General features: G+C 67.7%; 104 protein-coding genes, 1 tRNA gene and 1 pseudogene (1 of these 106 only partly in view). 57 read left to right on the forward strand and 49 right to left on the reverse strand.

Annotation, left to right across the window (positions count from 1 at the left end):
* A partial coding sequence (locus VXD91_RS11285; protein WP_346415430.1) for an HNH endonuclease signature motif containing protein occupies window positions 1-1,252 on the reverse strand: 1,252 nt, incomplete at its 3' end.
* A gap of 569 nt (window positions 1,253-1,821) precedes the next feature.
* Between VXD91_RS11285 and VXD91_RS11290 the strand changes: the two genes are divergently transcribed.
* From VXD91_RS11290 to VXD91_RS11310, 5 genes are read left to right on the forward strand one after another with little or no spacing between them, the layout of a single operon-like run.
* A complete protein-coding gene (locus VXD91_RS11290) occupies window positions 1,822-3,297 on the forward strand; it encodes an NAD(P)/FAD-dependent oxidoreductase (protein ID WP_212808129.1) in 1,476 nt (491 codons plus the stop codon).
* Between the two features lie 14 nt (window positions 3,298-3,311).
* Window positions 3,312-4,289 (forward strand): alpha/beta fold hydrolase, encoded by a 978-nt coding sequence (locus VXD91_RS11295; protein WP_212808128.1) that lies wholly within the window; start codon window positions 3,312-3,314, stop codon window positions 4,287-4,289.
* A 53-nt stretch (window positions 4,290-4,342) separates the two neighbouring features.
* Complete coding sequence (locus VXD91_RS11300) at window positions 4,343-7,189, forward strand: AMP-binding protein (protein WP_346415432.1); 2,847 nt, start codon at window positions 4,343-4,345, stop codon at window positions 7,187-7,189.
* Window positions 7,190-7,222: 33 nt separating this feature from the next.
* Window positions 7,223-7,489, forward strand: coding sequence for a hypothetical protein (locus VXD91_RS11305; protein ID WP_346415433.1), 267 nt, complete (start codon window positions 7,223-7,225; stop codon window positions 7,487-7,489).
* Window positions 7,490-7,508: 19 nt separating this feature from the next.
* Window positions 7,509-7,805 (forward strand): hypothetical protein, encoded by a 297-nt coding sequence (locus tag VXD91_RS11310; RefSeq protein ID WP_212808126.1) that lies wholly within the window; start codon window positions 7,509-7,511, stop codon window positions 7,803-7,805.
* 9 nt (window positions 7,806-7,814) lie between these two features.
* Here VXD91_RS11310 and VXD91_RS11315 read toward each other — a convergent pair whose 3' ends face one another.
* Entirely contained in the window at window positions 7,815-9,572 is a 1,758-nt protein-coding gene (locus VXD91_RS11315; protein WP_346415434.1) for a SulP family inorganic anion transporter, read from the reverse strand.
* Window positions 9,569-10,619, reverse strand: a pseudogene (locus tag VXD91_RS11320) (sulfate ABC transporter substrate-binding protein). Before VXD91_RS11320 ends, VXD91_RS11315 begins: the two are co-directional and overlap by 4 nt.
* A gap of 101 nt (window positions 10,620-10,720) precedes the next feature.
* Here VXD91_RS11320 and VXD91_RS11325 point away from each other — a divergent pair.
* Genes VXD91_RS11325 through VXD91_RS11335 form a run of 3 tightly spaced genes read left to right on the forward strand, consistent with a single transcriptional unit; the run spans window position 10,721 to window position 12,613 of the window.
* Window positions 10,721-11,266, forward strand: coding sequence for a hypothetical protein (locus tag VXD91_RS11325; protein WP_212808124.1), 546 nt, complete (start codon window positions 10,721-10,723; stop codon window positions 11,264-11,266).
* Window positions 11,267-11,284: 18 nt separating this feature from the next.
* Entirely contained in the window at window positions 11,285-12,214 is a 930-nt protein-coding gene (locus VXD91_RS11330; protein ID WP_346415435.1) for an LLM class F420-dependent oxidoreductase, read from the forward strand.
* Between the two features lie 6 nt (window positions 12,215-12,220).
* Window positions 12,221-12,613, forward strand: a complete 393-nt coding sequence (locus VXD91_RS11335) for a hypothetical protein (RefSeq protein ID WP_346415437.1) — start codon at window positions 12,221-12,223, stop codon at window positions 12,611-12,613.
* On the opposite strand, the gene VXD91_RS11340 is transcribed toward VXD91_RS11335, so the two are convergent.
* The 6 genes from VXD91_RS11340 to VXD91_RS11365 all read right to left on the reverse strand — a co-directional run bounded on the left by VXD91_RS11340 (window position 12,610) and on the right by VXD91_RS11365 (window position 19,950).
* Window positions 12,610-13,851: a DUF445 domain-containing protein gene (locus VXD91_RS11340; RefSeq protein WP_346415438.1), complete on the reverse strand. Its 1,242-nt coding sequence runs from the start codon at window positions 13,849-13,851 to the stop codon at window positions 12,610-12,612. The genes VXD91_RS11335 and VXD91_RS11340 overlap by 4 nt on opposite strands.
* Window positions 13,851-14,534: an Abi-alpha family protein gene (locus VXD91_RS11345; protein WP_212808120.1), complete on the reverse strand. Its 684-nt coding sequence runs from the start codon at window positions 14,532-14,534 to the stop codon at window positions 13,851-13,853. The genes VXD91_RS11340 and VXD91_RS11345 overlap by 1 nt, the downstream gene beginning before the upstream one ends.
* Window positions 14,535-14,585: 51 nt before the next feature.
* A complete protein-coding gene (locus tag VXD91_RS11350; RefSeq protein WP_346415439.1) occupies window positions 14,586-16,100 on the reverse strand; it encodes a dynamin-like GTPase family protein in 1,515 nt (504 codons plus the stop codon).
* Window positions 16,097-17,938, reverse strand: a complete 1,842-nt coding sequence (locus VXD91_RS11355) for a dynamin-like GTPase family protein (protein WP_212808118.1) — start codon at window positions 17,936-17,938, stop codon at window positions 16,097-16,099. Before VXD91_RS11355 ends, VXD91_RS11350 begins: the two co-directional genes overlap by 4 nt.
* A 97-nt stretch (window positions 17,939-18,035) precedes the next feature.
* Window positions 18,036-19,148, reverse strand: a complete 1,113-nt coding sequence (locus VXD91_RS11360) for an IniB N-terminal domain-containing protein (protein WP_346415441.1) — start codon at window positions 19,146-19,148, stop codon at window positions 18,036-18,038.
* 265 nt (window positions 19,149-19,413) lie between these two features.
* Window positions 19,414-19,950, reverse strand: a complete 537-nt coding sequence (locus VXD91_RS11365) for an Rv0340 family IniB-related protein (RefSeq protein ID WP_346415442.1) — start codon at window positions 19,948-19,950, stop codon at window positions 19,414-19,416.
* Window positions 19,951-20,193: 243 nt separating this feature from the next.
* Between VXD91_RS11365 and VXD91_RS11370 the strand changes: the two genes are divergently transcribed.
* From VXD91_RS11370 to VXD91_RS11385, 4 genes are all read left to right on the forward strand, one after another.
* Complete coding sequence (locus VXD91_RS11370) at window positions 20,194-22,179, forward strand: Hsp70 family protein (RefSeq protein ID WP_346415443.1); 1,986 nt, start codon at window positions 20,194-20,196, stop codon at window positions 22,177-22,179.
* On the forward strand, window positions 22,176-24,668 hold the full coding sequence (gene iniR, locus VXD91_RS11375; protein ID WP_346415444.1) for an isoniazid response ATPase/transcriptional regulator IniR: 2,493 nt from the start codon (window positions 22,176-22,178) through the stop codon (window positions 24,666-24,668). The genes VXD91_RS11370 and iniR overlap by 4 nt, the downstream gene beginning before the upstream one ends.
* Window positions 24,669-24,880: 212 nt before the next feature.
* Window positions 24,881-27,766 carry a heterodisulfide reductase-related iron-sulfur binding cluster gene (locus tag VXD91_RS11380; RefSeq protein WP_346415445.1) on the forward strand — a complete coding sequence of 962 codons (2,886 nt, stop codon included), beginning with the start codon at window positions 24,881-24,883 and terminating at the stop codon, window positions 27,764-27,766.
* 115 nt (window positions 27,767-27,881) lie between these two features.
* Window positions 27,882-29,165 carry a pyridoxal phosphate-dependent aminotransferase gene (locus VXD91_RS11385; RefSeq protein ID WP_133428259.1) on the forward strand — a complete coding sequence of 428 codons (1,284 nt, stop codon included), beginning with the start codon at window positions 27,882-27,884 and terminating at the stop codon, window positions 29,163-29,165.
* A 55-nt stretch (window positions 29,166-29,220) separates the two neighbouring features.
* Here the strand turns inward: VXD91_RS11385 and VXD91_RS11390 are convergent, their stop codons facing one another.
* Window positions 29,221-29,850: a TetR/AcrR family transcriptional regulator gene (locus VXD91_RS11390; RefSeq protein WP_346415446.1), complete on the reverse strand. Its 630-nt coding sequence runs from the start codon at window positions 29,848-29,850 to the stop codon at window positions 29,221-29,223.
* Window positions 29,851-29,886: 36 nt separating this feature from the next.
* Here VXD91_RS11390 and VXD91_RS11395 point away from each other — a divergent pair, with 36 nt between their 5' ends.
* Window positions 29,887-30,351, forward strand: a complete 465-nt coding sequence (locus VXD91_RS11395) for an SRPBCC family protein (protein ID WP_212808111.1) — start codon at window positions 29,887-29,889, stop codon at window positions 30,349-30,351.
* Window positions 30,352-30,361: 10 nt separating this feature from the next.
* The gene (locus VXD91_RS11400; protein ID WP_318984695.1) at window positions 30,362-31,585 is read left to right on the forward strand and encodes a YibE/F family protein; all 1,224 of its coding nucleotides are present in this window, start codon (window positions 30,362-30,364) and stop codon (window positions 31,583-31,585) included.
* Here the strand turns inward: VXD91_RS11400 and VXD91_RS11405 are convergent.
* The 6 genes from VXD91_RS11405 to VXD91_RS11430 all read right to left on the reverse strand — a co-directional run bounded on the left by VXD91_RS11405 (window position 31,563) and on the right by VXD91_RS11430 (window position 38,586).
* Complete coding sequence (locus VXD91_RS11405) at window positions 31,563-31,925, reverse strand: nuclear transport factor 2 family protein (protein ID WP_064859798.1); 363 nt, start codon at window positions 31,923-31,925, stop codon at window positions 31,563-31,565. The genes VXD91_RS11400 and VXD91_RS11405 overlap by 23 nt on opposite strands.
* A 20-nt stretch (window positions 31,926-31,945) precedes the next feature.
* Window positions 31,946-32,695 carry a maleylpyruvate isomerase family mycothiol-dependent enzyme gene (locus VXD91_RS11410; protein WP_212808109.1) on the reverse strand — a complete coding sequence of 250 codons (750 nt, stop codon included), beginning with the start codon at window positions 32,693-32,695 and terminating at the stop codon, window positions 31,946-31,948.
* A 1-nt stretch (window position 32,696) separates the two neighbouring features.
* Window positions 32,697-34,004 (reverse strand): cytochrome P450, encoded by a 1,308-nt coding sequence (locus tag VXD91_RS11415; RefSeq protein ID WP_212814994.1) that lies wholly within the window; start codon window positions 34,002-34,004, stop codon window positions 32,697-32,699.
* 60 nt (window positions 34,005-34,064) lie between these two features.
* A complete protein-coding gene (locus VXD91_RS11420; protein WP_212808108.1) occupies window positions 34,065-35,393 on the reverse strand; it encodes a UDP-glucose/GDP-mannose dehydrogenase family protein in 1,329 nt (442 codons plus the stop codon).
* A gap of 95 nt (window positions 35,394-35,488) precedes the next feature.
* Entirely contained in the window at window positions 35,489-37,027 is a 1,539-nt protein-coding gene (locus VXD91_RS11425) for a hypothetical protein (protein WP_244872697.1), read from the reverse strand.
* A gap of 248 nt (window positions 37,028-37,275) precedes the next feature.
* Window positions 37,276-38,586 carry an ammonium transporter gene (locus VXD91_RS11430; protein WP_212808106.1) on the reverse strand — a complete coding sequence of 437 codons (1,311 nt, stop codon included), beginning with the start codon at window positions 38,584-38,586 and terminating at the stop codon, window positions 37,276-37,278.
* Between the two features lie 166 nt (window positions 38,587-38,752).
* Between VXD91_RS11430 and VXD91_RS11435 the strand changes: the two genes are divergently transcribed.
* Window positions 38,753-39,598 (forward strand): superoxide dismutase family protein, encoded by an 846-nt coding sequence (locus VXD91_RS11435; protein WP_212808105.1) that lies wholly within the window; start codon window positions 38,753-38,755, stop codon window positions 39,596-39,598.
* Window positions 39,599-39,831: 233 nt separating this feature from the next.
* Here the strand turns inward: VXD91_RS11435 and dcd are convergent, their stop codons facing one another.
* Window positions 39,832-40,401, reverse strand: a complete 570-nt coding sequence (gene dcd, locus VXD91_RS11440; RefSeq protein WP_053854696.1) for a dCTP deaminase — start codon at window positions 40,399-40,401, stop codon at window positions 39,832-39,834.
* Window positions 40,402-40,446: 45 nt separating this feature from the next.
* Here dcd and VXD91_RS11445 point away from each other — a divergent pair.
* Window positions 40,447-40,520: transfer RNA gene (locus VXD91_RS11445), tRNA-Gly, on the forward strand.
* 83 nt (window positions 40,521-40,603) lie between these two features.
* Here the strand turns inward: VXD91_RS11445 and VXD91_RS11450 are convergent.
* Together VXD91_RS11450 and VXD91_RS11455 are read right to left on the reverse strand one after the other, a co-directional pair.
* The gene (locus VXD91_RS11450) at window positions 40,604-41,788 is read right to left on the reverse strand and encodes a site-specific integrase (protein WP_346415448.1); all 1,185 of its coding nucleotides are present in this window, start codon (window positions 41,786-41,788) and stop codon (window positions 40,604-40,606) included.
* A complete protein-coding gene (locus VXD91_RS11455; RefSeq protein ID WP_346415449.1) occupies window positions 41,788-42,288 on the reverse strand; it encodes a hypothetical protein in 501 nt (166 codons plus the stop codon). The genes VXD91_RS11450 and VXD91_RS11455 overlap by 1 nt, the downstream gene beginning before the upstream one ends.
* Window positions 42,289-42,435: 147 nt before the next feature.
* Between VXD91_RS11455 and VXD91_RS11460 the strand changes: the two genes are divergently transcribed.
* The 10 genes from VXD91_RS11460 to VXD91_RS11505 all read left to right on the forward strand — a co-directional run bounded on the left by VXD91_RS11460 (window position 42,436) and on the right by VXD91_RS11505 (window position 54,509).
* Window positions 42,436-42,618, forward strand: coding sequence for a helix-turn-helix domain-containing protein (locus VXD91_RS11460; protein WP_346415518.1), 183 nt, complete (start codon window positions 42,436-42,438; stop codon window positions 42,616-42,618).
* 509 nt (window positions 42,619-43,127) lie between these two features.
* The gene (locus VXD91_RS11465; protein WP_346415451.1) at window positions 43,128-44,027 is read left to right on the forward strand and encodes a hypothetical protein; all 900 of its coding nucleotides are present in this window, start codon (window positions 43,128-43,130) and stop codon (window positions 44,025-44,027) included.
* Window positions 44,028-44,091: 64 nt separating this feature from the next.
* Complete coding sequence (locus VXD91_RS11470) at window positions 44,092-44,376, forward strand: hypothetical protein (protein WP_346415452.1); 285 nt, start codon at window positions 44,092-44,094, stop codon at window positions 44,374-44,376.
* Complete coding sequence (locus VXD91_RS11475; RefSeq protein WP_346415453.1) at window positions 44,373-44,780, forward strand: hypothetical protein; 408 nt, start codon at window positions 44,373-44,375, stop codon at window positions 44,778-44,780. The genes VXD91_RS11470 and VXD91_RS11475 overlap by 4 nt, the downstream gene beginning before the upstream one ends.
* A gap of 605 nt (window positions 44,781-45,385) precedes the next feature.
* Entirely contained in the window at window positions 45,386-46,486 is a 1,101-nt protein-coding gene (locus VXD91_RS11480; RefSeq protein WP_346415454.1) for a phage major capsid protein, read from the forward strand.
* Between the two features lie 208 nt (window positions 46,487-46,694).
* Window positions 46,695-51,557 (forward strand): phage tail tape measure protein, encoded by a 4,863-nt coding sequence (locus tag VXD91_RS11485; RefSeq protein WP_346415456.1) that lies wholly within the window; start codon window positions 46,695-46,697, stop codon window positions 51,555-51,557.
* Window positions 51,554-52,210: a class I SAM-dependent methyltransferase gene (locus tag VXD91_RS11490; protein ID WP_346415457.1), complete on the forward strand. Its 657-nt coding sequence runs from the start codon at window positions 51,554-51,556 to the stop codon at window positions 52,208-52,210. The genes VXD91_RS11485 and VXD91_RS11490 overlap by 4 nt, the downstream gene beginning before the upstream one ends.
* A 2-nt stretch (window positions 52,211-52,212) precedes the next feature.
* Entirely contained in the window at window positions 52,213-53,394 is a 1,182-nt protein-coding gene (locus VXD91_RS11495; protein WP_346415458.1) for a site-specific integrase, read from the forward strand.
* Between the two features lie 51 nt (window positions 53,395-53,445).
* On the forward strand, window positions 53,446-53,712 hold the full coding sequence (locus tag VXD91_RS11500) for a hypothetical protein (protein ID WP_346415459.1): 267 nt from the start codon (window positions 53,446-53,448) through the stop codon (window positions 53,710-53,712).
* A 473-nt stretch (window positions 53,713-54,185) separates the two neighbouring features.
* A complete protein-coding gene (locus VXD91_RS11505; RefSeq protein WP_346415460.1) occupies window positions 54,186-54,509 on the forward strand; it encodes a hypothetical protein in 324 nt (107 codons plus the stop codon).
* A 15-nt stretch (window positions 54,510-54,524) separates the two neighbouring features.
* Here VXD91_RS11505 and VXD91_RS11510 read toward each other — a convergent pair whose 3' ends face one another.
* Window positions 54,525-55,154 (reverse strand): hypothetical protein, encoded by a 630-nt coding sequence (locus VXD91_RS11510; protein WP_346415461.1) that lies wholly within the window; start codon window positions 55,152-55,154, stop codon window positions 54,525-54,527.
* A gap of 302 nt (window positions 55,155-55,456) precedes the next feature.
* Between VXD91_RS11510 and VXD91_RS11515 the strand changes: the two genes are divergently transcribed.
* From VXD91_RS11515 to VXD91_RS11525, 3 genes are all read left to right on the forward strand, one after another.
* Window positions 55,457-56,920 carry a bifunctional phosphatase PAP2/diacylglycerol kinase family protein gene (locus VXD91_RS11515; protein ID WP_212808072.1) on the forward strand — a complete coding sequence of 488 codons (1,464 nt, stop codon included), beginning with the start codon at window positions 55,457-55,459 and terminating at the stop codon, window positions 56,918-56,920.
* A 178-nt stretch (window positions 56,921-57,098) separates the two neighbouring features.
* Entirely contained in the window at window positions 57,099-57,812 is a 714-nt protein-coding gene (locus VXD91_RS11520) for a hypothetical protein (protein ID WP_212808070.1), read from the forward strand.
* 25 nt (window positions 57,813-57,837) lie between these two features.
* Window positions 57,838-58,350, forward strand: coding sequence for a hypothetical protein (locus tag VXD91_RS11525; protein ID WP_212808069.1), 513 nt, complete (start codon window positions 57,838-57,840; stop codon window positions 58,348-58,350).
* A 172-nt stretch (window positions 58,351-58,522) separates the two neighbouring features.
* Here the strand turns inward: VXD91_RS11525 and VXD91_RS11530 are convergent, their stop codons facing one another.
* Both VXD91_RS11530 and VXD91_RS11535 read right to left on the reverse strand, forming a co-directional pair.
* A complete protein-coding gene (locus tag VXD91_RS11530; RefSeq protein ID WP_346415462.1) occupies window positions 58,523-60,256 on the reverse strand; it encodes an acyl-CoA dehydrogenase family protein in 1,734 nt (577 codons plus the stop codon).
* A gap of 73 nt (window positions 60,257-60,329) precedes the next feature.
* Window positions 60,330-61,502, reverse strand: coding sequence for an SRPBCC family protein (locus VXD91_RS11535; protein ID WP_346415463.1), 1,173 nt, complete (start codon window positions 61,500-61,502; stop codon window positions 60,330-60,332).
* Between the two features lie 111 nt (window positions 61,503-61,613).
* On the opposite strand from VXD91_RS11535, the gene VXD91_RS11540 reads away from it, so the two are divergent.
* Both VXD91_RS11540 and VXD91_RS11545 read left to right on the forward strand, forming a co-directional pair.
* The gene (locus VXD91_RS11540; RefSeq protein WP_346415464.1) at window positions 61,614-62,234 is read left to right on the forward strand and encodes a TetR/AcrR family transcriptional regulator; all 621 of its coding nucleotides are present in this window, start codon (window positions 61,614-61,616) and stop codon (window positions 62,232-62,234) included.
* Window positions 62,235-62,310: 76 nt separating this feature from the next.
* The gene (locus VXD91_RS11545; RefSeq protein ID WP_318984701.1) at window positions 62,311-62,856 is read left to right on the forward strand and encodes a pyridoxamine 5'-phosphate oxidase family protein; all 546 of its coding nucleotides are present in this window, start codon (window positions 62,311-62,313) and stop codon (window positions 62,854-62,856) included.
* A 2-nt stretch (window positions 62,857-62,858) separates the two neighbouring features.
* Here the strand turns inward: VXD91_RS11545 and VXD91_RS11550 are convergent, their stop codons facing one another.
* A complete protein-coding gene (locus VXD91_RS11550) occupies window positions 62,859-63,308 on the reverse strand; it encodes a cupin domain-containing protein (protein WP_346415465.1) in 450 nt (149 codons plus the stop codon).
* 44 nt (window positions 63,309-63,352) lie between these two features.
* Window positions 63,353-63,601, reverse strand: a complete 249-nt coding sequence (locus VXD91_RS11555; RefSeq protein ID WP_073696691.1) for a hypothetical protein — start codon at window positions 63,599-63,601, stop codon at window positions 63,353-63,355.
* A 62-nt stretch (window positions 63,602-63,663) separates the two neighbouring features.
* On the opposite strand from VXD91_RS11555, the gene VXD91_RS11560 reads away from it, so the two are divergent.
* From VXD91_RS11560 to VXD91_RS11575, 4 genes are all read left to right on the forward strand, one after another.
* The gene (locus VXD91_RS11560; protein WP_346415467.1) at window positions 63,664-64,221 is read left to right on the forward strand and encodes a sugar O-acetyltransferase; all 558 of its coding nucleotides are present in this window, start codon (window positions 63,664-63,666) and stop codon (window positions 64,219-64,221) included.
* Window positions 64,222-64,289: 68 nt separating this feature from the next.
* On the forward strand, window positions 64,290-64,553 hold the full coding sequence (locus VXD91_RS11565; RefSeq protein WP_318984704.1) for a hypothetical protein: 264 nt from the start codon (window positions 64,290-64,292) through the stop codon (window positions 64,551-64,553).
* A gap of 67 nt (window positions 64,554-64,620) precedes the next feature.
* Window positions 64,621-65,712, forward strand: coding sequence for a TIGR03857 family LLM class F420-dependent oxidoreductase (locus VXD91_RS11570; protein ID WP_318984705.1), 1,092 nt, complete (start codon window positions 64,621-64,623; stop codon window positions 65,710-65,712).
* Window positions 65,705-66,394 carry a TetR/AcrR family transcriptional regulator gene (locus VXD91_RS11575; protein ID WP_346415468.1) on the forward strand — a complete coding sequence of 230 codons (690 nt, stop codon included), beginning with the start codon at window positions 65,705-65,707 and terminating at the stop codon, window positions 66,392-66,394. The genes VXD91_RS11570 and VXD91_RS11575 overlap by 8 nt, the downstream gene beginning before the upstream one ends.
* Here the strand turns inward: VXD91_RS11575 and VXD91_RS11580 are convergent, their stop codons facing one another.
* The gene (locus VXD91_RS11580; protein ID WP_346415469.1) at window positions 66,395-67,051 is read right to left on the reverse strand and encodes a maleylpyruvate isomerase N-terminal domain-containing protein; all 657 of its coding nucleotides are present in this window, start codon (window positions 67,049-67,051) and stop codon (window positions 66,395-66,397) included.
* On the reverse strand, window positions 67,041-67,799 hold the full coding sequence (locus VXD91_RS11585; protein ID WP_318984708.1) for a DUF899 domain-containing protein: 759 nt from the start codon (window positions 67,797-67,799) through the stop codon (window positions 67,041-67,043). The genes VXD91_RS11580 and VXD91_RS11585 overlap by 11 nt, the downstream gene beginning before the upstream one ends.
* Before the next feature lie 86 nt (window positions 67,800-67,885).
* Between VXD91_RS11585 and VXD91_RS11590 the strand changes: the two genes are divergently transcribed.
* Together VXD91_RS11590 and VXD91_RS11595 are read left to right on the forward strand one after the other, a co-directional pair.
* Entirely contained in the window at window positions 67,886-68,218 is a 333-nt protein-coding gene (locus VXD91_RS11590; RefSeq protein WP_212808055.1) for a metalloregulator ArsR/SmtB family transcription factor, read from the forward strand.
* Window positions 68,215-68,658 carry an SRPBCC domain-containing protein gene (locus VXD91_RS11595; RefSeq protein ID WP_318984709.1) on the forward strand — a complete coding sequence of 148 codons (444 nt, stop codon included), beginning with the start codon at window positions 68,215-68,217 and terminating at the stop codon, window positions 68,656-68,658. The genes VXD91_RS11590 and VXD91_RS11595 overlap by 4 nt, the downstream gene beginning before the upstream one ends.
* Window positions 68,659-68,667: 9 nt before the next feature.
* Here the strand turns inward: VXD91_RS11595 and VXD91_RS11600 are convergent, their stop codons facing one another.
* The 3 genes from VXD91_RS11600 to VXD91_RS11610 all read right to left on the reverse strand — a co-directional run bounded on the left by VXD91_RS11600 (window position 68,668) and on the right by VXD91_RS11610 (window position 70,912).
* The gene (locus tag VXD91_RS11600) at window positions 68,668-69,279 is read right to left on the reverse strand and encodes a TetR/AcrR family transcriptional regulator (RefSeq protein ID WP_346415470.1); all 612 of its coding nucleotides are present in this window, start codon (window positions 69,277-69,279) and stop codon (window positions 68,668-68,670) included.
* A complete protein-coding gene (locus VXD91_RS11605) occupies window positions 69,269-70,111 on the reverse strand; it encodes an oxidoreductase (protein ID WP_346415471.1) in 843 nt (280 codons plus the stop codon). Before VXD91_RS11605 ends, VXD91_RS11600 begins: the two co-directional genes overlap by 11 nt.
* A gap of 228 nt (window positions 70,112-70,339) precedes the next feature.
* On the reverse strand, window positions 70,340-70,912 hold the full coding sequence (locus VXD91_RS11610; RefSeq protein ID WP_346415472.1) for a hypothetical protein: 573 nt from the start codon (window positions 70,910-70,912) through the stop codon (window positions 70,340-70,342).
* A gap of 53 nt (window positions 70,913-70,965) precedes the next feature.
* Between VXD91_RS11610 and VXD91_RS11615 the strand changes: the two genes are divergently transcribed.
* From VXD91_RS11615 to VXD91_RS11630, 4 genes are all read left to right on the forward strand, one after another.
* Entirely contained in the window at window positions 70,966-71,718 is a 753-nt protein-coding gene (locus VXD91_RS11615; RefSeq protein WP_346415473.1) for a BglII/BstYI family type II restriction endonuclease, read from the forward strand.
* 65 nt (window positions 71,719-71,783) lie between these two features.
* Window positions 71,784-72,776: a hypothetical protein gene (locus tag VXD91_RS11620; RefSeq protein WP_346415474.1), complete on the forward strand. Its 993-nt coding sequence runs from the start codon at window positions 71,784-71,786 to the stop codon at window positions 72,774-72,776.
* A complete protein-coding gene (locus VXD91_RS11625; protein WP_346415476.1) occupies window positions 72,769-74,226 on the forward strand; it encodes a hypothetical protein in 1,458 nt (485 codons plus the stop codon). Before VXD91_RS11620 ends, VXD91_RS11625 begins: the two co-directional genes overlap by 8 nt.
* 147 nt (window positions 74,227-74,373) lie before the next feature.
* Window positions 74,374-75,237 carry an MT-A70 family methyltransferase gene (locus VXD91_RS11630; RefSeq protein ID WP_212808051.1) on the forward strand — a complete coding sequence of 288 codons (864 nt, stop codon included), beginning with the start codon at window positions 74,374-74,376 and terminating at the stop codon, window positions 75,235-75,237.
* Between the two features lie 45 nt (window positions 75,238-75,282).
* Here VXD91_RS11630 and VXD91_RS11635 read toward each other — a convergent pair whose 3' ends face one another.
* The 5 genes from VXD91_RS11635 to VXD91_RS11655 all read right to left on the reverse strand — a co-directional run bounded on the left by VXD91_RS11635 (window position 75,283) and on the right by VXD91_RS11655 (window position 80,787).
* Window positions 75,283-76,131, reverse strand: a complete 849-nt coding sequence (locus tag VXD91_RS11635) for a glycoside hydrolase family 16 protein (RefSeq protein ID WP_212808050.1) — start codon at window positions 76,129-76,131, stop codon at window positions 75,283-75,285.
* A 270-nt stretch (window positions 76,132-76,401) separates the two neighbouring features.
* Entirely contained in the window at window positions 76,402-76,878 is a 477-nt protein-coding gene (locus VXD91_RS11640; protein ID WP_244872704.1) for a PASTA domain-containing protein, read from the reverse strand.
* 380 nt (window positions 76,879-77,258) lie between these two features.
* On the reverse strand, window positions 77,259-79,190 hold the full coding sequence (locus tag VXD91_RS11645) for an Hsp70 family protein (protein WP_346415477.1): 1,932 nt from the start codon (window positions 79,188-79,190) through the stop codon (window positions 77,259-77,261).
* Between the two features lie 239 nt (window positions 79,191-79,429).
* Entirely contained in the window at window positions 79,430-80,080 is a 651-nt protein-coding gene (locus tag VXD91_RS11650; RefSeq protein WP_212808048.1) for a L,D-transpeptidase family protein, read from the reverse strand.
* Between the two features lie 47 nt (window positions 80,081-80,127).
* The gene (locus VXD91_RS11655; protein WP_346415478.1) at window positions 80,128-80,787 is read right to left on the reverse strand and encodes a phosphatase PAP2 family protein; all 660 of its coding nucleotides are present in this window, start codon (window positions 80,785-80,787) and stop codon (window positions 80,128-80,130) included.
* Window positions 80,788-80,885: 98 nt separating this feature from the next.
* Here VXD91_RS11655 and VXD91_RS11660 point away from each other — a divergent pair, with 98 nt between their 5' ends.
* From VXD91_RS11660 to VXD91_RS11695, 8 genes are all read left to right on the forward strand, one after another.
* Window positions 80,886-82,550, forward strand: a complete 1,665-nt coding sequence (locus VXD91_RS11660) for a hypothetical protein (protein WP_346415479.1) — start codon at window positions 80,886-80,888, stop codon at window positions 82,548-82,550.
* Window positions 82,551-82,635: 85 nt separating this feature from the next.
* Window positions 82,636-83,121, forward strand: a complete 486-nt coding sequence (locus VXD91_RS11665) for a hypothetical protein (RefSeq protein WP_293012150.1) — start codon at window positions 82,636-82,638, stop codon at window positions 83,119-83,121.
* Between the two features lie 26 nt (window positions 83,122-83,147).
* The gene (locus tag VXD91_RS11670; protein WP_061001057.1) at window positions 83,148-83,867 is read left to right on the forward strand and encodes a CoA pyrophosphatase; all 720 of its coding nucleotides are present in this window, start codon (window positions 83,148-83,150) and stop codon (window positions 83,865-83,867) included.
* A gap of 100 nt (window positions 83,868-83,967) precedes the next feature.
* A complete protein-coding gene (locus VXD91_RS11675; RefSeq protein WP_346415480.1) occupies window positions 83,968-85,341 on the forward strand; it encodes a sulfatase in 1,374 nt (457 codons plus the stop codon).
* A 62-nt stretch (window positions 85,342-85,403) separates the two neighbouring features.
* A complete protein-coding gene (locus tag VXD91_RS11680; RefSeq protein WP_061001055.1) occupies window positions 85,404-86,204 on the forward strand; it encodes a Stf0 family sulfotransferase in 801 nt (266 codons plus the stop codon).
* Complete coding sequence (cysD, locus tag VXD91_RS11685; protein ID WP_061010337.1) at window positions 86,201-87,103, forward strand: sulfate adenylyltransferase subunit CysD; 903 nt, start codon at window positions 86,201-86,203, stop codon at window positions 87,101-87,103. Before VXD91_RS11680 ends, cysD begins: the two co-directional genes overlap by 4 nt.
* A 31-nt stretch (window positions 87,104-87,134) precedes the next feature.
* Complete coding sequence (gene cysC / locus VXD91_RS11690; protein WP_346415481.1) at window positions 87,135-88,994, forward strand: adenylyl-sulfate kinase; 1,860 nt, start codon at window positions 87,135-87,137, stop codon at window positions 88,992-88,994.
* Window positions 88,995-89,198: 204 nt separating this feature from the next.
* The gene (locus VXD91_RS11695) at window positions 89,199-89,405 is read left to right on the forward strand and encodes a hypothetical protein (protein WP_064860584.1); all 207 of its coding nucleotides are present in this window, start codon (window positions 89,199-89,201) and stop codon (window positions 89,403-89,405) included.
* Window position 89,406: 1 nt separating this feature from the next.
* Here the strand turns inward: VXD91_RS11695 and VXD91_RS11700 are convergent, their stop codons facing one another.
* Window positions 89,407-90,168, reverse strand: coding sequence for a trans-aconitate 2-methyltransferase (locus tag VXD91_RS11700; RefSeq protein ID WP_346415482.1), 762 nt, complete (start codon window positions 90,166-90,168; stop codon window positions 89,407-89,409).
* Window positions 90,169-90,219: 51 nt separating this feature from the next.
* Here VXD91_RS11700 and VXD91_RS11705 point away from each other — a divergent pair, with 51 nt between their 5' ends.
* Together VXD91_RS11705 and VXD91_RS11710 are read left to right on the forward strand one after the other, a co-directional pair.
* Window positions 90,220-91,119, forward strand: coding sequence for an amidohydrolase family protein (locus VXD91_RS11705; RefSeq protein ID WP_346415483.1), 900 nt, complete (start codon window positions 90,220-90,222; stop codon window positions 91,117-91,119).
* 9 nt (window positions 91,120-91,128) lie between these two features.
* The gene (locus VXD91_RS11710; protein WP_346415484.1) at window positions 91,129-92,364 is read left to right on the forward strand and encodes an alpha/beta fold hydrolase; all 1,236 of its coding nucleotides are present in this window, start codon (window positions 91,129-91,131) and stop codon (window positions 92,362-92,364) included.
* A gap of 32 nt (window positions 92,365-92,396) precedes the next feature.
* Here the strand turns inward: VXD91_RS11710 and eccE are convergent, their stop codons facing one another.
* The 13 genes from eccE to VXD91_RS11775 form a co-directional block, all read right to left on the reverse strand.
* A complete protein-coding gene (gene eccE, locus VXD91_RS11715) occupies window positions 92,397-93,302 on the reverse strand; it encodes a type VII secretion protein EccE (protein ID WP_061010339.1) in 906 nt (301 codons plus the stop codon).
* Window positions 93,299-94,678 (reverse strand): type VII secretion-associated serine protease mycosin, encoded by a 1,380-nt coding sequence (gene mycP, locus VXD91_RS11720; RefSeq protein ID WP_346415485.1) that lies wholly within the window; start codon window positions 94,676-94,678, stop codon window positions 93,299-93,301. Before mycP ends, eccE begins: the two co-directional genes overlap by 4 nt.
* Entirely contained in the window at window positions 94,678-96,057 is a 1,380-nt protein-coding gene (gene eccD / locus VXD91_RS11725) for a type VII secretion integral membrane protein EccD (RefSeq protein ID WP_061010342.1), read from the reverse strand. The genes mycP and eccD overlap by 1 nt, the downstream gene beginning before the upstream one ends.
* Window positions 96,058-96,064: 7 nt before the next feature.
* Window positions 96,065-96,964, reverse strand: a complete 900-nt coding sequence (locus tag VXD91_RS11730; RefSeq protein WP_061000611.1) for an ESX secretion-associated protein EspG — start codon at window positions 96,962-96,964, stop codon at window positions 96,065-96,067.
* A 23-nt stretch (window positions 96,965-96,987) separates the two neighbouring features.
* Entirely contained in the window at window positions 96,988-97,275 is a 288-nt protein-coding gene (locus VXD91_RS11735; RefSeq protein ID WP_061000613.1) for a WXG100 family type VII secretion target, read from the reverse strand.
* A gap of 42 nt (window positions 97,276-97,317) precedes the next feature.
* Complete coding sequence (locus tag VXD91_RS11740; protein ID WP_061010344.1) at window positions 97,318-97,611, reverse strand: WXG100 family type VII secretion target; 294 nt, start codon at window positions 97,609-97,611, stop codon at window positions 97,318-97,320.
* Window positions 97,612-97,672: 61 nt separating this feature from the next.
* Entirely contained in the window at window positions 97,673-99,253 is a 1,581-nt protein-coding gene (locus tag VXD91_RS11745) for a PPE family protein (RefSeq protein WP_346415487.1), read from the reverse strand.
* A 1-nt stretch (window position 99,254) separates the two neighbouring features.
* Window positions 99,255-99,563, reverse strand: coding sequence for a PE family protein (locus tag VXD91_RS11750; RefSeq protein ID WP_061006729.1), 309 nt, complete (start codon window positions 99,561-99,563; stop codon window positions 99,255-99,257).
* A complete protein-coding gene (gene eccCa, locus VXD91_RS11755) occupies window positions 99,563-103,552 on the reverse strand; it encodes a type VII secretion protein EccCa (protein WP_061010349.1) in 3,990 nt (1,329 codons plus the stop codon). Before eccCa ends, VXD91_RS11750 begins: the two co-directional genes overlap by 1 nt.
* On the reverse strand, window positions 103,549-105,132 hold the full coding sequence (gene eccB, locus VXD91_RS11760; RefSeq protein ID WP_061010351.1) for a type VII secretion protein EccB: 1,584 nt from the start codon (window positions 105,130-105,132) through the stop codon (window positions 103,549-103,551). Before eccB ends, eccCa begins: the two co-directional genes overlap by 4 nt.
* Window positions 105,129-106,949: a type VII secretion AAA-ATPase EccA gene (gene eccA / locus VXD91_RS11765; protein ID WP_204158355.1), complete on the reverse strand. Its 1,821-nt coding sequence runs from the start codon at window positions 106,947-106,949 to the stop codon at window positions 105,129-105,131. Before eccA ends, eccB begins: the two co-directional genes overlap by 4 nt.
* Before the next feature lie 347 nt (window positions 106,950-107,296).
* A complete protein-coding gene (locus VXD91_RS11770) occupies window positions 107,297-108,184 on the reverse strand; it encodes a class I SAM-dependent methyltransferase (RefSeq protein WP_346415488.1) in 888 nt (295 codons plus the stop codon).
* Between the two features lie 46 nt (window positions 108,185-108,230).
* On the reverse strand, window positions 108,231-109,088 hold the full coding sequence (locus VXD91_RS11775; RefSeq protein WP_234785498.1) for an oxygenase MpaB family protein: 858 nt from the start codon (window positions 109,086-109,088) through the stop codon (window positions 108,231-108,233).
* A gap of 98 nt (window positions 109,089-109,186) precedes the next feature.
* On the opposite strand from VXD91_RS11775, the gene VXD91_RS11780 reads away from it, so the two are divergent.
* The 3 genes from VXD91_RS11780 to VXD91_RS11790 are packed head-to-tail and all read left to right on the forward strand — an operon-like array spanning window position 109,187 to window position 111,490.
* Entirely contained in the window at window positions 109,187-109,804 is a 618-nt protein-coding gene (locus tag VXD91_RS11780; protein WP_061003146.1) for a TetR/AcrR family transcriptional regulator, read from the forward strand.
* The gene (locus VXD91_RS11785; protein ID WP_061003148.1) at window positions 109,801-110,610 is read left to right on the forward strand and encodes a helix-turn-helix domain-containing protein; all 810 of its coding nucleotides are present in this window, start codon (window positions 109,801-109,803) and stop codon (window positions 110,608-110,610) included. Before VXD91_RS11780 ends, VXD91_RS11785 begins: the two co-directional genes overlap by 4 nt.
* 58 nt (window positions 110,611-110,668) lie before the next feature.
* Window positions 110,669-111,490, forward strand: a complete 822-nt coding sequence (locus VXD91_RS11790) for an SAM-dependent methyltransferase (protein ID WP_061003152.1) — start codon at window positions 110,669-110,671, stop codon at window positions 111,488-111,490.
* A 284-nt stretch (window positions 111,491-111,774) separates the two neighbouring features.
* On the opposite strand, the gene VXD91_RS11795 is transcribed toward VXD91_RS11790, so the two are convergent.
* The gene (locus VXD91_RS11795; RefSeq protein WP_346415489.1) at window positions 111,775-112,353 is read right to left on the reverse strand and encodes a VOC family protein; all 579 of its coding nucleotides are present in this window, start codon (window positions 112,351-112,353) and stop codon (window positions 111,775-111,777) included.
* Between the two features lie 95 nt (window positions 112,354-112,448).
* Here VXD91_RS11795 and VXD91_RS11800 point away from each other — a divergent pair, with 95 nt between their 5' ends.
* The 3 genes in view from VXD91_RS11800 to VXD91_RS11810 are tightly spaced (each overlapping or abutting the next) and all read left to right on the forward strand, a layout consistent with a single transcriptional unit that may run on beyond the window.
* Window positions 112,449-113,078: a TetR/AcrR family transcriptional regulator gene (locus VXD91_RS11800; protein WP_226520444.1), complete on the forward strand. Its 630-nt coding sequence runs from the start codon at window positions 112,449-112,451 to the stop codon at window positions 113,076-113,078.
* The gene (locus tag VXD91_RS11805; RefSeq protein ID WP_318984734.1) at window positions 113,075-114,214 is read left to right on the forward strand and encodes an alpha/beta hydrolase; all 1,140 of its coding nucleotides are present in this window, start codon (window positions 113,075-113,077) and stop codon (window positions 114,212-114,214) included. The genes VXD91_RS11800 and VXD91_RS11805 overlap by 4 nt, the downstream gene beginning before the upstream one ends.
* Window positions 114,190-114,870, forward strand: partial view of a 2-hydroxyacid dehydrogenase gene (locus VXD91_RS11810; protein WP_346415490.1) — the 5' portion only. It continues 303 nt past the right edge of the window; 681 of the gene's 984 nt are visible here — the first part of the coding sequence; it begins with the start codon at window positions 114,190-114,192; the stop codon falls past the right edge of the window. The genes VXD91_RS11805 and VXD91_RS11810 overlap by 25 nt, the downstream gene beginning before the upstream one ends.

Raw genomic sequence — 114,870 nt, forward strand, 5'->3', positions numbered from 1 at the left:
CGGGTGTTCCGGTGGGTTGGGCCAGTTGTGGGTACCAGTGGGCGCCTTCGGGTTTGGTGATGTAGGTGTGCCCGGTGGGGGCGGTCCACACGACGGTGCCGTCGGGGAACTGTTGGTCCTGCCAAGGGTGGAAGGTTTTGAGCAGGTGGTGGAATCGGCACAGGCATTTGAGGTTTGACGGGTGCGTGGGCCCTGCGGGATAGGCGGTGGTGTGGTCGATGTCGCAGGCTTGGGCGGGCCGGTCGCAGCCGGGGAATCGGCAGGTCAGGTCGCGGCAGCGGACGAATTCGGCGAGTTTGGCCGAGGGCCGGTAGCGGGGTTCGGCCGCATCCGGTGGCAGGTCCACCTGGCGGATGGTCGCGTCGTCGGCCAGTCGGGCGACTTGGTCGGCGGGGATCTGCCCGTACCCGGGCAGGAACCCGGGAGCGCCGCCGTCCACTGCCTGCGGTGTGGCGATGACATGGATGACCGTCCGGGTGCCGACCGTCGGCGCCGGCAACTCGCCCGCGACCGCGGCGGCGGGGCAATCATCTTGCCCGCATTCGCAGCGCAGCCGGCCGCCGCGGGCCAGGGCGTCGATGGCGGCGGCCCGCCGCTGATCGTGGCTGCGCGGATCGTGCTTGCACACCCCGCGGGCCAGGTCATCGAGGGCGGCGTCGAGCACCGCGGCGGTCGCCGCATCCACGACACCGGTGACGCTGGCGGCGCCGGGGCCGCAGGCGCGGATGTCGAGGTAGCGGGCTTGTGACGGGGGTTTGGGTGGGTGCACACCGGCCTGGTCGGCGTTGGCGATGATCGCGTCGATGCGTTGTTCCATTTTCGGTTTCGACAATCGTCCCCAGGCCACGATCTTGGCGGCGAGGTCGGCGTCGACGCGTTGGGCGACGTCGTCGTCGATGATGAGGTCGGTGCGGGCGACGATCATCGCGACCATCACCGCATCGATCAGCCCTTTCGCATACACGGCGGCGACTTTGGGTAGGCGGGTGCGCAGCATCACCGCCCGGTCCACCTGGGCCTGTGCCCGTTTGCGGGACATCCCCAGCGCGGCGGCGACCTCCACGACCAGTCCGGCGTAGCCGTCGATCGCCCAGTACCGTTTTTCGATGTCGTCGTCGGGGGCTCGTAGCTCCCACAGGTCGCCGATCGCGGCCAGGCGGCGGGCGCCGGCGGCGTTCTCCTCGCGAGAGGCGAGGGTGATCGCGTCGACCGCCGCGGCCGCGGCGTGGGGATCACTATTTGTTTCGCTCATACGTTCGAATGTAGACCTGCCCACCGACAAGCCCAGGCGGTTGCCACAGTCTGGCATCGACGACGATGAGGACACCTAAACAGAAGAGCCCCAGCAAGATTGACGCCCGGGCGGGGATCGTCGACGGTTAGGGCAACTAGCCAACTCGGCCCGGCGAGAGGCGCCGATCCCCGACGGTTAGGACGACTGGTCAACGACGCGGCGCAGTAGCAGCGATTAGTCAACCTAACCGTCGAGGGTCCGACACCCGCCCCCGAGAACTACGGGTGCCGAAGCGACCCGGGTCGTGTGAGCCATCCAAGGACAACTAGTTGATCTAACCGTCGACGATCAGAGGCTCCCGTCAGAGAACCAGGGCGCGTGCCCCTCGATAGACAGCTAGCCCACCTAACCGTCGACGATCCCCGGCACCGCCGCCATGGGAGGAGGTAGGACCGACAATCCCGTCCGCGGTTTACCCAGCTCACCTAACCGTCGAGGGTGCATTGCCGGGCCTGCGAAACCCGGCATGGACGACGCGCCGCGGAATTAGAGTCAGGTACACCCGCCGGACCGGCAAAGGAGTGCCCATGACAACCACCGCTCCCATCGACGTCCTGGTCATCGGCGCCGGTATTTCCGGCATCGGAATGGCGTATCACCTCAAGCATTTTCGCCCGGGTACGTCGTTCGTGGTCCTGGAGGGACGAGACGCGATCGGCGGCACCTGGAGCCTGCACCAGTACCCGGGTATCCGGTCCGACTCGGATATGCCGACCTTCGGCTTCGGCTTCAAGCCGTGGACGCACCGCAAGTCCATCGCTGACGGGCACATCATCCTCGATTACCTGCAGCAGACCGTCGAGGAGAACGACCTGGCCGGCCACATCCGGTTCGGTTACCACGTGGATTCGGCGAATTTCGACTCCCGGCAAGGGCTTTGGACCGTCTCGACCACCCACGACGGGCACACCGAGACGTTCACCTCACGCTTCCTGTTCCTGGGCACCGGGTACTACGACTACGAGAACCCGTACATCCCCGACTTCCCCGGCCGCGAGGATTTCGAGGGCCCGGTGATCCACCCCCAACTGTGGCCGAAAGACCTGGACTACACCGGCAAGAACGTCGTCGTCATCGGCAGCGGCGCGACGGCCGTCACGCTGATCCCGAACATGGCCGACAAGGCCGCGCACGTCACCATGCTGCAGCGGTCCCCGAGCTACGTGTTCTCGATACCGGCGTCCGACCCGATCGCCAACGTGCTCAACAAGGTGCTCGGCCACGAGCGGGCGTACAAGATCGTGCGGCGCAAGAACATCTCGCTGAACCGCGGAATGTTCAAGATGTGTATGCGCCACCCGAAGCTGATGCGAAAGCTGTTGATCGCCAACGTGGCTCGACAGCTGCCCAAGAATTTCGACGTCGACACGCACTTCACGCCCAGGTACAACCCGTGGCAGCAGCGCCTGGCCATGGTGCCCGACGGCGACCTGTTCAAGATGGTCTCGTCGGGCAAGGCGTCGATCGTCACCGACCACATCGAGCGGTTCACCAAGCACGGCATCCTCTTGAAGTCCGGCCAGGAACTGGCTGCCGACATCATCATCTCGGCGACCGGACTGAACATGGTCCCCTTCGGGAAGATCGCGCTGAGCGTCGACGGACACCTGCTGCATCTCCCGGACCTCACGGTCTACAAGGCCATGATGCTGTCCGGCGTGCCGAATTTCGCGTTCGCCGTCGGCTACACCAACATCGCCTGGACCTTGAAGGTCGATCTGGTGTGCGAGCACTTCTGCCGAATGCTCGACTACATGGACGAGCACGGCTACGCCAAGGTGGTCCCGATCCTCGAGGACGGGACCATGGAACGAGTTCCCTTGCTGGACATGACGTCCGGCTATGTCCAGCGGGCCGTCGCGAAGTTCCCGCGCGGCGGCACCTACGGCCCGTGGGCGTTCAAGCATGCCTACGAAATGGATCAGGAGCGGCTGCGCAACGGGCCCATCGAGGATCCCGCCCTCGTCTTCACACCCGCCGCCGCACCGCTGTCCGTGGTCTGACCGAAGGAGCGATCATGACAACCGACTTCGTATTCATCAGTCACGGCGAGCGTTGTGCCGCTTCGCATCTGACCGCCCGGAGCGACGCACTGACCGGAAAGAGCGGGCGACCGTGCGTCGTCATGGCCCACGGCTTCGGCGGCACGCGCGACTCCGGCCTCATGCCGTTCGCCGAGCCTTTCGCCGCCGCCGGAATGGACGTGGTGCTGTTCGACTACCGCGGCTTCGGCGATTCGGAAGGCGAACCCCGCCAGGATATTTCGGTGAACAAGCAGCGGCAGGACTATCACGCCGCCGTCGACGCCGCCCGAAACCTCCCGGGCGTCGACCGCGACCGCATCGCGCTGTGGGGCACGTCGTATTCGGGCGGGCACGTCATCGCCGTCGCCGCCGAGGACCAGCGCGTGGCCGCGGTGGTTTCGATGTGTCCCGCGACCGACGGCATGGCCGCCTTGCTGCAGGCATTCCGGGCGGCCGGGGCCGGGCCGATAGCCCGCGTGCTCGCGCACGGGCTGTTCGATGCCGCCGGAGCCCGGTTGGGCCGCCGGCCGCACTATCTGCCGGTCGTCGGACAACCCGGCGCCACCGCGGCTCTCACCACGCCCGGGTCCGAGGAGGCCTACACCGCCCTCGCCGGCCCCACCTGGCGCAACGAGTTCGCCGCCCGCACCGTGCTCGAGATGGCGTTCAACCGCCCGACCGTCCACGCCAGTGAACTGGAGTGCCCGCTGCTGGTGCAGGTGGGCACCAACGACCTCATCGCGCCGCCCGATGCCGCCCGCCGCGCCGCGAAGAAGGCCGGGTACCTGGCCCATCTGGTCGAGTACCCCGCCGAGCATTTCGATTTCTACGACGGCCCCTGCCATGAGGCGGCGCTCGCTGATCAGCTAACTTTCCTGACCCGTGTCCTCGATCCGATCCGTTCGACCGACGTGCATTTGCGGTCGACGAACCCGCCGGCACCGCGGCTGGCGGTCAAACTGCCGTGGTGAACGCGTCCGCTTGGCATGATCTGCACCGAGTGTTGAGCGAAAGGGCGGACTGAATGTTCGACAGGGTTGTGGCGACGACTCGCAACTGGCTGGAAGTTGCTCGCTACGGCGGGTTGGAGACGGGCGAAGAACCGGCGCCGTACGACGTCGTCGCCCAGGGCCGCATCCACAAGCTGCGGCGCTACCGCACCACTGGTGAGGCAGGCCGTCCCCAGGTGCTGCTGGTGCCGCCGCTGATGCTCACCGCCGACGTGTTCGACGTATCGCCGCAGGCCAGCGGCGTCCGCACCCTGATCGACAACGGCATCGACCCGTGGGTCATCGACTTCGGCTCGCCGGAGAAGGAAGCGGGCGGTCTCGAGCGCAACCTGGCCGATCATGTGCTGGCGGTCGACGCGGCCATCGATGAGATGGTCAACTTGACCGGCGGCGACGTCCACCTCGCCGGCTACTCGCAGGGCGGCATGTTCTGCTATCAGACCTCCGCGTACCGGCGCAGTGCCGGCATCGCCAGCGTCATCACCTTCGGCAGCCCGGTCGATCTCAGCAAAACGGCCCCGATGGGTGTCCCGGCAGAAATCGCGATCCCCGGCATGGGGTTCGTGATGGAGAACGTACTGCGCGGCCGGTCCGTACCGGGCTGGGCGACGCGGCTCGGGTTCCAGCTGCTCGACCCCGTGAAAGCGGTGACGGGCCAGCTGCAGTTCCTGGCCGCACTGCACGACCGCGACGCCCTGCTGCCGCGCGAAGGGCAGCGCCGCTACCTGATGAACGACGGCTGGGTGGCGTGGCCCGGCCCGGCACTCGCCGAGTTCCTGCAGCAGTTCCTGATGCACAACCGGATGCTGACGGGCGGGTTCAGCATCGCCGGACGGCCGGTGACGCTCGCCGACATCACCTCGCCGATCCTGGCGTTCGTCGGCGATGTCGACGAGATCGCCCCGCCGGCCTCGGTGCGCGGCATCCTGGGTGCGGCGCCACGCGCGGACATCTACGAAAGCACCTTGCACGCCGGGCATTTCGGGTTGGTGGTCGGCAGCACGGCGACGTCGCACACGTGGCCGCTGGTCGCCGACTGGATGCGGTATGCCGAGGGCAAGGGCCCGCAGCCGGAGCACGTCACCAAGGTCGACACCGCGACCACCGCCGCCGAACCGGCGCCGACCGGACCGGCCGAGGGTGTCCAGGCGTTGATCGACGCCGGGCGCATGGTTGCCGGCTCCGTCGCCCGTTCGGTCGGGGACGTGCGCGGCATGTTCGGCACGGTGTCGCGGCAGATGCCCCGGTTGGCGCGCATCCGGAGACTGGACGCGAACACCCGAATCTCGTTGGCGCTCTTGTTCGATGAGCAGGCGCAGCACGCACCCAACGACGTCAGCTTCATGTACGAGGACCGCAGCTACACCTACGGCGAGAACAAGGTCCGTATCGACGCGGTGGTACGCGGCCTGCTCGCCGCGGGCGTGCGCGCCGGTGAGCACGTCGGCGTGTTGATGGGCACGCGCCCGTCGGCGCTGGCGGTGGTGACGGCGCTCAACCGCATCGGCGCGGTGGCGGTGATGCTCCGCCCCGGCGCCGATACCGCGCGTGAGGTCGAACTCGGCAGGGTCAACCGCGTCATCGCCGACCCCGAACACTCCGAGGCCGACTTCGCCGGCCGTCCGCTGCACACGTTCCTGTTGGACACCCCGTACCTCAACCGGGACCGCACCTTGACCGCCCTGGAGATCGGCGAGACCAACGCCGTGCGCATCCCGGACTGGTACCGCCCCAACCCGGGCCGCGCCGGCGAGCTCGCGTTCATCTTCTTCGGCGGCCCGGACGACGATCCCCGCCCCATCCGAGTCACCAACGGCCGCTTCGGTTTGTCGGCGTACGGCACTGCGACGTCGGCGACGCTCAACAACTCCGACACCGTCTACTGCATCAACCCGATCTACCACACCTCCGGTCTGCTGACCGGCATCGGCGGTGCGGTCGCCGGTGGTAGCCGACTGGCGATGGCCAAGGACCTGGACCCGACCACGTTCTGGACTGAAGTGCGCCGCTACGGCGTGACCATCGTCTGCTACACGTGGGCGCAGTTGCGGCCACTGGTCAACGCCGCGCCGCAGCCCGCCGAGCGCAACCACTCGGTGCGCCTGTTCGTCGGCTCCGGCATGCCGCGCGGCCTGTGGCGCCGCGTGCTGGACCGGTTCGCCCCGGCCGGAGTTCTCGACTTCTGGTCCACCAGTGAGGGCGAGGCCATCCTGGCCAACGTCAACCCGGCCAAGCCCGGATCGCTGGGCCGGCCGCTCCCGGGTAGTGCGACGGTCGAGGTCGTGCGGTGGGATCCCGAAGCGCAGCAAGTCGTTTCGGGCGCAGATGGGTACGCCATCCGGTGCGCCGACGACGAGACCGGTCTGCTGCTGGTGAAGATCAGCTCGGCCACCACCGCGTCGGCGCCGCCGCTGCGCAATCTGTTCGAGGCCGGCGACGCCTGGTTCTCCAGCGGCAGCCTGGTCAGCCGGGACGCCGACGGCGACTACTGGCTGATCGACTCCGTCGACACCCAGATCCGCACCGCCGACGAAGTGGTGGCGTCCCTGCCGATCACCGCGGCCCTCGGCAAGCTGCCCGCCGTCGACCTGGTGCACACCTATGGCGTCGCCTCGGACGACGCCGAAGTGGCGGTCGCGGCAGTGTCCCTGCTGGAAGGGCAGGACATCTCCGCGGCCGACCTGGACGAGGCGCTCGCGACCCTGCCGCTCCAGCAGCGGCCCGCGTTCGTCCGCGTCGTCGACGAGGTGCCGATGACGCCGTGGCACCGCCCGGTCGCCGGGCCGCTGCGCCGCGACCCGCTGCCCCCGCCCGGCCGCTACTTCACCCGGACCGACGACGGCAGTTACAAGGAAAGCTGACACCGGCCTGACGAAGTCGTCAATAATCGTCACATGAAGAAAAGCATTGCTGCAGTGCTGTTCCTGCTGGCGTCTGCGGCCGTGCCGGCCGTCGGCGCACCGGCCGCACACGCCGATGTGTGCGGCAGCGTCGGCGGTCGCCACGTCAGTGCCGGTGGCTGCACGAACATCGCCGGCGACGCGGCGGTGGCCGCGGCGGCTCCGGAGGACGCCGCCGCCCAGGCCGCCGCCGGCCGGCCACCGTGCTACACCCCGGCCGGGGTGCCCTACTACACACGGGGTGACTTGCCTTGTAACTGAGGCCATTTAGGCTGACGGCATGCACAAGACTCTGCAGCGAGCCGCCGTCATCGCCGCGGCCGCCTTGGCACCCATGGCCATCACCGCTGCGATCGCACCGGCCGTCAGCAACGCGGACTGCGACAACGGCACCTGGTGGGACCCGGTGCAGAACCGGTGCCAGGCCCCGCTGGTGCAGAACTGTCCCGGCGGCTGGTGGGACCCGAACATCAACAGCTGCCGGCCGCCGGTCTCGACGACACCGCTCGACTGCCGCGACGGCGCGTGGTGGGACCCGATCAACAACATCTGCCGCCCGCCGCTGCTGCCGCAGTAGCGGACCCGGTCAGACCAGGTAGTACAGCTCCTCGTCGCTGCCGACGCGCGCGGGGACCAGCCGCGACTCCGCGTAGCGGACCGCCTTGAGCGTCGCCGAGAACTCCTTCTCCTCTTCCGGGAAGATGCGCTCGTCCGGGAACCAGTCGCGCAGCCCGACGTTGCTCAGGACGTCCAGGGTGTCGGGCCGGACCCCGGCCAGCAGGACCGTGACACCCAACTCGGTCAGGTCATGCAGGAACCGCTCGACACGCTCGATGCCGACCGCGTCGGGGTTGCGGGCCCGCTTGAGGCGGAGCACCACGAATTGGGTGCCTTCGTTCTTGACCCGCTCGGTGAGCGCGTCCAGTGCGTGTTCGATTTCCGGTGCGGCACCGAAGAACAACTCTCCCTCGATGTCGTAGATCAGCACCGCCGGATTGTCGGGCTCGTCGCCGACCCGTTCCCGGACCACACGCTCCGGCGTGACCACCAGCTCGGCGATCTTGAGCTTGGAGGCGCGCGGCACGAACAGCAAGATCGACAGCGCCACGCCCAGCAGCACCGCCTTGTCCAGATCGACGACCACGCCGGTGATTGCCGTGACGATCACCAGACCGGCGTCATAACGCGATGCCCTGACGGTGTGCACCAGTCGCTGGAAATCGACCAGGCGAACCGCGGTCACCAGCAGCAGGCCGGCCAGCGCCGCTTTCGGGATGTAGCTCAGCAGCGGCGCGAACAGCAGCAGGGCGCCGGCCACCGCTGCCGACGCGATGACGCCGGAGAATCTGGTGGCCGCACCGGCCTGGAAGTTGATGGCCGACCGCGACAGCGAACCCGAACCGGGCAGGCTCTGGAAGAAGCCACCGGTCAGGTTGGCCAGCCCTTCCGCCACGATCTGCCGGTTGTAGTCGATCTTCTGCTGGGTCTGGTGCGCAATGGCTTTCGCGATCGACAGCGCCTCGATCAAGCCGATGAAAGCGACCGCCAGCGCGCCCTCCGACAGATGCGGCAGCCACTCCCAATGCACCACAGGAATGTGGAAGTCGGGCAGGCTGGCGGGAATCTTCCCGGTGATCGACACGGCGGTCTTACCGCCGTGGCCGGGTGTGGACCAGCCCGAGAAGTAGGCGATCAGCGCGGCGATGACCAACACGGCGAGCATGTCGATCTGTGGCCAGCCGTAGCGCTGCACCAACTTTCGGAGCACGACGGCCGCGACGACAGCTGTGACGCTCAGGACCACGGCTCGGTAATTGATCGCGTCGCCGTGGAACAGCGTGAGATAGGTGCGGTACAGCACCTGCATGTTGCCGTTGCCCCGGTCCTTGACTCCGAGCGCATTCCCCAACTGGCCCAAGGCAAGTAGGAACGCGGCTGCCGCCATGAACCCGACGATCACGGACTCGGAGATGTAGCGGGTCAGGTCACCCAGCTTGAACACCGAGATCAGGATCTGAATGGTGCCCACCAGCACCCCGAGCACGAACAGCGCCTCGAACAGCTCGGTGCGGTTCTCCGGATCGATGAACGCCAACGAGCTGAACACCAACAGCGAGATGGCGCTGGTGGGTCCGTTGATCAGGTGCGACGACGAGCCGAATATCGACGCGATGAGCGTCACCACGATCGCTGAGAAGACACCGTATTTGGGGTCGACGCCGGCAATGAGGGCGTAGGCCATGCCCTGCGGCAGCGCGATGGCGGCCACCGTCAGACCGGCGATCAGATCGCGCCGGGCGAGGGTGCGGTCGTAGCCGGGTTTCAGGTTGGAAAGCAGGCTCACGATCCCACCACCGTTCGCTGCGCAGGGATATGAATGGTGTCGACGATTCCGTTGTCGCCGAAGAACTTTTCGGCGGCGTCGTCCCAGTCCTTGGCGATCGCGGTCACCGGGAACAGCGCGATGTCCGGCAACTGGGCGCGATACTTGGCCTGGATCTGCGGGTTGATGGAGCGGTACCCGTACTTCGCGATGACGTCCTGCGCCGGGTCGGTGAACAGGTAGTTCAGGTAGGCCTTGGCGTAGGCCTCGGTCTTCTTGCCTGCCACGTTCGCATCGACCCAGGCCACCGCGGGCTCGGCCTTGATACTCACCGGTGGATACACGATCTGCAGCTCGCCCGGTGCCGCAGCCACCTCGCGGATCGCCTCGTTCTCCCATGTCAGGTGCACATCGCCGATCTTCTGCACGGCGAAGCTGGTGGCCGCGCCGCGCGCACCCTCATCGGCGACGGCGACGTGCTTGAACAACGCCGCCAGGTAATCGTGGGCCGCCGCCTCGGAGCCGCCGCGGGTCGTCACCGAACCCCACCCGGCGAGCACGCTCAGCTTGCCGTTGCCCGAGGTGCGCGGGTCCGGCGTCACCACCGAGACATCGTCCTTGACCAGGTCGGGCCAGTCATGGATGTTCTTCGGGTTTGTCCTTGCGGACCACGAACACGATGGTCGACGTATAGGGCACCGAGTTGTTGGGCAGCCGGTGCTGCCAGTCCTTGGCGATCAGCCCGCGCTTGGCCAGCTTGTCGACGTCACTGACCAACGCCAGGGACACCACACCGGCTTTCGACGTACCGTCGATGACGTTGCGCGCCTGCCGGCCGGATCCGCCGTGCGACTGTGCGATGTCGACGGTGACGCCGGACTGCTTGCGGTACTGCGCGACGAACTGCGGGTCCAGCGCCGCGTACAGCTCACGCGTCGGGTCGTACGACACGTTCAGCAGCGCGTCCGGTGACGAACCGTGAATGTTCTTGAACCCGATCAGAACTCCGGCCACCGCGATGGCGACGACGCCGACCACGCCGAGCGGGGATATGTGTTTTCTGCTCATCGCCACCTCTGTTCACTACGGAAGATCGACGTTAGGCAGCAGGACGCGCCGGGGCAGCGGTCTGGATCAGCGCGATCAGATCTCCCGTAGCCTGATGGCCGATGAACCACACACGGCTCACCATGTCTGCCACTGCTGCGCTGGTGGCCGCGCTGCTTGCCGGCTGCGACAGCACCACCCCCGGAAGCCCGAAGTCGGGGCTGCCCAGCGGAGAAACGTCTGCCACCAGCACGCCGACCCCGAGTGAGAAGGCGATCCGCCCGGTTCCGGTGAGCCCCCTCCCCGCACCGAGCGCCGCGCCACCGACGGCCCAGGCGCTCGCTCCGCAGAACGGCTATGTCTTCATCGCGACCAAATCCGGCCAGACCCGGTGCCAACTCAGCAAGACCGAAGTCGACTGTGAGTCGGCCTTCACCAACCCACCCAAGGTCAGCGGAGAGAGCGCCAATGGCGTCCGGGTCACCGCCGACGGCAGATTGTCTTGGGTGGTGGGCAATCTCGGCGCCATTCCAACCGTGACGCTGGATTACCAGACGTACTCGGCGGTGGGCTGGACCATCCTCGCCGGGGCCGAAGGCACCCGCTTCACCAATGCGGCGACGGGCCATGGGATGTTCGTCTCGACGGCGGGTGTGAAGTCGTTCTGATTCATTAGGCTGGGCGGCATGGACTTCCGGGTATTCGTCGAACCACAGCAGGGTGCCACCTACGCCGACCAGCTCGCCGTCGCTCAGGCCGCCGAAAGGCTCGGTTACTCAGCGTTTTTCCGCTCCGACCACTACCTGGCCATGGCCGGCGACGGGCTGCCCGGCCCCACCGACTCCTGGGTGACGCTCGGCGGCATCGCCCGTGAGACGAGCACCATCCGGCTCGGCACCATGGTCACCTCCGCGACGTTCCGCTACCCGGGCCCGCTCGCCATCGCCGTCGCGCAGGTCGACGAAATGAGCGGGGGCCGTGTCGAATTGGGCCTCGGTGCCGGGTGGTTCGCCGAAGAGCACGAGGCCTACGCCATCCCGTTCCCGGGGCTGGGCGAACGCTTCGACCGGCTGGAAGAACAGCTGCAGATCATCACCGGCTTCTGGGACACCCCGGTCGGCGAGCACTTCGACTTCACCGGCAAGCACTACACCGTCAAGAACTCCCCGGCGCTGCCCAAGCCGGCACAGGCCCATCCGCCGGTCATCATCGGTGGTGGCGGCGCCAAGCGGACCCCGGCGCTGGCCGCCCGGTTCGCCTCCGAATTCAACATTCCGTTCGTCGACATCGACACCCTGACCACCCAGTTCGGCCGGGTCCGGGCGGCCGTCGAAGCAGCCGGCCGGGCGCCCGAAAGCATCACGTACTCGGCGGCTTTCGTGCTGTGTGCGGGCAAGGACGAGGCGGAGATCGCCCGCCGGGCCGCCGCCATCGGCCGCGAGGTCGACGAGATGCGCGGCAACTCCCCCACCGTCGGCACGCCGGCGGAGATCGTCGACAAGCTGGCGCCGTTCGTCGCGGCCGGGGTCGAGCGCATCTACCTGCAGGTGCTGGACATGGCCGATCTCGACCACATCGAGTTCTTCAGCACGGAGGTCATTCCCCAGCTACGCTGACCGGCCATGACCGAGCGGCCGTGGCACGAGCGCACCCCGCATGTCGTCGGCGCCAGCCTCGCCGCGCTCGCCGCGATCGCGCTGCTGTATTTCGCGGGGTCCTGGCTGGTGCGGCACTACAACGAGCCGCAGCCGCCGCCGGTGCCCGTCATCGTGGATGACACCGGCCACTCGTCGACCACGACGCTCACCACGACCGCGCCGACATCAACCAGCTACTCGTCGGTGACGCCGTCGACCACGGACATCGACGTGCCGCTCACCCCGGAGACGACAGACACGACGGACACGACGTCCGCGCCCAGGGGCGACAGCACGACCACCAGCCGGACCCCGACGACGTCGTCGTCGATCACCCAGTCCCGGCGCACCCACCCGCCGGGGCCGCGCCCGCACTAGTGCGTGAAGAACTCGATCATCAGCACCTGGAGCTCACCGACGCAGCCGCCGAGGATGGCACCGATGGCGACCATCAGCGGCTCGTCGTCCTTGAACACCGGCCGCAGAATCGACTCGTACTCCTCGTTGGTGAGCTGATTCATCTTCTCGATGATCGTCTTTTCCAGGTCGATCTTGCTCATGGCGTAGTCCTGCGCGTCCAGCAGTGTGGCCGGCAGCCTCTCGACGACGAGATCGACGACGCGGTCTTTCAGCGCGTTGTACTTCGACGTGCCGACCGCGAACTTCACGACGGTGCCGGTCCACCCGCCGATCTCGTTGTCGATGGCGGCCTCGACCTCCCGCGCGATCATGGCGAACAGCTTGTCGGCGCCGGGGCCTTTGAGGATGCCGTCGAAGAGGATGTCGGGCGCGAACAGGTCCTCGGAGAGGATGCGGGCGTAGTCCGCGGTGATCTTCTCGCGCTGGGCGTGCAGCAGTCCCTGGAACTTGATGAAGCCCAGGTACTTGGTCGGCTTGATGGGCCGGAACAGCATGTTGAGCGCGATGTAGTCGCTGATCAGACCGATACCGAAGCCGAAGGCCGGCATGATCCACGGCAGCTTGAAGATGGCCCAGACGAACATCTGCGCGGTACCGATGATCAGGCCGAAGTAGATGCCGCTGCGCCGGACGAACGCCATGGCGTCGTCGGACAGGCCGCGCATCAGCTTGTTGAGCTTCTCCTTATTGCGCACCAGCGTGGTGACCGCGAGGAACTGCAGGTCGACGAACCGGCTGAGGTCCGACTGCATCTCGTTCAGCATCTTCTCGGTGATGCGCGGCGCCTGGGCGTGGATGCGGTTGAGGATCGCCTGGCGGCCAGCCTCGGGCAGGGAATCCCACAGCCCCGGACGGATCTCCTCGGCGACGTCGCGGGCGATGTCGTTGATCGACGCCGACAGCGGCTCGCGCAGCACCTCGACGGCCTCTTTGGCGTCGATCCGCGACAGCAGTTCCTCGGGTTTGAGCAGATTCGCGGTGAGCAGCTCGATCGTGGTGGAGCCGACCTTGCCGGCCCGCCGCGGGATGATGCCCTGCCAGCCGATGGGACCGATGCCCTTGAACTCCAGCGGCCGGTAGATCATCTCCATCGCGACGATCTTGGTGCTCCACCCGACGAAGGCGGCCACCAGAGGCATCGAGAAGTAGATGATCCAGTGCTCGCGGAAGTCGAGGAGGATCTCGGTCAGGGACATCAGCGCCACCCGTTCTGGTCGTCCTCCGCGGTGGCGGCGGCCCACAGCGATCGGCCCAGCGGCGACAGCGTCAGCGTCAGCTTCTCCACCTTGGCGGGCAGCGGACCCTTCGACGCGGCCTTGATCGCGTTGAGGACGATGGTCTCAGCCATCAACACCTCGTACTCGGTTTTCAGTGCAGAATCCTCCGGACCGATCTCCACGAGGCGCAGCGCCAGCAAATGCCCGACGTACTGCGGCGTCATCTGTGGGAGGGCGACGTTCGCGGTCCGGCCGACGAGTGCCGCGTTCTCCAGCACGGGCTTGCGGGTGCGGTCGTAGACGTTGACCAATGGCGAGACGGAGCCGTCGGACAGGGCGCCGACGATGCGGGCCTCGTCGGCCACCAGCTGATCGAGGAGATGGTGGTAGAGCTCGGTCTGGCTGCCGGCGGTGTTCTGGTCGAGCGCCCGGTTGAGCAGCTGGCTCATCTTGGAGTTGAGCGACTCTTCGGCGGGCGCCGATTTGGCCGTATCGGCCGCCGCGACGACGTCGTCGGCATCGTCTTCCGGTTCCAGTTCGTTGAGGCCTTTGCGCAGCGCGCCGACGATCTGCTGCTCGGTCCAGCTGTAGACGTCCAGACCGAGTCGAGCGGCGTCCACCGCGCGTCCTACCAGGCCGAAGGGATCAAACGATTGAGCCACCCGCAAACGGTAGCCGCGCGGGGTACCAAATTGCCAACGATCTCGAATATCTCACCTTCCCTGTGCCGCATAGTCGGCGACCAGGGCCTCGGCGCTGCGCACGGCGGCCCGGCAGGCGCGTGCGGTGAAGGGGTCGTTGAGCGGGTGATCGGCCCGGCGGCGCCACCGCTGAACCGCCGCGAACGCCGCCCGCGGGCCGTCGTACGGCGCGTCGTTGCTCAGCCCGAGCCGGCTCGCGGCATCGGTGCCCGAGCCGCCGATGATGCGGCGCAGTGAGGCCATCTCGTCGTCGTTCAAAGTGGTTGGCCGGGAACGTAACTGACCGAGCAGTCGCAATTCTTCGAAGGCGTGCGTATCGGCCAGCAGCGGATCGATGTCCGCCAGGATGAACGGCGTCGCGTAGATGGGATTGGCTTCCACGAAGCGCCGCAGCGAACGCAACGCGGTGTGCGCCTTGAGCATGTCGGCACGTTGCGCGAACTGCTGATCGATGACGTCCCGCAGGGCCACCAGCCCGCTGCGCTCGAGCAGTTCGTCGGCCAGCCCCTGGGAGTCGGTGACGCCGGCGCGCAGCACCGCGATCGCGATCCGGATGCCGAACATGCCGAACCGGTCCAGCAGCGCGGCCCGGGTGATGGCGTCCACGGGCAGTGAATCATCCTGCCGGGCAAAGCGATCCGCCGACAGCATGGCCTTGGTCAGCGCCGTCGCGCCGTCGCCGTCCAGGGCGGCGAGCTTCTGCAGCGCCGTGAATTCACTCTGCTGCAATGTGCGCGCGGTCAGCGCCAGCAGTCCCGACACCGGGACGACGGCCTGGCACACGCCGGTGCGGTCCAGTTCCGCGGTGAATCGGGTGGCCACCTCGCGGGCCGACATCATGGCGTCGATGCGCCCCGCCCCGATCTCGTCGGCGCGCGACGCGACCCCGATGACACCGAGAGCGCCCGAGCCGCTGCCGACGAGTTCCCCGATCTGCTTGAGCAGTGCGATGTCTGGCGCGTTGAGGGTGCGCAGCAGAAAGACGACGGCGTCCACCCGCGGTACGCCGTCGCGCGGCACCAGCAGTTGCAGCGTGCGGTCGGAGACGTCACGTGACAGCGACGACGTGCCCGGGGTGTCGATGATGGTCGTCTGTTCCAATTCCGCTGCGGGCCACTGCACGTCGAGGTCGACGATGTCTCCGATGTTGGCGGCGCCCTGCGCCCCGGAATACCGTGCGAGGTCGAAGGTGAGGCCGTCACCGCGCGTGATCGGTACGTCGGTACGGCGGCCGTCCCGATGGTTGGCGGTGACCCGGGGCGTGGCGCCGTGCCGGAACCAGGTGACCAGGCGGGTGGCCTCGGTGGCGTCGGTGGGCGCGATCTCTTCGCCGACAAGCGCATTCACCAATGTCGACTTGCCGGACTTGAGCGTGCCGGCCAGGGCGATGCGGATCGGCTGATCGAGCCGGCGGCCGATCCAGTCGAGCTCGGCCAGGGCCTGCGGCCGGTGCTGGTAGACGGGGTCGGACCGGTAGGCCGAAATGACGCCGCCCAGGATGGCGCGGACGCGTGCACTGGTGCTCACTGGGCGAGTGCGGGAGTCAGTTTCACCGTGTTCTCGAGGACCTGGCGCAGAATGTTCAACTGCCGCTCCAGTTCCCGCACGCGGTTGTCACGCTCACCCGCTTCGATCTGCGCCGCCGCAAGGGTCGCCTGCAGCGATTCGTTGAGCGAGCGGGTGGTCTGGTTGGCGATGTTGCGGTAGTGATCCCGCAAGTGCCGCTGGATGTTTCGCAGCCGGTCACGCGACTCCTTGCCGACGGCGAACGACACGTCGTCGACGAACCGGCGGACGTTCATCTTCGCCTCGCCGCGCACCCGCAGCATGCGGTTCTCCATGTCCTCCTTGTAGGCCTTGCGGCCCAGCACGAGTCCGGCGCCCAGCGACAGCGGGTTGAACATGCCGAGGCCCGCGAAGGACGTCAGCATGCCGAACATCAGCACACCACCGTAAGAGCCGCGCATCCCGGTGATCACCTTGTGGCCGGCCCGGATCGGCTCGGATTCCAGCCGCGCGACGGGGTTGAACTCACCCAGGCCCGCGCCCATGTCCCGCGCCCGGACCTCGGCCAGTTCGACCGAATCCAGCCCGGCCTCGACGAACGTGCGGGCGACTTCAGCGGCGAGTGCCTCGGCGCGCTGATGCGCCCAGACGAAGTTGTCGCCGACAGCGGTGGCGACCACGTTCTCCAACTCGGCGCCGATCTCGGCCCAGTGCTGCGTGGGATCGCAGCCGTCGATGATGCGCTCGGTGTGCGCGGTGATGTTGCGGAAGCGGTTGCGCAGGTCGTGGTCGACGTCGGCGGTCAGGTCGGCGATGCCGTCGTTGAGCACCTGCTGCCACAATGCGGTCTGCTGCAGCGCATTCTGGGCTTCTTCCTTCTTCTGCTCGAGCTCGGCCTTGATGCGCTCGATCTTCTCTGGGTCGTTGATCGCCGCCAGCTCGGTGGACACCGCCAGCCTGAGATGTTCGGCCGCCGAATGAATCTCGGTGACCACCTGGTCCTTGATGCGGTCGTTCTCGCGGCTGAGCACCTTGTCGGTGAGGAACTTGATGATCGCCGGGAAGTTGGACTCGTCGTTGAGGTCCTTGTCGTTGAGCGCCAGCGCGTGGGTGCGCAGCGCAGACGAGACCGGAACCACGGGAACGTTCAGCCGGGCTCGCTGCAGGTGCGCGGCGTTGGCCGCGATGATCTCGCGCCAGTGCGGGTACAGATCGGTCTTGGTGGCGACAATCGTTGCCACCGGGCAGATTTCGACGGCCTGCCGGATGAACGTGAGTTCGGGCTCGGTGAACTCCTGGCTGGTGTCACTGACCATCAGGAGAGCATCGGCGTCGGGCAACAGACCGAGCGTGGCCGACAGGTGCGGCTGCCCCAGCCCGCCCACGCCGGGAGTGTCGATGAACGTGAGGCCGCCCTTGAGCATCGGGCTCGGCGCCGCCACCTCCACGCGCAGCACCTGACGGCCCTGAGCCTGCGGGGCCTGGCGCAGATCGGTCGACAGCTGGTTGGGCGGAATAGCGACGACGGACGGGTCGGCACCTTCCTGCGCGGGGGCCAGCACGAGCTCGGCGGCCGCCGCATCGCCGTAGTGGACGACGGTGGTGAGCACGGTGCTCTCGTCATCGCCGACACGCGCGACCGGCATGTTCAGCAACGAGTTCAGCAACTGACTCTTGCCCTGCTTGAGCTGCCCGGCGATGACCACCCGGATCTGCGGATCACTGATCCGGGTCTTGGCCGCCAGCAACCGCTGCGCCAGGTCGTCGCGGTCGTTGAGCCCTGCGATCCGGCTGGTGTGGTCGATCAACTCGACGATCACCGCGACCGGGCGCGGGTTCGCCTCGTTCGGCTGCGTCACTGGGCTCTCCTCGACTGCATTCTCACTGTCTAACGGTATGCGCAAACATCCGGCGGGGCCTGTAGGTGGCCCCGCCGGAGGAGTTTGTCGCGATCGATCAGTGCATGTGCGGATCGACGTGGGCGGTGTGGCTGAAATCGGTGGTGGTGTGGGTTTCGGTCGGTGCGTAGGTGTTCATGCTGGCCTCGTGCACCGAGTTGTCGGCAACCGTGCTGTGCACCGAGTTGTCGGCGCTCAGGTCGGTGTGGGTGGTGTTCCCGCTGCCGATGTTGGTGTGGGTGCTGTTGCCGCTACCGATGCTGGTGTTGGCCGTGTTCCCGCTGTTCAGGCTGGTGTTGACGGTGGAGGAGTGCGACGAGTCGTCGATGACGCTCTTGTTGCCGCTGCCCAGGTCGCCACCGACCGTCGTCTGGTTGCCACCGACGTGCGTCGACGAGGTGTTGCCGTCGTTGATGACGATGTTGCCGCCGCTGCCGCCGCTGCCGCCGCTGGCGTGGCCGCCACCGATCAGGCCGCCGCCGGCACTCGCGCCGCCGCCGTTGCCGCCACCGGTGTTGACGTCGTTGACCACCGGGCCGGAGTTGCCCTGGACGATGTGGCCGCCCGCCGTCTGCGAGTTGTCGGTGGCGTGGTTGCCCGTGCCGACGATCACCGGCGAGTGGCTGCCGGTCAGGATGTCGCCGTTGGTGACGGTGTTGCCGTCGCCCTGCACGGCGCCCTTGCCGCTGGCGATGTCACCGTGGTTGTTGCCCGCGATGTTGACGCCGCCGTCGCCCTGCTGGACGTGGCTGCCGCCGAGGGTGATGTCACCGAAGCCCAGGTTGAAGGCACCCTGCTGCGCGTTGGCGCCGGCGTGCTGCTCGGGGCTCAGCACCGGGATGTCGTTGCCACTCGCGATCGGCACGTTGTTGTGGCTGGCGAAGTCGGTCTGGTTGCGGCTGGCGAACTCGGGGGCGAAGGAGGTCTGCGGGGAGAACGGCGAGGACATGCTGTAGTAGTCCGAAACCGCGTTCTGCAGGCCGACCACCGGGTCGCCGCCACCGAGGACCACGCCGGCCGGGACGGCGCTGGCGGCCACCGAGGCGAGCTGCGCGGAGGTGACACCGGCGAGGCCGGCATCGCGCATGGTCTGCTCGGGGTTCGCGACGAACGAGCTCGCGATGGTGGGGAAGCGGAAGAGGTCGATGATGAACTCGATCAGGCTGGTCATTGGAGTCCCTTTCGTTGGGGTGTTGCTCTTTGGAAGTTCTTCTCGCCGCTGTCCGGCGAACTGAGAACAACGTTAGGGGCCGTCAAGGGCCGTGCAAACGGGGCAACCACCCCTACCCCCAACAAAACTTAGTGGGGTAGCCGAGCTCCCCCTATTAGGGGATTAGGGGATAGTTAGGGTATTTGCTGAATATGCGGTGAGTGACGCAAAACGCCGGTGGCCATGACGGCCACCGGCGTGTGTCGGCGTGATGTGGTGGTCAGCTTCAGCTGAAGAAGTCGAAGCCCTGGTGGTGTTCGACACCGGCCGACGGGTCGGCGGCATCGACGGGGTGCCAGTCGAGCGCACCCGGATCCGACAGCTGGCCGGCATCGACGACCGGGACGTCGCCCTGCAGGCCCAGGTCGTCGGACACCGCGAGGTCCGGGACTGCGACGTGGTCCGGCAGGGCCGGTCCACTGTCAAATCCGCCCAGGTCAGGATCGGAAATGACCTGCGGCGACACGACCGTCGGCACATGCGTGTCGAAGGCATCGAACGCGTCGAACGCCGCGGTGGCGGCACCGCTGGTCCAGACGTTGACGCCGGGATCGTCGAATCCGGCGGTTGGCACGCCGCCCGCCGCGGAGGACACTGTGCCCAGGGACTCGGACACCACCGGGATCAGGTGCGCGACGTCCGCCGTGGTCACGCCGGTGAGATTGGCGTCGGCGATGGCGCCGGCGGGGTCGGCGGCGTAGTGCGCAGCCACGTCGGGGTCACGGACCACCGACATGACGAAATCCAGTAGCGGATTTGCCACGGCACCTACTCCTTCCGTCGAATCAATGTTTCGGCCCTTACACCAGGTAAGCCGCTTGATAACTATTTCGATGCTATCGCCGATATAGCTCCCAGAGATCGGTGCTGACCCCAGCACCCGACACCTTCCGTTAGGGGCACTCCCATTAGGGATTCACCAATCGTTAGGGGATTGTGTCCCAACCCCGGGCTGCCAGCGCATAGGGTGGCCTGAGTCGATAGCGCGTCAAAGGAGTGGACGTTTATGAGCCTCGGTTTGTCGATCGGCCAGACCAACCTGGTGGCCGTGCCGGCCGGGCGACCGCCGGTGAGCCGTCGCGCCATCCTGGCCCTGTACCCGGACCGGCCCGCCGAAGTCGGCATCCCCACGCAGTCGGGTGGCCTGGTGCTGACCGGCTTCGTGGAGCGGGTCGGTGACCCGATCCCCCTGATCGCTCCCGACGGCTCGGCGCACCGCGGCGAAGCCGTCCTGGCCGAGGCCCTCGACTCGATGGCCCGCACCGCGGGCGGCGGCGCCCCGATCGTCATCGCCGCTCCGGCGCACTGGGGCATGTCCACCATCGGCGCGCTCTCGGCGGCCCTGCGTGGCAAGCCGGGCCTGGCGGCCGCACCGGTGGTCTCCGACGCGGCCGCGGCGCTGGCCGGGCTCAAGGCCGGCGCGGGGCTGCCTGATCACGGCGTCGTGGCGCTGTGCGATTTCGGTGGCAGCGGCACCAGCGTCACCATCGCCGACGCCGCGACGCTCAGCCAGATCGGCGAGACCGTGCGCTACCCGGAGTTCTCCGGCGACCTGGTGGACCAGGCGCTGCTGAACCACGTCATCGCGGGCATCAGCGAGTCGTCCGATGCGGACCCGGCCGGCACCGCAGCCGTCGGCTCGCTGTCCCAGCTGCGCGACCAGTGCCGGCAGGCCAAGGAGCGCCTCTCGTCGGAGACGGCGACGTCGGTGAACGCCAACCTGCCCGGCTTCGCGTCGGCACTGCGCATCACCCGCCCCGAGCTGGAACGGCTGCTCGAACCGGCCCTCGCCGGTCTTCTCGCCGTCCTGCAGGAAACCCTGCAGCGCAACCAGATTCCGGCCGGCGTCCTGACCGCCGTGGCCACTGCCGGTGGCGGTGCGTCGATTCCGATTGTCACCCAACGTCTTTCGGAGCACTTCCGGGTGCCGGTGGTGACCTCACCGCAGCCGGCGCTGACCGCGGCGGGCGGCGCCCCGATGGTCGATCAGCGCACCATGAGCGCCGACGCCCCGACGGGGATGGCCCCGACGATGGGCTGGGCAGCCGGCGGCGCGGCATGGGCAGGCGGGCCCGCGACCATGGCCGCTCCGGTGCCGCCGGCCGACGCGAACCCGTCCTCGACCGTCGGGCCGTCGCTCGCCTGGTCCGACGACGAGGACCCCGGCGCCGCGGTCGGCGGCGAGTACCCCACCGACTTCTCGACCGGCTACGCCGAGGCCGCCCCCTACGGCGAGACCACGGCGCGGCCGGTGATGGACTTCGCCCACGAAGAAGAGGACAACCTGCCCGACGTGGCACCGGTCCCCTGGTACCGGCGCCCACCGCTGATCTTCGGCGCCGCCGCGGCAGCGTTCCTGGTCGCCGGCGGCAGCTGGGCCGCCGTCGGGCTCACGAGCAACGACACCCCGTCCGGTCCGGTGACGGTCGACGTCACGACCACCATCACCGGTCCTGACGGCTCCATCACCACGAGCACCTACAAGGCCACGAAGTCCGTTGTGACACAGACGAATCCCAATGGCCAGGTGGAGACGTCGACGGTGACCAACCCCGTCACCACCACCGACGCGCCGGTCACCACGACCACCACCGATCCGTCGACCACGAGCTCGACGACCACGACAACGACCACCACCTCCACGACCACCACGACGACGACCCCGTCGACGACGACCACCACGACCACGACGCCGCCGCCCACCACGACGACCACGCAGCCGCCCACGACGACCCAGCCGCCGACGACCACGCAGCCACCCACCACCACGCAGCCGCCGCCGACCACGACGAAGCCGCCGACGACGCAGCCGCCCAGCACGCAGACTCCGACGGCCGCGCCGACGACCCAGGCACCCAGCAGCCAGCCCACGGCGGAGCAACCGCCCAAGACGGCCTCCGTGGCGGCCGAGACCGGGTCGGCTCCGTCGGCCTCGGTGGCCACCGCGTCGGCGCCCATCACCGCGCAACCTTCGGCATCGACCAGCCAATGACCGCAGCGGCCGGCACGTCGCTGGTGCTCGGCGGAATCGGCAGCGGCAAGACCACCGCGCTGGAAGCGGTGCGAAAGACGTTGCGGGCCAACGGCACGACGATGCTCGCGCGGGTACCCAAGCCCGGTGAGGCACCGGACGCGGCCATCGTCATCGACGATGCCCAGCTGCTGTCACCGGAAGAACTGACCGCGCTGACGGAGCTGGCCGGCGACCCGGCCCGCACCGTGGTGGTCAGCGCCGAGCCGTTGGCGCACGACCGCGCCCTCAACGCTCTCACCACCACGCTGAGTCGGCAGCAGCCGCCGGTTCAGCTGGCGCCGATGACGCCCCGGGAGATCAACGAGGCGCTGGCCCGCGCCGGCGTCCCCGGCACTCAGGTGCCCGCACTGATCGCCGGCACCGGCGGTATCCCGCTGCTGGTGTACTCGGCGCTGTCGGCGCTGGCCTCAGGCGCCGATCCGATCCGGGCCGCGTCCGTCGCGTTGAGCGAGCGGCTGCGCCGGCTCGACGAGCACCTGCTCGACACGTTGTTGTTGTGTTCGCTCAGCCCCGAACTGGGACCCGACGACATCGCCGCCGCGCTGCAACTGCCCGGCGACGACGCGGCCGTGCTGATGGACCGGGCCCGCGCCAGCGGCCTGCTGTCCGCGTCGCTGCACCCGCGGTTCATCGACACGCTGCACCGGTGCCTCACGCGGCTGGTCGGGGCCGCGCGGCACCGCGAGACCGAATGCCGGCTGCTGCGCTCGCAGATCGAATCTGCCACCCTGTCAACCGAATTGGCGCTGAAGCTGGCCGAGCACGGCACCGTCGACGACCTGCTGGCGGCTGATCTGATCCGCCGCGCCGGTTCCGCCGCGCCCCGCCAGGCCGCGCGCCTGTACCGCGCCGCGGCCCGTGCGGGCACCGCCCCGGCCGACGCCCACCTCGCCGACGCCCTCGCCGTCACCGGCGACTGCACCACCGCCGGCACCCTGGCGGACGAGCTGCTCGCCGCCGACGACGCCACCGTCCGCGCGCAGGCGGTGCGCATCGCGGCCAGCGTCGCGATGCACGACGGCGCCGCCGCACACGCCGCGGATCTGTTCCGCTGGCTCGGCCCCGATCCCGACCCGTTCGTCGCGGCCGCGGGCGCCGTGGTCGGTGTCGCCACCGCCGACGCCGAACTGGCCCGGGCCTGCCTGCAGGCCGAGAACTCAATGCCGCCAACGTCTTCCGCCCGCGCGGCGCGCGGTATGGCCGAGGGCATGCTGCTGACGCTCGATCAGCCGTTCGCCGTCGCGATGGCACGGCTCACGCAGGCCCTCGGGTCCACCAACGGTGTCCACGCTGTCGCACCGGACAGCCCCGCCGCGCTGCTGAGCCTCGTCGCCCTGCACGGCGGTGACGCGGTCCGCGCGCGCAGCGTCATCGGCCGGGCCATCCGCACCGGCGGTGGCGACGCGGGGTTCACCGGCCTGCGCCACCGGCTGCTGCTCGGCTGGATCCGGATGCTCGACGGCCAACTCGATTCCGCCGTCCCGGCATTGGACGCGACCGCGGTCGCCGACCTGCACCGCCGCGATGCGCTGTGGTTCACCGCGCTGCAGACCGCCGTCGCCCGGCGCAGCGGCGACACCGGCGCGCTGCAGAAGCACTGGTACGCGGCCATGGAAGTGCTGGCCGAATACTCCCTGGACCTGTACGCCCTGCTCCCGCTCGGCGAGTTGTGGGTCGCGGCGGCCCGGTTGCAGCAGCTCGACCAGCTGCGCCAGCCGCTGGCCGAGGCGTTCGGGCTGCTGCGGGCCGCCGGAAATCCGGCGCTGTGGGCGGTCCCGCTGCACTGGGCGGGCGTGCACGCCGGCATCCTGGCCAACGCGCCCGAGGCCGTCGCGCCGCACGGGCAGGCCCTGGCCGCGGCCAGCCGGGCCGAGGGCGCGCATGGCGCCTACGCCACCGCGCTCGCCACCGCCGGCCGGACCTGGCTGCGCGTCCTGGCCGACGGCGTCGACGCCGCGGAGGTGACGGCGGCCGCCCGCGGGCTGGCGCGCTTCGGGCTGACGTGGGACGCCACGCGCCTGGCCAGTCAGGCCGCGTTGCATTCGGCCGACGGCCGCATCTCCGGTGCCATGCTGCAGCTGGCGCGCGACCTCAAGCAGGATGCCGCCCTCGAGGCAGCGGCCGATCCCATCGAGCCCGCGGCCCCCGCTATTCCGCGTGAGCCCGCTTCGGGTGCGGATGTGCGCAACACCACACCACCTCCCGCCTCGGGTGACGCTCGGGCCACATCCGCCGCAACGCCCGCCTGGACGCGGCTGTCCGACCGCGAACGTGAGGTCGCCGAACTGGTGCTGCAGGGCATGCCGTACCGCGATATCGGGGCCCGGCTGCTGATCTCGGCGAAGACCGTCGAACACCACGTCGCCCGCATTCGCCGCAGGTTGGGGGCCGAATCGCGGTCGGAGATGTTGTCGATGCTGCGGGCGCTGCTCGTCGAGAAGGTCTGACGCCGCCCTTATATAAGGAAGCCCTCGGCCGACGCTTCGCCGAGGCTGATTCCAGGTAAAGAAGTGACCGCAAAGCGGCAGCTCAAGTTAGGACAGCCTTGCTAGCGTGCGTTCTACCCAGGATGCGACTATGAGCAGGCATCTAGCTTAAGTTACCCGTTGGTAACCTCAATAAGTTACCGGCTAGTAGCTACATAACTGGGAGAGGCGCGGTGGAGAATCTCGAACACACGCTCGACGTGGCCAGACTGGTCATCGGGCTGTTGGCAACGGTCATCGTCCTGGGATTCGCCGCAAAGCGCGTCCTGTGGCTGACCAAGCTGATCAGCTCGGGGCAGAAGCTCGGCGACGAACGTGGCCGTAAAGACGATCTCGTCACCCGCTTCCTGAACCAGAACAAGGAAGTCTTCGCCCAGTCGAAGCTCCTCAAGTGGTCGATCCCCGGTCTCGCGCACTTCTTCACCATGTGGGGCTTCTTCGTCCTCGCATCGGTGTACCTGGAAGCCTATGGCGTCCTGTTCGACCCGAAGTTCGCCATCCCATTCGTCGGACACTGGGCCGTTCTGGGCTTCCTGCAGGACTTCTTCGCCCTGGCCGTGCTGGCCGGCATCGTCGTCTTCGCGATCATCCGCCTGACCAAGAACCCCAACAACATCGGCCGCGAGTCCCGGTTCTACGGATCGCACAACGGTGGCGCGTGGGAGATCCTCATCATGATCTTCCTGGTCATCCTGACCTACGCGATCTTCCGCGGTGCCGCCGTCAACGTGCTCGGCGAGCACTTCCCGTACCAGAACGGCGCCTTCTTCTCCGACGGCATGGCCGCGCTGCTGGCTCCGCTGGGCCACACCGCCAACGTGTGGATCGAGACCATCGCGCTGCTGTCGCACATCGGCGTCATGCTGGTCTTCCTGCTGATCGTGCTGCACTCCAAGCACCTGCACATCGGTCTGGCCCCGATCAACGTCACCTTCAAGCGCCTGCCCGACGGCCTCGGCCCGCTGCTGCCGATGGAGTACAAGGGCGAGAAGATCGACTTCGACGATCCCGCCGAGGACGCGGTGTTCGGCCGCGGCAAGATCGAGGACTTCACCTGGAAGGGCAACCTCGACTTCTCCACCTGTACCGAGTGCGGTCGTTGCCAGTCGCAGTGCCCGGCATGGAACACCGGAAAGCCGTTGTCTCCCAAGCTCGTCATCATGAACCTGCGCGACCACCTGTTCGCCAAGGCGCCGTACATCATCGAGGGCAAGCCGATGCCCGAGGAGGGCTCGGTCGACTTCGCCAAGCTGGGCGACAGCCTGCACGGCCACGGCGTCCCCGAGGACGGCTTCGCGCGCATCGAGGGGTCCGGCCCCGAGCAGGCGCTGCGCCCGCTGGTCGGCACCGCTGAGCAGGGCGGCGTCATCGACCCCGACGTGCTGTGGTCCTGCACCAACTGCGGTGCCTGCGTCGAGCAGTGCCCGGTGGACATCGAGCACATCGACCACATCGTCGACATGCGCCGCTACCAGGTCATGGTCGAGTCCGAGTTCCCCGGCGAGCTCGGTGTGCTGTTCAAGAACCTGGCAACCAAGGGCAACCCCTGGGGCCAGAACGCCAAGGACCGCACCAACTGGATCGACGAGCTGGACTTCGACATCCCGGTCTACGGCCAGGACGTGGAGAGCTTCGACGGCTTCGAGTACCTCTTCTGGGTCGGCTGCGCCGGCGCCTACGAGGACCGCGCCAAGAAGACCACCAAGGCCGTCGCCGAGCTGCTCGCCACCGCGGGCGTGAAGTTCCTGGTGCTGGGCACCGGCGAGACCTGTACCGGTGACTCGGCCCGCCGCGCCGGTAACGAGTTCCTGTTCCAGCAGCTCGCCGCGCAGAACGTCGAGACCATCAACGAGCTGTTCGAGGGTGTCGACCCCGGCAAGCGCAAGATCGTCGTCACGTGCCCGCACTGCTTCAACACCATCGGTCGCGAGTACCCGCAGTTGGGCGCCAACTACACCGTCGTGCACCACACGCAGCTGCTCAACCGCCTGGTGCGGGACAAGAAGCTGGTCCCGGTGAACTCGGTGAGCCAAGAGGTCACCTACCACGATCCCTGCTTCCTCGGCCGCCACAACAAGGAGTACGAGGCCCCGCGTGAGCTGGTCGGCGCTGCCGGCGCAAAGCTCACCGAGATGCCCCGCCACGCCGACCGCGGCCTGTGCTGTGGTGCCGGTGGTGCCCGCATGTGGATGGAAGAGCACATCGGCAAGCGCGTGAACGTGGAGCGTTCGGAAGAGGCCGTCGACACCGGCGCCTCGGCGATCGCGACCGGCTGCCCGTTCTGCCGCGTGATGATGAGCGACGGCGTCGACGACGTCGCCGCGACCCGCAGCATCGAGAAGACCGAGGTGCTCGACGTCGCTCAGCTGCTGCTGAACTCGCTCGACACCAGCAAGGTGACGCTGCCCGAAAAGGGCACGGCGGCAAAGGCTTCCGCGGCCCTCGCGGAGAAGAAGGCCAAGGAGGCCCCGAAGCCGGCTCCGGCCGCTCCGGCTCCCGCTGCCGAGGCCGCTCCGGCCGCCGAGGCACCTGCTGCCGCTGCCGCTCCGGCCGCCGCCAAGCCGGTCACCGGCCTGGGCATGGCCGCCAAGCGTCCGGGTGCCAAGAAGGCCGCCGCTCCGGCGGCTGCGGCTCCTGCCGCTGAGGCTCCCGCCGCCGAGGCTCCGGCTGCCGCCGCTCCCGCCAAGGGTCTGGGTCTGGCTGCGGGCGCCAAGCGTCCGGGTGCCAAAAAGGCTGCCGCTCCGGCTGCTGCTGCTCCGGCCCCGGCTGCCGAGGCTGCTCCCGCCGCTGAGGCTCCCGCCGCGCCGGCCGCTCCGGCCGCCCCGGTGAAGGGTCTGGGTCTGGCCGCGGGCGCACGTCGCCCCGGCGCCAAGAAGGCTGCTGCTCCGGCAGCACCGGCGGCGCCCGCCGCACCGGCCGCTGATGCTCCGGCTGCCGAGCCGGCCGCCGAGGCTCCCGCCGCCCCGGCACCTGCCGCCCCGGCGGAAGAGGCCAAGCCGGAACCGCCGGTCGTCGGACTGGGTCTGCGCCCGGGCGCAAAGCGCCCCGGTAAGCGGTAACGCGAAGTACACCGCAATGGCCAGCTACGACCCGCCGCCAGGAGCGTCGTAGCTGGCCATTGGCATATGTGGCCCTGATCGCACATGGGCAAAAGAATTCGACACCGATGAGAGCATGGAACCCGTGACCACCCACCAGGTACCCGCTGACCGCACATGGCACAGCGGTCATCCGCGTAATCAGCGGACGTTCGCGCAGTCGACCAAGCTGCAGGACGTCCTCTACGAGATCCGCGGCCCGGTACACGAGCAGGCCTCCCGGCTCGAGGCCGAGGGCCACCGGATCCTCAAGCTCAACATCGGTAACCCGGCGCCGTTCGGCTTCGAGGCGCCAGACGTGATCATGCGCGACATGATCGCCGCCCTCCCCCACGCCCAGGGCTACTCCGACTCGAAGGGCATCGTGTCCGCACGCCGCGCGGTGGTCACCCGTTACGAGCTGGTCGAGGGCTTCCCCCGGTTCGACGTCGACGACGTCTTCCTGGGCAACGGCGTCTCCGAGCTCATCACCATGACGCTGCAGGCGCTGCTCGACAACGGCGACCAGGTGCTGATCCCGGCGCCCGACTACCCGCTGTGGACGGCGTCGACGGCGCTGGCCGGCGGCACCCCGGTGCACTACCTGTGCGACGAGACGCAGGGCTGGAACCCCGACATCGCCGACCTGGAGTCGAAGATCACCGACCGCACCAAGGCGATCGTCGTGATCAACCCGAATAACCCCACCGGCGCGGTGTACAGCCGCGAGACGCTGGAGTCGATCGCCAATCTGGCCCGCAAGCACCAGCTGCTGCTGCTGGCCGACGAGATCTACGACAAGATCCTCTACGACGAGGCCAAGCACATCCCCATGGCGTCGGTGGCGCCCGACATGCTGTGCCTGACGTTCAACGGCCTGTCCAAGGCCTACCGCGTGGCCGGCTACCGCTCCGGCTGGCTCGCCATCACCGGCCCCAAGGAGCACGCGTCCAGCTTCCTCGAGGGCATCAGCCTGCTGTCCAACATGCGGCTGTGCCCGAATGTGCCTGCGCAGCACGCCATTCAGGTGGCCCTCGGCGGACACCAGAGCATCGAGGACCTGATCCTGCCCGGCGGCCGGCTGCTGGAACAGCGTGACGTCGCGTGGAACAAGCTCAACGAGATTCCGGGCGTCTCCTGCGTCAAGCCCGAGGGCGCGCTCTATGCGTTCCCGCGGCTGGACCCCGAGGTGCACGAGATCCGGGACGACGAGCAGCTGGTGCTCGACCTGCTGCTGCAGGAGAAGATCCTGCTCACGCAGGGCACCGGATTCAATTGGCCCACACCGGATCACCTGCGCATCGTGACGCTGCCGTGGGCCCGCGACCTGGCCGCCGCCATCGAGCGCCTCGGCAACTTCCTGGCGAGCTACCGCCAGTAATCCACTGGGATTTGTGCACGATTTTCCGCGCCCGCCGCGGAAAATCGTGCACAAATCACTGGTGTTTCAGGCCCGCGATGAAGGTCCGCAGCAGTGCGGCGAGGGTGTCTTCGAACGCGGTGCCGGGTTCGGGCTGGTTGACGGAATCGATTGCCGCCCAACCCCATACCGCGCCGACGAACGCGTGGATCGCAGCGGTCAGCAGCACCAGGTGCTGCCGATCCAGCGGCAGCCGGGGCCTGAGGGTCTCGCGGAGCCGGTCCTCGACGTCGCGCGCCTGTGTGCGCACCGTCTCGGCCGCTTCGGGTGTCAGCCGGTTCATCAACACCGGCGCCGCGCTGATCAGGTCGCACAGGACAGGGCGTCGCGCGAGGGTGTGCGCCAAAGCCTTTGCCGGGCTGCGCCGTTCATCGCGCAGCTGGGCGCGCAGGTCGTCGAGCCAGCCCAGGTGCTCGTGGTACATCACCAGAAGCAGTAGCGCCTCCCGGGAGCCGGCGTAACGCAGCACCCCCGATTTGGCCAGGCCCGCCGCGGCGGCGACGTCGCCGAGCGTCAGCTCGCCGGCCCGGGTGCTGTCCAGGAGCGCGCGGGTGGCCTCGGTCAGCCGGCGCAGGCGGTCCTCCCGCTGCTCCGGGCTGCGCGCCCGCGCAAACGTCAGCGCCCGCGGTGAATCCGGCAAATCCATTGCCTAATAGAACACCGTTCCGTTAACTTGGTCAACATGACACACCACTACGAAGTCCGGGTCACCCGCCATGCGCAGGCCATGCCGAGCACGCTTTTCGAGGTGGTGGCGGACGGCTCCCGCTGGTCTGAGTGGGCGCGTCCCCTGATCAACTACTCAGCCTGGGAGACCCGCGGACCTGCCGATGACGGCGGCGTCGGGGCCGTCCGCGCCGTCGGCACGCCCCGTTTTCCCGCGCGGGAGCAGACGACGATCCACGAGCCCGGTCAGCGGCACGGGTACACCATCATCTCGAAAACCCCGGTACGGAACTACCAGGCGCAGGTGACCTTCACGCCCGAGCCGGACGGCACCCGCATCGATTGGCAGGGGACCTTCGAAAGTCCTTGGCGCATCGTCGGTCTGGGTTACCGGGCCGTGGTCAAGTACGTGCTGACGACGCTGTCCGCCAAGCTGGTGATCGAGGCGGAGCGTCGGGAAGCTCTCAGGCCGACCCCCTAGGCTGACTCGGGTGGCGCACTCGCATACCCACTCGCACAGTTCCGGCCCGGCGCCGCTCAGCCCGCTGGCCGCGAAGATCGTCGTCGGCCTTCTGGCGGTGATCGGGCTGGCGACCGTGATCGGCGCCGTCGTGCTGTGGCCGCACGGCAAGGCCGTCGACATCCCGCTGCCGTTCCAGAACGCCCACGGCGGCGCCGTGAGCACCGAGGCCGGGCACGTCGTGTCGACGGGCATGAACAACTGCGGCAGCCCGTCGGTCGGCGCGGTGCTGACCTCCGCCCCGGTCACCGCCCCGCCGGGCGCCGGGAGTTGCGTGCAGTCATTGATCGGCATCGACTCCGGGCCGAACTCCGGCGCCAACACCCTGCTCGAGTTCAGCACCGGCCCCGGCCAGCCGCACCTCGCCGCCGGCGACCACATCCGGGTGACCCGCCAGGTCGACGACTCCGGCACCACCACCTACGCCTTCTTCGACTTCGAGCGCACCTGGCCGCTCGTCGCGCTGGCTGCCGTCTTCGCCGTGGTGGTGGTCGCGGTGGCCCGCTGGCGCGGATTGCGGGCGCTGGTCGGTATCGCCGTCGCGTTCGTGGTGCTGACGGTCTTCCTGCTCCCGGCGCTGCGGGACGGCGGCTCGGCCATCCCGGTCGCGCTCGTCGCGTCGTCGGTGATCCTGTACGCCGTGATCTACCTGGCGCACGGCGTCAGCCTGCGCACCAGCGCCGCCCTGCTCGGCACTCTGAGCTCGCTGCTGTTGTCGGCGGTGTTGTCCTGGGGTGCAATCGAATTGGCGCACCTGACCGGGTTGTCGGAAGACCAGAACAACGAGATCGCGGCCTACATGGGGTCCGTGTCGATCACCGGGCTGTTGCTCGCCGGCTTCATCATCGGCTCGCTGGGTGTGCTCAACGACGTCACCGTCACGCAGGCGTCGACAGCCTTCGAACTGGCCGAACACGGCGCGTCCCGGCGGGCCATCTTCACCGGCGCCATGCGGGTGGGTCGCGACCACATCGCCAGCACCGTCTACACGCTGGTGCTCGCGTACGCCGGCAGCGCACTGCCGCTGCTGCTGCTGTTCAGCGTCGCCAACCGGTCGTTGGGCGACGTGCTGACCAGCGAGAGCGTGGCGATCGAGATCGCCCGGTCGGCAGTCGGCGGCATCGCGCTGGCGTTGTCGGTACCGCTGACCACCGCCATCGCGGCGGTGCTCGCTACACCGCGTCCGACTCGATGAGCTCGGTCGCCGCGAGCGCCGAGGCCAGGTCGTCGTGCCGGAACGCCGAGGTGACGTGGTCGTGCACGACACGGAACGCGGTCGCGGCCTCTCGGTCGGCACCGCCGCCGGTGATGGTCTGCTCGACGACCACGACGCCGTCGTGCACGAACATCCGGCCGACCGTCGACTTCTCGTCGAGGTCGGTTGCCCAGGCCCGCAACGCATTCCGCCCCTGGGTGGCGCCGTTCGCGTCACCGATCTCGATGTCACCGCTCGACAGCTTGTCCAGGGTGTCCAGGTCGCGGTCGTTGAGGGCGTCGATCCAGGCGAGAACCGTCGCGATCTCGGAAGTCGTCATGTCTGCGAACCTACCTGACCTCAGAACGCCGAGTGGTCGACCCAGCGCTGCCACACGGCGGCGTCGCCGATCACCTCCAGGCCGGCCTCCTCGACCGTCTGCCGGCGGTTGACGGCCAGCAGCAGCCCGGTCACCGGACCCCGCACTGCCGCATCACCTTTGGCGTGCTGATGCGACCAGCCGAACCCGTCCTCGTCGTTGACCACCAGCCACTCGCCGGTGGGGCCGAGTTCGGATTCCGCGGCATGCAGGTGCAGCGACCGCCCACGCTCCAGCGGCGGATCCCCGGCGGGCGCCATCAGCGCCACGCGCTCCAGCGTCTCGGTCACCCCGTCGGCGGCCAGCTCGGGATCGAGCACGAACGGGAGGCCCAGCGCCAGAGCGGCATCGGCGCGGTGCACGGTCTGCTCGTGCACGCGACGCCGGATCCACCATCCGGCGGGCTTCGGCCCGAGGAACGTCCACACCTTCGCATCCGACCCGACGTGTTCGACGGCGTCGACCAGGGCCTGCGCACTGGCATTCAGCCAGTCGATGGCAGCGTCGAGGTCCTCCGGCGGTTTCCCGTCCCGAACCTCGCGGGGATCGAGTGCCTCCTTGCGGTGCTCGGCGACGATCTGCGCGCACCAGCGGTTGCCACGGCCGACGTGTTTGAACAGCTGCTTGAGGGACCAGCCCGGGCAGTTGGGTACCGGCGTATCCAGGTCGGCTTTGCGGATGATGTCGCCGAATGCGGCGGTTTCCTCGATCAGGGCTGTGCGGAAGGCCATTTCACGACGGTACCGCTGCACGCGCCTGCCCGAGTGCGATCGGCAATGCCGCCCAGCCACGGAGCACGCGGGTGTCGCGCCGGGTACCGGGGCCCGCGAGTTGCGCGTCGGGGAACCGCTCGAAGAACGTCCGCAGTCCCACTTCTCCTTCGGAACGGGCCAGCGCCGCACCGAGGCAGAAGTGCCGTCCGCCCGAGAACGAATGGTGCTTGCCCGCGTTGGCGCGGGTGACGTCGAAGCGGTGCGGGTCAGGGAAAACGGCCGGGTCCCGGTTGGCGCCGGCCAGGTAGACGACGACGGGCTCACCGGCGCCCACGTGGTACCCGGCGATGTCGACGTCCACCCTGGCGATGCGGGCCGACAGCTGGACCGGCGAGTCGAGCCGCAGGATCTCTTCGACGGCGGTGGGCCAGAGGTCGGGCTGCGCCTGCAGCAGGGCCAGTTGATCGGGATGCTGCAACAACATTCGGATGCCGTTGCCCAGCAGATTCACCGTGGTCTCGAACCCGGCGGCCAGCACGAGGCCCGCGGTGGCCCGGAGTTCTTCGTCGTTGAGCCGGGCGCCCCCGTCGCTGGCGGCGATGAGCTGGCTCATGAGGTTGTCGCCGGGATTGGCCCGGAGCTCGCGGAGGTGCGTGGCCAGCCAGGTGTTGAAGCCGTCCAACCCGTCCTCGACGCTGAGGTACTGCTGCCAGGTCAGCCCGATGTCCAGGCTGGGCGCGGCCAGTTCACCGAATTCGAGGATGCGCGACCGGTCATGCTCGGGCACCCCGAGGATGTCCGCGATCACCGTGACGGGCAGCTGCGAGCAGTAGCTGTCCACGATGTCCACGGTGGCCCCCGCCGCGAGCTCGTCGATCAGTCCGGTCGCGGCCTCCTGCACCCGTTCCCGCAATGCCGCGACGGCCCGCGTGGTGAACACCGCCGAGACGGTCTTGCGGTAGCGCGTGTGCTGCTCGCCGTCGACCGACAGCAGCGACGGCGGCAGCAGCGGATGCAGCCGGCCCTTGACGGTGGTCTTGTTCTCCAGCCAGCCGAGGACGCCGGGCAGCGTCCCGCCGATCTGCGTGACGGTGAAGTCATCCGAACGCAGAATCTGGTGCACGAGAGCATGATCCGCGGTGATCCAGGCCGCCCGGCCGCGGTACATCCGGCCGCGGCTGCGCAGTTCGTCGGCGAACGCGCCGGGGTCGGTCCGCACCGCCGGGTCGGCGATGAGCCGGCCCTGGAGGTCGCCGTGCCGCGCGCCGTATGCGGCGAGCTTGCGGATGACGGCGTGCAGCGCGAACCAGTTGAGCCGTTGCCTCAGCGTCATGGAGCCGAGCTTAGGCACGCCCGTCGCCGTCGGGCTACATACTGCAGTCGGAAATCAGGGCGTCAGATTGCGGCCCAGGGCGTGCACCCGCCAGCCCGCAGCCTGCCATTTTCCGACGTCGAGGCAATTGCGGCCGTCGACAACCACTTTCACCCGGACGGTGGCCGCCAGCTGTTCGGGGTCCAGGTCCAGGAACTCCTGCCATTCGGTCAGGACCAGCACGGCGTCGGCGCGGTCGCAGGCCTCGAGGACGGAAGTGGAGTAGTTCAGCGTCGGGAAGACCCGGCGGGAGTTGTCCATGGCCTTGGGGTCGTAGACGTTGACGGCCGCGCCGTTGAGCTGCAGCATGCCGGCCACGTTGAGGGCGGGCGAGTCACGCACGTCGTCGGACTCGGGCTTGAACGCCGCACCCAGCACCGCGATGTTGGCGCCCAGCAGCGTGCCACCGCACGCCTTGGTGGTCAGCTCCACCATGCGGGTACGCCGGCGCATGTTGATGCTGTCCACTTCGCGCAGGAACGTCAGCGCGGGGTCGGCGCCGAGTTCACCGGCGCGGGCCATGAAGGCGCGGATGTCCTTGGGCAGGCAACCACCACCGAAACCCAAGCCCGCGTTGAGGAATCGCCGCCCGATCCGGGGGTCGTAGCCCAGTGCGTCGGCCAGCACGGTGACGTCGGCGTTGGTCGCTTCACACACCTCGGCGATGGCGTTGATGAAGGAAATCTTGGTGGCCAGAAAGGCGTTCGCGGAGACCTTGACCAGTTCGGCGGTCTGCAGGTCGGTCAGCAGGAACGGCACGCCGCGCTCCAGGATCCGGGCGTACAGCTCCCGGATCGCCGCTTCGGCGCGCTGCGAATCCGCTTGCACGCCAAGCACGATGCGGTCCGGGTGCAGGGTGTCCTTGACGGCGAATCCTTCGCGCAGGAACTCCGGGTTCCACGCCACCTCGACGTCGATGCCCGCCGGCGCCAGCTCGCGGGCCCGGGCCCCGAGTTCGGCGGCGGTACCCACCGGCACGGTGGACTTGCCGACGATCACCGCGGACCGGCGCAGCCGCGGCACCAGCGTGTCGATGACGGACTGCACGTACCGCAGGTCGGCGGCGTACTCCCCCTTCTTCTGTGGGGTGCCCACGCCGAGGAAGTGCACGTCACCGAACTCGGCAGCCTCGTCATAGTCGGTGGTGAAGTGCAGCCGCCCGGCTTCGATGTTGTCGCGCAGCATCTTCCGCAGCCCGGGCTCGTAGAACGGGATGTCACCGGCCGCCAGCTTCGCGATCTTGCCGGGGTCTACATCGACGCCGAGGACCTCATGGCCGAGCTCCGCCATGCCGGCGGCGTGCGTCGCCCCGAGGTAGCCGGTACCGAACACGGTGCATCTCATAGTGCCTTGATAGGCAGCCGTGATGAGCGCGGCGCGAAGTGACACTGAGCGTCAGGCCAACGGCAGATGACAAACAGCCGCCGGCCTGACGGACGTCAGTTGTTCTTCTGGCAGAAGATCAGGAAGCAGGTCTGCTTGGGCTGCTTCGGCTTCTTGCCGGAGTCACCGGGGTAGTCGCCCGGGTACCCGTTCGAGCCGCCCGGGTACTGGTTGCCCGGGTACCCGTTGCCGGGGTACTGGTTTCCCGGGTAGCCATTGCCCGGGTAGTTGCCGGGGTAGTCCTCGTCGTGACCGCGGCCGCCGCGACTCGGGTAGTCCGGGTAATTGTTGCCCGGGATCCACTGCGGCTGCTGCGGACGCGGCACCCACGGATTCCAGGCCGGCGGCTGCTGACCGGGCATCACGTAGACCGGCGGCGGCAGCACTGCCGGAGCCGGGGCCGGAACCGCCGCGGGCGGGGGCTCGACGGGAGCGGCCGGCACGTCGGGCATCGACACCGGGACGGGTGCCGGAGCCGGAGCGGGGGCTTCCGGTGCGGGCGCGGAGACGTGCACCTGCGGCGCGGATTCCTTGACGACCTGCGGCGCGTCGACGTGGCGCGGAGCCTGAACCTGCGCCTCGGGCGCCGGCTCGGGGGCAGCTGCCGGTGCCGGGGCGGGCGGCGGGACGGCGGCCGGCGGCGGCGCGGGAGCGACGACCGGAGCGCTGGGCACGATGGCGGCCTGTGCGGGCGCGGGCCGTTGATCGACCGTCGGCCGGATGCTCACCGCAAGCGAAATGGCAAGGGCCACAACGCCGACAACGAAGATCGAGGTGAGCGCGCTACCGACCAGCAGGAAGGGCTTGCGGCCCTGATCGGCGACCACGGGGGCGTCGCCCAGCTCGTCGAAACCGAACTCGTCGGCCGTCAACAGCGGCGCCGCCAGCGGAGCCGCGGCAGCGACACCACCCGGTGCGGCCGAGTAGGCCAGGCCGGCGGTGGCCGCGTCGAACATCGGCGCGCTGGCCGAGGCGAGGGCGGCACCGCGAGCCAGCGCCAGGTCGGCGTCACCCGGGGCGTTCACCGGGATGTCGAGCAGCTCGGCCAGGTGCGCCTGCACCGCGGTGACGTCGACGCCGGATCCGACGACGAACATGCCCTGCGGCGGGGTGTCGGCAGTGGCGACGGCGGCTGCCATGTCGCCGAGGACGGCCATGGCGTCGGTGCTGTGCAGGCTGCGGCTCAGCACCTTCGAGATGGCACCGTCGGCATCGACGACGGACATGGTGGCGGTGTCACGGTCCACGAACAGCAGACCGGTGCTCGAGTAGCCGACCGCCCGGCCCGCAGCCTGTGCCAGCGACCCCGCGGCGTGCAGCTCCGAGACCATCATGACGTCCTTGACGCCGGCGGCGTCCAATGCGTCGCGCAACTGCGCGGCGGCGTCGTGGTCACTCCAGGCGACGCCCACCGATTTCAGGTGGTGGCCGCCTTCCTCGGCGCTCTCCCGGGTCCCCAGGATCGCGCTGACAACCTGCTCAACCGGCGTTGCTGAACCGTCGGCCGTCTGCGTTTCGAAAATATCGTGGTCGACGATCTCGCCGTCGGCCTTTTCACCCTCAACCAGCGCCATACGCACCGTGGTTGGCGTCATAGACACACCCAGAACGATGTCCACTGACCCTCCAATAGTGTTCGCTACGCTATCTAGGCCGACACCGAGAATCCCCTGCCGCGCAGGCCACAACCAGATACTTCATCGCAGCGAACGGCGGAGTCGTTACCGATTCCCCCAGCTCATGGAGCCACGATGCAGTTCTTGCCGCGGCGCTGGCTCACATGGTCCCGCCAATGCCGGTGGTTCAACCCTACCCGCGTTCGGCGTAGATGACCTAAGCAGTTTCAGGCGTCCTCGGCGTCCGGGCGAGGCTGCTTCAACAGATCGGTCAGCGAGCTGGAACCCGTCGGCCGGCGGGTGCCCAGGTGGCCGTGCACGCCCTCCGCGTAGGCCGTTTCGGCGTGCTGGGTGAAGTCGACGCCGGCGGTCTCGTCCTCGGCGCTGAGCCGGAAACCCATGACCCTGTCGATGATCTTGCCGAGGACGAACGTCGCCGTGAAGGCATACGCCGCGACGACGGCCATCGCGAGCAACTGCTTACCGAGCTGGGCGAATCCGCCGCCGTAGAAGAGGCCGCGGACGCCGCCGGTCATGACATCCGTCGCCAGCAGGCCGATCAGCACGACGCCGACGACACCGCCGACGAAGTGCACGCCGACGACGTCGAGCGAGTCGTCGTAATTGAGCTTGAACTTGAGGCCGACCGCGAACGAGCAGACCACACCGGCCAGCAGGCCGACGATGAGCGCGCCCAGCGTGTTGACCGTACCGCACGACGGGGTGATCGCGACCAGGCCGGCGACGACGCCGGACGCCGCGCCGAACGTCGTCGGCTTACCGTCACGCACCTGCTCGACGGTGAGCCAGCCCAGCATGCCGAGACAGCCGGCGACCAGGGTGTTGAGGAAGATCGCGGCGGCGGTGCCGTTCGCGGCCAGCGCCGAGCCCGCATTGAATCCGAACCAGCCGAACCACAGCAGACCGACACCGAGCAGAACGAACGGCAGGTTGTGCGGGCGCATGGCGTCCTGCTTGAAGCCGATGCGCGGGCCCAGGACGATGGCGAGCGCCAGCGCCGAGGCGCCCGACGCGATCTCGACGACCAGGCCGCCCGCGTAGTCCAGCGCGCCCATCTTGGCGAGCCAGCCGTCCGGACCCCAGACCCAGTGCGCGATCACGCTGTAGACGACGATCGCCCAGATCGGCACGAACACCATCCACGCCGAGAACTTGGCGCGGTCCGCAATGGCGCCGCTGATCAGGGCGGCGGTGATGATGGCGAACGTCAGCTGGAAGGTGGCGAACAGCAGCTCCGGGACGGCGCCGTGCGTGGTGCTGGGGCTGATGCCGAGCATGCCGAAGTGTTCGAGGTTGCCGAGGAAACCGTCGCCGTCCGAGAAGGCCAGCGTGTACCCGAGCACCAGCCACGCCACCGTGACCAGCGGAATCGAGATGAAGCTCATCATGATCATGTTGAGCACGCCGGTCGTGCGGACCATGCCGCCGTAGAAGATGGCCAGGCCCGGCGTCATCAACAGGACGAGAGCGGTGCTGGCGAGCAGCCAAGCGGTGGCGGCGGGATCGATGCCTTGCACGTGAGACTCCTTCGACAATCTTGACGAGGATGTATCGGCGGCGTTTCCGGCGCGCGGCGACTGCGTTTCCGACGTGTTACACCAGCCTCACATGGGTATTTGGGGCGTGGTTCCCCGTGAAACAAGTGGCGGTTAGACGCTGGTGGTTCCGGGTATCAGGGTGTTCATGTTGAAGCGCACAACTGCAGCTGCCGCCCTGCTCACTGCACCCGTCTTTGTGCTGGCCGCCTGCAACTCCTCCAACCAGAACACGTCGAAATCATCGACCTCGGCGCCGCCCACGACCTGGACCCAGGCCAATCCGTCTGCGCTGAACGTCGTGCTGAAGACATCTGATGGCAGACCCGTCGCGAACGCCTCGATCGACTTCACCGACGGCTACGCCACCGTGACCGTGGAGACCACCGGCGGCGGCATCCTCGCCCCGGGTAGCCACGGCATGCACATTCACTCCGTCGGCAAGTGCGAGGGCGACTTCACCTCGGCCGGCGGCCATCTGCAGGTCGCCGGGCATACCGGGCATCCGGCGAGCGGCGACCTGACGCCGCTGAACATCCGCGGTGACGGCACCGGCAAGGTCGTCGCCACGACCGACGCCTTCACCGAAGCGGGTCTGAAGGGGCCGGAAGGCAGTGCGCTCATCATCCACCAGGGGCCGGACAACTTCGCCAACATCCCGCCGCGCTACACGCACAACGGGACGCCGGGCCCGGACGCCGAGACACTCGCGACCGGTGACGCCGGTGGGCGCGTGGCGTGTGCGGTGCTCGCCCCCGCTGGTTCTACTTCGTCTTCGTCGCCGTCTACTTCGACGTCGACCGCGACCGTCACCGAGACGACGGGCGTGCCGGTGGCGCCGCCGGTGACGTCATCGAGCGCGACTTCGACGTCCACTTCCCCGACGTCTACTACTCCGTCGACCACGACCACTACTTCCACGACGGTGCCGACCACGACCACGACGATTCCCACCAGCCCGGTCGCGCCGGTGAACCCGATGCCGGGTGGCTGAGTTCTGGGGTTTTCGTTGACCCTGACGTGAGGGCGCAGAAGTACGAGTAGGCCCTGGCCTGGTTACAGGGTCAACGGCACTAGGCGGCCCCTGCGCGTTGAGCCTGTGCCTACGGCGTGAAACGCCGACGAGCGAGCACCCTCACCGCGGACTCAGCACTCAGGTGGCGTTGACTGCGAATCGAGGCAGCCTGCTACTCGCAAAAGTTCTGCGTCAGTTCGCAGTCAACGAAGCTAGGGCTTGACGAAGTTCAGGTACGACCGCGAAGGCGTCGGGCCACGCTGACCCTGGTACTTGGAGCCGACCTTGTCGCTGCCGTAGGGGTGCTCGGCGGGGCTGGTCAGGCGGAGCAGGCAGAGCTGACCGATCTTCATACCTGGCCACAGGGTGATCGGCAGATTGGCTACGTTCGACAGCTCCAGCGTGATGTGCCCGGAGAAGCCCGGATCGATGAAGCCCGCGGTGGAGTGCGTCAGCAGACCGAGTCGGCCCAGTGAGCTCTTGCCTTCGAGACGGCCCGCCAGATCGTGTGGCAGCGTGCAGGTTTCGAGTGTCGAGCCGAGTACGAACTCGCCCGGGTGCAGCACGAAGGGTTCGCCTTCGGCGGGCTCGACCAGGGTGGTCAACTCGTCCTGCTGCTGCGCCGGGTCGATGTGCGTGTAGCGGGTGTTATTGAAGACCCGGAACAGGCTGTCCAACCGGACGTCGACGCTGGAGGGTTGCACCATGGCGTCATCGAACGGGTCGATGCCGAGACGTCCAGCAGCGATTTCAGCCCGAAGATCGCGATCTGAGAGGAGCACGTGGGGAGCCTATCGGGCTGGGTTGATATCCTGCAGCGGCACCATGCCGATGTAGTTCAATGGCAGAACATCAGCTTCCCAAGCTGAATACGCGGGTTCGATTCCCGTCATCGGCTCCACATACATGCAGGTCAGGGCCCTATAACGGGTCCATCAACCAACCTCGAATCGGCCGAATCCCGTATTTTCCCCGTAAATTGGGTCAGCCAGCCCTGTTGCTAGCCCATTCGTCCAGCACAATGCTGGTATCCGGCCCCGCGGTAACCCGCTGCACGTAGTGCTTTTCTGTCGTCGCGATCTGCGCGTGTCCGAGTTGCTGCTGTGCCGCCTCTACCCCGAGTAGGTCGCGCACGGCCGTGCCATTGGTCTTGCGCCCAGCGTGCAGGTGGAACCAGTGGAGGTTCTCGTGCGGCTTGAGCGCCTGCCGCAGTGAGTCAGCGATGTTCGCTCGACTGAGCAGTCCACCATTGCGGTTGGTGAGCACGACGCCGTCTGTGCCGCCGTTTGGCCCCGTAACCCCGTACAGGTCGGTGAGTACCTTCGCGGCGAACTTCGGCAGCGTCACCGTGTGCTCTGGCGCGTGGCCTTTCCTCCATGGCTGCCGGTGAATCGGCTTGCCCGCGATTCGGCCTGACTCCACTACCGTCCCGGTGATCGTCACGGTAGGAGGATCCGCAAGTAGGTCTACGTCCTCCCACCGGATTGCGAGTACCTCGGATGGCCGCGCCCCGGTCGCAACGAGCAGCTCGACGTAGGCCGGCAGCATCGGAGCCCGACGCGGCCCCGGCCCTTTACGGTCGCAGAACGCCCTGACAGCCTGGCGCACCTGTTCGAATTCGATCGCTGTCAGCGCCCGCACTGGTTTGCGTTCGACCTTGGCAGTCTTGGTTTCCCGGATCGGGTTGTGCCTAACGACATCGAATCGGGCTGCGAGCCCGTACATGCCGACCAGGATGATTCGCATGTAGGTGGCGGCCGACGACGGCAGTGCCTTGAGGTGGGCGTCGGCGCGGCTGGTCGTCAACTCAGCGATCCGCAGCGCACCGAGCTGCTGCTCGCCGTGCAGCCGCCACGCATCTCGGTAGATAGTCTCAGTTCGCTCGCCAATCCGATCCTCCGCTACCTTGACCGGGATCCAAGCCTCAAAGAGCTCGGAAAGCGTTGTGCGCCGGTTGATTACACCAGTCGGCTCCCCCGCCGCAAGCTCAGTCTGGATGCGCCGCTTTAGTTCTCGGCGCGCGTCCTCCGCCGACTTCCGCGACGTGGCTTCGCGCTCTCTCAGCTTGCCGCTGTGCAACCGCACATACGTTGTGGCGTAGAAGATCTCACCTCGCCGCGAGTTGGTGATCTTTCCGTGCTCTCCAGGCGCGAGTCGCTGTCGGGGCATCAGGCCTGCCGGCCCAGCTCTTCTAGGATCATCGCGCGGCGCTCCTTGAGGCCCACGATCATCGCTCGGTATCTATCAGCGTCAGCTGCGATCTTGTCTTTCAGCTGGTCTGCCATCTGAAACCGAATTGGCGCCTGCTCCGCCTGAAACAGGCTGTCCTCCAGGGCTTTTAGCTCGTCGTTGACCTCAGCGAGCAGTCGCTGATAGTACGCCGCGCTGTCGATTCGGCGCACCTGTACGGGCAGGCCGTTGGTTGCACGCACAAGCCACCCGAGCCAGTCAGCCTCTAGCGCCATGCCGAGTGCGATCAATTCCGGCACCGTGACAACTTGCTTCCCCTCCTCGATCCGCGAGATTGCGACCCGATGGATCGGCACCCCAAGGCCTTCGGTGGCAGCTGCCAGTTTTACAGCGGAAATGCCTGAGGCTGCGCGCGCAGCAGATATCTCTTGCCCGATCCTCGTCACGAGTTCCGCCGGCCAAGCCGTACTGTCGTCCATGACGACATCTTTGCACGCATCTTCTGTTGCGTACAACGACGGACATGTTAGTGTCACCGCGTACAACAACGTATTCGCCAAATGTGTCGCTATGGGCGACACATTTGGTTTCAGGAGGCACTCGGCGTGACAAGCAAGACGAACAACCTGAACGACATACAGCAGATTTGCGAACGGCTCGGAGTTGGCCGCACCACGGTGTACAGACTCTTGAACACGGGCGCGCTCGGCCAGGTCCGCGTCGGCCGAAGACGCTTCAGCACGGACAAACAACTGGACGACTACATCAGCAAGCTCGAAGTGGTCTGCACTAGCTCGGAGAGCGCCTGATGCGGAATCGACCGAAATCAAGCCAGCCGGGCGGAGTTACGTCACCCAAGAATGAGCCCGCGGCGATCGCTGCCCGCCTCGCGTCCGCATCGCAGTGTTTTCCGTTGCGGCACAGCGATGTTGGCGGTCGCGCAGTCCGCGACTCGGTCGTTGTCGCAGAAACCGACGGTGCCGCGATCCATGTCACGGTGACCGACCACGACGGAACCCAGCGCAGCTATCTGGCCGAATTCCGTCCGTCCGCGACCGCGGCGGTGGCTCGATGACCGCCCTCGACCGAGACCGGCCGAGGCTGACGGTCGTTGGAGGCACTGCGTGGCGTCCCATTCCCGTTTGCCGACGTGTCCCACCGCCGATCGACCCGCTCGAAGCAGCTGCTGCGGACCTGCCATTCGAGCTTCACCGCGAGGAAGTCGACGCAGTGATTGCGCTCTTCCGCCTGATCAGTTCGACCCGCGGTCGCGAGCGTACGATCGCGCGGCGGTGATGCGGGTCTGAGCGGCCAACTAGTGGGGGAAGTCATCGGCGCAGCCGACGAGTTGCGCGCCATCGGCCTGCCGCCGGGCGCGTTCCACGCGCTGCTGGCCATCGCAGAGAAGGCCCACGCGGACACGAGGCAGGGATCGGTCCGCTGGGACCACATTCGCTCGACCATGTACGCGAGCAATTCGCTGCGGTCGGCGGAGCGAGCGGTGAAGGCACTCAAGGACGCGGGCCTGATCCGCGTTGTCCAGCGCGGATTCAACAACCAGGCCGGCACCGCGCGGGCCCCGATTTATGAGGTCTGCGCCCTGCCGGTTTCCGCCACTCATGATGGCGGGTTCGGTCCGAGCGTTTCCGCCACTCAGGGTGGCGGGTTCGATGCAGAGGCGAACCCGCCAAATCTGCGAGCGAACCCGCCAAAATCGGGGGGCGAACCCGCCACCCATGGTGTCGGACTTGACGGTTCTATTGACGGTTCTATTGACGGATCTAACGCGCGCTCCACGCGCGCGAGGCGGCAACGTCAGCAGCCGACCTTCGGCGAAATGGTCCGCGGCAGACCCGACGCGCCCCTCGATCCCCCTCCCCCCGACGCAAGCATCGTGCCTCTGTCCGCGACCTCCGCCGCCGACCTAATTCGTGAGGAATTGCCGCCGAGCGCCTACCAACCCGCGACGCTCACCGCCCTTCGGTTCGTCGTCGCGGAACTCCTAAACACGGGAAACGACGCTGAGGTCGTCCGAGACGCACTCCGCCTTTGGGACGCCCACCCGACAGCAGGTCCTGGGCTTCTGCGGTCGCTCATGGCCGAGGCGTCAAAAGCGCGCCGCCCTTTCGGCAAAACCGGCGTCGGAAAACCGACTCGGAAGGCACTCGGCTACGAGCTGGCCGGGGCTGAACTCCTAGCAGAAATGGGATACGAGTGACCAAGCGAACCGGGTGTCCGACGAACACCACGCCAATCGGGCCTCAATGCCAACGGGTGCCCTCGTGACGCAACTTGGGCCGGCCTACGAGGCGACGGGCGCGGCCCTGGTTTCGTGCCCGAACTGCGGAGCTGCCGTCGGTGACTGCTGCATGACAAACGACGGCGTGCGCCGTGTCCGGGGTCGTCGGGTGCCGTGTGTGCAGCGGCTGCTCGCCGCTGAGCGAGCGGGCCAGCGCCAGGTGGGCGACGAGTGGTCGCCGACGTCGGTCCTGGCTTCGACACCGGATGCCTGCGGCCGCGTCGACGCCTTCACTGAACCACTTCATCCGCGAGAGGAACCCCAATGAACTCCGAGGTGTCAGGCGCCGACTGGCTGAGATACGCCGCAGCGATCGGTTGGCAGGCCGTCGGGATGGCCACCGGCGCCCTCGAGCGCGCTGCCGGAGACAATCCTGACCTGTTGACCGTGGCGACCGGGTTCGACGCGACAGCCGCGGAGATCGGCACCATCATGACGCGGTCGGGCGACATCGAGTGGTACGACGCGGGCTGGCCGGTGGCCACCGTCGTCGACTTCGAGGATTGCGACTGCACGTGGGCGCATGTGTGGCATCCCGACCCGATACATGACCGCAATCGCTATCAGCCTGAGCTGGCACTGATTTCGTGCCCCCACGGCGGCGTGCACCGGCTGATCGCGATGCTCCCAGGCATGATCGAGACCGCCACAGAGGCGGCGCCTGGTGGATGAAGAGCGTGTCGTCGAGGTTGCCGGTGTCAGCGGGGTCATGATCTCGCGGCGGGTCGCAGCGCAGATCGTCGATGTAGTCGACGTGCTCGAGGAGCTTCTACGCCGGCGCAGCAGCGTTCTACCGGCCTCGATCCGCGAGTTGCGGCAGGAATTGGACTACCACAGCAGGGCTCGTGCTGAGCCTCGCGTGAACGCGAGCGCGCGAATCGATAGTGAGGCGTTGCCGCACGATTCGACTGCAGTGGTATCCGTCGCAACCGCGGCCGGGCAGCTCGGCATTACGCAGGACGCAGTCCGATGGCATTGCCGGCGTGGATGTTTCGCGCGGGTGGCATTCCGGAAGTCCGGACGTTGGTGGATACCAGAGGCGGACGTGAACGCAGTAGCAGCTGCGCGACAACAGATTTGAAGGGTGGCACCAAGTGGACGACTTGACGTACCGCGGGGATGGCAGGTATGGCCCGTCGGCCTACGAGGCCGAGGTCATTCAACGGAAGCGGGAAGCCGCCGAACAGTCCGCCCAGAGTCCGTCGCCGGACCAGGAACCCGACGTCAGCCCGAGCGAGCCTCGGTCGCAATCCACACCTTCAGGAGGTCAAGCCACGATGACAATGTTTTCTGTAAAAGAGCCGGCTACGTACGCCAAGGGCGGCGGCCAGTCCTACTTCCGCGACCTGATCCGATCATCGATGCGGAGCGGGGGCCACGTCGAGGCCGACGAGCGTCTGCGCCGGCACAAAACCGACGTCGCGACCGACAAGGCCTATCGCGCCCTGGATACCACTCCCGGCAACGGTGGGCATTTCGTTCCGCCCATCTATTTGGTCGACCAGTACGTGGCGCTGGCCCGCGCGTCCCGCGTCTACGCCAACCTTGCGACCAATCAGCCGCTGCCGGCCGGTACGAACTCGATCAACTTCCCCCGGATGAAGTCCGGGACGTCGGTCGGCATTCAGGCCGCGGAGAACACCCCGGTGGCGAGCGCTGATCCCGACGAGGACGAGATCGAAGCCAAGGTGCGGACCATCGCTGGTGACACCGACGTTTCGCTGCAGCTGCTGGAGCAGTCGCCCGTCAACTACGACGAGGTGATCTTCCAGGACCTGTACAGCGACTATGCGATGAAGCTGGACGTCCAGACTCTTCGTGGCACCGGTGCCGGCGGTCAGATGCTGGGTGTTCACGCGACCCCGGGCATCGGAACCATTGCGATCGCGGGTGGCGTGACCCTGGCGAAGTTCTACGCCGCGGTGGCCGACGCGATCCAGCGCGTGAACACCGGCCGCATGCAGGCCGCACAGCACATCGCCATGCACCCGCGTCGGTGGGCCTGGATGACCGGCATCCTGGACGCCAACCAGCGGCCTCTGGTCGTGCCGTCGGCGCAGAGCCCGCAGAACTCGGTCGCCGCGTTCGAGCGCGTCACGCCTGAGGGCTTCGTCGGTTCGATGCAGGGCCTGCCCATCGCGCTGGATCCGAACATCGGCACTACTTACGGCGCAGGCAACGACGAAGACGTCGTCTACGTCCAGCGGTCCATGGACAGCCTCCTGTACGAGTCGGGCATCCAGTCTCGAGTGCTCAAGGAAATCGGCGGCAAGAGTCTGACCGTGACCCTGCAGGTCTACGGCTTCGCCGCGTTCACCGCAGAGCGCTACCCGACATCGATCGTGGAAATCGGCGGGCTCACGGCACCTGTCTTCTGAGCTTGGCCTCCGTAGGACTGGGGCGGAGGCTAAAGGTCGCGCAGCCCCTGGGCGCGACCCGGGAGGAATCCCTTTGCGGGGGCTGGGGCTTTTGGCGCTCCCTTTCACCCAGCACCGCTGAGGGGTTCGGTTCGGGGAGCTGCTTGGACATAGTGCCCACTGATGGCCAATCAGCTCCCCGAACCACCGTCGTGCGAAAGGCGAAGATATGAGCAGCAATGCCGTTGAGCTGGCCCAGGTTTGGGTGCCGCTCATGCCGGAGGCGTCTCGGATCGCCGCGGGCGTGGAGAAGATCGGCAAGGAAGCCGCCACCCGGTTCAACCGGCAGACGGCCGTCATGGGCGCCCACATGGCGAAATCAATCGACACGAACGGCGCGAAAGTCGTTGAGTCGCTGCGGCAGGTCGAGCGCCAGACGGTCGCTGTGCAGAAGGCACGCAAGGCCGACGCCGACGCTCTCGGCCGCCTCGAGCTCGCACAGAAGCGCTACCAGCAGGTCACGAGTAATGCGAAGGCGACGGAGCTGCAGCGGGCCACCGCCGCGGAGTCGGTGGCGCGTGCGCAGCGCACGCAGGAGCTGACCGCTGACGGCCTGACTCGGGCGACCAAGGGGCTCACGCAGGCGCAGAAGGCCCAGGCCTCGGCGCAACGTGAGGCGAACGCCGCGCAGGCTGCCGCGAGCCGGTCTGGCGCGAGAACGCCTCTCGGATTCAATTTTTCGGCCGCCGGGCAGCAGGCCGAACAGGCCGGTACCGAGTCGGCCACCCGGTTCGCCGCCGGATTCAAGAAGGTGATCGGCCCGGCGATGGCGTTGGTCGGTGGCGCGGGTCTCTTCTCGACCATCAAGCAGTCGGTCAAGGCCGGCGTCGACATGGAGTCGAACTTGAACCGGCTGCAAGGCGTCACTGGGGCGAGTGCCCAGATGATGGCCAAGGCGTCGGAGAAGGCTCAGCAACTCGGCGCCGACACCACCATTGTCGGCGCCTCCGCAGCGGACGCCGCAGCGGCGATGCTCGAGCTCGCAAAGTCCGGCCTGAACATGAATCAGGCGATGGGCGCGGCCCCCGGCACCCTGCGGCTCGCCGCCGCCGCGTCGATCGACGCCGCCACCGCCGCCGAGGCGCAGGGCAACATCATCAACGCCTACCAACTCAAGGCCGAGGACGCGAACCACGTCGCGGACGCCCTCGCAGGTGTGGCCAACGCGGCAGCCGGCGAGGTACCTGACTTCATGCTGGGCCTGCAGCAGGCCGCAACGGTGGCGCACGGCTTCGGCATCTCCATGGACGAAACTGTCTCAGTGCTCGGCCTTTTCGCGAACGCGGGCATCAAGGGATCGGACGCCGGCACGTCACTGAAGACGATGCTCACCCACCTGGCGGCGCCGTCGGATCAGGCCGGCAAGGCCATGGACGCGCTGGGCTTGAACATCCGGAATACCAAGGGCGAGTTCGTCGGGATGCGCGAGCTGTTCCGGCAGATCGGCGAGGCGTCGAGCCGTATGCGCCCCGACGATTTCCAGGAGAACGTCGCAACGGTGTTCGGCACCGACGCGATCCGCGGCGCGATGATCGCCGGTCAGCAGGGCATCCAGACACTCGACAAGATGACGGCGGCAGTCACCAAGGAAGGAAATGCGGCGGCGATGGCCGCCGCCAACATGCAGGGCGTCCCCGGCGTCATGGAGAAGATCTCCAACGCTACCGACGGCGCCAAGCTGGCCTTCTACGACCTGCTCAAGCCTGCGTTGCAGTCCGGCGGCGACAAGCTGCTGACGGTGATCCAGGGCATCGGCGATAGCTTCGTCAGCCTCAAGAAGGGAACGGCCACAGGCGGATTGGCCGTCGTCGCTGACGTCTGGCGCGATATCTCCGGTGCCGCAAAAGATCTCGCGCCCACCCTCGGCAAGGCGATCAAGGCGCTCGCTACCGGTGCTGGTGGCGTCGCGGTCGTTGGCTGGCAGGCGCTCGGCATGGCGATCAAGGCCGTCGAGCCGCCGCTTCGCATCATCGCTGACCTGTTCGGCAGCAACCAATGGCTGTCGACCGGCCTCATGGCGGCAATCGCGATGTTCATCGCAAAGACGAAACTGATTCCCCCCGTGCTTAATTCGGTCAACAGCACCGTCACGCGGGCCAAGGGAGTGTGGTCGGAGCTGCGCACTCCGCTCAACGACGTCAAGGACAGGACGACTGGCCTGGTCACGCAGCAAGGACTGCTGACGCGCGCCACCGAGGGCACTCTCGGCCCGGTGGGCCGCATGCGCGCGGCCTACCTGGAGGGGGCGCAGCAGGCCAAGACGTTCGCGCAGAACAACACCTTCCTGCGCACCCAGTTGGTCCAGAATGTTGGTCCGCTGCAAAGGATTCAGCAGGCCGGGTCGAACGCGGTGACGTCGATCAGGGGCATGAGCACGGTGATGGGTGCCGCTCGGGCGGCCGGATCGGGCCTGTCCATGGCTGCCGGTGGACTGATGTCGGCACTCGGCGGCCCGTGGGGCATCGCGATCATGGGCGCTACCGCGCTGGTCGGTGGACTCGCTGCGGCACACGCCGACGCGGCGCGGAAGGCCGGCGAACAGCAGGCCGCGGAGAACGCGCTGAAGGACACGCTGGCCGCCGGGCGCCTGACGGACAAGACCCGCAAGGACATCAACACCGCGCTCGGCGAGCGCAAGGACGGCGCGCCATCGGCGCTGGATCGCGAGCAGTCGTTCAAGCTGCCGGCCGGGACGGTCCTCGGTGCCGCGACGGGCAGCGACTCGGCGCGGGCGCTGCTGAACAAGACGCTGACCGACAACCTCACGGCTGCCGGTAAGGGCAACGGCGATGTGCAGAAGATGCTCGACACTGCGCAGGCGGCCGGTGTCAGCACCGAGGAGCTGTCCAAGGCGCTGTCCAAGGAGGGCTTCAACTGGGACATCGTCACCCAGAAACTGAAGGCGTACAACGACGCCCAGCAGGCAGCGCTCGAACGGGAGCACCCCGGCGGGAAGGTCGAGCGGACCTATGAGCCGGTGCTGCGTGACCTCGACCAGTTGCTGGACAAGCTCCCCGATGCTGCCGAGTCGGCCGCGACGATGAACCAGGCCATGAATCAGCAGGCTTTGACTGCGACCCGTGCAGCAGAAGGCTGGGCGCAGGAAAACCGCTCCCTCAACGGCGTATGGGAGGCCTCGGCACGCGGCGTGGAGGCGTTCAAGGCCCTCGGCGCCGCGGTCGTCGCGGTGCCGTCCGACAAGCAGGTCGTGGTGAGCGTCCCCGACGACAAAAAGGCTGCGTTCATGCAGCAGATGCGCGACATCGGCAACACCGTCGAGCACCTGCCGGACGGCCAGATCGTGGTCACCGCGAACGACGACGCGGCGGTGGAGCGCTGGAAGGCGTACGTCAAGAAGGTCGAGGGCACGCCGGTCCAGGTGCCGATCGAGCTGCAGGTGCAGAACTACGACGCCGCGCTCAAAGCGTGGGTCCAGCGCCTGCAGTCCGGCCAGAACCCGGGCGCGATGCCACAGGCACCGGTCACGCCCGGCCAGACGATCGGCGGCCGCGCGACCGGCGGCCGGATCGACCCGTCCGGCCGAATCAGCGGGCCTGGCAGCGGCACAAGCGATTCGATCCTCGCGCAGGTGATGGGCGGTGGCTTCGTCAAGGTGTCCAACAAGGAGTCCGTCAACACCGCGGCGTCGACGGCGAAGAACTGGCCGCTGATCAACGCGATGAACAACGGCTACGTCCCACCGATCTCCTTGCTGCGCGACCTGTCCGGGTTGAAGGGATACGCCGACGGCGGCGGCTTCGCTATCGAGGACGCCGCCGAGTCTATGGTGGGTACCCCCTACAGCCAGGCGTTGCGCAACGACTGCTCCGGATCAATCGCGAAGCTCATCAACGCTGGTCTCGGCGACGGCGGCGACGGTCTGATGACCACGAAGAACGCTGCAACTTGGCTGGCTGCGCGCGGCTTCAAGACCGGCAACGGACCTGCTGGATCGCTCCGCGTCGGCTGGTACGACCACGGACCAGGCAACAACGACGGCCACATGGCCGCGACACTCCCCGACGGCCGCAACGTCGAATCTGGCGGCAAGAACGGCGTTTTCACCCTCGGCGCTGGCGCTGCGGGCGCATCGGACCCACAGTTCGACCAGCACATGTACCTGCCCGAGGAAGCCCTGTACCCGGAGGGTTCCGGCGGTTCTGGCGGTGGCGGCTTCGGCGGCGGGAGTTACGGCAGTGGGGGAGGCGGCGGCTACGGCGGCTCGGGCGGGGGCCCGACCCGCGCTGAGCAGCGAGCGCTGCGCAACGCCGCGCAGAAGGTCGACGACACCGCCAAGGCGGTCGAGATCGCCAAGCAGCACCTGGACGAGGTCAACGCCAACCCCAAGGCGAAGCCGTCGGCTCAGGCAGCGGCGCAGGAGCGGCTGAACAAGGCCGAGCGCGAGCACCAGGACGCCCTGGACGACCAGGCATCCAAGCAGGAAGAGGTCAACGAGAAGTCCGCCAAGCGCGGATCCCGCGGCACCGGCCGGGGTGACGGGGCCGGCGACGGCGGCCCGGACGGCAAGTCGTTCGGCAAGGACCTGCTGTCCGGGGCCATGGAGGTGCTCGGCTTCGACGGCTCGGTGTTCTCCGACCCGACCCAGTGGGGCATCTGGAAGCTGTTCACCGGCGGCGCGAATTACGTTGGCGGACTGCTGAAGAACTTTGGCGGTGGACCGGACGGCCAAGGCGACCAGCGCATGCTGCGCCCGCGCCCGGGAGACGACCCCAACCGCACCCAGCACTACGGCAACGGCGCCATGCCCGGGCCCGCTGGTGCCGGCGGTGACGGCGGACTCGGCAGCGTCGGCATGGGTTTGCTCGACTCCGTGCTGCCCCAGGCATCGGACTGGCTGCCCAACGCCACCAACGGCGGCGGCACCACCAACACCAACACGACGAACAACTCCAACAGCAACAACACCACCAACACGGGCGTCGCGATCTACGGGCCGGTCACGATGCAGCAACCCACCAACGCGCCGCCGCCCGACCGGATGGCCACGCGCCAGTCAGGACTGCCGAAGTGACAACCCCGGCGAAGATGGCAGAGGCCCTGTACCGCGCTGGCTGCGCGCCGTGGGACATCGGTGGATCCCAACCGATGATCCGGCGACTCGTCGCGCTCGGCGCTGTCCAGGGCCGCGTGCTCGACCCTGGCTGCGGAACAGGCTGGCACGCCATTGAGTACGCCCGGGCGGGTTGTGCCGTCACCGGGATCGATGCAGCGATGCCGGCCATTGCGACGGCTCGCCGCAACGCCCGTGGAGCAGGAGTCACTGTCGACTTCCAGATCGGTGACGTCGCCACCGTTCTCGATGGCTACGACGAGGCTCAGTTCGACGTCGTCGTGGACAGCAAGTGCTACGACAACCTCGATCCGGCAGCCCGACGCCGATACCTCGCTGGTCTACGGCACGTCCTCAAGCCCACCGGCAAGCTGTTCCTGTACGCCTTCGGAGGCGGACACATCAACGGGGTGCACAACCACGAGCTGGAAGATCTACGCCCGCAAGAAGCCTTGCAGGACAAAGGATTTCGTGTAACGTACGTCGGCGACACTACCTACCAGCTCGACGCCACACGCTGGGAACCGATCTGCAGCGAATGCCCACGGCGGCTACCGAAGGACCGCATGACCATCCCGGTCACCGAAATCCACGCCTGCGCCGCGAAGGAGTGACGATGGCTGAGCGCCGCCAACTGCCGCCGCAGATCAAACGGATCGAACTGGACGCCCGGGCCGGCGGCCGGCCCGTTGTTCGCTACCAGCTCACCGTCGACGTCGGATGGGACGGCCCCAAGCGGCTGCGGTTCCGCAAGCGATACAAGACCGAGCGCGAAGCCCGCGACGCCCTGGACTCGATTCGGGGCGACGTGGTCAGAGGCATGTACGTCCACGCCAACAAACGGACGATCAACCATGCGTGCGACGACTACATCGCCGGCAAGGTCGCCGCCGATCGGAAGCGATCGACCGTCAACGGTTACGAGGAGAAGCTGACGGTTGTGCGAGCGGAGCTCGGCGCCATCTTGGTGCAGAAGCTCACCAAGCGGCACCTCGACGACCTCGTGACCGCACTGAGGGCCGGGGGCCTGTCCTCCCCCACCGGCCAGACGCGGAAACCCTGGTCGCCACGGTCGATCAACTATCTGCTAGGACTCCTCGACTCGATCCTCGAGAGCGAGAAGAAGCAGGGCCACGTCGTGCGCAACGTGGCCGCCCTGGTCGACCGCGCCGACGCGGATCCGAAGCCGCCAGACACGCTCACGCCAGAAGAGGTCGAAACCGTCGAGAAGTACTTCACAGGCGACCAGTACGCGATCGCGTGGACGCTGGCGCTGTGCGGCATGCGACGCGGCGAGATCGCCGGACTGCGCTGGGAGCACGTAGACCTTCACCGCGGCACGCTCACGGTCGCCAAGACACGGCTGCGGTTCGGTAAGCACCTCGTCGAGGACACCCCGAAGTCGCGCGCCAGCCGACGCGAGCTTCCGCTGCCCGATCACCTGGCGGCCGCGCTCAAGACAGCCAAGGCGCTCCAGGCCGCCCAGCAGCTCGCGCTGGGCCCTGACTACCAGGCGTCCGGGTTCGTCGTCGTCAACGAAGCCGGGGAGGCTCTGAGCCCGCACACGTTGACCTCGCGGTGGGCCCGGCTGCTCAAGGCGGCCGGCGTCCGGCACGTCCGGCTGCACGACGCCAGGCACACCTGCGGGACCTCAATGCACCTGAAGGGCGTACCCATCGCCGTCATCGCAGCGTGGCTGGGGCATGCGTCCAAGGCCTTCACGATGCAGACCTATGTCCACTCCCAGCCCCAGGCTTTGGCCGCCGCCGCGCAGAGCTTCGCGCGAGTCGATAGCTGACAGCAATATCGACCTGACTCACCTTGCCGACGGCACCTACCATCGGCACTTATGGACAAGCGCCGCCGCACCGAGGCCGACTATGAGGCAGCGGCTGCCGACTACGCCGCCAACCCGCCAACCGCCGACGAGGTGCGCTCGATCGAGTTCGGCCCCGGTCTCCCGGGCGAACGCCTCACCGACGCGGACTATGCCGAGCTGGCCGCCGACTACACCGCCAACCCGGTCCGTCCGGACGAGGTGATCGGACCCGTAACGATCAACCCCTCCCACCTGCGCGACGCACCGTCGTCCGACAACGACGAGCCGTCCGAGTAGCGCCTGGGTCGCGCCGCCCGCGTGCCCGCCACCCGGCTGTTAGCTGAGCCCGACCAGGTGACCGAGCCGGCAAACACCCGCTGACCTGCGGCATTCGAACACCCGGCGTGGGACCGGCGGCTAGGCCGACGCCCACACTGCCCGCTGGTTGCCCCTCAGTGCCTCGTGGCTGGCCATGGTCCACATGAGCCGAGCCCGGCGAGCTGGCGGCCCTCCGGCCCCACCGGCCCCCGTGCGGGGGCTCCGGCGTCCGGCCCGAGGGGGGAGGGGGGTCGAAACTTCGTTCGAACCCCCAGCCGGCCCCTCGCCGCGGCAAGGGCCCTCTCCCCCCGAGGTGAAAGTGGACGTTTCGAACACGGGCCGGGCATCCAGCTAACTCTCGCCATCATCAAATAATGGTCGGCTATTTGCTGCGATACTCAAATGTGGCGTGTCGTCCGCAAATGTCGGCCGATCGAGGAAAATGGACACCGATGAAAGCGGCTGACCGGGCGGAACGTGACGAGCTGGTGCTGGCGCTGTTCGCCGCCGGCCTGTCGCTGCGGCAGATCGCCGACCGGGTCGGGCTCGCGTCTCCCCAGTCGGTGTCGAACATCGTTCGCCGCGAATCGCCGCGCCATCGGACGCTGATCGGGGCCGCTGGCGCCATCTTCATCGAGCGCACCGAGGCGCTGCTGCGGGCCAACATGCCGGCCGCGCTGCGCGGTGACTACAAGGCGGCGCTGATCGTCGATCGAGTTCTGCGGCGGCAGATGCTGTTCTACAAGCTCGACGGCACCAACAGCAGCGAGGACTGATCCCGGAGCGTCCGCTCAGCCCCTCGCGGCGCGGTAGTGATCCCGGATGTTCTTCGTGTCCCCGAGATAGCCCAGGGCGATGCAGTACGTCACCACGAAGTCCTCGTCCAGGCCAGCAGATTTGAACACGGCCATCGAGGCCTGGGGGATGTGCCGCTCGCGGCCGCGCTGCGCGCCCGAGGAGAGCTCCCGGGAGCTCATCAGCAGAAACCGGAATTCCTCGTCCAGCTCCTCGTCGAGAGGCGGGGTGGGTTCACCGGTGCCCGCGTTGAACGCCTGGACCGCGGTCGCCCAGCCTTCGAAGGACAGGTGATCGCCCCACTGGAACACGATGAGTGTGTGGTCCTTGGCTCGGCTGACGCAGTCCTGAAGCTGAGGCTCACGGGGCCACGCAGCGACCACAAGGCCGTGCCGGCGCTGCCCAGGACTGCGGCTAGCGACGTTTGGCGCGTTGCGGGCCATCGTGGCCAGCACCTTGGGCGAGCTGGTCTCGTTGCTCTTGAGCGGCGTGAAGATCTCGCGTTTCCGGTATTCGTCGTCCCCGACGTTGTCGTCGATCCAGGTTGCGAGGCGGTGCCCCGCATCGTCGTCGTACATGAACTCCCACGGGAGCCAGGCTCCCCGGTGTGCGATATGTGCGTGCATCACCGGGACGCTACCGCTGGGGTACGACACCTCTGCGCCCGTCGATGCACCCAGCGGCCTGGTCCGCCCCAAGGGGTTAGCAGGCACTCCGTATTTTCCCCGCATAATCGCCAGAGTGTCCGCTGGTGTCGCGTGGTGTCCGCTGGTGTCACGAAATGGCGTAATCGGTTGTGGCACAAAACATCAGCGGACACGGCACGACACCAGCGGACACTGCGACCCCAAGCTGAATACGCGGGTTCGATTCCCGTCATCGGCTCCACGAAGGTTGAATCTCCGTCACAACGGATACTTTGTGCCCCATGGATGTGCGCGCGATCGGCAAGGGCCTGGGCAGCTTGGACCGTGAGGTCTTCGAAGCAGTAGCCGAGTCGCCGAGCCCACTCCTGGACGCCACTATGCCCCGCCTGACCAGGGCCGCCGACCATTCCAAGCTGTGGTTCGCCATCGCGGCCGGTATGGGCGCGTTCGGCAGCCAGTCGGTGCGACGTGGCGCCGCACGCGGCGTCGTCAGCCTCGCGGTGACCAGCCTGGTGACCAACCAGCTCGCCAAACGAATCTGGGTCCGGCCGCGCCCGGACCGCACCCTTATCCCGCTGGTCCGGCGGAGCAAGCGTGTGCCCACCTCCAATTCCCTGCCATCAGGGCACTCCGCGAGCGCCGCGGCGTTCGCGGTGGGCGTCGGCCTCGAATCCGCGCCGGCCGGTCTGCCGCTGGCACTGCTCGCCGGCCTGGTCGGACTGTCGCGGGTGGCCACCGGCGCGCACTATCCCGGTGACGTGTTCGCCGGCTTCGGCATCGGCGCCGCCATCGCGGTCCTGGGCGCGCGCATCGTCCCGACCATTCCGGCCACCACCCTGCCGACGTCGGAGCCATTGCGGTTCCGCACCGAGCCCAGGCCGGAGGGCGAAGGCGTGGCACTGGTGATCAACCCGGCGTCCGGCGACGGGACGGGCAAGCGGGTCATCGATGAAGCCCGAAAAGCCTTACCGCGCATGGAAATCGTGGAGCTCCAAAAAGACAACGACATCGAGAAAGTGTTGCGGGAGACGGCCGCACGCACCGAGGTGCTCGCGGTCGGTGGCGGCGACGGGACGGTGGCATGCGCGGCGGGCATCGCCGTCGAGGCCGGCGTGCCGCTGGCGGTGTTCCCGGGCGGCACGTTCAACCACTTCGCCAAGGACATCGGTTGCGATTCGGTGGCCCGCACCGTGGAGGCCATCGCCGAAGGCTCCGCGGCCTACGTGGATCTGGTGTGCCTCAACGAGAAACGCATGGTGATCAACACCGCCAGCATCGGCGCCTACCCGAACTACGTGCGCACGCGCGAGAAGCTCGAACGGCGGATGGGCAAACGCCTGGCCGGCATGTACGCGTTGTACCTGACGCTGCGCAAGGAAGCCCCGGTACGAATCAGCTACGACGACAAGACACTTGAGACCGAACTGTTCTTCCTGGGCAACTCGACGTACTTCCCGTCCGGCTTCGCCCCGTCGGTGCGGCCGCGCCTCGATGACGGCCTGATCGACGTCCGAATCCTGGAAACCGGGCGCCGGTTCAGCCGGCTGCGCATCGCGACGGCGGTTCTGTTGGGCCGGCTGGAACGCAGTCCGCTGTATCACGAACTGCAGGTGCCGGAGTTCCGGTTCGTCGCGGTCGACGGACCCACCACCGTCGCCTACGACGGCGAGGTGGGAGAAGCGCTGAGCGAGGCCAGCTTCACCGTGCGGTACCGGGCGCTGCCGGTGTTTCGTCCTCTGCACTGACCATTGGCGCGCACGGCAACTCATGGACGGTTGCGCCATGCAAAGCCAACCAACTGGTTCCACACACCCATCGCATTCGAATGTATGATCGAAGACGTAGCCGCAGCGCCTCCAACAGCAGGTTCGGGGTGAGGTATCGATAGAAGTGCAGAATAGAGACAGCTTCAACGGTCTTGGGGTGGCAGATACCGATGTCTGCCACAATCTCGGCATGGCTCCCCCACTATCGGTATTAGACCGAGAGATGTATTCGGAGGCCGAAGCTGCTCGCCTACTGCGGGTCGCACAGGGGACATTGCACTACTGGTTGGAAGGCAAGACCACCCGAGACGGTCACATATATCAGCCCGTGATCCGCCCCGAACCAACGAAGCGGCGGACGGTGACATGGGCAGAGTTTGTTGAGGCTGGACTACTCAGTCAGTACCGCCAGCGAAACGTTGACCTCGACGAGGTCCGTCGTTTCATCGCCGTCCTACGTGAGAAAACGGGTCACCCCTACCCTCTAGCGTCCGAGCGTCCGTGGGCTCTGAACGGGCGCCTTTTGGTGGAGGCTCAACAGGAAAGCGAGCTCCCCCCGGAGTACTGGCTCTACGCGCCGACCGATGGTCAGCTCCTCCTACGGACTCCGGCCGCTCAGAGCTTTCTTGATCGAGTGACCTTCGAAAGCGATGAAGCCGTCTTATGGCGGCCCGCGGGCACGGATTCTCCTGTGGTCATTGACCCCGATTCGCGGTTTGGTCGTCCGTCCGTAAATGGCATCAGCACATCGATCATCAAGGAGTACTCCGACGACGGTTACGGCTATGACGAGATCGCTGAGGAGTTCAATCTAGATATTCGCGATGTGGAACTTGCCGTCGCGTACGAGCTTGAAGTCAAGTCGGCATAGGCGACTAACAAAGAGCCATTTGCCCGTGAAGAATGCTGAAGTCCGCTTCTATTTCGACGCAGATATCCTCGGGCTGGCGCACGTCGTCTGCCGACTCCGCGCGGACTGCACTTATCCTGCCGACCCAGGGCGGACGATCAAACGACACGCACGTCCGCCGTGCGAAATTCCTCAGCGCGCTAAAGATCGCGAATGGATCCCTGCGGTCGCCGAACGTGGTTGGGTCGCAATCACACGGGATGCCGATATTCAAACGCATCTGAGTTTGCTGCAGCTCGTCAAGGAGTACGGACTGAGGCTGGTCACGTTGTCAGGCAAGGAGGCGGTCGCTCCATGGGAACAGTTGGAGATTCTCATGCCCCATTGGCGCAAGATTGAGGAGATCCATCAGCGACAAGGGCCGATGATACTGGGCGCGACCCGCACGTCACTCCGCTACATCAACATTGACGCGGCAATCGGAAAGATCCGCGACGGACGTCAGCAGCCTGGTGATCGCAATCCCCACAGGAGTAGCGGGCCGCCAACGCTCTTCTAGCGGAGTCAGCCTCCATCGGGCTTGTGGGTCTCCCGAGCACCAGTCAAGTCCGAATGCACAGTCCAACAATGGGTCGACCAGCAATTACGGACACCGACTCCGTTGTCAAGCCAACGCGCGCAAGGCATTTGCGTCCGGCGGCTGGCCGACCAGTTCCGCCCCTGAGAGGCCCCTAGGGCCGCATCTCGTACGCACCGTCGTACGCCGCCACCTGTTCCCAGACCCGGTCGAAACGACCCACATCGGCAATCGGTTTGCGGATCGCCGCCAAGGCCCACTCCTGTTGCGCCACCGTTGAACTCGGCTTGCCGTGCAGCGCAACGGCATACGACGAGAAGTCACGGATCTGGAAGTCGAAGATCTGATCCAGCAGGTCGTGGTCGAGACCGGTCAGTTCGGCCTGTTCCAGGATCAACTGCCCGTAGACGACGAGCGTGAACAGATGCCCGACGACCAGAACGAAGTCGAGGTCGCGCTGCTGGTCGGCGTCGGGCGCCGCGGTCAGCAGCAGGTCCTTGAAGGCCTGCACCTGCTCGTAGAAGCGGGCCACGTTCGGCACCGCGAGGTTCCGCTCGTACACCGGCGCCCAGTCCGCGAACTGCACCTTGGAGGCACCGCGCGCGGGCCCCTGCGCCCAGAAGAACACGTCATCGGCCGCGTCGTCGCGGGTGCCGATCTCCGGGTAGCTCGCCGGGTTGAACATGTAGTTCGGCATGAACTTCAGGATCTGCGCGACGTTGACGTGCACCGTGCCCTCGAGCCGGGGCAGCGCACCGATGAGGCGGTTGACCTCGTTGAAGTAGGTGTTCTTCTCGAATCCCTTGGCGGCCAGCACATCCCACAGCAGGGTGATGACGCGCTCACCCTCGGAGGTGACCTTGGATTTGGTGACGGGGTTGAACAGGAGGTAGCGACGGTCGTCGAGGCCGGCGCTGCGGAAGTAGTCGATGGCGCGGTCGCTGAACAGCTTCATCGCGATCAACCGGGCATAGACGTCGACGAATGACGCACGCACATGCGGGAAGTCGGTCACCGGGTTGCCGTAGAGGATCCGGTTGTTGGCGTGCGTGATCGCCTCGTAGAAAGCGTGCTCGCACATGCCGATCGAGCCGCTGCACAGGTTGAACTTGCCGACGTTGACGGTGTTGAGCGCCGCCGAGAACGCCTCCGGCCCGGTGCAGAGGATGTCCTCCTCGTGCACCGGATAGTCGTTGAGCCGGAACGTGCTGACGAACATCTGGCCGTGCACGACGTTGTCGATCAGTTGGTAGTTCTGGTGGCCGCTGTCCGCGACGAACCACACGTAGCCGTCGGGCCCGTCGACGTCGGTGCGGCGCGAGAAGACCGACACCATGCCCGCGACGTTGCCGTTGCCGATGTAGTACTTCTCCCCCGACGCCCGGAACACGACGCCCTCGTCGGACGTCGGCGTCAGCAGCATGTCGGTGTTGTAGATGTCGGCGCCGTGCTCGCGTTCGGACAGCGCGAACGCCATGACCCCGCCCGCCTCGAGTTGGGCGGCGGCCCGCTCCTTGGCTTTGATGTTGTCGCTCTGCCAGATCGGGCCGAGGCCGAGGATGGTGACCTGCTCGGCGTACCAGTACGCGAGCCCGTAGAACCCGAGGATCTCGCTGAGCACGGCGTTGCGGGAGGTGTCCCAGCGCTTGTTCGGATCACCGTCCGCGAATTCCGACGGCGTCAGGAACGTCGCGAAAACGCGCTCCCGCTTGATGAATTCGAGAAAGTCGGCGACCCAGGTGGCGTCCAGATCGTCCTGCAGCAACCGCACCTTGCCGCGATCCTCGAACCAATCGATCAGCGCTCGCAACTGACGCCGCGTCTCGGGATCGAATTGCTGGGGGTCGAAATCGTTCGGGTTGAGCAACAGGCCGCGAGAGTTCGGCATGGGTACCTTCTTCGGTCCGGGTTTGGCACGAATCTAGCGCCCGGACGCTCGTGGGACCGCGGATTGCGCGTACTTATCCGAGGGCCACGCCGAGCTCCTCGGCGAACACCCTGATCATGTGCTGCACGCCAATCTCGTTGCGGCCGATGATCATGTGGTCGTGCTGGCCGTGCCTGACGCCTTCCCCGCACTGGGGCAGCATGGCGAAGTCCTCGTCGACGACCGCGGCGTGGACGTTGTCATACACCTGGTCGTACACCGCGCGCATCTCATCATTGGTGGCCGGCACACGTCCCATCCAGCTGTGCCGGACCGTGCACCGGGTCGGTTCGCCGGCCGGCAGGATGTCGATGATCTCGACGCCGACCGGGCTGTTCGCCAGGATCAGGTTGGGATAGATCCAGTAGATGACGCCCATGTTCTGATGCGGGTCCCACGACCCCGACGGGTCCTCGGCAAGGTTGGCAACCCAGGTGAAGGGAAAGCCGATGCGATGGTGCTTGCCGTACTCGTCGTAAACCCCGGTGTTGGGCAGGGTGTTCTGCCCAATCACGCTCTCGCCGTGGACAAATGGGAAGTGATACCCCTCGGCGAACGCTTCCAGGGCGCCCTTCCACGACACTTGGGACTGGAACTCCTTCTCCGTGTGGTAGCCGTATGCGGCATAGTTCATCAGCTCGAGTTCCGGCCCGATGGGCCCGAGATGGCCATCGACGTCGATGTCGGCGCCGGCAGTCAGTACGGCCCAGATGAAGCCATGTCGCTCCTGGCTCGGCAGCTCAACCAGTCCGTAATCGGCCTTGTCCATCGAATCGAACCCCGCCCTGCCGGGAACGGTGAACAGTTCGCCGGTGTTCTTGTAGCTCCACGCGTGGTACGGGCACGTGAACCGGGCGGCGTTACCGGAGCCGCAGGCCGGCTTCGCACCGCGATGCCGACAGTAGTTGAGTAAGACGTGACTGACGCCGTCACGGTCGCGGGTCACCAGTAGCGAGTCGCCCAACACCGAGCGCACGACATAGTCGTTGACGTTGGGAATCTGGGCCGACGGCACGATCGCCAGCGGCACCCGGCGCAGCACCTGCGACTCCTCGATTTCCGTGATCTTCGGATCTCGGTAGTAGTGCAACGGCACCCGGAGTTCGCGGTCAGCCATGTCCGTCGTCTTGTCGACCGCATGACGCAAGGCGCGCCTGGTCAGTGCCTCGTCCTGATTGCTGACCGGTCCTTCGGCGATCGCCGTCATCGCTGACCTCATTTCACGTTCGGCAACATTCGGACCATACATCAGTGGCACTATGTATGGTCAAGAGTCGGTGACGTTCAGCGATGAGCGGCGGGATGGAAGTATGCGGTGATGCGCAGACACGGCTGGTCTGGTGACATTCCCGTCGACGACGAGGAGGCGGTTCGCCGCATTGTCAGCGCGGCCCGCTCGTCGATCGACGCGCGTGGTTCGGTGAGCGTGTCCGATGTGGCCACTGAACTCGGTATCACCCGGCAGACCGTGTACCGCTATTTTCCGACGCTCGACGCGCTGATGGCGGGCACCGCGCTGTCGGCTGTCGAAGGCTTTCTGGACCGCTTGGCCGACGACCTGCAGTCGATCACCGACCCCACCGACGCCGTGATCGAAGGCATTGCCTACACCTTGGAACAGCTCCCCAACGACCGCTACCTGAGCTTGGTCATGCATCCCGGCAGGGCGAGTGCGTTCGCCGCGGGCGTCACCTCCGAGACGGCGATTTCCTTCGGCCGCTCCATCCTCGAACGTTTCCAAGTCGATTGGCCTGCAGCCGGTTTCAGTGGCCGGCAACTCGATGAGCTCGTCGAGTTCATGCTGCGCACACTGCAGTCGTTCATCCTGGATCCCGGCGGCCCTGACCGACACGGCAAGGAGCTACGCGCGTTCCTCCGCCGTTGGGTCGCGCCCGCCGTCCAGCTGCATCACGACACAGCCGCCCACACAGCTCCGTAGCCGCGCGGCCGGGCGACCCATCCCGGCATCTGAAACTCGCTCGCCCCCGGCCTCTCCCGCGTGCAAGCATGCCCACATGGCCAAGCAGTTCCCGGAGATCAACGACCGGTTCCGCACGTTCATCGCCGCGCAGAGCATCTACTTCGTGGCGACCGCAGCGCGCGACGGCCGGGTCAACCTTTCGCCAAAGGGCTTGGACTCGCTTCGCGTCCTCGGGCCACATCGGGTGGCCTGGCTGAACCTGACCGGCAGCGGCAACGAGACCTCGGCGCACCTGCTCGACAACCCGCGAATGACGTTGATGTTCTGCTCGTTCGAGCGCGAGCCGATGATCCTGCGGCTGTATGGCACCGCCCGTGAGGTCGCGCCCGGCGACGCGGACTGGGATGAGCTCTACAGCCAGTTCCCGCCGCACATCAGTGCCCGTCAGATCTATGACCTGAGCGTGGACATCGTCCAGACCTCATGCGGTTTCGGCGTGCCGCTCATGTCGGTCGAGTCCGAGCGCGTCCTGCTCGACACCTGGGCCGAGAAGAAGGGGCCGGAGGGTGTCGCCGACTACTGGCAGCAGAAGAACCTGTCGAGCATGGACGGCGCGCCGACGAAGCTGGCGCTGGGCTGAGCTCAGCCGGCGCAGGCGTCGGGGGCATCGACCCGCAGCGGGACATCGACGGGCACCGTATAGGTGACGACGACGTCGGCGGCACCGGTGTTCTCGTTGGCAACCCGGTGCGGTACCCCAGCGGGAATGAAAACCGCTTGGCCACTGCCGAACTCGGTCCCAGCGCAATCGCCCGCGGTCTGCAGCACGACACCGCCGGTGTTGATCACCGAATACTCGGTGCCGGGATGCGTGTGCCAGCCGCTGCTGGCGCCCGGCGCCAGCTTCAGTCCCTGAACGATGAGGGTCGACGGCGCGCCACCGGTATCGATGTCCACCGGAGCCGTGGTGTCGCCGCGCGCCAGGTCGGTCCGCACGACGTCACCCTCCGGCGGCGTCGCCGCTACGACGGGTGCCGACAACACGGCCAAGCCGAGTGCGGCACAGGCAATCCCAACGCGCAACTTTGTCATGCACCCACTGTGCGCGACGTCGGACGACCGCGTGTGGGTTTCGGCTACGCGACCATGACGTCGACCGACAGCCGCTCCCCGAGGGCGTAGACGGTCGGCCAGTCCTGATTCTGGGCGGCCGATTCCAGTGCATCGATGAGCGGGCTGTCCACACCCAATTCGGCCAGCCACGACGACACGGTGGCGGCGATCTGTTCCCCGGGCACCTCTTCGGCACGCCGGCCGTGCAGACGGTCGACCACCACGAAGGTCGGCGCGGCGGGGCGCCGGCGGCGGAAGTCGATGATGCTCATATCAATTGAACGAATCAGCCGTCAAAAAGGTTCACCCGGCCGGGCGCACCTAACGTGGTGTCATGGCTCGTTCGATGCGCGACCGCATGCTCGCTGGTGACCTGTACCTCGCCGATGATCCCGAATTGATCCGCGAGTCCAAACACGCACAGCGGCTCACCCACCGGATCAACGCGCTCGATCCCACCGACCTCGACGAACGCAACCGTCTACTCCGAGAACTCCTCGGCGCTTTCGGGGACGGCAGCGAGATCCGGCCGCCGCTGCAGTGCGACTACGGCTACCAAACGACCATCGGTGCACGCACTTTCGCGAACTGGGGGCTCATCCTGCTCGATGTCGCGCGGATCAGCATCGGCGACGATGTCCAGATCGGACCCAACGTGCAGCTGTTGACGGCCACTCACCCGCTCGAGCCGGGGCCCCGGAGAGACAAGTGGGAAGCGGCCGAGCCCATCACGATCGGTGACAACGTGTGGCTCGGCGGCGGCGTCATCGTGTGCCCCGGCGTCACGATCGGCGCCGACACCGTCGTTGGTGCCGGTTCAGTCGTCACCCGCGACCTGCCGCCGCGTGTGCTCGCCGTTGGCTCACCGGCTCGGGTGGTGCGCCAGCTGTAGACCACGATTCGAAGTCAATCTAACCAATTGGCCATGCGGCCAATTGACCGTCATGTAAATATGGCGGCGTGACTGAAGATGCCGATGTGGCACAAGCTCGGGCATTGCGCGCCGAGCTGCGTAGGCATGCCTGGGACCTCGCATCCAGGCTGGCCCGGGTCGAGTCCCTGCCCGATGCGACGGCCTGGTCAGAGCGGGCGCGATCGATGCGCCGGCGCGCCCGAGAGCTGCGGCGCGACCTCGACGAGGCCAGGTTCCTGATCGACCGATTGCATGCCCGGTTCCCGAGCATCGACGCGGCGGGTACATCGGCAGACGCTCCAAGTTATTGAGAACCCTCATTGACAATTACCCACTAGATGGTTAACAGTGCTAAGCGTCTCCGATGAAAGGCGCACCATGAGCACGCAGGACCAGCTCAACGAGCTCGGCTACTACGCCGTCACCCGGCATCCCGCGGACACCCGCGTGGTGCTGCCCGAGGCCCGGGATGCCGAGGCGCTCGGGTTGGGCTCCTGCCACATCGGTGAGCGCTTCACCGTGAAGGACGCGGGCGTTCTCAGCGGCGCGGTGGCAGGCGCCAGCACGACGCTGGGCATCGCGCCGTCGACCAATCACCACACCCGGCATCCCACGGTCACCGCGACCATCGGGTCGACGATGCACGCCCTGACCGAGGGCCGGTTCGCGATGGCGTTCGGCCGCGGGATGGGGCCCTACTGGCAGGCGATCGGTCTGCCGGTCGTGACCGAGGCGCGGCTGCGCGATTTCTTCGGCATCCTGCGCCGCCTGTGGGCCGGCGAGATGATCCTCGATCACGACGGACCGGCCGGGAAGTGGCCCATGCTGCGCCACGTGAACGGCCTGGAAGACGGGCCGCCGATCGGCCTGGTGGCGGTCGGCCCGAAGACCATGGAGCTGGCCGGCGAGATTGCGGATTTCGTTGTGCTGCATACGTTCTTCTCCGACGAGGCGACGGAGAAGTCTGTCGCCGCGGTACGCCGCGGCGCGGAGAAGGCCGGCCGGGATCCGGACAGTGTCCGCATCTGGGCCTGCCTGGCGACGGTCCCCGATGCGTTGTCCGAGGACGACCAGATCCGGCGTGGCGTCGGACGGCTCGCGACGTACCTGCAGGCGTACCCAGATGTCCTGGTCTCGGCCAACGGCTGGGACCGGGCGACGTGGGATCGCATCCGGCAGTCCGACCTGTTCACGGATGCGGCGACCGCCGGACCGATCGATGCCAGCGCGTCGTTCGAGACGCTGCAGCGGATCGCCGAGCTGATCCCCACCGAGTGGCTGGACGCCGTCGCCAAGGGCTCGCCGCAGGATTGCGCGAAAACCATTGCCCGCCAGTATGATCTGGGCGTGCATTCGGTGATCATGCACGGGGCCAGTCCGCACGAACTGGCGCCCGTCGTCGAGGCCTACCGGGCCAACCGGCCGACGCTGCACCGGGCCGTCGCGGCGAATCCGGGCCGATTTGCCTGACCGTCCGGCCCGCGACTCCCCGCAGGCGGCCCTCGCCCGGGAGCAGTGGCAGGCCGTCGTCACCGAGTCGGGCGCCGGCACCAAGCTGAACAAGCGCGGCCTGGAAACCCGGGCCCGCCTGCTCGACGTCGCCATCCGCTGTCTGGCCGACAGCGGTGGCGAGCCGGTGTCGGCGAACCGCATCGCCAAGGATGCGGGCGTCACCTGGGGCACGGTGCAACACCAGTTCGCCGACCTGGACGGGCTCTGGGTGGCGGTCATCACCGAAATCCACTCCCGCAGTTGGGCCTCGGGCCCGGAGACGCCGCGCAGCGGCACCCTGCGCGAACGGGTGGAGGGCGCCATCGAATCCGTGTGGCGCTACCTGGACACCACCGAGGGCCGCGCCCTCACCGCGCTGCGCACGTCACTGCCGGCACGACGGTCCGACATCGCCGCCGAATATCCGCGCACCGCAGCGGCTTTCGCGGCCCGTGAGCTCGACTGGATTCAGGGTTTCGATTATCTGATGGAAGGGCTCGACGTCGACCCGCACCAGTTGCACCGGGTGCGGTGCCTGCTTCCCGCCGCGATCCGCGGTCTCAGCAACGAACGGCAGATCGGGTTCACGTCGGATCTCGACGTCGCCCGCGCGGCTTTGACCGATGCCGTCGTCGCGTTGTTGGCCCCGCCGCGGCTGTAGTCACTCAACGAGATCGGCGGTCGCGGGTCCGAACAGGTACAGGTGATCGAGCACCGGCGCCGCGTCCCCGGACCACGCCATGGCCGCCATCTGACGACGGCTGCGCCGCCCGGTGCGCCAGCGCACCGCTTCGAATCGCGTCGTCTTCAGATCGACCGCAGGTTCCGCGTCCGGACCGCACCGGTACTCACCATCCTCGACGAACACACGCATCGGCACCGGCGTGACCAGCATACGCAGGAGCTGATCCGAAACCTGCTGCAGGGCAGCGGAATCACGCGCGCCCGGTCGGCCGATCGCATCCCGGATGTCATGTTCGTGGACGACGATGTCGCCGAGCGGCGGCGCGATGCCCTCCCGTGCGAGCCGCGGCAGCTCGGCGGCCGCATCGCCCCAGGCCCGCAGGATGTCGTCGCGGCCGCAGCCATCGAACCGAGCCACTTGCGCTGCCGTCTGGGCATCGTTGGGTGGGGCGACCCGGCGCCCCGCGGCCCAGTCCTGCGCGACGCCGGCCATGTGTGCCAGCACATCCCGCACCGACCAGCCGGGACAGGCAGCGACCGCAGTATCGACGGAAACATCTGGCGCACTGACCAACTCGACGATGCGGTCCATGGTCTGCTGGTAGAGATCCGCGAGATGGGCTTCATCGCTCACAGGAGGCGCACCCTTCCGTGCGGGGCGGGCGGGGATCGTCGGGCTTGCTGGGATCGGGGTCGCCGAACCATCGCGAGGGCTGATGCTCGCCGTAGGTGTCATGCCAGTCCCACCATTCGTAGGGTGGGTCCTGCGGGTATCCGGGCGGCGAGTCCTCCCAGGTCTCCTGCCGGCCGAGCGCCGTCATGTCGAGATAGCTCCACGAGGTGCCGAGCGCCTCGTCGCCGCGGTTGTTGATGAAGTAGGTGCGGTAGATGGCGTCACCGTCGCGGATGAAGGCGTTGGTGCCGTGCCACTCGTGTACGCCGAAGTCGACGTCGAAGTCGTCGGTGATTGTGTACCAGGGCATCTTCCAGCCCATCCGGGCCGTCATCCGCGCGATGTCGGGCTGCGGCGCGCGTGAGGCGAACGCCAGCGTCGTGTCGCGCGCGTTCAGGTGGGCCACATGGCCGACGTTGTCGGCGATCATCGAACAACCCCGGCAGGCGTGCTCGGGCCAGCCCTGTACGCCCTCCTCGAAGAACGCCCGGTAGATCACGAGTTGCCTTCGCCCACTGAACAAGTCGGCCAGGCTGAGCTCGCCGTCCGGACCGACGAAGGTGTAGTCCTTGGTGACCGGCGTCCACGGCATGCGGCGGCGCATCGCCGCCAACTGGTCCCGCTGGCGGGTCCATTCCTTCTCGGCGACGAGCATCTTCTCCAGCGCGGCGTCCCATTCGGCCGCGGACACGATGTCGGGTTTCTGCACGGCGTCTCTCCTCCACAGAATCATTAAACAAACTTGTTGAACGTCACCGTTCCAGGAGAGCACGATCCGCCGCTATAGTCAACAAGATGGTTGAAGATCAGCTGCTAGACCGGGCCTACGCCGCCCTGGCAGATCCGACGCGCCGCCGGCTATTGGAGACGCTGCGGCAAGGCGATGCGCGCATCACCGACCTGGCCGCCCCGCTGCCGATGACGTTCGCCGGCGTCTCCCGGCATATCGGCGTGCTGGAATCGGCGGGCCTGGTACAACGCGATGTCCGCGGCCGCGAACGCTGGGTGTCCCTGCGCCCCGAGGGGCTGACCATGGCGCAGCAGTGGATCAACGAACAATCCAACTTCTGGTCGGTGCGGGCGGATGCCCTCGCAGACCGCTTGCGACGCAAAGGAAACGGTCAATGACAGAACCCGTCACCGTGCGCGTGCAGCGCGTCATGCCGGCAGTCCCCGACGTGGTGTTCGGCGAGTGGCTCGATGTCGAGTCGCTGATGGACTGGATGTGCCCACGCCCGTCCCGGTGCGTCGCCATCACCGTCGAACCCCATGTCGGCGGCAAGCTGCGGTTCGACGTCGACCACGACGCCACGGGCACCATCGTCCTGATCATCGGCCACTTCCTGGAGATCGACCGCCCGCGACTGCTGCGTTTCACGTGGAGCAATTCGAACTGGCCCGACCCGACGATGGCCAGCGTCGTCAACGTCACCTTCGAACCCCACGGCGAGGGCGAGACGCTGATGAAGATCGAACACTCTCTGCTGCCCTCGCACGAGTACGGCAACTTCCACAACGGCTGGGCGCGCACCGCCGAGCAGTTGGAGGTCGTGCTGCGTAAGCGCTGACCGGGACGGCTAGGTCAGAAGTCCCCGCAACGCCGTCGCAGCCAGCCGCCGGGCGTGTTCCTCGGTCAGCGTGTAGTGCCCGGTCATGCGACGAAAGATCAAGGGCCCGAACAGGATGTCGATGACATCGTTGATGTCCACTGTCGCATCGACCTCGCCACGATCCGCGGCCCGCTGCCACAGCGTGGTGATGGCCGCTCGCCGGCCGCTGAGGAAGTACTCCCGGAAATACGTCGCGCCGGCGGGATCGTCGACGCATGCCGCGAGCAGTTGGGCGAACACCTCGCCGCGCGCGCTGGCATAGAACGCCGACACGCGCACGACCTGTTCGGTGAGATCGCCTGCCGCGCTGCCGGTATCGGGCAACGGCAGGGCCTGCGCCATCATGGCGCCGAATGCCTCGGCGGCCACCGCGGTCCGCGACGGCCAGTGCTTGTAGATGGTGGCCTTGCTGGCACCGGACCGGGCGGCGATGGCATCGACCGTCGCGGCCGGGAAGCCGCCCTCGTCGAGCAGCTCCGATGTCGCGTCGAGGATGGCCTGATGGATACGGTCGCTGCGCGCACCGGTGGGGCGGGCGAAGGTGACTTCGTCCGCCCCAGAACGGGTTTCAGGCGACATCGTCGTGGTCGGTGGACTCGGCGACGGCGCGCCACTGCGCCAGTTCAGCCTGCACGTGGGCGATTTTGGCCTCCACGGCGGCAATGGTGTCGCGACCCAGCTGCAGCCGCACCGGCGGCTGCTCCGACTCGACGACGTCGATGATCGCGTTCGCGGCCTTCACCGGATCGCCGGGCTGGTCGTGGTTGCGCTCGCCGGCGGTGATGCGCATCTGGCCGGCGGGGCCGTCGGCGTAGTCGTCGATGACCTGCTGCTGCGTATGCAGGCTCGACGAGTCCAGGAAATCGGTGCGGAAGTAGCCGGGCTCGACGACCATGGCATGCACGCCAAGGGGTTTCAGTTCGGCATGCAGCGCTTCCGACAGCGCCTCGACGGCGAACTTGGTCGAGGCGTAGACGCCCCAGCCGGGCGAGCTGACGAAGCCGCCGACCGACGAGATGTTGACGATCGTGCCGGAGCGCTGTGCCCGCAGCACCGGCGTCACCGCACGGGTCACGGTGAGCAACCCGAAAACGTTGGTCTCGTACACCGCGCGCACCTCGGCGTCGCTGGCTTCCTCGACCGCACCCAGCAGCCCGCGGCCGGCGTTGTTGATCAACACATCGATGCGGCCGAACCGCTCGACCGCGGCCTGTGCGGCGGCACGCGCCTGCGCCTCGTCGGTGACATCCAGTGGGACAGCCAGCAGATGATCGCCGGCGTCGGGCAGCGCCGCGGTGACGGCCGCGGCATCACGGGCCGTGGCGACGACGTCGTGCCCGCGCGACAGCGCTTCGCGGGCGATCTCCAGGCCGAATCCGCGGGACGCTCCGGTGATGAACCAAACGCTCATGATGTGACCTCTCCGAGGTTCAACTGAACTGTACGATCAGTTTAGTTTTGATGGACGCACGATACAACGGCGGACTTCCGCGGGTTATTCCGAGCGACAAACCGACGAGCTCAGGGACTCAGACCGGCAACCATCCACCTGGTCGTACGGCGAACGTGGCGCCTGTCGTAATTCCTCGCGGCGAGCCGCCCCAACAACCGACACGTTCGACGCCGGGAGCTCAGCTCGCTACGCCAGGGCAGGCCCCGGCCAGTCACTCGCGAACATCGCAATTTGCCTGCGCTGAGCCTCGTCGACAACCAAGTCGAGACTGTTGGCGCGCGGGTAGACCTCCGCCGCTTCCCATAAGGCGGCACGCACACTCGTTGCCACGCCGATCTTGACCCCGCGCTCACGAAGCGCGACATGCAGGCGTTCGGCGTCAAACAGGTGCACCGAGTCGATGCAGAACGGACGGAGGCCACCGCGCGACGAACCAGCAGCGGCCTTCGGACCTGCAAATACCAAGTAGCAATCGACAGGCGCATTCAAATTGATGTCGAGTAAGCCCTCGAGCTTTCCGTACGCCTTGACATTGACTGTGCGACCCGCCAGCAGACCGGTTGTGAAGCGGCCGTCGTAACCCGCGACATTTGCACCGTGCTCCAGTTCAATGTCGAAGATACGGGCTGCAATCCACTCACCGATGTGTCCCACAAGTGCCGGCCGGCCGAGCAGCGCTCCCAGTCGCGCATCAAGCGCGTTCCGTTGCTGAAGCAGTACGGCAAGCTCGGCGAGTTCTACCTCGTCACGCTGATCCATCCGATGACAATGTCACGGAACCTGCACATAGTGTCCACTGCTACCGTCGCCCCGTGGATCTGACGGACTCGTACACCCGCGTGCTGCCGCCGCACATCCGCGACCGGTACGAGTTCATCGAAACCCGCAATGCCGCCGCGATCCTCGCCGCCACCAACCCGCAGCGGTTCGACGAGCTCCTCACCGCGCTGCACGAATTCCGGCTCCGTACCGACGATCTCGTCCAGCCCGGCGGCCAGGAGACCGAACTCGCCGCCCGCCTCAACACCGCCTTCCGCAACAAGGGCTGGCGCGAAGCGCGCGTGGACACCCGAATCCGCTTGGAACTGCGCAAGATGCCGCACAAGCCGGCGGGCGAGATGCACCCCACGCTGGAGGACACCGAGGTGTTCAACGAGGGTTACAAGGTCGACAACTTCGTCGACCGGCTGGCTCTCGATGTGGAGTGGAATGCCAAGGACGGCAACCTCGATCGCGACCTGAGCGCGTACCGGGCGTTGTATGACGCGGCGCTGATCGACGTCGCCGTCATCATCACCCGCACGCAGACCGACCTGCGCACGCTCGGCTACCGCCTGGGCATCGAGGCCGGCATGGACGACGAGCGCGCCCGCCGCATCCTGGCCACCACGACCACCACCAACACCGAGAAGCTGCGGCCCCGCATGCAGCGCGGCGACAGCGGCGGCTGCCCGCTGCTGGCCGTCGCGATCTGCGCCCGGACTTGGGCCGAGTACACGCCGGATCCGGAGGACCCGGACACGAAAGCCGACATCTCCGGACTCGCGGGCCTGTGGGACGCCTGACCTGTCGGCCCCGGTCGATACTCTCTCGGCTGTAGGGGATCAGTAACGGAAGGTCGGAGGTCGCGGTGGTTGAGCCGCTCGGGAGGGGCAAAGCCGGGGAAGGTTTTAGCAAGACCGTTGGCGACATTGGCAAGTTCGCGCGAAAAACCTCAGCGCAGTTGTTCGAACAGGCCAGCGAATTCATGGACGTTGCGGTGGACAGCGTTGAGAAGCTGACAGCGAAAGAATCGGACCCGTACGCGGAGGCCATCGCCACGTACAACGCCGCATTCGTCGCGATGAACGACAAAGGTCAGTCCGTACTCCGCCAACGTGAGCGCTCGACGGATCTAATCGAGCTCGTCGAGTTGCTCGTAAACAGCATCGCCAACACCCCGAAGACATTCGAGACCGACTTCGACGAGATCGACATCTACAAGGCGCAGTTCCTGGACGCAGAGGAATTCGCCCGCAACGACCTCGAAGCAGCGCGAGTTTCGGCCGCGAGCGCCGGAGCTGGGCTCACCGCGGGCGTTGCCGTCGCGAGCGTGGCCCCCACCGCGGCGATCTGGGTCGCTACCACCTTCGGCACTGCATCAACCGGTACCGCGATCTCTACCCTCTCCGGAGCCGTCGCGACCAAAGCTGCTCTCGCATGGCTCGGCGGCGGCGCAGTGGCAACCGGCGGCGGAGGAACTGCTGCGGGCAGTGCCCTGCTCGCACTCGCGGGCCCTATCGGGTGGACGGTGGCGGGTGCCTCGCTCCTCGCCTCGATTGCGCTCTTCGCCAAGCAGAAGTCCGACAATCGAGAGGCACAGCAGGCCGCACTGACCGCCGTGAAGCAGAACACCGCGCTCATAAACGGCCTGGAGGCCCAGATCGACGCTCTCCTCAAGCGCACGGTCTCCATCCGTGAACTGCTCATGAGGAGCTACAGCGAAGCAGTGGAGTTCCACGGTGCCGACTTCCGCGGGCTGTCAGCGCCACAGCAGTCCCGACTCGCCGCGCTCGTGAACGCCACCAAAGCGTGCGCAACCCTGCTCAGCACGCGCATCACACCGGATGCCGCCGATGAGTGACACCGCGAAAACCACGAGAAGCAACCAAGAGCAGGCCGTCGCTGCGTGGGTGAACTACTTGAATCAACTTCGGTTGGACACCTTGCTGGGCGCGTTGAGACGGCAAGATCAGAATCTCCACGACGCTCTCGCCAGTATGGCTGAGGCAACTCGGACGATCGACCTCGAAGTGATCGCCGCTGACCGCGGCGGAGTGAAGGGTATGCACGGCTTCATCGCAGAGATCGCTGAGGTGGGTGTCGGCAACGCTCGGAGTCAGGTCATTGGAGGGGGATCCGTCTACCAGTGGGTTAACGACAACGGGCCTGTGGATCTAATGCGCAGCGGCGTGGCGATTCAGCAGAAGTTCGTCGCGGCCGGTGGCCGCTTCAGTCTGGGCGCCATCGAGGAACATCTCCAGAAGTATCCCGACTTCGTGGTAAATGGCGGCAAGTACCAGGTCCCGAACGACCACTTCGAAATGATCCAGACGCTGTGGGCTATGCCTCCCGACCAGGCGAACAGGCTGACACCCGCCGACGGAGGTCCGTCTCTCCGGGATTGGAAGCGTGTGCGCGCCTTCTTCGATGAGCGATCCATCGGGATCGAGTCGCTGGAGCCGTCTCAACTGAAATACAGCGAGGTGCAGCGGGGCACCATCGGCGCAACGATGACGGCGGAGGAGGATTCCCTCCGCGCCACCGACCAACGCCTGCGAGACAGCGCTTATCAGGAGAGCCGGCCGACGTCGGCACAGGCCGCGAATGCCACGCTCGTCGCCGCAGCCGTCGAGGGCGGGACTGCCTTGGTACAGGCCGTGGTTGAGAAGCGCCGTTCGGGTAAGGCACTCAAGAACTTCACGAGTGAAGACTGGATCTCCATCGCGGGCACGACCGGCGGCGGTGTGGTCAAGGGCGGTGTCCGAGGGTTCAGCGTCTACTCGCTCACGAACTTCACGGCGACGTCCGCGGCAGCTTCCAGCTCGATAGTCACGACTGCCTTCGGAGTCGCGGAGCAGGCGAACAGACTCCGTCGCGGCGAGATAGACGAATTGGAATTCATCGAGAACGCAGAGCTCCTATCTCTAGAAGCCGCCGTCAGCGCGCTGTCTTCCTTCGTCGGGCAGGCACTCATTCCGATACCCGTCCTCGGCGCCGTGATCGGGAACACCGTCGGCACCGTCATGTACAAAGCGGTATCGTCCTCCCTCTCCGAGCGGGAAGCAGCACTGATCGAGCGTTACCTCGAAGAACAACGCACGCTCGACGAGCAACTGGCCGCCGAATACCAGGACCTCATTGGAAAACTCGCCGCGAGCATGTCCGACTACCTCGGGGTGCTCGAACGCGCATTCTCACCTGACGTTGATATCGCCCTAGCCGGTTCGGTGCAGCTCGCGCTATATGTCGGCGTGGCCTCGGAAGACGTCCTGGATTCCGAAGAAAAGGTCACCGCATACTTCCTCGACTAGCAGTTGCCAGACGATATGGGACAAAGACCGTGATGCCTAACCCGCGGCGCGATCAAGCTGTCCCCGAATATGTCGGTGCCATCGCCTACGATTTCGTGAAGATCTTCTCCGTTCGAAAAGATCTAATTCGAAGGTAGGAGTGACAACGTGGCGAAACGCAGCGACCAGGCCGGCGCCGAGTCGAAGGCCGCCCCCCTGCGCGATATCGCCGCGCCGCCGCCGCTGCCCACCATCGATGGCGGCTGGAAGACCGTATTGGCCGATCCGCCTTGGCGTTTCACCAATCGGACCGGCAAGGTGGCACCGGAGCACCGGCGCCTGGACCGGTACTCCACGCTCGATCTCGAGGCCATCTGCGACATCCCGGTGTCCACCGTCGCCGCGCGTGACTCGCACCTGTACCTGTGGGTGCCCAACGCGCTGCTGCCCGAGGGGCTGCGCGTCATGGAGGCGTGGGGCTACCGCTACGTCTCCAACGTCATCTGGGCCAAGCGGCGCAAGGACGGCGGGCCCGACGGGCGCGGCGTCGGCTTCTATTTCCGCAACGTCACCGAGATCATCCTGTTCGGTGTGCGCGGCAGCATGCGCACGCTGCCGCACGCCCGCAGCCAGGTCAACATGATCGAGACCCGCAAGCGGGAGCACTCGCGCAAGCCCGACGAGCAGTACGGATTCATCGAGGCCTGCTCGCCCGGCCCGTATCTGGAGCTGTTCGCCCGGCATCCGCAGCCGGGTTGGACGGCGTGGGGCGACGAGTCCGCCGCCGATGTCACGCCGCGCGGCCAGGTCCACAAGGGTTACGCCGGCGGCGCCATCGACGTGCCGCCGGTGACCAAGCACGTCCGGCTGGACCCGACGACGGCCGAACGCATCGGCAAGGAACTGCGCATCCGCTACGAGAACGGCGAGAGCATCCGCCAGCTCGCCGAGGAGACCGGCTACGGCATCACCCGCGTGCGCGGACTGCTGGAGCGGGCCGGCACCACGTTCCGCGGTCGCGGCCCCCAATGAGAATGGGCCCCGCCGAAGTGGGGCCCATCGACAGTTGTCGGAGGTTTACCAGACGCGCACGTAGTCGACGAGCATCTCGGCCGGGTAGCTGCCACCCTTGGGGTCACCGCCACCGGAACCGGACACCGCCAGGTTCAGAACCGGGAACACCGAGTAGCCGGGCAGGTTGAACGGCCAGTCGTCCAGCGAGTTCGCCGGCACGTAGAAGTACGGCTGCATGCCTTCGGTGTAGTCCTGCCAGAACGACATACCGGCGTCGTTCCAGGTGACGCGCCAGGTGTGCCAGCCACCGTCGATCGGGTGCGGGTGCGTGTCGAACGACGTACCGTCCGACCGGGCGTGCACCGTGGTGCCCGACGGCCACTCACCATTGCCGTACCACTCGGCCAGGTCGATCTCGCCGCCGACGACGGGGTGGTCGTTGGACAGCCACCAGGCCGGCCAGCAGCCGTTGGTCAGGCAGTTGAACTTGATCCGGGCTTCCCAGGTGGTGTTGATGCCACCCCAGAAAGTGCCGAAGACCTTGCCGCTGGTGTATTTCCCGTTGGCATCGCGCGTGGCGCGGATGACGAGGTTGCCCTTGCCGTCGAGGAAGACGTGCTCCCGGTCGTCGCGGTACTGACCCATGTTCTCCGGGCGGTCCCAGAACACCGGGTTCTTGATGGTCTCGCGCCGCGGCGAGATGTTCCACTTGGCCGGGTCGGGCCGCGACCCGGCGGGGCCGTCGAACTCATCGTGGAAGATGTAGGTGGGCGTTTGCGCGGCGGGCTGCGGGGCCAGCGGCGCAGTGGGCGAACTGCCCGGTTGGGGATCCGCCAGAGCGGCGGGGGACGGCATCGCGGCGGCGGCCAGCAGGCCAAGCCCCGACGCGCGCATCATGTTTCGACGATCCATTTCCGGCACAAGGGGATATACAAGCCGCTCAGACAGACTTGGCGCAACTTACGACACGCTTGAAATCACCTGTCAGAGCGGCATTCTCATCACGGGCGCAGGAGCGCTAACCAGCAGTCAGCAAAACGTACGCTTGTCCAAATCTCTATGCCAGCCAGCGAATCCCTACCCGAGCATTGAGAACAGCAATACCGAACGCGCAGGTGTGCAGACAGCCGCGCATTCGGCACCACCGAGAAACCGAAACCGTCCAGCAATACCGGTTCAGGTTCAGCGGTCGGAGTTCTGGCCCTCCCAGACCTGGCCCGCTTCGCCGGCCGCTGCCGCCTCAGCCGCGGCTGCGGCGGACGCCGACGAGGCAGCCGCTGCGGCCGATGCCGACGCCGAGGCGTAAGCCTGCGAACCCGCCGGGCTACCCAGCGAGTTACCGGGGCTACCCGCGGTGGCGAACGCCGCCTCACAGTTCAGCGACAGCAAAACCTGACTGCTGCTCGAACCACCGCTGTTCGCCGGCGCTGCCACCGTGCGGGCAACCTGGTTGGTCACAACGCAGTTCGGCCACTGCAGCTGGTCGCCCACCGTCGTCGAGACCAGCGGCTTGAATCCAGCACTGGACAGCGCCGACCGCGCGTCGCTGAACTTCTGGCCGACCACATTGGGCGCAGAACCGGCGGACGCCACACCACTACACATCAAGGCCACAGCACCCAGCGAAGTTGCCGCAGCAACACCCCATGCAGTCTTCATGGGGCCCTATCCTGCCTTAACTCCCGGCGCTGCGCTCATCGTTGAAGCAGTTGATGCCGCCGGAGACCAGGTTTGGGTGGCCCCGTTGTTGAATTCCGGGACTTCCGGGCTGTTGAAAACGGTGTTGGTCGGGGCGTGGTCGGAGCCGGCGACGGCGCCTCCATCGGTCACTCCAGCGGAGATCGCACCCAGAGTGCCCAGCGCAACCATGGCCGCAGCGGCCGCCAACCCGACGCGTGTTCTTGTCGAATTCATAGAACAAGATTGCCGCGTCTGTGGTATGCGAGCAAGTAAATTTCCTGTTCACACTGACGTTCCGACGCCTGCGTCAATAGTCAATACGGGATTCAAATCAGCCAGACCCGATGCAAATCCGCCCATCAATAGGGGTATTGCTGCGGATACTGCTGCGGGTACTGCCCGTACGGGTACTGCTGCTGTCCCGGGTAGTACGGATTGGCCGGCGGCTGGGATTCCACCGGTTGGTCCGGGCCTTTGGGGACCTGAATCGGGATCGGCACCGGCACGAACGGCAGCCGGATGTAGCTCGTCGTCATGGTCGGCGTCGTCGAGGTCGGCGTCTCCGACGTAGGCGGGGGTGGCGGCCGAGGCGGCGGCTCGCTCGTGGTGGTGGCGGTGGTCGCCGGCGGTGGAGTCGTCGTCTGCGCGTGCGTCGTGGTGGTGTGCGTCGGCGCCGGTGCGTGGGTGACCGGCGGTTGGTACGTCGGGCTGGGCTGCGGGGGTGGCGGTGCGGGGACCTCGTTGGTGACGGTGACAGTGCTGGGCGGCGCCGGTTCGGCCGGCGGCGCCGGCGGTGGCGTCGGAGATTCGCTCAGCGACGGCGGCGGGGTGGTCGGCGGCGCGACGGGCTTGCGGTCACCGGTCAACGCGATCGTCACGCCGCCCACGGCCGCGATCGCGGCGAAGATCGCGACGCCGAACACCACCAGCGGGAGCCGCTGCCAGGCCTTGGACGGCTCGGCGGCCACCGCCGCGGCCGGCGGCACGTACTGCGCGATGGCGCGAGTGGTCGTGGTGTCACCGAAGACGTCGTCGCCGGTGTAGGGCAGCAGGTCACCGCCGCCGTCGGAATCCTCGGACCAGGCCAGGGACGGCCCGGTGGTTTTGACCACCCGGGCGGCCGCGGTGTCGGTGAGCACGTCGAGTTCGGGGATGGCCGCGGGCGCGGTGGCAGGGCCGCCGTCGACCGCCGCGGTCGGTGCGGTGCCCAGCAATGCGGCCGGCGCCATCCCGGTCTTGGCGTCGGCGTCAGCGCCGTACACCGCGAACAGTGCCGCACCCACCGCGGCATCGAGCGCCGGCTGCGGGGTCGTGACGAGAATGCCCGCGGCACCACGCGCCTCGAGATGTGCGGCGAGCCGCGTGCTGACCACCGGGATCCGCGCGCCACCACCGACCGCAACCAGCGAGCTGACGGATCGCCACGCAATGTTGTTGCGCTGCAACAGCTCATCGAGCTCCGCCAGCACCCCGGTCAGCGGTTCGTCGAGCAGTTCAGCAAACTCGGCGCGGGTGACCTCGACATCGCCCTGGTGGCCCGGAATGTCCACCGGCACCGTCGCCGTCTCGGCCTCCGACAGTGCTTCCTTTGCCGCACAGCAGGATTCACGGAGTTTCTCCAGTGAACTCACAGCCGCGGTGCCTGCGGTGTCCACTCCCCCGGCACCACCGACACGGTCGAGCACGTGCGCCAGCAGCGCCTGGTCGACGGCCTCCCCGGAGAATTCGGTGTACCGCACGGTCTCGATGGGCTCGAACGACGTATCCGCCGCAGCCAGCGTGATGCTGGTGCCACCACCGCCGAAATCGAGCAGCGCCGCGGTGCCGGTGGCGGGCAGACCCGGATTGGCGTGCAGTGCGGTCAGTGCCGCGACCGCGTCGGACACCAGCCGCGCCGGAACCCCGTTCGGCGCCAGGCTGGGATTGGATCGCATGACGGTCCGCATCGCCCGCAGCGTCGCGGTATCCCAATGCGCCGGAACGGAAATCGCCAGCTGTCCTGTCGGCGGCTCGCCGCCCGCGGCCTCGATCAGGGCGTCCAACGCCTCGGCCACCAACTGGTCGGCGTGATACGCCGTGCCATCGGGCGCCACCATCGGCACCGGGTCACCGACGCGTTCGACGAAGCCGGTGAGTGTCACGCCGTCGTCGACGGCATCCGCGGCCAACCCGATCTGGGGCGCGCGGTCACGGAACAGGCGCAGCACCGCGCGCCGCACCATGGGCGGTTCACCGACGCGCGCTGCGACCAGGTTGGTCGTCCCGATCGACAACCCCAGCTGGTGGCTCATAACCCCACCACCCTAACGTGCGAACGCATTGCCGCAGCTCGGGACACGTGCGAACGGCGTTCTCGCAGATTGCTTTTCGTCCGCTGTGTCCGCCCTGTGGACGAAACCTGCCGAGCCTGTGCGCCCGGTGTGCTGCAACGCCCGACAGGGGCGGCATCGACGAGATCCACAGTCACGACCGCACCCCCGACGCGACGATGCCGCTCAAGCTGAAACCCGGTGCTGCCCTTCATATCTGATTACTTGGCAACGGCGATCAGCGCTCCCGGTTGCAGCCATCGCATGATCTTCACCAGGGTGCCCTCGTCGATCGCCACACATCCGGCCGTCGGGCCGTCACCGATGTGGACGAAGAAGGCGCCGCCGTTGCCGGGCGTCCGTTGCGGGTTGACGCCCATGACCACGGCGTACTTGTAGGGTGCGATGTCGAGGTTCTCGGTGCCACTCGCCGGATCGGTGTCGAAGCGGCACTGCGCCTTCTTGCACACCTGCATGGTGTTGTAGGTGGGGCTCTTCATGTCGCCGTCCCACCAGTGGTCGGGCGTGGTCTGGACGTATTGCAGACCCGTGCCGGGATTGGCGGCGGTGCCGAACGCGAACGGCAGCGTGAAGATGCCCATCGGGGTCTGCAGGTTGCCGTCGTGGCTCTGCGGGACCATGCCCCGGGAACCGACGTGCGCCGGAATCCCGACCGCGACGGCGTCCCACCCTGCGGGCCCTCGCTGATACACGTCCATCTTGGCCGACGAACCACCAACGCCCACAACCGAAATCACCTGCGTGGCCGATCCCACCGAGTTGGCGAACCACGGAGTGACCACCGCGTTGCCGACGGGCGCCAGTGCCACCGCCAGCGCGGCAGCACACAGCAAAGCGAACAGTCGGCGCACCCGTCCATGGTCGAGAACCGCCCTCTGGAAGGTCAAGCCAGGGCGGGTCAAGGTTTGGGCACGATAGGGCTTCGGCTTTGAGACCCGGCAGACGCAAGCACTGGCGCGAGCAAGGGCACGCAGATCAGGAACCACAGCGCACCCAGCAACCACCCTGCGAGGACGTCGGTCGGGTTGTGCACGTTGAGCACCACCCGGCTCGCCCCGACGGTCACGACGATGACGGCACAGAGCACCTCGATCAGCCGCTGCCGCGCCACCCCCCACAGCCGGAACACCGCACACAGCCCCAGCGCACCGGCCATGGTGCCCAGCGCGTGCCCCGAGGGGAATGACCACGAGGGTTCGTGCGCCAGCGCGGTCAGCGGCCGCGCCCGTTGGGCGATGTCCTTGGCGAGCTCGGTGACCAGACCGGTCGCGGCGACGCCGATCAAGAGGAAGAGCGCGGTGCGGCGCTGTCGCCGTGCGAGCGCGACGAACGCGACCACCACCCCGATGATCCGGAAGGTCCAAGGTCCGAAGATGAAGGAGAACCACTGCCAGCCGACCACCCAGCCGGGATGCGCCGCACCGTACCGGTGCAAGGGTGCGAGCAGCGACGTGTCGAAAGCCGTCACCCAGGGCCATGACGCTGCCCAGCCCACCCACAGCAGGGCGTAACCGATCACGGCCGCGGTCCCGATCAGCCAGCGGTTGCGGTTCGTCACCGGTCTCCTTTCGGATGCGCTCGTGCGCCGGAAATTCGCTACCGCCCGGAACATAACTGTCACGGGCACGAAACAAACTGACCATAGCTTCGCTAACCATGACCCAAGACCTCAGCCAGGAGCCGCTGTCGCCTGCCGCTGTACCGGACGTCGATCAGGACCGGTTGACCGCGACACGCGAAACCTTGGAGGACTACACCCTCCGCTTTGCGCCACGCAGTTACCGGAAATGGTCGACGCGCGTGGTCGGCATCTCGGCACTGGGCGGCATCGCCTACCTGGCCGACTTCGCGATCGGCGCCAACATCGGCATCTCGTACGGCACCACCAACGCACTGGCGGGCATCGCGATCTTCGCGGTCGTCATCCTGCTGACCGGGTTCCCGGTGGCCTACTACTCGGCCCGCTACAACATCGACCTCGATCTGGTGACGCGCGGCAGTGGCTTCGGCTACTACGGCTCGGTCGTCACGAACGTCATCTTCGCGACGTTCACCTTCATCTTCTTCGCGCTGGAGGGGTCGATCATGGCCCAGGGCCTCAAATTGGGTCTGGGCCTGCCGCTGTGGCTCGGCTACGCGGTGTCGACGCTGATCATCTTCCCGCTGGTCATCTACGGCATGAAGGTGCTCTCGACGCTGCAGGTCTGGACCACCCCGCTGTGGCTGATCCTGATGGTCGCGCCGTTCGTCTACCTGCTGATCAGCCACCCCGAATCGGTCGGGCAGTTCTTCGCCTACCAGGGCAAGGACCACATCCAGGGCTTCGACATGGGCTCGACGCTGCTGGCCGCCGGCGTGTGTTTGTCACTGATCGCACAGATCGCCGAGCAGAACGACTACCTGCGGTTCATGCCGCCGAAGACCCCGGAGAACAAGCGCTCCTGGTGGACCTGGATGTTCCTGGCCGGCCCGGGCTGGGTGTTCTTCGGCGCCATCAAGCAGGTCGTCGGCCTGTTCCTCGCCGTCTACCTGATCGCCAATGTCGCCGACAGCGCCGGTGTGGCCAACCAGCCGGTACACCAGTTCCTGGAGATCTACGACAACTTCCTGCCCAAGTGGCTGGCCCTGACCCTGGCCGTCATCCTCGTGGTGATCAGCCAGATCAAGATCAACGTCACCAACGCGTACTCGGGTTCGCTGGCCTGGACCAACTCCTACACCCGCATCACCAACCACTACCCGGGCCGGATCGTGTTCCTCGGCGTCAACCTGCTGATCGCGCTGGTGCTGATGGAAGCCAACATGTTCGACTTCCTGAACACCATCCTCGGCTTCTACGCCAACTGCGGCATGGCCTGGATCGTGGTGGTGGCCAGCGACATCGCCATCAACAAGTTCGTGTTGAAGCTGTCGCCGATGCAGCCGGAGTTCCGTCGCGGCATGCTGTACGCCTTCAACCCGGTGGGCTTCGGGTCCATGCTGATCGCCGCGGGTCTGTCGGTGGTCGCGTTCTTCGGCGGGCTGGGTGAGGCCCTGCGGCCGTACTCGCCGCTGGTGGCGATCGTGCTGGGCCTGGTGCTGCCGCCGATCATCGCCGTCGCGACCAAGGGCAAGTACTACCTGCGCCGCACCGATGACGGCATCGACCTGCCGATGTACGACGAGTACGGCAACCCGTCCGACGAGCACCTGCTGTGCCAGAAGTGCCACCACGAGTACGAGCGGCCGGACATGCTGGCGTCGGCGACCGGCGGCTACATCTGCTCGCTGTGCCTGGCAACGGACAAGACCGGCGAGCACGTCCTGCCCGCACAGAACTGACAGCAGACGGCGCCGAGTGTGACACCACAGTCACACTCGGCGCCGTTTTTGTGGTGCATCCACACTCGGGGCCTACGCTGAGGGCATGGCTGTTCTGCTGCGCAAGCTGCTCGGCATCGGCAACCTGCCCGATGACATCCGCGAGCAGCTCCAGGCCGAAGGGCTGCTGCACGTGGCCGAGTTCGTCCCGGTGACGTTCCGGTTCTCCGGCCACGTACCCGGCAAGGTCGCCAAAGGCACCCTCCGCAGCCTCGTCGGCGCCCTGGTGATCACCGAAAAGCGGCTCATCGGCACGCTGTCGTCGGTGCCGAAGAAGGGCGCCAAGACCGTCAACCACCTGTGGGACGAGCCCGACGGCACAATGGTGCGCGCCGAGCTGGACGACTCCGGTCTGCTGCTGGACGCCCCCGACCTGTCCGCCGTCGACCCGAGCTTCGAGGGCTCGATGTCGCTGCGGTACAAGACGCCGCTGTCCGCCGACCTGCTGGCCGCGCTGCCGGCCCGGGCGTTCACCTTCGACGTCCCCAACAAATACGTGTACCTGGCCTGTGGGATGCCCCCCACCACCTGACTCCGCCGGGGCGTAGCGTCGGCCCGATGACGATCCCGTACGACGAAACCCTGCGCGCGCAGATCGGGACGCACCTGGCCGGCCATCGCCGCCGGGTGGTCGACGACCCGAGCAAGCGGCACGCCGCGGTGGCCATCGTGCTGGTGGACTCGGAGCGCGGCGAAGATCGCATCGATCCGGCCCCGGTCGACGAATGGATCGGCGGGCGACCGCTGCCCGACCAGAATCTTGACGGCCGCATGGTCGACGTCGCCGGCGGCGCCGCGTTCCTGCTGTGCCGCCGGACGTCCCGGCTGAACTCGCATGCCGCGCAGTGGGCACTGCCCGGCGGGCGCCTCGATCCCGGCGAGACCGTCGTGGATGCCGCGCTGCGCGAACTGCACGAGGAGGTCGGCATCAAGTTGCCCGACGAGTCGGTGCTGGGCCTGCTCGACGACTACGCGACGCGCTCCGGATACGTCATCACACCGGTGGTGATGTGGGGCGGCGGCCGGCTCGACCCGCAGCCGTCGCCCGACGAGGTGCTGGCCGTGTACCGCGTCGGGCTGCACCAGTTGCAGCGGCCGGACTCGCCGCGGTTCATCTCGATTCCCGAGAGTGACCGTCCGGTGGTCCAGATTCCGCTGGGCAACGACCTCATCCACGCGCCCACGGGTGCGGTCCTGCTTCAGATGCGCTGGCTCGGACTGGAGGGCCGGCCGGACCCCGTCGACGAACTGGAGCAGCCGGTTTTCGCGTGGCGGTGAGGCGGGCACGAATCATGACGCACGAAACCGTTGAACAGTAAAGCAATTCGCGGTTTCATGGCTGATTTCGTGACCATGACCGCCAGGAGGTAGCCGACCCATGCCCCACACGCCGGGCCAGAACGTGCTGTTCGTGCACTGGCACGACCTCGGGCGCTACCTCGGGGCGTACGGCCACCACGACGTCCGCAGTCCCCGGCTGGACCAGCTGGCCGCCGAAGGCATCCTGTTCACCCGGGCACACGCCACCGCCCCGCTGTGCTCGCCGTCGCGCGGTTCGATCTTCACCGGGCGCTACCCGCAGAGCAACGGGCTCGTCGGGCTGGCGCACCACGGCTGGGAGTACCACGCGGGCGTACAGACGCTTCCCCAGTTGCTCTCCGAATCCGGTTGGCACACCGCACTGTTCGGTATGCAGCACGAGACGTCGTTCCCGTCCCGGCTGGGGTTCGACGAATACGACGTCTCGAACTCCTACTGTGAGTACGTCGTCGAGCAGGCCCTGCGGTGGCTCGAGGAACCACCACAGAAACCGTTCCTGCTCACCACCGGGTTCTTCGAGACGCACCGGCCGTACCCGCGGGAACGCTACGAACCCGCCGCCGGCGAGACCGTCACCGTCCCCGATTACCTGCCTGACACCGACTCCGTACGGGAAGACCTGGCGGAGTTCTACGGGTCCATCGCGGTCGCCGATGCGGCGGTGGGGCAGCTGCTGGACGCGCTGGAAGCCCGTGGGCTGGACCGCAACACGTGGGTGGTGTTCCTCACCGATCACGGGCCGGCCCTGCCACGGGCGAAGTCGACGCTGTACGACGCCGGCACGGGCATCGCGATGGTCGTGCGGCCACCACGCGACGCCGGGATCGAGCCACACGTGTACGACGAACTCTTCAGCGGGGTGGACCTGCTGCCGACGCTGTTGGAGTTGCTCGGGGTGCCCGTTCCAGTTGAGGTGGAGGGTGTTTCGCACGCGCAGGCTCTGACGCGCAGAGAGGCGGGGTCCGCGGTACGCGAGGAGGTCTACACCGCGAAGACCTATCACGACTCGTTCGACCCTATTCGCGCAGTGCGAACAAAAGACTTCAGTTACATCGAGAACTATGCTTCGCGCCCGCTGCTGGACCTGCCATGGGACATCGCCGACAGCCCGCCCGGCCGGGCCGTGCAGCCGGCCATCAGTGACCCACGCCCGGCCCGCGAACTCTATGACCTGCACGCCGACCCCACCGAGCGGCACAATCTCCTGCTCGACGTGCAACCCGAATACCATGCAGTGGCAGCACAATTGGCGCTCAAGCTCAACACCTGGCGGCAGCAGACGGGCGATGTCATACCGTCGGACTTCACCGGGACGCAGATCTCCGACCGCTATACCCGGACATATCTGAGCATCCACGGACGCCCTGCGACGAGCCGCTCAGCGGTGGCCTCCGACCGCGGAATCAACCCGGATTCGACGTCGCAAGACTAATACTCATTGTGCGAAAAATCCCCTTCTGCAAGGGATTTCAGCGCAGGCTAGGCTCTTGCGCCATGACAGCACGGACGGCCTATCTGGTCCTCGCATCACAGCGCAGCGGCAGCACGCTTCTCGTCGAGTCGCTGCGCGCCACCGGTGTGGCCGGCGAACCCCAGGAGTTCTTCCAGTACCTGCCACACACCAGCATGTCCCCGCAGCCGCGCGAATGGTTCGCCGACACGGAAGACGAATCGATCCTGCGGCTGCTGGACCCGCTGATCGACGGCAGGCCCGAGCTGGCCCCGGCCACCATCTGGCGCGACTACATCCAGACCGCCGGACGCACGCCCAACGGCATCTGGGGCGGCAAGCTCATGTGGAACCAGACCGCGCAGTTGCAGCGCCGGGCCCAGGGCCTGCCGGACCGCTCCGGTGACGGACTGCTGGCCGCCATCCGCGACGTCATCGGCTCCGATCCGGTGCTCATCCACATTCACCGGCCCGACGTGGTGTCACAAGCGGTTTCGTTCTGGCGCGCGGTGCAGACCCGCGTGTGGCGGGGCCGTCCGGACCCGGTGCGCGACGCCCGCGCCGAGTACCACGCCGGCGCCATCGCACACGTCGTGCGGATGCTGCGGGCCCAGGAGGAGGGCTGGCAGAAGTGGTTCCTCGACGAGAACGTCAACCGGATCGAAGTGCCGTATCCGGTGTTGTGGCGCAACCTGACCGAGGTCGTCGGCGATGTGCTCGAGGCGCTCGGTCAGGACCGCAGGTTGGCACCGACGCCGGTGCTGGAGCGGCAGGCCGATCAGCGTTCGGACGAATGGGTGGAGCGCTACCGCGCCGAAGCCGAAAAGGAAGGGCTGCCGGTATGAGTATTCACGTCGACGAGCTCCGGCTGCTCGAAGCCGAAGCCGTGCACATCATCCGCGAGGTCGTGGCCGAGCTGGAGCGCCCGGTCCTGCTGTTCTCCGCGGGCAAGGACTCGATAGTGCTACTTCGGTTGGCCGAGAAGGCTTTCCGGCCCGGACCATTGCCGTTCCCGGTACTGCATGTCGACACCGGCCACAACTTCCCCGAGGTCATCGACTTCCGGGATCGCCGCACCACCGGCGTCGGGCACAAGCTGCTCGTCGGGTCGGTGCAGGAGAGCATCGACACCGGCCGGGTGGCCGACCCGGGTCCGGGGGCGTCGCGCAACAGGCAGCAGACCCGCACCCTGCTCGATGCCTTGGAGGCCGGCGGCTTCGACGCAGCGTTCGGCGGCGCCCGCCGCGACGAGGAACGCGCCCGCGCCAAAGAACGCATCCTGAGCTTCCGCGACGAGTTCGGCCAGTGGGACCCGCGCGCCCAGCGGCCCGAGCCCTGGTCGCTCTACAACGGCCGCATCCGCAAGGGCGAACAGGTGCGCGTGTTCCCGTTGTCCAACTGGACCGAACTGGACATCTGGCGCTACATCGAGCTGGAAAACCTTGAGCTGCCGTCGATTTACTTCGCGCATGAGCGCGAGGTGTTCGAACGCGATGGCATCCTGCTCGCCGTGTCGGAGTACACCCAGCCGGGTCCTGGCGAATCGGCCGCGGTGGAGTGGGTGCGCTACCGCACCGTCGGCGACCTGACCATCACCGGTGCGGTGCGCTCGAAGGCCGTCGACATCGCGAGCGTCATCGCCGAGATCTCCGCTGCCACCGTGTCGGAACGCGGCGAGACCCGCGCCGACGACCGCACGTCGGTGGCGGCGATGGAAGACCGCAAGCGAGAGGGTTACTTCTGATGGGGCGAGCGAAGCGACGGGGAAAATCGGCATGAGCACCAGACAACTGCTGCGAATCGCGACGGCAGGATCGGTCGACGACGGAAAGAGCACGCTGATCGGCCGGCTGCTGCACGACACCGACAGCCTGCCCCTGGACCACCTCGACGCCGTCACCGACGACGACGGGGTGGCCGACCTGGCGGCGCTGTCCGACGGCCTGCGCGCCGAGCGCGAACAGGGCATCACCATCGACGTGGCCTACCGCTTCTTCTCCACCGAGGCCCGCAGCTACATCCTGGCCGACACCCCGGGGCATGAGCGCTACACCCGCAACATGTTCACCGGCGCCTCCAACGCGCACGTGGCCATCCTGCTGGTCGATGCCCGCGCCGGCGTGCTGCGGCAGACGCTGCGCCACGCCCGGATCGCAAAGCTGTTGGGGATCAAGCACTTCGCGGCTGCGGTCAACAAGATCGATCTCGTCGACTTCGACCAGGCCCGGTTCGATGCGGTGCACGACGAGCTCGGCCAGGTCGCGGCCCGGCTCGGTGCCGTCGACCTGACGGTGATCCCGCTGGCGGCCAAGCTCGGCGACAACGTCGTGCACCGGTCCGAGAACACGCCGTGGTACGAGGGGCCGACTCTGCTGGAATACCTGGAGGGCATCGAACTCGGTGCGCCACAGGCCGAACCGGCCAAGCTGCGGTTGCCCATCCAGTGGGTGTCCCGCCCCACCGCAGAACAGCGGCGCCGCTACACCGGCCGGCTGACCGCCGGCACCCTGCAGGTCGGCGACACCGTGCTGAGCCTGCCTGCGGGCACCAGCTCGACCGTCACCGCCGTGGACACCCTCGATGACGACCGCACCACAGCCGTTGCCCCACTGTCGGTTTCGATCGAGCTGGCCGACGACATCGACGTCGGCCGCGGTGACGTGCTGGTCAGCAGCGCCGAGAACGCATCGATTCCGGTGCTGGCCCGCGAGCTCGACGCCACGGTGTGCTGGTTCGCCGAGACCCCGCTGCGGGCCGGTGACCGCCTGGCACTCAAGCAGGGCACCCGCACCGTCCGCGCCACGGTGCAGGCGCTGCACACGCGGCTCGATCCCGAGACGCTGGACGACATCGATCAGCCGGTCGAGTTGGTACTCAACGACATCGGCGCCGTCACACTGCGCACCAGCTCGACCGTCATCGCCGACCCGTACCGCGACAACCGGGAGAGCGGCGCCTTCATCCTGATCGACGAGACGTCCAACGACACCGTCGGCGCCGGCACCATCACCGAGCCGCGCGAGGTGAAGCTCGGTACCCACTCACGCAGCGACATCCGTTGGCACCATTCGTCATTGGACCGGTCCTACCGGTGGGCCCGGACCGGGCAGCGGGGCGCGACCATCTGGTTCACCGGGCTGCCGGCATCGGGGAAGTCGACGCTGGCCGTCGCGGTCGAGCGGGCGCTGGTGGAGTCCGGGCAGGTGGCCTACCTGCTCGACGGCGACAACATCCGGCACGGACTGTCCGACGACCTCGGGTTCTCCGCGGGCGACCGCGCCGAGAACATCCGCCGGGTGGGGCATCTGGCCCGGCTCCTGGCGGACTCGGGTGTGGTGGCACTGGCCTCGCTGGTATCGCCGCTCAAGTCGGACCGCGACACCGCGCGCGAGCTGAGCAGCGTCGCCAAGCTGCCGTTCATCGAGGTCTACGTGTCCACCCCGCGAACCGAGTGCGAGCGCCGCGACCCCAAGGGCCTGTACGCCCGGGCCAAGGCCGGTGAGCTGCGCGGTCTGACCGGCGTGGACGCCCCGTACGAGCCGCCGGAGAACCCGGATCTCGTGGTCGACACGACCGGCGCCGACATCGACAAGCTCGTCGCCCAGGTGCTGGGAGCGCTCAACAACCTCCGCTGACCAGGGATTTGTGCACGTTTTTCCGCGGTCGGCGCGGAAAATCGTGCACAAATCCCAGGTTGTCCCCCGATTGGGGGACACGGAATTCATCCTGTTGGGGCCCGGCTGGTGGACAGACACCGCGGGCCTGCTGCGGGACTCTTGAGTCAACACCGGATCACTCCGGACCCGACATCAAAAGCCCACAGCAGCAGGAGAATTCAGATGAGCATCGTCACTCGCTGGGTCAGCTACTTCATCATCGTCGTCGGCCTGACCGTCGCGCCCGGACTGATCGCGATCGGCCTGGCGACGTCCGCCCACGCCGCGCCGAACACCGGCTCGATCTCGGTGCACCAGATCGTCGCGCACCAGAACAGCGCGCCCCAGCCCGGGACCCCGATTCAGCACCAGTACCAGCAGCTCCACTGATTCACGTCTGGGCGACCACGAAAATCCGGCGGAACGGGAAGAACGTCGTCCCGTCGGGCTGGGGTGGATAGGCCTGCGCCAGCAGCGGGATGATCGCCTGGCGGTACCGCTCCCAGGCGTCGTCGGTGAGCCGGGAGCGGACGTCCGTCAGCGCGGTACCGGTGATCCAGTCCAGCACCGGGGTGTCTCCGGTCAACTGGTGCAGATACGTGGTCTCCCAGGCGTCGACGGTGCAGCCGGCGGCGGTCAGCAGCGCGGCGTATCCCGCCGGGTCGTCGACGACGTTGGTCTCGCGGAACCGGATGTCGGCCAGCGCTTCGGCGAACTCCGGATACCGAGCCACCTCCCGCACCGCCTGGCGTGACGGCGAGTCGAAGTTGCCGGGTACCTGAAACGCCAGCCAGGCGCCCTTCGGTAGTTGCGTGACCCACCGGCGCAACAGTTCGCGGTGCTCCGGAACCCATTGCAGCACAGCGTTACTCACCATCACGTCGGTGTCCGGCGCGGGCGACCAGTCGGCGGCGGCGACCACCCGGGCATCGACACCGCGGGCACGTGCCGCCTCGACCATCTCCGGTGAGTTGTCCACCGCTTCGATGACCGCGTCGGGCCAGCGCTCCGACAGCGTGACGGTCAGATTGCCGGGGCCGCAGCCGACGTCCGCCACCCGTCGGGGACTCTGGACACCGACGCGCGCGAGCAGGTCGTAGAAGGGCCGGCCGCGGTGGTCAGCGAAGGCGAGGTAGGTGTCTGGATTCCACACATCCCCATCCTGCCGCCGGCGCCTGATACGTGCCTGACATTCTGATGGGTGATGGACGAGTCAGTACGCGACCTCTGGCAGTCGCTGGGCCTTCCCGGCCTGATCGATGTGCACACCCATTTCATGCCCAAGAACGTGATGGACAAGGTGTGGAAGTACTTCGACAGCGCCGGGCCGCTGACGGGCCGCACGTGGCCGATCACGTACCGCACCGAGGAGCAGCACCGGCTGGAGACGCTGCGCGGTTTCGGGGTGCTGGCGTTCACCTCGCTGGTCTATCCACACAAGCCCGATATGGCGGCCTGGCTGAACCAGTGGGCCGCGCAGTTCGCCGCGCAGACTCCCGACTGTCTGCACACCGCGACGTTCTACCCCGAACCCGGCGCACCCGGCTACGTGGCCGACGCCATCGCCGGTGGCACCCGGGTTTTCAAGGCGCACGTGCAGGTCGGGGACTACAGCCCGGCCGACCCACTGCTCGACGACGTCTGGGGCACCATCGCCGATGCCGGCGTCCCGGTGATCATCCACTGTGGTTCCGGCCCGGCACCCGGCACGCATACCGGCCCCGACCAGGTCCGCACCGTGCTGGACCGGCACCCGAGCCTCAAGCTGATCATCGCGCACCTGGGTATGCCCGAGTACCGCGAATTCCTGGACCTGTGCGAACAATTCGACGGCGTCCACCTGGACACCACCATGGCGTTCACCCCGTTCATCGAGGAAACCATGCCGTTCCCGCCTGCCGAATTGCCGCGCCTCGCTGACCTCGGTGACCGGGTCCTGTTCGGCAGCGATTTTCCCAACATCCCGTACCGGTACGTCGAGTCCCTCGACGTGCTCACCAAGGTCGCCCCCGACGACGAATGGCTGCGAAAAGTGCTGTACCACAACGCCGACAGGCTGTTCGATATCGACGATCGGCGGACGGGCGCCGAGAATCGGGGTTAGCATCCGAACGTGAACAGTCCGCAAGGCGATGCGTTCAACCCGCCCGTCCCGGTCCCCGACGTGCCGGGCGCGGATGCCACCGCACGCGGACTGCCGCGCCGGGCCGATCTGACGTGGCAACAGAAGCTGATCGTCGACTCCTCGGCCGTGGCTGACCTGGGCCTTCGCACGGCGCTGGCCTCGGTGATCGGCGCCGGCATGATTCCGCGGATGGCGGCATCGGCGGTGCACAGCCGCGCCGGCGACGACCCCGACGCCCTGCGGTTCTACGCCGAGCTCGCGACCACCAAGGATCCGCAGCAGTGTTTTCCGGCACCGAGCCGCCCGCCGCTGGTGTCCACTCGTCCCGCCGGCCAGGTCGCGCAGTGGGTGGCACGGGGTCAGGTGGAGAACATCTGGTTCCAGAGCAGTTACGACGCCGTGTATCCCGGCCTCCGGGACCGGCGAAGCGGCTACACCCGCAACAACGTCGTGCATGCCCAGCACTGGCGGCACGACGACGGTCCGCGCCCCACGCTGTGCGTGATCCACGGTTTCATGGGCTCGCCCTACCTGTTCAACGGCTTGTTCTTCTCGCTCCCGTGGTTCTTCCGGTCCGGGTATGACGTCCTGCTCTACACCCTGCCGTTCCACGGACCGCGGGCCGAGAAGGGCTCTCCGTACAGTGGCTACGGCTTCTTCATGGACGGCGTCCCGGGCTTCGCCGAGGCGATGGCGCAAGCGGTGCACGACTTCCGTTCGGTGCTCGACTACCTCGAGCACACCGGGGTCGATCGCGTTGCCCTGACCGGGATGTCGCTGGGCGGCTACACGTCGTCGCTGATCGCCTCGGTCGACGACCGCATTCAGGCCGTCATCCCGAACGTTCCGGTGGTGACACCGGACCGCACGGTCGACGAATGGTTCCCGGCCAACCTGCTCGTCAAGCTGAGCAATCGGTTGGCGCGCACCGACGAGGACCTGATCGCCACAGCCGGGCAGTACCACTCACCGCTGAACTACAAGCCGCTGGTGCCGCGGGAACGCCGGTTGATCATCGCCGGTCTGGGTGACCGCCTGGCGCCGCCGCAGCAGGCCGAATTGCTGTGGGAACACTGGGATCGCTGCGCGTTCCACTGGTTCCCCGGCAATCACATCCTGCACGTCAGCCAGCCCGACTACCTGCGCCGCATGACCAAGTTCATGAGCCCGTTCATGTTCGACAGCAGCGACCGCCTGGCCGGCCAGGTACGCCCCGCCCGCTGACTCTGAGGGTAGGGCGCTCCCTACTCGAACTTCTAAGCCCTCGCCGCAGACTCAACGGCAGTGCCGGCGCCGAGTCCGGACAGCTCCTCGAGCAACTCCGTGGTCAGCACACCCGGGCGCGTACCGAGGCCGCCGGCCGAAGCCGGCGCCATCGCCGCGAGCAGCGGCCCCTGCCGGCCCGACTCGCGTGCCAGACCCGCGACCGCCGCCGCTGCGGGAGCGCTGGCCGTGCGCACCGCACAGGCCGCGGAAATGGTTGTACCAGGGGAAAACTCGAGCACCGTCCACAGCTCGGTCGTCGCTGCCAGCTCGGCCAGGCATTCCGGCAGCCGCTGATCGGCGGGCAGCCCGTAGGCGGTCAGGTAGCCGTCGTCGTCGACGACGGCGCGCCACTTCTCGCGCGCGTCGGCCGACATGGGGGCAGCCGCATCCTCGGTAACCGTGACGGGGACGCCGGCCTCGCGAAGCTGGTCGGCAAGCCGGCGGGCCACCTTCTCCGCCGTGTCCGCGAGCGGCAACTCCGACGACCGCGCCTGCAGCGCAGCAAGATTCGACGCGGCCGCCACCGTGACGCTGACCCACGCGCTGCGCGCGCCGTCGAGCCGCCGTTCCGTGACGCGCACCGAGTCGCACCGCACACCGTAACGGTCCACATAGGAAGCGACGAGAGGCAGTGCATCGTAAGGAAATTCATCGGCTTCCAGCACCACGGTGACCTGACCGGCCGTCGGCCGTGCGGCCCCGCGCCGGTTCCGGCGCCACACCGCGAAGCGACGGGACACCATCGTGGTGAAGAACAGTCCGCGCCACCAGGCGAACACCAGCAGCACCACTGCGACCGCGATGCCCAGGATCCACTTCTGCGGCGTCGTGTGCCACGGGTACGTCATGGCCGCCGGGATGATCGCCAGCAATGCCAACGTGATTCGGGCCGTCATCGGGCGCCGTCCTTTCTTCGGTACGCGACCAGGGCGATCAGCGCGGCGACCGCCAGCACTGCCGCACCGGTGAACGCGATGGTCCGGGGCGTGGTGTCCTTCGGCGCCGGCTCGGGCGGCATAGCCACGGCAACGGATTTCGACGCCGGGGCTGTCGCCGGTAGGTCCCAGGTCAGGGCCGCAACCGGGTCGACGACGCCGGCACCCACGAGGTTCGACGGCGAGCGCGCGGCACCGTGCGCGGTGGCGGTCAGCCGGTGCGTGACGTCCGCCGCATTCAGCGCGGGAAATCGGCTGCGTACCAAGGCGGCAACGCCGGCAACGTAGGCCGCCGCGTAGCTGCTGCTACGCAACGGGAACAGGTCGCCGCGTTCGTTGGGCAGCGCGTTGGCCAGACCGTTCGCTCCGGTCGACGCGACGTTCTCACCTGGTGCCGCGATGCCGACCCAGGGCCCGGGGGTGGTGAAGTCCGACGGTTGTCCAGCGGCGTCGAGTGATCCGACCGACAGCACGTACGGCTGCCACCAGGACGGAATGGACACCGACTTGACCCCGGCCCAGTTGCGCGGGTCGGCCGCGTTGCCGGGGTTGTCCAGGGGGTTCGCCTCGCACGACGGGCCGCCGGCCAGGCCGGCCCGATCATTGCCGGCGGCGGCGACGATCACCGCATCCTTCTCCTGCGCAGCGTATTTCAGTGCCGCGCCCAGTTCGGTCTGGTCGACCGGCCGGTCGGCGGGCAGGCAGGTGACGGCCGTGATGGCGATGACCTTGGCGCCGCGGTCGGCGGCATGCACCACGGCCCGGGCCAGTGACGCGACGGCGATGGTCGCGTACGCCGCGGCCGGGTCGCCCCCATTGCCGCGGGGCGCGTACCGCTCGGAGGTCTGACGGATCGCGAGGATGCGGGCGCCCGGCGCGACGCCGGAGAACCCGTCCGCGCCCGGCTGACCCGCGATCAGTCCGGCGACGAGCGTGCCGTGGCCATCGCAATCGGTGAGTCCGTCGGTGTTCTCCACGAAGTCGCCGCCGGCCTCCACATTCGGCAACCGCGGACCGGGACGCACGCCGGTGTCGATGACCGCCACCGTCTGTCCGTCACCGCGGCTGAAGGCCCAGGCGCCCGGCACGTTGAGCAGGGTGTGGCCCGGACCCGGTGCGCCCGGATCGGTGCCGGGCAGCACGCCGGCGGTGACGCACTGTCCGCGCTGGCCCATCGCCGCGACGGGGCCGACGCTGCCCGACGGCGGCGCCGCATGTTCATCGACGTGTGGCGGCACGATGGCACCGGCGGCCGGTACCAGTACCGTCGGCACGACTGCGGCGGTGGCGGCGAAAGCGGCCGTCAGGACGGAGATTCCGCGCCGGATGGCCACCATCACCGGTTGATGACCCAGGCGAACAGACCCACCAGGTAGGCCAGCACCGGGATCAGCGAAGCGTCCAACGCCGTCGCCGCGAAGCCGACCAGGCGACGCATCGGCAGCGAGTAGGTCTGCGGGTCGGCCACCTGGGGATTCAGGGCAGCCACCACACCGACCGCCACGAGCGCCGCGAGCGCACCCAGCGACCACCAGGCGTTGGTGTAGTGACCGCCGCAGGCGAACAGCGTGAGCAGCACGGCCGCAAGCAGATACGGCTGGCTCAGCAGCCACACCTTGCACGGCACCGAGTCCCAGATGCGGGCCCGCAACGCCGTCGCCAGCGCGGCGGCCACGACCACGTACCACGCCCACGGCGACGGGTGCGCCGCCGCCACGAGAACCACCGAACCGGCGGTCAGGGTCAGCACCGCACCGGCGAGGAAGCCGGTCTGGTGCGCGTCGCACACGCGCACCCGGCGCGGCAGATCGGCCAGCACGGACCGCGGCAGGGCCGACGGCGTCGGGTCGCCCGGCGCCGGGATGTTCGGCACCGGGAAGCGCGCCCACAGCGTCGACAGCCGCGCGGCCTGGACCATGACGAGCAGTGCGAAAACGATGAGCACAGCACCGATCACGGCGTTGTTCAGTTGCCAGAGCGATGCGGCCGCACCGACGATCACGCCCGCGATGCCGAGGACCGTCGTGGCGGTGAAGGCCGCGATGGCCTGTCCGCCGACGGTGATGCTGACGATCGACCACGCCGCGACCGCCGCCGCACCGAGCAGCAAGCTGGCCGGGCCGGACGGGCCGGGCACTGCCAGCGCGAAAGCCACGCCGACCGGCAGCAGCGCCGCCAGGCTCAGGGCTGTCGCCAGCCGCGGCATGGCGGGCCGGGTCAGCAGCGCCGCGGCGACGGCCAGCACCGCAACACCCACGACGGTGAACAGTCCGGCGGGCTGGCCGGTGCGGACCCGCACCAGCGTCGCCAGCGCGGTGGCGAGCACCGTCAAGGCCACGACGCCCCACGCCGCGAGACGCCGGATATGCGCATTGCCCCAGGGGTTTTCGCGGGCCGCGGAGAAGATGGCGGCGGCATCGGCGATGTCCTCGACGATGCGCGGGGCCGGCGGACCGGCGGGCACCGGCTGCAGCGCCAGCAGGTCACCGTCGACCACACCCACCGTGTCGAGGGTCGCGTCGAGGCTGTACGCCGCACCGCCGAGCGGGGCGAGTGACAGCTCGGCGCCGGAGGCGGCCTCTGGTGCGATGATGCGCCGCACCGCGGGCACGATCTCGCGCAAGGGCAGGCCCGCCGGCAGGGCGACGTCGGTGAGTCGCCCGCGACCACCCTGCTCGTCGCCCGCGGCGAGCACCGCGACCCGCACAATCGGCATCGCAGTACTACCAGACGTGTTGGGGGACATGTTCTTTCCGTTCTCCAGTCGAGGTCTCAAAGTCTCGGGTCAGGTTCGCCGTGGGGAACCAGGGACCGTCGGGCAGTGTCGCGGTCAACCGCTGCACCGCAGCGGTGACGGCGAGGTCGGTGCCCGGGGTGAAGTTTGAAATCCAGGTGCCGTCAGCGGCTTTCACCGGCGCCACGACGACGCGGCCCGCGGCGGTGTCGACGATGCTGACGCCCACGTCGGTGCTGATCCGGTGACCGTCGCGATGATCGCCCGCGACGATCTCCACGTAACTGCGTCCGGGCGCGAACGCCGCCCGCACGACGGCATGCGCCGAAGGCGGGATGCCGAGGTGGTCCATCACGTCGTCCAGCGAGTCGCCGCGGCGCAGCCGTTCGTCGGCCTTGGCTCCGATGTGCGCGGGCATGGCGAACTCGTCGAACCGGGCGGGCGCGCGGCCGGACAAGCCAGCCGTGAGCACCGGCACCAGCGCATCGGGGGACGCGACGGTCAGCGCGGTGCAGGTCATCAGGTGCTCGCTGCGCAGGACCGCGACGGTGAGGTCGCCGCTGCGCACGAGAATCCCGCGCAGCATGGCGCCCGATCCGGACACCCATCGCAGTTCCAGCCAGCGCCGGGGCCGGCACACGGCCCGAATCCATTGCGCGACAGCGGGATGCACGGAGCCGTCGGTGGACAGCACCCCCATCCGCGTCAGCGCGGTGACCTGGTCGGCATCGAAGCCGTTCTTGGCGGCGGGTTCACTGTAGGGCTGCGTGATGGCCAGCACCCACGGAAAACCCCCGGCGCCCAGACGGTCCGCGAGGAACCAGGCTTGCTCCGCGGTCAGTTCGACCGCGGAAACCGGGACTCCGGCGCGTTCCGTGTCAAGGGACACGGAACGCGCCGGAACCGTTGGACCTAAACCCACTTGGCGCCTTCGGCGCTGTCGCGCGCACTCATCGAGAGCGTGTTGGTCTCGTGGGTGCTCGCCATCGCGCGATAGGCGTGGACGAGTTCTTCCATCGCGGTGTTCCACTGGGCCTGCCACGCCTGGTAGCTGGTTCCGGTGTCACCCTGCCAGGCGCCGGCCAGGGCGGCCTGCTCGCTGGCGATGTCGAGGCCGACGGCGTGCAGGGCGCCCGCGTAAGCGGTCATCTCGCCGGCGTGCGCCAGCATCGCCGGGTAGTTGTACATGATCTGGGACATGGGATCTCCTCGCTGCTGGGTGTCTGGGTCGGGGTGCGGCGGCTAGACCGAGGTGTAGGTGCCGGCCGCGGCGGTGTCCTGCGCGACGTAGGTGCCCGCCGCGTCGCCCAGGTTGGCCTGTGCGATGTCCAGCAGGGCGTTGACCTTGGCAGCGACCGCCATGAAGCGGACATGTGCAGCCTGGAAGGCGGCCGCCGAGTCACCCTGGTGGAAGCCCTGGGCCGACTGCGCGGCCTGCTCGGCCTGGCCGATGGTGCTGCGCATCAGTGCGGCCTTGGCGGAGAAGGTCGACTCGGAAGCGATCAGCTGGGGGATGTGTGCGTCGAGCATGCTCATGGTGATACCTCTCAGGGTTCGTCCGGATTCTCTTGGTGGTCAAATCTTTTGGTCCACAGGCTCAGCGGTTGGCACCGCCTTCCGTGTCCCAGCTGCCGGGCAGCATGGGTTCGGTGACGCCGCCCCCGAAACCGTTGCCGGTCAGGCGGTTCAGGCCCGTCGCCTGCTGGTCCTGGCGGGTCAGCGTGCCGCTGAAGCCGATCGGGCCGGCGCCGCGGGCCGAGGCGAGCACATCGGCGCGTGGCGCCCTGTCCGCGCCGGCGTCGTCCCCGAAGTCCGGATCGACCTCGGAGTTCATGTCCATGTACTCGTCGCGGACACCACGCTCTTTCGCCGCCCGACGGCGACGGGCACGGCGACGCTCGGTCGCCGCCGCTGCGGCGGCTGCCGCGGCAGCGGCAGCGATCCCGGATGCCGGCGCCGGCGCGGTCGCGCCGTCCCGCAGGGTCGGGGTGAAGCCCGGGCCGGGATCGTCGACGGCCACCGCGTATGCCATCAGCGGGGCCGGCGCCGCCGGGGCGGGGGCCGCGACCGAAGTCGGTGCGGGCGTAGGCGCGCTCGCGGGGCTGGCCGGGGTGGCCGGCACCGTCGGCGCGACGCTGACGACCGGCATCTGGTGGTCGGCAGCCTGCAACTGCGGCGGCGGCGGGAATGCATCTGCGACTTCGGGATCCGGCACGTAGTCGGGCTCCAGCAGCGCCAGCAGGCCCAGGCTGGACAGACCGACGGCGATCAGTGCCGGCCCCCACAATGGTGCCGACAGCATCGCGCCCCAGGTGCCCCAGCCGACGGGCTGGAAGAACGCCTGATAGCCCAGCGCGAAAAGCAAAGGGCCCCAGGTGGTCAACGCTTGCGAAGGGTTGGTCAGGAAGTCGAAGATCATCTGCTGGATCTGGCCCAGCGGATCCTGCAGGAACTTCCAGATCAGATCGCCACCGGGCAGCGTCTTGATGTAGTTGTACAGATAGTCGGTGATCGCGTTCGACGCGTCGAGCGACGAACCGGCATCCGCGGCCTGCAGCTGAGCGCCGGCCTGCGTCGCACTCGCCGACGCGGTGCCCGCCTCGCCGACGCCCGCCGCCAGCATCATCGGTGCCGGCGTGGTCGTCGGGGCCGCTGCCACCGCAGCGCCCGACACCGCCTGGTACGTACCCATCACGGTCGCGGCCTGCAGCCACATGCGGGCGTAGTCGGCTTCGTTCAACGCGATCGGAATAGTGTTGATACCGAAGAAATTCGTCGCGACCAGAGCCGCGTTCACGACGTGGTTGAGAGCCAGTTCGGGAAGCGTCGGCATCGCAGCCAGAGCGGTGCTGTAGGCGGCCGCGGCCGTCTCGTGCTGGACCGCGTTGGCCGCACTGTTGGCGCTGGCCTGGGCCAGCCAGGTCAGATACGGCGCGTGGGAGGCGAGGTACTGCTCGGCGCTCGGACCCTCCCACGCCCCCGCCTGGACCTCACCCAACAATGCGGTGAGTTCGGCTGCGGCCGAGGCATATTCGGTGCTCAGCGACTGCCAGGCAGCCGCCGCGGCCAGCAGGGAGCCCGGACCGGGTCCACTGGACAGCAGCGTCGAATGGACTTCGGGCGGCAGCGCCGCCCAGATGGGGGCGGTCGGCAGGCCTATCCCCATGGGGGCGGTCATGTCAGCCCAGGACCGTCACGTACGAGGCGGCGGCCTCGGCGTCGCCCGTCGCGTAGCTGATGCCGGCTTCGGTGACACCGCCACCGGCACGGCCCAGTTCGGTGACGCCCTGTGCCGCGACCGCCTCGTGCTCGGCGCCGTGGGCGCTCAGGCTGATCGCCGTCTGCAGCGAAACAGGATCCGCGGCAGGCGGGATCACCGCGGTGACCGCGGGCGCGGCCGCGGCGTGGGCGGCGGCGAGCCGAGCGGTGAGCGCCTCGACGGCGGCACCGGCTGCGGTCAGTCCTTCGGGAACGACGCGCAAGGTCATCAGTGGAACTCCCCTCGTTGTGTTCCGGTGGGCCGGCCCGTGATCGGGTCGGCCACCAGCGGATTGATCAACTGGACGTACGTGGCCTCGTCGCTGTCGCCGAGCACCATGGCCCGACCGGCCGGCAGCCGGTTGAACCGGTGGCCGCGGATGCGGCCGCTGTCCTGCGGGTTGCCGGACAGCATGACGGTGGTGGCCTGCAGCTCGTTGAGCCTGCGCAGCAACGGAGCCGTCATCACCGCATGGGCGGAGCCGGCGGCCCGGGCGGTGACGATCACGCGCAGACCCAGCTCGGACGCCTGGGACAGCAGCCCCAGCAGTGCCGTCCAGGGCCGCTGGCCGACGAACGGACCACTGACCGCCGGGGCGTCCGGGATCTGGTCGACGTCGTCGATGATCAGGTAGTGCAGGTGGTTGCCCTGACCGTTCCGGTAGGTCCACCCGCTGAGTTCGGCGGCCGTCAGACCAGCTGGGGGCCTGCGCTTTTCGAGCAGTGCCGCCAGACCGAGCATCGCCGGGGTGACCCTGTCGACGTTGGGCGTGTACTCGTTGTCCGGGAACAACGGCTCGTCCACCAGGTGCAGCCTGCGGTCGATCACGGTGAACGCCACCGACTCCGGCGTCGAGTTGTCCCGCACCGTGCGGATCAGGTGCCGCAGCAACGTGGTCTTGCCGGACTTGGCATCGCCCAGCACCATCAGCAGCGGGTTGGCCGCGAAGTCGACCGTGACCGGTGCCAGGTCCTGCTCGCGCTGACCGATGACGACCGTCTCGGGGCTGTGATACAGGGGCGCAAGGGTTTCCGGGGCCAGGTCCGTCGGCAGCAGGCGCACGGGCGGCGCCGTCTGCCCGGGGTACCGGGCGTTGATGGCGGCGATCGCACCGAGATCCGGTTCGGCGAACAGGAAGTGCTCGGCTGCCATGGTCAGGCCGCGGCCCGGCTGGTCGGCGGGGACGCCATCGGCGGGGCGAGTCAGTGCCGCCACGCCGGGGGTTCCCGCGGACCGCACATTGCTGTCACGCGAGTCGGCCAGCTTGAGCTCGAGCCGCAGACCCAGGCCATCGCGCATCGCCAGCGGCACCTCGAGCCAGTTCGGCGTCGTGATGACCACGTGGATGCCGTAGGCCATACCGGTGTTGACCAGTTCGGTCACCTTGGACAGCAACGGGTTACGGGTGTTGAACATGTCGGTGTTGTCCCGGCTGAACGCATACAGGTTGTCGATCACCAGGAACACGTCGCCGTAGCCGTCGTCGCGCAGATCGCCGTCGCCGGCGGCGGCGCGGGCCTGACGGGACGCCAGCAGCTGCTCCAGTTCACCGAAGGTGCGACGGATGCGCTCGGGCTCCAGCGGTGAGGCGACGCTGCCGACATGGGCCAGCGGCTTGAGCGAGCGCAGCCCGCCGCCGCCGTAGTCGAGGCAGTAGAACGTGACCGCACGCGGCGAGTGCGTCGCGGCCGCCGACAGGACGAACGTCTGCAGTGCAGTCGATTTCCCGGACTTCGGTCCACCGTGGATGACGAGGTTGGCCGCCGCCGACGTGGCGTCGAAGACCAGCGGATCGCGGCGCATCTGGAACGGCCGGTCGATCTCGCCCAGCGGCCACCGGCCGTGGCCGGCGGGAATCTCGGTGCCGGCCAACAGCTCCGGCAGCGCGATCGGCTCGTCCAGCGGGGCCAGCCAGAGGCGCGGTGCCTGCGGGCCGTACTGCGCCAGCTGCTCGCCGATGGTGGCGACAAGCTTACGGGGCGGACGCAGATCCGGCGCCGTATCGGTGACGATCACGGTGTCGGGAGCCGGGGTGACGTGGCCCGCCGGAAACAGCTGTGGCTGCGGAACCGCATGCACGACAACCGCTTTCTCGGTGCGTGGCGGGTCATAGATGCCGTCCACGTAGGTGCTGCGGAACTTGACCGGCACCGCGCCCGGCGTGGGGACCAGGAAGCCCTCGCCCTTGTGCTCCGGACCGGCCTCGATGTGGTACGCGTCCTCGACGCCGATGATCTGCCGGCTGATCGACGGGCTCGCGACCTTCAGACCGATGCGGTAGGAGGTGTTTTTGTCGATGTCCTTGATCCGGCCCACGTCCAGCGTCTGCGATGCGAACAGGATGTGGATGCGGAACGAACGGCCCTTACGGGCAACGTAATCGAACAGCTCGGCATACTCGGGATGGTCGGCGAGCATGAGGGAGAACTCGTCGGCGACCACCAGCAGCGTCGGGATCGGCGGCAGGTCGTGCCCGGCAGCCTGCGCCGCCTCGTACTCGAGGACCGAGTTGAACGCGCTGCCCTGCACGCGGCGGCCGGCCTCCATCAGCAGCTGCTCACGCCGGGCCACCTCACCGCGGAGGGTGTCCGCGAACCGGTCGGCCAGCGAGCGCTTCTCGGCCATGTTCGAGATGACGGCGACCACCTGCGGGAAGCCCCGGAAGATGTCGGCGCCGGCCTCGCCCTTGAAGTCGGCGTAGATGACGATGAGACGCTCGGCCGAGTGCGTCGTCAACAGCGACAACAGGATCGACATCAGGGTCTGTGACTTGCCCGAGCCCGTCATACCGATCATCAGACCGTGCGGGCCCATGCCGCCCTCGGCCTCGTCCTTCAGGTCGAACATCAGCGGCTCGCCGGTGGCGGTGACGCCGATGGGCACCCGAAGTTCTTCGGCGCGCGAGCGCGGCGCCCACAGGCCGGCGACGTCGAGCGCCGCCGCATCCGGAATCCCCAGCAGCGTGCCGAAGGTGGCCAGGCCGGCGCCGGTGCTCCGGGCCCGGTTCGGGTTGGAGTCCCAGCGGGCGAGGCCGCGGGCCAGGTGCGCCGCGGCGTGTGGCGAAAAGTCGTCGGCGACATCGAAGTACGACTGCCAGCCGGCTGCGGCCCACCGCTCGATGCGGCCGCCGGACACGCGCAGCACCGGGCGGTCGGGGTCCGGGTACTCCGGCTGTTCCGTGCCGCGCTGCAGCACCGTGACACCGGCCAGGCCGGCCCGCGGCAGCAGCTCGCCGAGGTCGGCGTCGGGGTCGTCGACGACGATCAGCAGGTGGCGCTGCGACGTGGTGTCGGCGGCACCGAAAGGTTGCCGGTCGCCGAGCTCACCGGACAGCAGACCCGCGAGCTCGGGGACACTTGCGGTCAGGTAGCGGGCCGGGCCGACACCGTCGATCTGGCCCGGAATATCGCTGTGCGGCAGCCACTTCAGCCATGACCAGGACTCCGATTCCAGCGCCTCGGCGTCCGCCGTCGCCAGGCCGATCCCCAGCAGCGCCGGGTCGTGCCACGTCACCGCTTGCGCGATCCAGGCCCGCAGCGCGCCCCGTACCTCGTCGGCGTCGCCGAGCACGGTGATGCGCGAAACCTGGGCCAGGTCGATGCCGCCGGGCACCGCGGGCACCGTCCGCTGCACGTCGAGCAGCCCGCGCAATGCGCTGTGCGACACCGGCTCCAGATCGATCTCGGCCGCGGTGTCCTTGACCTGCAGCACCGTCTCCAGGCGGGCGTCGTGCAAGCCTGCACGCACCACCAGGTAGTCGGCGTCGTGCGGGTCGCGCTCCCACTGGCGGCGGGTACCCGCGATGGCGGCCAGCTGGTCGGGCGCGGGGTGGGACCACTCGCGCGCGGCACGCTGCTCGGCAGCCTGGGCGCGCACGTTGTCCCGAACCACCGACAGGTAGCGCAGGTAGTCGGCGCGCTCGGCGTCGACCTCCTCGGTCCGGGTCTTGTTGTCCGAGCCGCGGTAGAACGCGGTGGCGGCCAACAGGAGCACGAACGGGAAGAACAGCGTCTGCGGCGAGATGACGCGCATGCCGGTGGCCACCAGGGCCACGACCATGCCGACGATCAGGATGACGATGAGGTAGGGCAGCACCCGGCGCAGCAACGACGGCGGCACCAGCCGCGGCAGCTCCGGCGGCGGCTCGATGGTGATGACGCTCGCACGGGTTGCCGGGACGGGCAGCCGGCGCCGCGCTTCGAAGATCAGACGGCTCACGGGTTCTCCCTCACGGCGATTTCGACTGCCGGGCTCGTCCGGGTGGGCACGAGCGCCGGGATCTGCAACGCGTCACTCCGCGACAACGTCGGGCCGGGCGCGAACTGGCTGAGGATCGACCACGGCACCGGCAGCGGTGCTGCGGTGAGTCCCAGCGCGGCAGGGGTTTTCCGGTTGGCATTGCTGGCATCGCCTTCGGTGGAGATGCCGTAGCGGACGCCGGTGTCGCTGATCCAGTAGCCGGACAGCGCCGGGGTACCGCCCTGGCCGGTGGCCTGGACGTAGTACCCGATGCCCGGGGTCACCGCGACGCGCTGCGCGGTGCCGGCCGGTCCGGCCAGGGCCACGGTGTGCTCGTCGGCGGGCAGCGGCAGCGTGGCTCCCGCCAGTAGGGTGAGCGAATTGGTCGTGGCGCCATCGTGTTTGGTCCAGCGAGCACACGTCAGCGGCGCCTTGGTGGCATCGACGACGGCCAGCGGGCGCTCCGGGTATGCCGCGGTGTTGATCGCCGTGGAGACCGGGATGCGGGCGACCTGGTCGGCCGACAGGCGCGGTGGCTGCTCCAGACCGTACGAGTCGGTGTTGCGCAGGATCGCCGCGACAACCTGTGAAATCGGTTGCAGGCCATCATCGAGCACCGCGTAGTAGCGCACGGCGTTATCGGTGGCGGCCTCCGTGGTGACCGCGGTGACCACGGCGCCGACAGGGGCCGCGACCGGCATGGGGTACGGCGTGGGCTGGCCCGCGTTGACGATCGGCGGCGCGGCCAGCGGGGCCGACTCCGGGATCGCGTTGAACAGGCCGTCGGCGACTGCGCGGGGCGTGGGCAGGGCAGTTCCGTTGGCGCCCAAGCCGAGTGCGGCCGTCACCGCCCGGTTGTTCAGGTCGACCGCACTGCGTCGGCCGTCCCACAGCAGCCAGCTGCCCCCGTTGACACCGGCCGAGCCGACGCCATCGTTGCGCACCAGCACCGCGTCGTGGGGACCGAGCGCGCCCGCGCGGGAGCCGCCTTCGGTCAGCGGACCGGTGATCACGGTGACACCGACGACCTCGCCGGTGGCCGCGTCGCACACGGTCCAGTCGGCATCACGAGAGGTGTTGGGCACCATACGTTCCGGGGCACCAGGGATGCCGATGAGACTGCCGCGCGCGAACTTGTCCAGCTCCGCGCTCGGGACCATGGTGGGGTTGTCCGGGCGCCCGGCGATGAGCCGGGCCGAGGTCAGATTCAGGACGGGGTGCAGTTGGTCGCCCACCCGGGCGTACAGCGCGGACGTCTCCCGGTCGGCCAGGATCACGTCGTTACCCGCGACGCCGGCGGGCCGGATCAGGGAGAAGACGAAGCAGCCCGCCAGCGCGGTGACGAGCACCAGGCCACCGACCAGAACGGAGCGGCTCTGGGTTCGCAACGGGTCGACCAGCATCCGGGTGTCGTGCATGGCCACACCAGATGCGATGCGCCGCATGAGGAATCGCCAACCCGACACCTGGTGCCGCGTGACGAATCCGCGGCGGTAGTGGATCTGATCCGGGTTCTCGTTGACCGGGGTACGCGAACTGAAGCTCTTACGGTCGGTCACTGGGGCACCACCAGTCCGAGGCCCCGCAGCAGCGGCGCGGCCGAGTTGCTGACGTCACTCGCGGTGATCGTCATGAGTTCATCGTCGGTGAAGTCGTGCGCGGCAAGGTGATCCAGCCGGTACTCACGTTCTTCTTCGGAGCGCTCCACGAGGTTGCGGACGAAGCGGCCGTTACCCGCGATGTCCAGGCTGCGGCGCGCGACACCCGCCGCGTCGGGCGTCGTCGCCGTCGCGAGGTGGCCGAACAGCTGCTCCATCTCCTGCTGCGCCGCGGGTTCGAAGACGCTGTCGCGCTTTTCGGCCATGCGCATGGCGATCTCGGTGAGTTCGGTCGCCGAGTAGGACGGGAAGTCGATGCTGCGGGTGAACCGCGAGCGCAAACCTTCGTTGGTGTCCAGGAACATGTCCAGGTCTTTGCGGTAGCCGGCGATGATCACGACCAGACGGCTGCGGTCGTTCTCCATGCGGGCCAGCAGAGTGTCGATGGCGACCAGACCGAAGTCGTTCTTGGCGCCGGTGGACACCAGCGCGTAGGCCTCGTCGAGGAACAGCACGCCGTCGAGCGCGCTGTCGATGATCGCGTTGGTCTTGGCTTCGGTTTCACCGATGTGCTGGCCGATCAGGTCGGCACGATGCACCTCGCGCACCGTCTCTTTGCGCAGCAGGCCGAGGCCGCAGTAGATCTTGGCGACGACGCGGGCGATGGTCGTCTTACCCGTTCCGGGAGGTCCGGCGAAGACCAGGTGATTGGTGCGCTGGGCCACGGCCAGGCCGCGCTCCTGGCGCCGAATCGACATGGCCACAGAGCTTTTCAGCCGGGCCACCTGGTACTTGACCTCTTCCAGGCCGATGAACTCGGCCAGCTCGGCCTCCGCTTCGACGAGCAGATGGGCCTTGCGCGACTTGGCATCCGGGTCGACGAAGTCGGCCTCGGTCGGCTCGGTCTCGGGATCCCACGGATTGTGCCGGGCCTCGATCCGGGCCGCGGTCGTCGGATCGATACCGAAGCTGGTGTCGGTCAACGCATGCTCGGCGGCGGTGTTGTCGGGGTGGGCGGCGTACAGCTCGGCCAGCACGTCGGTGGCTTCGTCGTCCTCGCCCTGCGCCCGCAGCGACAACGCCTTGACGAACGTGCCGTCCACGGCGGCGACCGCGACCGGTCCCTCGGGGTCCTCGAGGTGCGACAGCGCCGGCGCGAACATCCCCAGGTGTGCCAGGGCGATACCCAGCGCGACCCGCGCGGCGTGCGCGTAGTTCGGATCCAGGTTGGGGTCGTTGACGATCGGGGTCAGCTGCCGGACCACGTCGGACCAACGGCGGGTGCGGTGGTGCATCGCCACTCGCACCCAGCGCGCCGGCAGCCAGCCCGGCTTGCGATCGAGCAGCTCGCCCACCAGCTGATCGGCCTCTTCGTACGCGCCGGCGCCGGCAAGTGTTGCGGCGTAGGCGAGTTGGAAGCCGTCCCGGTCGGCGGCGCGGAACTGCAGGTACAGACCACTGTCGTAGGTGAAGCCCAGGTCGCCGTCGGCGAGGTCGAGCGCCCGCTGCAACACGCCGGCCGAAGCCACCGTCCGCCAGATCGCCTCCACCACGTCGGGCGTTGTAGCACCAGCGGCGGCCAACCCGGTCCAGGCGTCGCAGTGCTCGCCGGCGATGCGCGTCAAGGTCAGGAAGCCACCCAGGGCCGCGTCGAGGTCAGCCGGGCGACGGCGACCGTCGACGCTCAGGCCGAGCGCCAGGCAGCCGGTGGCGAACCGGGTCAGCACATCACGGTCGACCCGCGATACCCGCTGCGCCGCATCGACATCGGCGACCACTGTGTTACTGCCCGCGGTGCTCGGTCGCACGTGGGTCCTTTCCGTCGTCGACACGCCAGAGGACGAACCACCGCTCATCTGGCGGCCGTCCTAAGAAGGAGTCGGCATCCGGAACGGGTTGGTTCCCGACGGGCCGAGGAACGGGCACTGTGCCGTCGTGCGGGCGCGCCTTGCTGGAAGTGCGCCGCGGCGGATACCGCAAATGTGTCAGTGCCCATATCTGTGTTCGCGGGATATTAGAGTCCCCGCATATCTCCTTAAGTATGCCTAAGCTAACCCCTGCGAAGTTAGCATTGCATAACTTAAGTTGTCGAGACGCACCCCGCCGCTTCAGCAGGTGACGACGCTCACTCCTTAACGGCAGTGACCAGGGTGTTCGAGGCGATCATGGTCGCCGCTTCGGGGTTCGTCGGCACCGGACGGCCCACCGAGCGGAAGTAATCAGCGAGCCCGGTTGCCTCGGCGCGCCAGCCCCGCGCGCCGAACCAGTCCGCCGCGGGCGCGATCTGCTCGTTGTAGATCAGCTTGAAGAAGCCCTCCGCCATCTCGTCCCCGGCAGCCCGCTTGGCCGCGAACACATCGGCAGGCATCGGCTTGCCCTCTTCGATCGCCACCCAGCTGCCGGGTGCCGCCAGCTCATCAATTCCGGTGAACAGATCGCCCTGTGCCGTCGCGGGCAGATAGATCAGCAGCCCCTCGGCAATCCACGCCGAAGGGCGCGACGGGTCGAAGCCGGCATCGGTGAGCGCTGTCCGCCAGTCGTCGCGCAGGTCGACGGCGATCTCGCGGCGTTCCACCTTCGGATCGGCCCCATTGCCCGCCAACACTTCCCGCTTGAACTCGAGGACCTGCGGCTGATCGAGCTCGTAGATGACGGTGCCGTCCGGCCAGTCCAGGCGGTAGGCGCGAGAGTCGAGCCCCGCGGCCAGCAGCACGACCTGGCGGACGCCGGCCGCCGCGGCGCGCTGGAAGTAGGTGTCGAAGTATTTGGTCCGCGAGGCCTGAAAGTTGATGAACGGTTCGCCGAATTCGGGCGTCGCCAACGGATGTTCCGGCGCCTCACCGTCCAAGACGTCGGCCCAGACACCGCCGACGGCGCGGGTGAACACCTCCGCATATCGGTCCACCGCAAGCGGATTGGGCTTGGCCGCTTCCAATGCCCGCGCCGCGGCAACCATCACCGCAGTCGATCCAACACTCGAGTTGATATCCCAGCTGTCATTGTCGGTCCGCACCCGCGCGAGGGTACGCCGACAACGTGGACGCCGACTGGGACGAGCCTCAGACCAGCGGGCGCCCGGTGCGGATGCGCCAGTTCAGATCCATGAGCATCCAATTGAAGGGGAACCGCCGCAGCGGCCCGGGCAGCACGCGGTTGACCGCTTTCACGAGTTTCATCACCGCGTTGAAGCGCTTCTGCCGCTTGGTATCCCACGGCAGCTGCATCTCGTCGCGGAAGCGCTGCGGCAGGAAGCCGGTGGTGAGCAGCAGGGCAAACGCCTCGGACCAGCGCTGCAGCGGGCCAGGAAGCTGCAGCCCCTTCAACCGCGCCGCCGCAATCGGAAACAGGTACTCGCGCACCGTGTCGTCGATGTGCACCTGGTCCAGCGACTCTTGCCAGTACTTGTCGAAGGCGGCCCGGTCGGCCGGCCACATCTCCGGCGTCACCTGCAAGGTGGTGCCCATCGTCATGCCCTGCCGATAGAACTCCTCGGCAGTCTCGTCGTCCAACTCGCCGACCACCAGGCGGTACACGTCGAGCGCGCCCTTGAACAGGCACGCCGCCACCCACAGCTGCAGGTTCTTGTCCATGGCGCTGTACTTCACCGGGCTGTCCGCGGTGGAGTACACCTGCCGGTGCGCCGTGTTCACCGCGCTGCGGTACGCCGCCTTCTGTTCGTCGGATCCCAGGATTGCGACCGCGAGGTACGTGAACGTGGTCCGGGCGCGCTTGATCGGGTGCAGGTCGGTGCGGCCACTTTCCACCCGGCTCTCGACGACGCCGTAGCCGACGCCCGGACGCGCCAGCTGCATGATCACGTTGGCCGGGCCCGCCAGTAGTGCCGCACCAACCAATCCGTCGGCGTACTGGACATCACGACGCACCCGACGGCCGGGCGCGCACGCGTTGACCGGCATCTCGACGAGATCGACCGTCATTGGTCACTCCTAGCAAAAGTGAGAACGATTGATTCCTGATATTGCCCGCGGCACGGTGCGGGTGTCAAGATGGCGGGGTGCCTCAGGTACGCCCGTACCGCGGGATCGACGCGGCAGAACGCCTGGCCCAACGACGGGCCCGGCTGATCGACGCCGGGCTGGAGATTCTGGGTGCCGCGCCGCCGGCACCGGAACTCACGGTGCGGACCATCTGCGGCGGAGCCGGCGTGGCGATGCGCTACTTCTACGAAAGCTTCTCCGACAAGGACGTTTTCGTCGAGGCGGTGTTCGACCACGTGATCGCCGGCCTGGCCACCACGACGCAGGCGGCGGTCGCCGCCGCGCCGCTCGATGAGCAGAGCCGCGCCGGTATGGCCAACATCGTGCACACCATCGCGGACGACCCCAGGGTCGGCCGGCTGCTGTTCAGCGCGCAACTGTCCAACGAAGTGGTGGCACGCAAGCGCAACGAATCGACCGTCTTCTTCGCCATGCTGCTCGGCCAGCACGCGGGCGACGCCCTTCAACTACCCGCCGGCGATCGTCGCCGGGCCAGCACCCATTTCGCGGTCGGCGGCGTCGGACAGACGCTGAGCGCCTGGCTGTCGGGCGAAATCACTTTCACCCCAGACGAATTGATCGATCATCTGGCGTTGCTGCTGGACACGCTCGGCAAGCGGGCCGTCCGCCGGTGAACGGACCCCGGCTGCGCCGGCCCCGGTCGCCGCTGCACCAGCACATCGACTTCTTCGGCTACTGGGCGCACGGTGGCGTGGCCACCGACCGGAGCCGAGCACTGCCGCGCGGCGCCGCGACCGTGGTCATCGACGTGGGCGGCCGGGATCGCGTCGACATCTTCTCCGCCGACGGCGCCACCCGGATGCCGGTGGAGCCGGCATTCCTCACCGGGCCGGGCACGCTGTCGTACGTCACCCGGATCGATCCGGGCGAAGCGGTGCTCACCATTCATTTCCGGCCCGGCGGCGCACTGCCATTCTTCGGAATTCCGTTGGCGGACCTGGAGAATTCCTGCGCCAACCTCACCGACCTCTGGGGCGCCGACGCCGCCCTGCTGCGCGAGCAACTGATCGCGACACCGGACTGGCCCCGACGCATCGAGATCGTCGAGGACTTCCTCATCGCCCGGTTGCGGCCGATTTCCCACACCCTCATGCCGGTACTGCACACCGCCGAACGCCAACCGTCAGTCCGGGTTTCCGAGGCCGCCGAGCTGACGGGCCTGTCCCCCAAGCGCTTGATCGCGACGTTCCGCAACGAGATCGGACTCACCCCGAAGGCCTATCTGCGCGTGCGACGGCTCCAGGCGGCACTGCGTCTGCTCGATGCCGGCAGCCGCGACGGCGCCGACGTCGCGGCCACTCTCGGGTACTTCGATCAACCGCACTTCGTGCGCGAGTTCCGCGGCTTCACCTCGGTCACGCCGACCCAATATGCCCAGCGGCGCAGCGCGCTGCCCAGCCATGTGGGGCTGCCGGGGTAATCAGTCAACGGGCAAAAATATCCAAGCGTCGCGCGCATCAGACCGGCACCATGGGGACATGCACCAAGGAGCACAGGCCGTCGCGAACACCGGCCTTCTGGTCGCCGCCATCCGCGCCGACGAATCACGCCGCCCTGACCGCCTTTTCACCGATCCGTTCGCCGACCGCCTTGCCGGAGAGACGGGCCGCCGGCTGCTCGCCGAAGCCGTCGCCGAAGCCGGGGACCGCCCGACCCGGCAGATCGTGGTGCGCACCCGGTTCTGGGACGAGGCCCTGCTGCGCGCCACCCGGTCCGTCCGCCAGGTCGTGATTCTCGCCGCGGGTATGGATGCCCGCGCCTACCGGCTGTCCTGGCCGGACGGCACCACGGTGTACGAATTGGACCAGCCCGAGGTGATCGCCGCCAAGGCCGCGGCGCTGGAGGGCGAGCAGGCGTTGTGCACGCGGGTGGCGGTCGGCGTCGACCTCACCGGCGACTGGACAGCAGCTTTGCGCGCCAACGGCTTTGACGACCGCCGACCTACGGCGTGGTTGGCCGAGGGACTACTGCAGTACCTCGACGAAGCCGCGGTCGGCACGGTCTTCGAGCGCGTCGACGCCCTTTCCGCGACTGGTTCGGTGCTGCTGTACGACGTCGTCGGCAAGACGCTGCTCGACGCGCAGCTGTTGGCGGCGGTGCGCCAGTCGATGGCGCGCAACGGGGCACCGTGGCTGTTCGGCACCGACCAGCCGGGTGAGTTGGCGGAGCGCCACGGCTGGTCTGCGGTGGTCACCGACGTGGCCGTGCCGGGCAACGAGTGGGGCCGCTGGTTCGCCCCCGCGGTGCCGATGGACGTGCCCGATGTCCCGCGCGGCTACTTCGTCGAAGCGACGAAATAGGTTGGCGCCGAGCTTGGCGCGTCTTGATCCTGCACTCATGGTCTCGCGCACTCAGCTTTTTGCGCCGTAGCCGCGGAATCAATGACGGTCTCACGTTGATCCTGCAGCCCGGGTCCCCATGACTCGAGCTTTGTGAGCGTCAGCGCAGGGTCGACGTCCGCAAGACATTTGCTTGTCAAGTGCCCAGCACGCGGAGGCTCGCGACCGTGCCACCAGATCGTCGATTTCGCGGCAGATTCAAGCGGTCTGATTGCACGCTCGAGACAAGCCCGGCATTCCAGCCGTCAGACAGAAGCCACCGCGGGCCGCCGGTCGGCCGCGGTCCGCGGCTCGGTCACCGTATCGGCCTCGGTGAATTCCTTGGTCCAGCAGGCGAATTCCAGCGTGATGCCGTCCGGGTCCTGGAAGTAGAACGACCGCACGTACACACCGGGATGCACCGTGGCCGACGCCTGCATGGGGCTCTCGTCGTGGTTGAGTACCGGGCCGACCCGCACGCCCTTTTCCTTGAGCCGCTTGCGGTACTCGTCGAACTTCTCCGCGGGCACATGAAAGGCCAAGTGGTTCAACGAGCCGACGGCACTCACGAACTCGCCGAGGCCGGGCAGCGCCGCCGGCTGCGAGATGCCGGGCTCCCCGTCGGGCGCCTGCGCGAACCAGAAGAACGCCACGCAGTCGCCGTTACCGGCGTCGAAGAAGAAGTGCTGCCCCATGCCGCCCGGCAGATCCAGTGACTTGACCAGCGGCATGCCGAGCACGCCCGAGTAGAAGTCGACGGTCCGTGCCATGTCCGCGCAGACGAGGGCGACATGGTTGATGCCGCCCAGCTCGAATTCAGCGTTGCGGTTGTCGGGCTTGATCATCGTGCCACTCCTGACGACAGGGTCTGGTCAATCACCTAATCTGAATCTAACATCAGGTTCAGGTTTGATCAATGACTCTTCGGAAGGACGCCACCGTGACCGTCGCGCCCCGCGAGCAGCTCCCTACCGTGCGGGGCCGCCAGACGCAGGCGGCGATCGACAGCGCCGCGCGCGCCGTCATTGCCCGCAAAGGCATTCTGGCGACCACCATTTCGGACATCGCGGCCGAGGCCGGCCGCTCCACCGCGTCGTTCTACAACTACTACGACTCCAAGGAGGCGATGGTCCATGAATGGGCACAGCGCTTCCGCGACGAAGCCCGCGAGCGGGCCCTGCCGGCCATCAGCGCCGAACTGACCAACTGGGAACGCTCCCACCAGGCCGCCGCCGCGCACTGGGAGACCTACCGGCACCGGCTTGCCGAGGTCATCGCCATTTCCCAGCTGGCAATGATCAACGACGATTTCGCGCAGTATTGGTCCGAAATCTGCGAGCTACCGATCTCCCTGATCGTGTCGATGGTCAAACACGCTCAGCAGCAAGGCTTCTGCCCGGACGACAATCCACGGCTCGTTGCCGTGGCATTGGTATCGATGCTGAACCAGTTCTGCTATACCCAATTGTCAGGCGACGGCGCCACCACCGCAGATGACGACGCCTGCGTCACCACGCTGGCCAACATCTTCTACCGGACCATCTATCACGAGGGGAATCCGCGTACATGAACAGACCCGGAAGTTCGTCCGCCGCGGGAGTCACCCGAGAATTCATCGGAATGGACTCGCCCACCGCGCTGCGCGCCGGGTCCGGTGGCCACCCGTGCCAGGGCATCTACTACCGGGGCATGGGCCGCAAGCCCAAGGTGGCGATGATCGCCACGCACTACCAGATCGATTTCGCCGAGCACTATCTCGCCGACTACATGGCTACCCGCGGTATCGGGTTCCTCGGCTGGAACACCCGATTCCGCGGCTACGAATCCAGCTTCCTGCTCGATCACGCGCTCGTGGACATCGGGGTCGGGGTGCGCTGGCTGCGCGAGGTGGCGGGCGTGGAAACCGTTGTTCTGCTTGGCAATTCAGGCGGCGGATCGCTCATGGCCGCCTATCAGGCCCAGGCGCTGTCACCGCACATCACCCCATTGGACGGGATGCGCCCGGCCGCAGGCGTCTACGACCTGCCGCCGGCCGACGGCTACATCTCCAGCGCGGCACACCCGGGCCGACCGGACGTGCTCACCAATTGGATGGACGGATCGGTGACCGACGAAACCGACGCGCTGGCAACCGATCCCGATCTCGACCCGTTCGCCGAGCACAACGGCCCGCCCTTCTCCCCGGAATTCGTCCAGCGCTACCGCGACGCGCAGGTCGCCCGAAACCACGCGATCACCGACTGGGTGGAAACCGAGTACGCGCGCGTCCGCGCCGCGGGCTTCCGCGACCGCCCCTTCACGGTCATGCGGACCTGGGCCGACCTGCGCATGATCGACCCCACGCTCGAACCCACCAAACGCCCCGCCAATCAGTGCTATGCGGGCACCCCCGTCCAGGCCAACCGCTCCGCCAACGGCATCGCCGCCGCCTGCACGCTGCGCAGCTGGCTGACGATGTGGAGCCTGCGTCACGCGCAGACCCGGGCCGAACCGCACCTGGCCCTCATCGACAACCCGGCGCTGGTGATCAACGCCGAGCAGGATTCCGGCGTGTATCCCTCTGACGCGCAACGCATCTTCGACGCCCTGGCGTCCACGGACAAGACGCTGCACGCCATCGACTCCGACCACTACTTCACGACCCCGGGCGCCCGCAGCGAACAGGCCGATCTCATCGCCAAATGGATCGCCAAGCGGTGGCGGTGAATCCGGCGATCCGGGTACTGGCGCACTTCACGCCCGGCCCGCGCGTCACCGAATTCCTGACCCCGCTCGGCGATCTGGTCGATGTGCGGTTCTGCGCCGCGGACGACGACGCGACGTTCTACCGGGAACTGCCGGAAGCCGACGTGCTGTGGCATGTCCTGCGGCCGGTCAGCGCCGAGGATCTGGAACGAGGCCGGCGCCTCAAACTGGTCCACAAGATGGGCGCGGGCGTCAACACCATCGATGTCGATGCCGCGACGCGCCTCGGCATTGCCGTGGCCAACATGCCCGGCGCCAACGCGCCGTCGGTCGCCGAGGGCACCGTCATGCTGATGCTGGCCGCCCTGCGTCGGCTACCGGAACTCGACCGCGCCACGCGCGCCGGCGCCGGCTGGCCCACCGACCCGACGCTCGGCGAGACGGTCCGGGATCTCGGCAGCTGCACCGTCGGCCTGATCGGGTACGGCAACATCGCCAAACGAGTCGAGACCATCCTCACCGCCATGGGCGCGACCGTCGTGCACACCAATACCCGTGGCGCACAGGGCCACCCCGGCTGGCGGGCGCTCCCTGTCCTGCTGGCCACCAGCGATGTCGTCTCACTGCACCTGCCGCTCACCGAACACACCGAGGGACTGCTCGACGCCGAGGCACTG

The sequence above is a fragment of the Mycobacterium sp. SM3041 genome, from assembly GCF_039668335.1.
In the GTDB taxonomy this organism is placed as follows: Bacteria; Actinomycetota; Actinomycetes; order Mycobacteriales; family Mycobacteriaceae; genus Mycobacterium.

What these genes read in the sequence shown, in the direction of transcription:
- VXD91_RS11290 (WP_212808129.1), top strand. Translation starts at nt 1,822, where the DNA reads ATGACAACCACCGCTCCCATCGACGTCCTGGTCATCGGCGCCGGTATT.
- VXD91_RS11295 (WP_212808128.1), top strand. Translation starts at nt 3,312, where the DNA reads ATGACAACCGACTTCGTATTCATCAGTCACGGCGAGCGTTGTGCCGCT.
- VXD91_RS11300 (WP_346415432.1), top strand. Translation starts at nt 4,343, where the DNA reads ATGTTCGACAGGGTTGTGGCGACGACTCGCAACTGGCTGGAAGTTGCT.
- VXD91_RS11305 (WP_346415433.1), top strand. Translation starts at nt 7,223, where the DNA reads ATGAAGAAAAGCATTGCTGCAGTGCTGTTCCTGCTGGCGTCTGCGGCC.
- VXD91_RS11310 (WP_212808126.1), top strand. Translation starts at nt 7,509, where the DNA reads ATGCACAAGACTCTGCAGCGAGCCGCCGTCATCGCCGCGGCCGCCTTG.
- VXD91_RS11325 (WP_212808124.1), top strand. Translation starts at nt 10,721, where the DNA reads ATGAACCACACACGGCTCACCATGTCTGCCACTGCTGCGCTGGTGGCC.
- VXD91_RS11330 (WP_346415435.1), top strand. Translation starts at nt 11,285, where the DNA reads ATGGACTTCCGGGTATTCGTCGAACCACAGCAGGGTGCCACCTACGCC.
- VXD91_RS11335 (WP_346415437.1), top strand. Translation starts at nt 12,221, where the DNA reads ATGACCGAGCGGCCGTGGCACGAGCGCACCCCGCATGTCGTCGGCGCC.
- VXD91_RS11340 (WP_346415438.1), bottom strand. Translation starts at nt 13,851, where the DNA reads ATGTCCCTGACCGAGATCCTCCTCGACTTCCGCGAGCACTGGATCATC.
- VXD91_RS11360 (WP_346415441.1), bottom strand. Translation starts at nt 19,148, where the DNA reads ATGACCAGCCTGATCGAGTTCATCATCGACCTCTTCCGCTTCCCCACC.
- VXD91_RS11370 (WP_346415443.1), top strand. Translation starts at nt 20,194, where the DNA reads ATGAGCCTCGGTTTGTCGATCGGCCAGACCAACCTGGTGGCCGTGCCG.
- iniR (WP_346415444.1), top strand. Translation starts at nt 22,176, where the DNA reads ATGACCGCAGCGGCCGGCACGTCGCTGGTGCTCGGCGGAATCGGCAGC.
- VXD91_RS11385 (WP_133428259.1), top strand. Translation starts at nt 27,882, where the DNA reads ATGGAACCCGTGACCACCCACCAGGTACCCGCTGACCGCACATGGCAC.
- VXD91_RS11390 (WP_346415446.1), bottom strand. Translation starts at nt 29,850, where the DNA reads ATGGATTTGCCGGATTCACCGCGGGCGCTGACGTTTGCGCGGGCGCGC.
- VXD91_RS11395 (WP_212808111.1), top strand. Translation starts at nt 29,887, where the DNA reads ATGACACACCACTACGAAGTCCGGGTCACCCGCCATGCGCAGGCCATG.
- VXD91_RS11405 (WP_064859798.1), bottom strand. Translation starts at nt 31,925, where the DNA reads ATGACGACTTCCGAGATCGCGACGGTTCTCGCCTGGATCGACGCCCTC.
- VXD91_RS11410 (WP_212808109.1), bottom strand. Translation starts at nt 32,695, where the DNA reads ATGGCCTTCCGCACAGCCCTGATCGAGGAAACCGCCGCATTCGGCGAC.
- VXD91_RS11420 (WP_212808108.1), bottom strand. Translation starts at nt 35,393, where the DNA reads ATGAGATGCACCGTGTTCGGTACCGGCTACCTCGGGGCGACGCACGCC.
- VXD91_RS11425 (WP_244872697.1), bottom strand. Translation starts at nt 37,027, where the DNA reads ATGACGCCAACCACGGTGCGTATGGCGCTGGTTGAGGGTGAAAAGGCC.
- VXD91_RS11435 (WP_212808105.1), top strand. Translation starts at nt 38,753, where the DNA reads ATGTTGAAGCGCACAACTGCAGCTGCCGCCCTGCTCACTGCACCCGTC.
- VXD91_RS11450 (WP_346415448.1), bottom strand. Translation starts at nt 41,788, where the DNA reads ATGCCCCGACAGCGACTCGCGCCTGGAGAGCACGGAAAGATCACCAAC.
- VXD91_RS11455 (WP_346415449.1), bottom strand. Translation starts at nt 42,288, where the DNA reads ATGGACGACAGTACGGCTTGGCCGGCGGAACTCGTGACGAGGATCGGG.
- VXD91_RS11475 (WP_346415453.1), top strand. Translation starts at nt 44,373, where the DNA reads ATGAACTCCGAGGTGTCAGGCGCCGACTGGCTGAGATACGCCGCAGCG.
- VXD91_RS11480 (WP_346415454.1), top strand. Translation starts at nt 45,386, where the DNA reads ATGACAATGTTTTCTGTAAAAGAGCCGGCTACGTACGCCAAGGGCGGC.
- VXD91_RS11485 (WP_346415456.1), top strand. Translation starts at nt 46,695, where the DNA reads ATGAGCAGCAATGCCGTTGAGCTGGCCCAGGTTTGGGTGCCGCTCATG.
- VXD91_RS11495 (WP_346415458.1), top strand. Translation starts at nt 52,213, where the DNA reads ATGGCTGAGCGCCGCCAACTGCCGCCGCAGATCAAACGGATCGAACTG.
- VXD91_RS11500 (WP_346415459.1), top strand. Translation starts at nt 53,446, where the DNA reads ATGGACAAGCGCCGCCGCACCGAGGCCGACTATGAGGCAGCGGCTGCC.
- VXD91_RS11505 (WP_346415460.1), top strand. Translation starts at nt 54,186, where the DNA reads ATGAAAGCGGCTGACCGGGCGGAACGTGACGAGCTGGTGCTGGCGCTG.
- VXD91_RS11510 (WP_346415461.1), bottom strand. Translation starts at nt 55,154, where the DNA reads ATGCACGCACATATCGCACACCGGGGAGCCTGGCTCCCGTGGGAGTTC.
- VXD91_RS11515 (WP_212808072.1), top strand. Translation starts at nt 55,457, where the DNA reads ATGGATGTGCGCGCGATCGGCAAGGGCCTGGGCAGCTTGGACCGTGAG.
- VXD91_RS11530 (WP_346415462.1), bottom strand. Translation starts at nt 60,256, where the DNA reads ATGCCGAACTCTCGCGGCCTGTTGCTCAACCCGAACGATTTCGACCCC.
- VXD91_RS11535 (WP_346415463.1), bottom strand. Translation starts at nt 61,502, where the DNA reads ATGACGGCGATCGCCGAAGGACCGGTCAGCAATCAGGACGAGGCACTG.
- VXD91_RS11540 (WP_346415464.1), top strand. Translation starts at nt 61,614, where the DNA reads ATGCGCAGACACGGCTGGTCTGGTGACATTCCCGTCGACGACGAGGAG.
- VXD91_RS11545 (WP_318984701.1), top strand. Translation starts at nt 62,311, where the DNA reads ATGGCCAAGCAGTTCCCGGAGATCAACGACCGGTTCCGCACGTTCATC.
- VXD91_RS11550 (WP_346415465.1), bottom strand. Translation starts at nt 63,308, where the DNA reads ATGACAAAGTTGCGCGTTGGGATTGCCTGTGCCGCACTCGGCTTGGCC.
- VXD91_RS11555 (WP_073696691.1), bottom strand. Translation starts at nt 63,601, where the DNA reads ATGAGCATCATCGACTTCCGCCGCCGGCGCCCCGCCGCGCCGACCTTC.
- VXD91_RS11560 (WP_346415467.1), top strand. Translation starts at nt 63,664, where the DNA reads ATGGCTCGTTCGATGCGCGACCGCATGCTCGCTGGTGACCTGTACCTC.
- VXD91_RS11570 (WP_318984705.1), top strand. Translation starts at nt 64,621, where the DNA reads ATGAGCACGCAGGACCAGCTCAACGAGCTCGGCTACTACGCCGTCACC.
- VXD91_RS11590 (WP_212808055.1), top strand. Translation starts at nt 67,886, where the DNA reads ATGGTTGAAGATCAGCTGCTAGACCGGGCCTACGCCGCCCTGGCAGAT.
- VXD91_RS11595 (WP_318984709.1), top strand. Translation starts at nt 68,215, where the DNA reads ATGACAGAACCCGTCACCGTGCGCGTGCAGCGCGTCATGCCGGCAGTC.
- VXD91_RS11600 (WP_346415470.1), bottom strand. Translation starts at nt 69,279, where the DNA reads ATGTCGCCTGAAACCCGTTCTGGGGCGGACGAAGTCACCTTCGCCCGC.
- VXD91_RS11605 (WP_346415471.1), bottom strand. Translation starts at nt 70,111, where the DNA reads ATGAGCGTTTGGTTCATCACCGGAGCGTCCCGCGGATTCGGCCTGGAG.
- VXD91_RS11610 (WP_346415472.1), bottom strand. Translation starts at nt 70,912, where the DNA reads ATGGATCAGCGTGACGAGGTAGAACTCGCCGAGCTTGCCGTACTGCTT.
- VXD91_RS11625 (WP_346415476.1), top strand. Translation starts at nt 72,769, where the DNA reads ATGAGTGACACCGCGAAAACCACGAGAAGCAACCAAGAGCAGGCCGTC.
- VXD91_RS11635 (WP_212808050.1), bottom strand. Translation starts at nt 76,131, where the DNA reads ATGGATCGTCGAAACATGATGCGCGCGTCGGGGCTTGGCCTGCTGGCC.
- VXD91_RS11640 (WP_244872704.1), bottom strand. Translation starts at nt 76,878, where the DNA reads ATGAAGACTGCATGGGGTGTTGCTGCGGCAACTTCGCTGGGTGCTGTG.
- VXD91_RS11645 (WP_346415477.1), bottom strand. Translation starts at nt 79,190, where the DNA reads ATGAGCCACCAGCTGGGGTTGTCGATCGGGACGACCAACCTGGTCGCA.
- VXD91_RS11660 (WP_346415479.1), top strand. Translation starts at nt 80,886, where the DNA reads ATGACCCAAGACCTCAGCCAGGAGCCGCTGTCGCCTGCCGCTGTACCG.
- VXD91_RS11665 (WP_293012150.1), top strand. Translation starts at nt 82,636, where the DNA reads ATGGCTGTTCTGCTGCGCAAGCTGCTCGGCATCGGCAACCTGCCCGAT.
- VXD91_RS11670 (WP_061001057.1), top strand. Translation starts at nt 83,148, where the DNA reads ATGACGATCCCGTACGACGAAACCCTGCGCGCGCAGATCGGGACGCAC.
- VXD91_RS11675 (WP_346415480.1), top strand. Translation starts at nt 83,968, where the DNA reads ATGCCCCACACGCCGGGCCAGAACGTGCTGTTCGTGCACTGGCACGAC.
- VXD91_RS11680 (WP_061001055.1), top strand. Translation starts at nt 85,404, where the DNA reads ATGACAGCACGGACGGCCTATCTGGTCCTCGCATCACAGCGCAGCGGC.
- cysD (WP_061010337.1), top strand. Translation starts at nt 86,201, where the DNA reads ATGAGTATTCACGTCGACGAGCTCCGGCTGCTCGAAGCCGAAGCCGTG.
- cysC (WP_346415481.1), top strand. Translation starts at nt 87,135, where the DNA reads ATGAGCACCAGACAACTGCTGCGAATCGCGACGGCAGGATCGGTCGAC.
- VXD91_RS11695 (WP_064860584.1), top strand. Translation starts at nt 89,199, where the DNA reads ATGAGCATCGTCACTCGCTGGGTCAGCTACTTCATCATCGTCGTCGGC.
- VXD91_RS11705 (WP_346415483.1), top strand. Translation starts at nt 90,220, where the DNA reads ATGGACGAGTCAGTACGCGACCTCTGGCAGTCGCTGGGCCTTCCCGGC.
- eccE (WP_061010339.1), bottom strand. Translation starts at nt 93,302, where the DNA reads ATGACGGCCCGAATCACGTTGGCATTGCTGGCGATCATCCCGGCGGCC.
- mycP (WP_346415485.1), bottom strand. Translation starts at nt 94,678, where the DNA reads ATGGTGGCCATCCGGCGCGGAATCTCCGTCCTGACGGCCGCTTTCGCC.
- eccD (WP_061010342.1), bottom strand. Translation starts at nt 96,057, where the DNA reads ATGCCGATTGTGCGGGTCGCGGTGCTCGCCGCGGGCGACGAGCAGGGT.
- VXD91_RS11735 (WP_061000613.1), bottom strand. Translation starts at nt 97,275, where the DNA reads ATGTCCCAGATCATGTACAACTACCCGGCGATGCTGGCGCACGCCGGC.
- VXD91_RS11740 (WP_061010344.1), bottom strand. Translation starts at nt 97,611, where the DNA reads ATGAGCATGCTCGACGCACACATCCCCCAGCTGATCGCTTCCGAGTCG.
- VXD91_RS11745 (WP_346415487.1), bottom strand. Translation starts at nt 99,253, where the DNA reads ATGACCGCCCCCATGGGGATAGGCCTGCCGACCGCCCCCATCTGGGCG.
- VXD91_RS11750 (WP_061006729.1), bottom strand. Translation starts at nt 99,563, where the DNA reads ATGACCTTGCGCGTCGTTCCCGAAGGACTGACCGCAGCCGGTGCCGCC.
- VXD91_RS11775 (WP_234785498.1), bottom strand. Translation starts at nt 109,088, where the DNA reads ATGCCGGTCAACGCGTGCGCGCCCGGCCGTCGGGTGCGTCGTGATGTC.
- VXD91_RS11790 (WP_061003152.1), top strand. Translation starts at nt 110,669, where the DNA reads ATGCACCAAGGAGCACAGGCCGTCGCGAACACCGGCCTTCTGGTCGCC.
- VXD91_RS11795 (WP_346415489.1), bottom strand. Translation starts at nt 112,353, where the DNA reads ATGATCAAGCCCGACAACCGCAACGCTGAATTCGAGCTGGGCGGCATC.
- VXD91_RS11805 (WP_318984734.1), top strand. Translation starts at nt 113,075, where the DNA reads ATGAACAGACCCGGAAGTTCGTCCGCCGCGGGAGTCACCCGAGAATTC.